We start from the raw sequence: 102,785 nt of genomic DNA on the forward strand, positions 1-102,785 counted from the left end.
GTTCGCAAGGGCGACAGTGCGAACTGGATGGTATAGCAGAGGGTAAGAGTGTGCCCGGGTCTTGGCCTGGGCCGCCGATGGCGTACACTGATAGAAACACCGGGCTTGATCTGGATGTCCGGTATCGGTGAGGCTGAAACCTCGGGAGGCACCGTGCGACAGCAAGGGATATTGATTCGATGGAACGATAACAGGGGCTACGGCTTTGTCGAGCCAGACAACGGCGGCCCGGCGGTGTTTGCCCACATCAGCGAATTTCGCCAGCAGCGGTTGCGGCCAAAGATCGGTGACCGGTTGACGTATGATCTGGAAACCGGCGGGCCGAAAGGGCCGCGGGCCATTCGCATTGAGGCCGAACTGGAACCCGGTTTTCGGCCTGAATCGCGTCATCGATTCGCCCTGTGGTCACCGGCGTTTCTGGTGCTGGCGCTGGTCTCGGTTGGCAGCGCAGTCTGGACCGCCGACAAGTTTCTTATCCCGAGGTTGACCCCCGAGTCTTCAGAGCCGTCACCGCCCGATGACCCCGTTGCTCAGCCACAACCACTGCCCTCTTTTGCGCCCAATCCCGGGTCTTTCCAGTGCCGGGGCAAGCAGTATTGCGCCCAGATGGTCTCTTGCGCTGAGGCCACTTTCTATCTGCAAAACTGCCCGGACCAGTATACCGATGGCGACGGTGACGGGGTGCCCTGTGAAAGCCTGTGGTGCAACTAGGGAGCGAGTCCGTACCCCATTCAGCCCGTCGGGCAGCGGATATTTCCGCGGATGAACCGGCGCTTTGTTGATCTCGGCGAAGGGGGCGAATGCTCCCTTTTTTGTCTGACCCTGGTCCTGAGTGACAGAAAAGTTGAATGGCACCGGTGTGTTACCTGGCGCACTTGGCGGCGGTTTGGTTGTCGATAAATTTGGGCTTTTACGGCATGATGTCAGTAGTTGCTGGCCGGCTAACTGTTTGTGGTTTAACCCAAAAATTCGCTGATCAGCCGTGAGTCTGCCTCGTGTTCCAACAATAAGCCCCGACACCATCCAGGTACCCCGTCAATGAATAAGCAATCGCTCTCTGATCTGTTCTCCAGCACCCTGTTCAAGATTCCCGACTACCAGCGTGGCTACGCCTGGGAGAAGAAGCAGTGGCGCGATTTTGTTGAGGATCTCGATGCGCTGGTGACCGATGACAACATCCATTATCACTACACCGGCACCGTGGTGACCTACCAGGCCAACAACGACACCGTGACCTACTGCCGGCGGCCGGCAACCTTGGTGGATGTGGTGGATGGCCAGCAGCGCCTGACCACCACCTGCCTGTATCTGTCGGTGTTGATTCGCGCCCTGATAAAAGCCGGGCGGTCCGAGTATGAGCGTGACATTGCCGATTTTCTCTATGATGGCCTGCGCTGCAAGTTAACCCTCAACAACGACACCGGTGACCTGTTTCACCGGCTGCTGTCTGAGGGCCGGGCGCTGAAAGCGCCGACGACGCCGCACCAGCGTCGACTGTGCGAGGCCACCGATTACTTTCAGGCGCACGTGGACACGCTGCTGGCCGACTCCAGCAAGGGCACGCACTACCTGACCCAGCTGTTCGAAGCGATAACCGGTAAGTTAGTGTTCACCTCCTACACCATCGAGGAGGAGTGTGAAATCGGCATGACCTTCGAACTGATGAATTCACGCGGCAAGGAGCTGTCGGTGCTGGAGCTGCTGAAAAACTACCTGATGCACTGGGTTGCCCGTAACGGTGTCGCCGACGAGCGGGACGATCTGGCCAAGCGGGTCAACCTGGCCTGGCGTGACACTTACGGGTTTGTCGGCGAGTCGTCAGGCAACGAGTCACAATGCCTGCGGCTGGCCTGGACCTTGTATTGTCACCACCTGCCAAAGAACTGGAAAGGTTACGATGGCTTCAAGCAGCCACAGTACATACCGTTGCGTAATTTTGCTGTCGAAGGCCAGTCCGGCAGCGGTAAGACCAAGGCACAGACCAAGGCGTTTCTGCTTACCTTTGTGAAGGGCCTGCCGGAGGTGGCCCGGCACTACCAGGCTATCGTCAGCCCCAAGGCAGACAATACCGACTCGCCGGCCGAGCTGGCCTGGCTGCAGCGCATTAATAACAGCGGCAACATCGCCAACTTTTTGCCACTGCTGGTGGCCGCCCGCAGCCGCTGGCTGGCGGGCAGCGTCACCGAAGCCCGCTACATTGAGCTGCTGCAGGCGTTGGAGTGTTACGCCTACCGGGTGTTCCTGTTTGAAGGGCGGCGCAGCAACTCCGGCAGCTCGACTCTGTATCGCTGGGGTCACGAGCTGTTCAATCAGGCCGGAGTTGAGCTTGAGGCTATCATTGCCAAGATCCACGATCTGATTCGGTACTACGCCAGCGACAGCGCCTTTGCCGGGCAACTGAAACAGCCGGGTAAGTGGTACCACTGGCGCCGACTGCTGAAGTACACCCTGTTTGAATACGAACAGCACCTGATGGAGAGAGAGGGGAAGGGCAGTAAACCCAAAATCACCTGGGAGGAGCTGGCCCGCGACTCCACCCTTGAGCACATTCTGCCGCAGAACCCGGCCGAGGGGTCTCACTGGCGGGCGGTGTGGGATGAGGACAGCAGAGCCACCTACCTGCACGATCTGGGCAACCTGGTGCTGACCAAAGACAACGCCAGCTACTCCAATTTCGAGTTTCAGCGTAAGAAGGGTGCGCCCGGCGTCAGCCCCAGCTACAGCGATTCCTGCATTAAGCAGGAGCGAAAGTTGGCCCAGTATTCCGACTGGACTCCGGAGACTCTGAAACAGCGCCGTCAAGAGATGGAAAGCTGGATTCTAGGTCGCTGGCAGACTCGTTACCTGGCTGCGGCCACCGAAACGGACAAGCAGCTGGATAGCGAGATGCAGTTGGATGATGCCGAGGCGTGAGTCCGGGCCGGCACACTGAGGCGGGTGCCAGGGAGGCTGCAGGGCTCAATGTTGCATTGAGCCCTGCGCAGTGCTGCCGACGAATGCGCTAGATACGGACAATCTCTGGCTTCATGCTATACAGAACAAACAGCACTTCTTCTTTCTCTCTCTGACCGACCTCGTTTTTTTCCAGGGCTTCCAGCGCATCATCCAATACGGCTAAAAATTCGTCGCCACTGATATTCATCCCTTTATGAGTGGCTACCATATCCTTGCCTTTATAAACATTTGGGCCGCCGGTTCCGGCAATAAAAAAGGTTGCCGCACCATTTTTCAGGGCAGAAACATCACTGTTGGCATACCGTGGAGAGATGCTCGGGTTTGCCAAATGAATATCAACCAAATCACTCGCTATTTTAGTAATCCCTTCGGTACCGCCTAACCTTACAAACAGTGAACCAGACATCTGAATATCCCCTTTCTGTGTGAGCGACATTGAGGATAGTATAGTTTTAACACCTCGGTTTATTAGCCTTTAATATCATGCATATAGATATTATGGTTGCCTATTCGTGTGGCCAAGGGTTTCGCTTTTCAAAGCGACGGTAAGGTATAATGTCAGCCTATGCGGTCATTGGCAAAGTGTGTCCAGCCACGCCTGGGCAGTCATCGTAACCCGGGTGTCTGGTTATTCGGGGTGTCCGCCAAATATCAGCTGCTGGCGGGGCGATTTTTGCGTCTTGTAGGCAATGGACTAGGGTTAAGGATTAGCCCTTATCATGCCAGAGAGTCGACATGGAGATTACCGTAGCCATTAGCCAGAAGCCGCCGGTTGTGCTTGACCTGGAGGCGTCATTGCAGCGTGCCCTGGCCATCATCGAGGAAGCGGCGGAGCAGGGGGCCAGACTACTGGTGTTTCCAGAAGCCTATCTGCCGGGGTACCCCACCTGGGTGTGGCGACTTCGGCCCGGGGGAGACATGGCGCTGGGCAATGAGATTCACAGCCGCCTTCGGCAAAATGCCGTGGATATCGACAGTGGCGGGTTAGACGCCATCTGTGACGCCGCCGCCACCCACCAGCTGGTGGTGGTCATGGGTCTCAACGAGGTGGACAGAGCCTACAGTGGCAGCACCCTGTTCAACACCGTGGTGGTGATCGATGCCGATGGCACCATCGTCAATCGCCATCGAAAATTGATGCCGACCAACCCGGAACGAATGGTGTGGGGCTGCGGCGATGCCAGCGGCCTGCGGGTCGTGGAGACCGCCGTGGGCCGTATCGGCTGCCTGATCTGCTGGGAGAGCTACATGCCACTGGCCCGTTTTGCCCTCTATGGCCAGAATATTGACCTTTATGTGGCGCCAACCTGGGATTGTGGCGAGGCCTGGCTGGCATCGATGAAGCACATCGCCCGGGAGGGCGGCTGTTGGGTTCTCAGTACCGCCACGGCGATGGAGGGCAGTGACCTGCCCGACGACTTTCCCGGTCGGGAGCAACTGTTCAGCAGCGATGAGTGGATCAACGGGGGCGGGGCCGTGGTGGTTAAGCCTTCCGGTGCGGTAGCGGCGGGACCGATGCTTAATGAGAAAGCGATACTCTATACCCGCATCGATACCGGAGCGGCGGCAGAAGCCCGTAAGTCTTTGGACGTTAGCGGCCATTACCACCGGCCGGACCTTTTTTCCCTGCAGGTCGACCGCCGGCCCATGCCGCCGTTGGGGTTTATCGAGCCTGAGGATTGACGGCACTGCGACCACCTCTGCGGGTGCCGCTTTTGACGCGGCTCAGGCGGGCAGTTAAAACTGCGCCCAAAAGGGCTTTTGCCCCCATCCTAAAACGGGTGTCTGGTTATTCATATCATTGCGTATCAACTCTATTTGACAATATTCGATGGCGACTCTTGGTCAATGGTGTGTTGGTATCATAATCAGCCTTCAAGAGAGGGTTTTGTTTATTGATAGAGGTTCATTTGAAGTCACTTTTGGATACTGTCTGTTTTGGGGTTGAGTAATACTATTATTTATATAAAAAACGTATAAATATTACTTTGGCGCCACCACTTTGGGATATTTGAATCGCATTGTTAATGCTCGGGTTAATGAGATTTCTAGGCTGTGCCGGACATCGCAACTTAACTCACCGTTCCTCCCTAGCATAAGGACAACAGTTCATACCTATAGAGGTACCCATGTTAAATAGGCGTCAACTACTTCAACACCTGGGAGCGGGCTTTGCCCTCAGTTGTGTCCCCTACTCCTCCATTGCGGCAACCCATGGCGATGGCATCAAATATGGCATGGTGATAGATGTGCGTCGCTGTACCAACTGCCAATCCTGCCTGGTGTCCTGCTCCATAGAGAACGGGGTGCCACAGGGGCGCAGCCGAGGCTCGCTGAAGCGGATGAGCGTCCAACAGGACTCGCACCTGACGTCCTTAACCGTGCCGGTTCAGTGTGCCCAGTGTGACCGGCCCGCCTGCGTAGAGGCGTGTCCCGCCGATGCTACCGGAAAGCTGAATAATGGCATTGTTTACATCGACTACGATGCCTGTATTGGGTGTCAATCCTGCGTAGAAGCCTGCCCGTACCAGGCCCGGGTTGCCGATCCAAACTTTGAGGTGCCGCCGGAAAAGTGCAATTTCTGTTTACACCGATTAGAGGCCGGGTTGCTGCCTGCCTGTGTTGAATCTTGTATAGGTTCAGCCCGAGTCTTTGGTGATCTTAATGACCCTGACAGCAAAATTAATGCTCTTCTGAAAAATAACAAAATTTATACTCTGTTGAAGCAAGAAAATACTCAGCCCAATATTTTCTTCATCGGGCTTCCTGACACCTTGGATGAGCAGGCAATTATTACAATGAACGAAATGGAGTGGCAGAGGTAAATATGGTCGATTTAAAGAAAAGAAAGTTCATTAAGTCAGGCGTGGTCACCGCCGCAGCTGTACCGGTTGCCGCTATATCTGCCCCCAATGAAAAAGAGAAACTGGGTAATTTGAGTGGCACAAGTCTGCCTCCGGAGTTCACCATTAAGAGTGGCAAAATTGTGGATAACCCAGATATCAGGCTGGGCTTTGCCCGCTGCTGGGGGTGCTATGATAACTGCTCGATACGGGTTCGCATCGACAAGCAGAGCGATAAGGTACAGCGGGTTTCCGGCAATCCGTACTGTCCCAACAACAGGTACCGTCCGGAATCCCTTTCTACCTCGGTGGAGCAGGCCTTGGTCAAGCTGACTGAGCAAAACTCCCTGGATAACCGTGCCACCACCTGCGGTCGCGGCACCGCTGCCGGAGATGCGGCAAACAGCAAACAACGGGTCACCCAGGTATTAAAGCGGGTCGGTAAGCGCGGCGAGAGACGTTGGCAGTCCATCCCCTACGAACAGGCACTGCGGGAGATCATGCAAGGTGGCGACCTGTTTGGAGAGGGAAAGGTCGAGGGACTGGCAGCCATCCATCAACCGGATAAGTTAGCCAACCCGCAGGATCCTCTGTTTGGGCCGGCGTCAAAGCAACTGCTGATCTCCTATAACTCCGAGGTGCATATACGGACTTCGCTGCTGCGCCGCTTCGCCGGCCAGTACCGGGCTTCCATCGGTAAAAAGTCGGCCTATTGCGGTGCACAGCAACGGATAGGCATAAAACGGGTGTTCAAGTCCGCCATCTTCGGCGGTGCTGCCCATGCCCACCCGGACATTGACTTCGAAGCGGGCGCCGATGGCTGCCGGTTTGGGCTGTATATCGGTACCTCGCCCTCCAACTCCGGCAACTCCCTGAACGCCCTGGGGGCACAGCTGGCCCAGGCTCGGACGGAATACGGCTACGACTACGTGTGTGTCGACCCCATACTGAGGAACGCCACCACCTATGCAACGGGGGGCGAATGGTTACCCATACTGCCAGGCCGTGATACGCCTTTTCTATTTGGCCTGATCCGCCATATCTTTGAAAACCAGCTGTATAACAAGAAGCACCTGGAAAACACCACCGACGCTGCGGCCAGGCAGGATGGCGAGCTGCACCACACCAACGCCTCCTATCTGGTCATCCAAAACGCCGGGCATCCGCTGCAGAATCAATTTTTAAGAGACGATGATGGCGAGCCACTGGTGCTGGTGGACGGCCAGGTGAAACCGGTCATTGCCGCTCCCCATGGTGAGCTGTTTGTCGACCAGGAGATCGTCTACAACAGCGAGAAGCTGCATGTCATCAGCTCTCTGGAGTTGATGCGTCAAGAAACCTACAAGACACCAATGGCCGAGTATGCCGCCGCCACCGGGATTTCTGAGCAGAAGATTCGTGACATTGCCAACCGCTTTACCAGCCATGGCCGCAAGGCGGCGGTGATGCTGTCGACGGCGTCCAGCAGCGCCGACGGCACCGTCACCGGTTGGGCCACGGCGATGCTGAACCTGTTGATAGGCAGCCATCATGCCAAAGGCGGCGCCTGCTACTGGCACGGTCCGGTCAGTGGCTTGAAAGGCCCCTATATCCTCAACAGCGTCGAAGGGGGATTCGGCAAGGCCGACCAAGGCGTGTCACTGAACCGGGAGGGCAAATATGAACACTCCCGGGAGTACCACGACAAGGTCAAGCAGGGCATTAACCCATACCCCGCCCAGGATCCCTGGCCACAAACGGCACCGGTTCAGAATACCGCCGAGATGCTGACCAGCCATATCAACCAACGTCCATTCTCGTTAAAGGCCTTTATCAGCTGGCGGGCCAACGTGCTCTATGGTGCGTCCGGGTTACCCAGCGAAGTGTTCGACGCCTTTAAAGACCCCCACGGCGAGCACGGGATCCCGCTGGTTATCGCCATCGTCGATCAGATCAGCACTACCGCTGAGTACGCGGACTACCTCATTCCCGACTTTGTTCACATGGAGGAGATGGCCATCGATCGCCACTGGGGCAGCGAGCGCAAGGGGATCAGCGCTTCGGGTCGCCTGCTGGAGCCCAAGACAGAAAAGAACCAGGCGGGTCAGAATATCTGCATGGAGCAATTCCTTATTGATGTCGCCAAGACCCTGAAGCTCAAAGGGTTTGGAGAGAAAGCGATAAAGAAAACCGACGGCTCCTACGTGGATCTGCACAACGAACACCAGTGGGGCGCCTACATGCTGGCTAACTGCGCGGCCAATATTGGTGACGATCTGCCTCAGGCCTCGGCACGAGATCTGGAACTGTCCGGCGCCAAATATGGCATGCGCAACCTTTATCCCTATATTGGCGAGAGTGAATCTAAGCTGGTTGAGAGGCTGTTGTCCCGTGGCGGCTACTTTGATGAGTCCCCCCGTTACGACGGCGAGTTTCAGGCCGGCAAACCCGGGTTGTGCCTCAACGTCTATAACGAGGGGCTTACCGAAGGGATAAACTGCTATTCAGGGCAGTCGTTAAAGGGCTACCCAACCTATGCGCCAAACGCATTCTGGAATGGCGACCGTTGGGAAGATCACTGGCCAAAATCGGACTATCCGGTGTTGATGAGTTCTTACAAGTCGACCCTCAGGTCTCCCTGGTCGGTGTCCTACGATCGGACGGTTGAGTTTTCGCCGACCAACTACGTCTATATGCATCAACACACCGGGCGTGCCTTAAACCTGAAGGATGGCGATACCGTGACTGTCCGCTCCGCCATCAACCGGCCGGCCACGGGTACCCTAAAGTTGGTGAACGACATCGTGCCCGGAGCGATCTCCATTGCCACCGGCTTCGGTCACAGTGGCTATGGCGCCAACGACCTGTGGATTGATGGTCAAAAGCAGGCCGGAGACCCTCGTCGCGGCGCAGGCATATCCGTGAACCCCATCATTCCAACGGATCCAACCCGCACCGGACCGGCTCCGCTGGTCGATGTTCATACCTACTGCACCTGTCGGCACGGGGTGCCGGTGAAGGTCGAAAAGGTCTAGCGACCAAAGAGTACCTGCTCCCTTACCCACGGAGTGGGTAGATCAACAACGGTTGGCGGCTGTTCATACAGAGCACAGAGGGCCGCCAACCGCTTCTCACTTTTCAGATATCGGCGGCCCTGCCTACGTCGACACTTCCTGGGCGTCCATACACGTCTTGTTATCCTCCAAGGGGCCATGGGCGAGGGTTCCTGGGCGACTCTTTGCGGTGATTCACGACAGCCCCGGGCATCTCAAAGGCTCTCTTTCCACCGGGGACATTTTCGTGGTCGTTGTGAAGGGGGAGTTATTGAACTGAGAAGCTGAAATAGAGTTATTTTCTTTATCGTTACCCGCATAAAAACCAACATTTAAAACACTTGTTTACTTTTTGGGTACAATCTCATCTCAATGCTGTAACTTTATTTGGAGTGTAATCGACCATCGGTGGTGAGGTTTATTCATCTTCTCTGTTGGTTTGAATTTAATTTGTGATTCACATCGTAAGTGTTGTTCAAAGACGAATTGCCACAGGCCGATTGTTATTAATTGGCTTTGTGTGGTTCGACATAGGGAAACTCCACCACTTCTGTAGAGGTGTAAAATGAACGCAACGAAACAGCTTATCTTTGCTTTAAGTAGTCTCTCTCTTTTCATCGCATTTCCAAGCAGCGCCGATCAGGTGGTTTCTGACGATATGATCGTCAGTGGTTCACTGTGCGTGGGCCCCGATTGTGCCGATGGCGAGGTGTTCGATTTCGACAGCATCAAGCTCAAGGGCCCCGAGCCCCAGATCAACTTCGTCGATACCAGCGTAACGGCTTCATTTCCCACCAACGACTGGCGCATGGGCTCCAGCAACGACGCCGAGACCGGAACCGCCCTCTTTTTTGTCGATGATGTGACCAGCGGTGCCAGGGTATTGCAGCTGCAATCCGGTGAAACCGGCGGCGTCGCCCTCGGGGCCCGTTCGGCACTGGAGGCGGGAGCTATATCGGTGGGCAGTATCGGCAGCGAACGAAAAATCGTCCATGTTGCCGCGGGTACCGATGCCAATGATGCAGTCACCTTGGGGCAGTTCAACACCTTCAAGGTTGAGGCCGAGCAGAGCATGGCCAGCGACATTACCAGGATCAACACCAAGCTGGATGAGCTGACCGCGACGCTGGAGAGTCTGGCGACCCGGGTCGACCAACTGACCCCTTGAGTTTATCGCCATATTAACGCGGTGCTGCTCAATGCAATTGCAACCAGTTGTCTTGAAAAAGAGACCTAAGGCCACGGCAAACACAATCAACAGTTGGATTGGCCACACGAGCAACAGCCGCAAAAGATTTTCGATGAAGTCGGCCAGAATAGTTAAGGACGAAATCGTGAAAAGATGGAGCTTTATATCGGTGTCACTGGCTTTGAGCCTTTCGGTGACGCCCAGTGTGAGCGCAGATCAGATTATTGAAGAGAACCTGATTATCAATGGCGCCCAATGTGTCGGTTATGATTGCGTTAATGGGGAAGTCTTTTCAGGTGAGCTTCTGCGCCTGAAGGAGAACAACCTGCGCATCCGTTTCTTTGATGGCGAGCCCCTCGATGCCGAGGACCAGGGCTGGGAGGTGACCGCAAACAGCCAGTATAATGGCGGCGAGTCCTTCCTGGGTTTTGTGAGCCGCAACGATGATGTGGAGGAGGTTCAGTTCAGCGACGGCACCTACCGGTTCTATTACGACTGCTCGACCGTCCCCGGGACTTACACAGGGATACCAGTCACCGTGCCCGCCGGCGAGCCGATACTGGATTGGAGAACCTGTGAGCCGCTGCTCAATGTGATGCACAAGCCGGCACTGAGGCTGGGGCCCGCCTCTGATACCGACAACAGCGTCACCCTGGGCTACCACAGTGAGTTCAGTGTCGGCGCGGTGTCCGTGGGCAAGGCGGAGCTGCTGCGCCAGATCAAGCACGTCGCCGCCGGACTGGCGGAGACCGACCTGCTTATTCGCAAACAGATGCTCTCTCCCGCCCGGGTGCTGGAAACACGGCTCGATGCCCTCGAAGCTGAGGTTGCCGAACTGGAGCGGCTGGTAACCGCGGCGGAGAACAGCGATTTCGATGGTGATGGCCTCAACGATTATCTCGACAGCGATGATGATAACGACCTGATGCCGGACAGTTGGGAGAAGCAGTACGCCCTAAACCAGTTTGATCCCAGCGATGCCGCTGGGGATGCGGACAGCGACGGTGCCAGCAACCTGATGGAGTACCAGCAGGGGCTGGACCCAACCAACCCGGATACCGATGGTGACCAGGTCAGCGATGGCGAGGACGTCTTCCCGCTGGATCCCGAAGAGTCTGTCGACAGCGACGGCGATGGCATCGGCAACAATGCCGACCTCGATGACGACAACGACGGCATGCCGGACCTTTGGGAGCTTCAATATGGCCTGAATCCGCTCAGCGGTGCCGATGCCCATATCGACAGTGACGGCGATGGCATGACCAACCTGGAGGAGTTCAATAACGGCCAGAGCGATCCCACTCGGGATACGGTCGCCCCGGAGATCGCGCTGGATGGCGAGCTGTGGTTTGATGCCACCGGCCTCTATACCGAGATCGAGGCAGGCACTGTCACCGCCCATGACTTTAAGGATGGCGATCTGCCGGTGTCCCGCATCCAGGGGCAGGAGCGACTGGCCCCCGGACGCCACCTGTTCAAGTACCGGGCGACCGATGCCGCCGGCAACACCGCCGTGGTCGAGCAGGCCATCAATGTGCGGCCGCTGATCGATTTTGCCCAGGATCAGACCATGTCCGAGGGCAGCGCCGTTGCCGTGCGGGTCTTTCTGAATGGCGATGCGCCCATCTATCCAGTTATCGTCCCCTACAGTGTCGGCGGTAGCGCCGTGTTCGGTGAGGATCATGACCTGGAGGATGGCGTGGTTGTGATAGAGGCTGAGCGGCAAGGGGTGATCCTGTTCAACACCCTCACCGATCAGGTGCCGGAGCTGGATGAGGTGATCACGCTGACGCTGACCGATCCCGATGAGGCGCTGAACCTGGGCACCAAGCTCGAGCACCGGGCCACCATCCGCGAAGGCAATATCCCCCCTGAGATCCGTTTGAGTGTATCCCAGGACGGCGAAGCCCGAAGCTGGATCGCCCTGGACGGGGGACCGGTAACTGTGTCCGTTGAGGTCAGCGATGCCAACCCGGGGGACAGCCACCGTTTCGACTGGACACTGCCAGCGGAGTTGGCGCCGGCTCCCCAGGAAAGCGATGGCTTCAGCTTCTTTGCCGATCAACTCACCGTCGGCGCATACCGGCTCGCCGTCACCGTGACCGACTCGGGTGCGCCCGCGCTGGCGGACTCGGCCAGCCTCGACCTGGTGGTGAAGGCGGCGCTTCCCACTCTCGGCGCGCAGGTGGACTCTGATGGCGATGGCATTCCCGACGCCGTTGAGTCGTTCAAGGACAGTGATGCCGATGGCGTTCCGGACTACCTGGACAGCGCCGAGCATGGCACTAACGTGATCAACCAGCGCGCCATTGAGGCCAACCTCAACCTGCTCGAGTCTGACCCGGGTACCCGTCTTACACTGGGTAGCCTGTCCCGTTTGACCGAGCATGTTGGCGTCCAGCTGACCGAGGAGGATATGGCGGAGGGTTCGGCTGCCATTGGCCAGGACTCCCTGGTTAATGTGGGCGGTGTGTTTGACTTCGAGGTGCACGGTCTGCCGGAACCGGGTCAATCGGTGCAGGTGGTGATCCCCCAGCGCCAGCCGATTCCGGACTATCCCACCTACCGCAAGTTCCTGCCGGGCTTTGGCTGGAGCGGCTTCGTCGAAAACGCGACTAATGGCCTCGCGTCTGCCCAGGGGCTGCCAGGCTACTGCCCACCTCCGGGCGACGACTCCTATCGGCAGGGGCTGACCCCGGGAGATTGGTGTGTGCGGCTGACCATCGAGGACGGCGGCCCGAACGACCACGATGGCACGGCCAACGGCAGTGTCGAGGATCCGGGAGGCGTAGCCCAGATGCAGTCCATCGATACCGATATCACCGTCAGCGGCAGTGGCGGTACCTTGAACTGGTTTATCGCCCTGTTTGCCCTGGCTGCATTGTGCCGTCGCAATCTCGGCCACCAAGTGAAAAGGAGGGGTTGAGCAATGGAAAATCACAACAAGAGTTTCTTGGTCGCCATCGCGCTGCCGCTGGTTAGCGCAATGTTGTTTGTGCCGGTTCGGGCGTCGGCAGATGAAAGCCCCTGGAGCTTTACCGTCGGCGTCGGAGCCGTCACCAGCGATCTCCAGGCGGGGGCCATCAACGATGAGCTGGCCGCCCTTGGGCACCAGGTGTCGGTCTATGATATCGATGACGACAGAACTGGCTTCAGTGCCTGGGTCGGCTACCAGTGGAGGAAGAACCTGCGCTTCGAGGTCGGCTACCTGGATTACGGCGATATCACCCTCTCGGCGTCCGGCCAGGCTGCCGACCCGGAGGTGTTCAAGCGGGATCTGGCCGATACCCTGCCTCTGTCTGGGCATGGTGTTGCGGTCACCGTTCGCCCCGGTTATGACCTCACCGAACGCCTTGCCGTCTATGGCCGGGTTGGTCCCTTCTTTTGGAAGGGCAACCGGGATGTGGAGGGGTTACCCTCCATCGACGACTCGGATGATGGGGTCGACTGGTTGATCGGTGCCGGAGTTGAGTGGCGGTTCGCCCCCTCCTGGGCCATCGGCCTGGGGTGGGACCGGGGCCACTTCGACAGTGATGAATCCGACATGTTCTCACTGTCGGTGACCTACCGCCAACGCGATTAGGCCTGTCGATGGTTAACCCGGCAACAGCATGAGTTGCCGGGTTGCCATCTCCCCGCCGCCAACAGAGCCTTTCCAAAAATCACAGCTCCCCCTAACCCACCTCGATTGGGCCTGAGGGCCATGCCGACACAGCCTTTCCCAATCTTCGGGTGCTGTCAAAGAGTTAGTGCCGAGACGACGGCTTAAAGAACAGCCGATACAGCACCAGGGCGTAGATCAGCAGGTTGATGCCGAGGGCGATGCTGCCGAACAGCAGTTGCAGGTCCAGACTCAGGGCGGGGGGGTAGATAAGGGGCAGCAGGTAGTGTTCGATAAAGCCGCCGTCAAATCCTTTTGCGCCGGAGGCGGCCCTCAGGTCGTTTTCCAGCGGCGTCAGTGGGCAGATCCAGCCCATATAGCCGATGGCGATGGCCCAGATCGCCGCCGGAAGATGCAGCAGCCACAGCCGACGGCGCCACAGCAGCAGCAGCCCGCCGAACAGGGCGAACAGGATAAACAACAGGTGCAGAACCAGTATGGTGTCCGCCGCCAGCCGGTAGAGCATGTGCGCCTCCTGTGCTGCCTCTCCGGGATAAGGCTGGTGTTATCTGCCTGAGGTCGGAGAGGGGCCCGGCCCCTTCTCCTCCATGGCGTCCCTCAGTGCCTGGCCGTATTCGGGAAACATCGACAGGGTATTGTGGCCCGCCCCCTCTATCACCCGGCTCCAGCGCAGGCTCGGCTTCATCGCCTCCATCAGTGCCCGGGTACGCTCCATCGGCACGATCTCGTCGCCCCCGGCGATGATCACATAGCTCGGGGCGGAGATTTTCGGCGCCAGTGCGGCGGCGTCGTAGCGATCCCGCATCAACAGGGCGAGGGGAAACATCCAGTAGTGGGGACGGGCCAGCGCCAGGGCGCTGTCAAACGGGGTGATCAGCACCACCCGCTCCACCGGCCGGTGGGCAGCCACCTGCACCGCGACCGCAGCCCCCAGGCTGCGCCCCATCACCGCCACCTTCTGGTGTTGCTGCCGCAGCTGGTCGAACAGAAACAGGGCATCGCCATACAACCCCTGCTGGGTGGGGCTGCCGTCGCTGTTGCCGTAGCCGCGGTAGGGGATCAGGTAGACGCTGTGATCCTGGAACCAGTGGCGGAACTGGGACAGGTTCTGCTCCACTTGCTCGCCGTTGCCGCCAAAGTAGAGCAGGGCGTTGTCCCGCCCCGGGTTAGCAACCCAGCCCCTCAGAGTCAGGCCGTCGTGGCTGAAGCTCACCGCCTGGGCCCGGTTGACCGGCAGTGGCGGGGTGGGAAAGTACTGAAAGCGACGTTGGGCCAAAAACAGCCAAAGGCACACCAGCAGATAGGACAGAACCAGGGTCAGCAGCAGGTGTTTCATTGTGCCCCCCATGGCTGAATCGGCGCCGCCAACCCAGCCACTCCGTTTCTAGTCCACATGGGCTTTGACAAGCGGCAGAATCTCCTTGAACTGCTCATGCAGCGAGGTACCCAGCAGTTCGTACAGGCACAGCTCCAGGGTGGTGATACCGGCGCCGATGTCGCGGCACTTCTCCAGGGCCACCTGGGTATCCAGCTGGTGGCGGGCACTGACGGCATCGACGATTACCTCAGCCTCGAAGCCGGCCTCCACCAGGCCGCGAGTGGTCTGATAGACACAGATGTGCGACTCGATGCCGCACACCAGCCACTGGCTGCGGTCGGTATCCCGCACCACCTGCTCTATGGCCTCATGCTCGATGCCGTTGAAACTGGTCTTGCGCAGCGGTGATTGTGGCAGTTTCTCCTGCAGCGCCTGCACCGTTGGCCCCAACCCCCTGGGATACTGCTCCAGGGTGACCACCGGCATCTCCAGCAGCTCTGCCGCCCGGATAAGCAGGCTGATGTTGGCCACCACCTTGTCATTGTCGTGGACCTGTTTGGCTAGCGAACCCTGAACATCCACCACCAACAAACCACAGCGAGCTTGTTCCAGCATGGTTTTCTCCTTTGGTTGATGCCTGATCCCGGCGGCGCAGGCAATGAGAACTATGCAGTAAGTATGGTTGCAAATGAGCAAGTTGGCATTGCCAACCTTGATGCCGGAGGCGCTTTGGCATCCCCTTCAGAGGCTGCCGGCTCAACAGGTTTTACCGTGGGGGGAGGGAACACTGCTGCTAGCGGTTTGCCCCGCTTTCATGGCTGACGGATTCGTCACAATGGTGATCTAACGAACCGGAGAGGCAAAGTCGATAGGGATTTACGTTACTTCCCTTACTGCGGCGAGCGCCACAGCTTCATCTCCCCGAACGGTTTCGGCCCAAGATGAACAAGAGAAGTGGCCTCCCCGCGAGGAAGCGGTACAAGAATGTTGCCAGAATATCGGGTATTGAATTGCTTGGGGAAAAGAGGTGATATGGCCTCCCCACAGGTAGGATTTGACTAAGTTATTCTAATTTAAGTGAAATGCACCAAGATTAATGCTCTTTAATAGTCATCGACTTAAGTCTATTTTTGTCTAAACGTTCTTTAACCACTTTTATCGAAATTTGCTAAAAATTACGGTCAAGGGCGGGATTGGCGCGGGACAGAAATCATGCAAAAACGACATTTGAACTTCACCAAAAAGGCACTGGAGCAGCTTGAACCAGAGCCGCGACGGTATCGGGTTTACGACCGCGATGGCTACGAGTCATTGCCGGGCTTAGTGCTGGTGGTAATGGCGAACGGCAAGAAGATGTTTCGCTATCGGCGCAAACTCAAGGGCAAGGATCTCGAAGTCACCATCGGTCAATTTCCAGCGACAACCATCGATACTGCAAGGCGGGTTGCTCGAGAGCTGGCGAATGAGGTGAGCCAGGGACAAAACCCGAACTCTCGAAAACGCCAGGAACGGGAACAGGAGAAGTTTGCCCTTACCATCGGTGAACTCTACAAGGCCTACATTGCCGAGTTTGAACTTCGGATAAGAACGGGTGAGCGAAGACCTAAATCCCTGCAAGACGTTAAGTACAACTGGAATAAACACCTGCGGGCTCGATTCGAGAACGTCAAAGCCGAAGACTTAACCGAAGACCACGCGAAGCAATTTCTACGGGCGTTGATGGCGAAGCACTCTCCTTGGGTGTACAACAAATGCCTCACGGTACTGAAATCCCTATTTAGCGAGTTAGAGCATCAGCCACTGCGCCGAATCAAAAAGATTCCCAATACCAAGCGAGAACGAGTACTCAACAGAGAGGAACTCGACCGACTGTTTGAAGCGATGAAACCGGAGCCACAGATTTACCAAGATGTGGTGATGGTGCTGCTACTGACAGGCCAACGAAAAAGCTGTGTGTTCAGCATGGAGTGGACAGAGATCGATCACCACAACAAGGTATGGCTGATTCCCATCGGTAAGATGAAAGCCAAGCGAGCCCATGCGGTACCGCTTACCGATAAGGTGATGGAAATCCTAAAACGGCGAAGTGCCGAGGCAGAGCCAAACCAACCTTACGTGTTCCCATCGGATAGAGCGGGTTCGGGCCATATAGTCGAGAAGACGGGTAAGCTGGGCTTCTGGCATCGAATTACCACCAGAGCAGGGCTACGCAGTGAAGATCGCAACCATACAGTAACCATTCACGACCTACGCCGCACCATTGCGACTTGGAATATCGTAAGGGGCGGGACGTTACAGGCATCGAGCAAGTTGCTGGGGCACAGCGACTTGAGTATCACGGCGAGTACTTATGCGCATTTGCAGCTGGATCAGGTTCGACAAGAGCTGTCTCTACTGAGTAATGATATGGTGGGCTCGAGGAATCAAGATGTGCCTACTAAAGTATTATCTGAAGAGTTGCGTAATCTAAGCAGAGAGGAAAAGGTAGTTCTGATAGCGGAACTGGGACGATCTCTTATGTAAATGATGGCACTTCTCTTTGTTGGATGGCCTTGAATCTCATCATGTTTTTTTGCAATCTATGGGGTAATGTTTACTAGCGGAACCTCTACGCAAAGTGATTCAGGTTCAGCACAACAAAAGAGAATAATGTTCATGACCGAGTCAGTGCATAACCCTGACCAGTATATGTATGACTTCATGCAGATATTGACTCATGGTAGAAAGAAAGTTGGCTTATTAATTGGTGCTGGTGGTCCTGTAGGTATTAATGTCGCGGCGGAAAGTGAAGCGCACAAGCCTCTAATTCCTGACATGAAAGGCTTGATGAATATAGTTTTAGATACACTGGAAGGTGATAACCTACAAGCCTTTAAATCCATCATGTCTGAAAGAAATACTGAAAATATTGAATATATTCTTTCTCATATACGTTCACTAGCCTCAGTAATTGGGAATGCCGAAGTTCATGGATTAAATGGGGCTGGTTATGATTGCCTTTCCGACAAAGTTTGCAAAGTAATAAAAGAAGTTGTTAATAAAGACCTCCCTAAAGGTGATAATCCATATTCTCAACTTATTTCATGGGTTAATGGAATAAAACGAGATCATGCAGTTGAAATATTTACAACAAATTATGATTTGCTTTTCGAAGAGGCGATGGAAAGAGTTAGGACTCCATACTTTGATGGATTCTCTGGATCTAAGGTGGCGTTTTTCGATCCGTCTACAATTTCGAATAATGATTTACCTTCCCGGTGGATAAGGCTTTGGAAACTCCATGGTTCCATAAACTGGGCAAAGAACGAAAATCATGAAATTGTTCGTGGGAGTGGTGAACGAGAAGGAACAATGGTTTACCCTTCTCACGTTAAATATGATCAAACTCAAGCGGCCCCTTATTCATCCTTGTTTGAAAGATTGAAAGTGTTTCTCTTGGAACCAGATTCGGTTCTGATTGCTATTGGATTTTCGTTTGCTGATATGCATGTGACTGCAAAAATTAAGGAGTGTCTATCAGCAAACCCAACTTCAGCACTGCTGGCTTTTCAGTATAATACTCTGGATTCAGAGTTTTATTCAGTAGAGTTGGCAAAAAGCACTCCTAATGTCAGTGTCTATTGTAGAGATGGAGCCGTTATTAACGGAATTTCGGCATTATGGAAAATTGGCGATGATCCAACAAAAAATTGGCGGCTTATTAGAGGTGAGTATTGGGGCGGAGATAAATTTTTGCTAGGTGATTTTGTGAAGTTTGCTCCTTTCTTGGCAAAGTCAGGTGGATCGAGAGGGATTGTTTCGAATCATGATACTAACGATATAGGAGAAAAAGATGGAATCTAAATCAAAGGAAACCTATCTTGGCTCTGTTATATCTGTATCAGGGGTTTCAGTTAGTATAGAACTAACTCAGAATGTTAGATCAGGCTTGCTTATTATTGATGGACGTACTCACCGAATAGGACTTGTGGGTAGTTTTATAAGAATACCTCAAGGTTATAATGACTTATATGGTATTATTTCAGAGACATCTGAAACAATGAGAGATGATAACCTTATTGATTTTAAGGAAAGAAGGTTAATTAAGGTTGAATTGGTTGGTGAGTCAGTGGGAACTGACTTTGAAAGAGGGATAAGCCAATTTCCAAGTATCGGTGATGAGGCACACTTAGTAACAGAAAATGACCTTAAAAAGGTTTACGGCACTATCGAGTCTGGTCAGGTAGATATTGGTCGATTATCTAGTTCTGAAAGTATAAGAGTGGGTGTTGATCTAAATAACTTGGTTAACAGGCACTCAGCTATACTAGGATCAACTGGCTCGGGAAAATCTACTAGTGTATCCAGCTTGCTGCGCTCGTTAGTAGAAGGAAGTGACGGTAGCATAGAAAAAAAGTCAGCTAGAATAATTATCTTTGATATTCACGGTGAATATTCAAGTGCTCTGGGAGATATAGCTAATGTGTTCACTACGGGAAGTAGTGAAGTTGAAAAGCAACTATACATTCCATTTTGGTGTGTTAACCCTGATAGTCTTATTGACTTTTTATGTGGAGCTAATGAGAGACTTAAAGGTAAAGCTAGAGAATTGATCCTTGAGGATAAAGTCAGTTTCGCTATCAAAAATCCTGAGTTAGGGATAGAAAAAGACAAAGTGACAGCTTACTCTCCTTTGCCATACAGAATAAAAAATGTCTGGTTTAAGTTGTATTGTGAGGATAATATCACCTGGGAAGACAACGGTAGAACAACTCCGGCAATTGAGAGTGAAGGTGATCCAAACAATCTTATCGTGCCTAGGTATAGACCACCTGGAGCTGGGTCATCTCCACCATTTAAAGGGGGGAAAGGGGATTACAGTAAGAGTTTGGAACAGATGAGATCTAGACTGCTGGATAAGCAGTATTCTTTCCTGTTTGAACCTGGTCTATTAACACCAAATGAAAATAATGAAATTAAAAACGATCTGTCTTGGCTGTTAGAAAGTTGGATTGGAACTGTTAAGCCAGTTACAATTATTGACATGTCTGGTATGCCATCAGAAAGATTAAGCCTTCTATTGGGCTCTCTACTTGATATGGTTTTTGAGGCTGCCATTTGGGGACGAAACCTTCCAGATGGAATGAAAGAATCCCCTGTGCTACTTGTCATGGAGGAGGCGCACAGATATCTTTCAAACGATAAATCTGGATTAGCTAAAGAAATGGTGAAAAGGATTGTTAAGGAAGGTAGAAAATTTGGTGTGGGTTGCATGTTAGTCAGTCAAAGGCCCTCAGAAATTGATGAAACAATATTGTCTCAGTGTGGAACACTTTTTTCTTTAAGAATAAATAATGCAACTGACAGGTCTAAAGTTAAATCTTCTATGTCAGATGGACTATCTGGATTGGTGGATGCGTTGCCAATTTTAAGAACTGGAGAAGCAGTTGTTGCTGGTGAAGCAGTAAAGATTCCAATGCGGTGTAAGTTTAAATTGCCGAAGCAAGGACGGTTTCCTGATAGTAAGGACCCGATGGTTGCTGAAAGTTGGATTAAGAATAAAGGAAAATCCGATTTCAGTGATTTGATCAGGGCTTGGAGAATCCAAAGCCCCATAAATAATGAGGAGAAATAGTATGAATAGAGTTCCGGTAGCATCTTCAAATGTCGCTTCAATAGGATTTGATGAGGAAAGTTGTACCTTAGAAGTAGAGTTCAACAATGGAAGTGTTTATCAGTACTTTGATGTTCCTAGTTACTTACACTCTGAGCTCATGTCCGCAGACTCGGTTGGTTCATATTTAGCTAGGAACATCAAGGGATCATACGGCTATCAGCGGGTATAGTTATGTTGGGCAAGTTTTTGATTTGGCTTTGGCATTTTTTCTTCTTTCCAAAAAAAGAAGATACGCTGCCTGAGAAGTGTCAAGTGACGGATCAAAGTTCGTTAACGCAAAACTGGATTGATAGGCTTGGAGACGCACAGGTAGGCCATTATAAGTGTTCTGAAAGATTATACACTTACGCAAATTGGTCAGGAGTAGCGTTGATTTGTTCGACTACAATTGTAACTGCTTCGCTATTCCTACATGATTTTGGTGGTAACCCATGGGTAGGGAAGTATATTATCCCTGCCATAAGCATTATTGCTGCTATTCTTTCTGGCGTTGTTTCATTTGTCAGATTTGCTGAAAGAGCTGAGTTGCATCGTGCTGCAGCAAGTCGATACGGAAAATTAAGAAGAGAGCTTGATCAGATTGGTATTCTATCTAATAGATTATCTCCTGAGGAATATTCAGCTAAATTAGAAAAGCTAAGGTTAGAGTGGGAATATATCTCTGCTGATGCGCCACTAACAAGAAGGAACGCAATTCCTAAACGGATTAATTCCAGAAGTCGAGATAAAACCGCCAATTTAAATTTGGTTCATGCGGGAGGGTTGGCAGAAAATAGCGATGTATCTAAACGTAATGCCTAAATTTATTTGTGACATGTTAGAAAGGCTTTACCTTAGGTTATTTGGAGAATCATTACGGTACAGTTATTTACAGTACTCCAAGTGGAGCGGGCTTCGCCCGCTCCCGTCTCCCTGCCATTGACTGCTATTCACTACCGTCCACTGTCTGATTCGGGTAATTATCTTCATTCCCGATACGATTAGCCCTTTGAGTCGTACCAGTACTTCTCCCTCGTAGAGGCTTTGCGCTAGTTCTCCCGTTTCCTCGTCTAGCAGTTCTTCGTAATAGGGCTTGGCGGGGCGCTGGCGTCTGGGAAGAATTGCGCCTCCCATCGCTTCGGTGAATCCCTGCCAGTTCGAGGCATCGGCACTGTCGGCGATAGGTTGCGACTGTTTGGGGAGGGATAGGCGCTGGGCTTCAGTCAAACGCCTGGCCTCACGCCAGACGGTGACGGAAGCACCACCGATTTGCTGAAACTGCCGGATACCCCAACAAGTGGCCCAGGCATCAACTCTAGCGGCGGTTTCCTGAGGTCGGCGGCCATGGCAGCCATCATCCAGATCGCTACCGTCGATGTTCTTAGACACGTACTTGGCAATATAGCCGGTGGCGCTGCCCTTGCTGTGGTCGATGTTTACCACTTTGAATCTGTGCTCTTTGGCTCCGGGTTCGTCCCCATCCTCGGCAAAGGCGTAGTCACGGAAGATGGTCAGCAACTCCTCTTTCTGCTCTGCGGGAGCAAACAGCAGCAGATGCCAATGCGGGGTGCCGTCGTGGTGGGGCTCGCACACACGAAATCCATAAGGCCGTATCTCTCGTTTGTGCAGGGCCGAGCGGATGCGGCTGAACAGTTTGGTTAGGTACTCCTGCCCCTGCTTGGGATTGTAACCGGCCCAGCGGGGGTTGTGGTCACCAGAGCGAGACAAACAGCAGTGGTATTTGGAGGGGCAGGTCAGAGTCAGGAACACGCCTTCGTGGCCCGCATCTAGGGCGCAGTCTTCAAAGCCTCTGGCTCTGACCATCAACTCAGCTTTGCGTATTCTCGGGTTGGAGACATTCAGTGAGGACAGTGAAGCCAGCGAGAATACCTGACCTTCATCGTTCTTGAGGAAGCAGTTGTGCAGCATCGACCAGTTGCGAGAAATCTGCTGTTGCCGAAAGGCGAGGGTGGGGTCACTGACATACAGCCCCTTTACCTTGGAGACCATCCCTAAGTGCTGCTGTACCATCTCCTGAGTTTGGATGACTGCCCGGCGCAGAGATCTCAGCCACCAGTGTTTACAGCATAATCGGCGTATTGCGGGGCCATAGTCCAACTGACCCGCTTTCAGCGAGCCCTCCTCCTTACAGTCGTCAGCCACGCTGTCAGGCGGGTCTATCTTGTTTGGCTTGGGTGGAATCAGGTTAAATCCATCGGTTAGTTTGATCAGTAGTTGATAGATCTGCGCCGGAGAGCTGTCAGGGTTTCGAGCGATAATCCGCTTGGCGTGCTGGGCACTACTCTTTGCCCTTGGTTCAATATCGTGCTCGGTCCAGCTCAGCACGTTGGAATCGAAATATTGGCCTACTAGCGTTTGAATTTTATTGCTGGTGCGAAGGAGAGACAGGTTTGCCTCTCTTCGGGTTTCGCAGCCTTGATAATGCCTCATCAAAGGCCGGTGGCAATTTACAGGCAGTGGTGCCAGCATGCGGGATACAAACTGGCGGTCGTGGGGATTAACACAAGGCATAGAACACCTCCCGAACCAATTGGCTTCCCTGATCGGTTAGCACGACTTGGCCCCATTCAACGTCGTGAAATCGCACCGACAGTTCGGAGGTGAGTCCCAAGGATTTTAGCTTTGCAAAAGAGCGCTTGGAGACTTTGTGGGGGAAGAGATCCAGACCGGAGGATATGTGGCCCTTAGTTCTAGGGTCTCTGCAAATAAACACCTGGTTGCCAACGTACAGATAGGTTAATAGAGCAAACTGGAGGCTAGATAATTGCTTCATCACACTTCTCCCACGGCTAAATCTGAGTGGAAGAATCTGCGCTTGTCGATGAAGCTACGCACGTCTGTTGCTTTGTACATCACCCGCCGACCTACCTTCACATAGGGCAGAGGATAGGAGCCTTTGCAGCGCCAGACTGAGAGGGTGCCAATGGTAACGCCAAGCAGATCGGAGACTTCAATAGGTGTGAGTAGATTGTCCATGGTTTACGTCCTTGTAGATTCACTTCAATGAATCTCAACCATGAACGGGATTAGAAGATTTTTGCATGCCACTGGCTGCCAATGATCTAATACTGGCCGTCAGTGATTACTCACTAGCGGCTAGCGTGCAACTTTCTGGTTGTGTTCTCTGAGCCAGCGGTACAGCCGCCGTTGAACATTACTGGAGTTTCGAAAGCTCGTATCCCCAATACTCAGCGCAAAGGTTTGGGCTTCTTCTGTCAGCTCAACGGATGCATGGTGTAGGGATTTGAAGGAGCAGCGACTATAGATCTCTAGAATGTGGGCTTTAACTTCATTGGTTTTCTCATAGCGCTTAGTTCTTCCCTTTTCTCCCTTCGATGCTGAGTCGCTTCTTATCGCTTGCTTTTTGATTGCTTCGGTGAGGTGATTTCGAAACTCAGCTTTGGGGAACAGGTCATCGAGAAAGAATTGTTTGTAGTGGCTTTTGGCGGCATTCGTCATTCCGATCAGGTGGGCTCCAATGACCCAGTTGAGTCGGTGTATGCCATTGTTCGATAGTTTCTTGTTGATGGCTGTCAAAATGGCCAATGGCGAGTCTTCGAGGTTGTGTTCTCGAAAGGCCGACTCAAGTGCGGAGTAATCACCGGAATCGAGGGCTTCAAGATACAAGCGATAGACGGTGTCTCTGTTCTTTGGGAGAGAAGATATTAATAGGTTAACAAAGGACTCGGCTTGCTGTTCCATCCAACCGTCGAAGTTGTCTACACCGCAAGGCAAGGCCATCAGGTGTTTTATCTTGTTCTTCGAGGCCAAGTAGAGGGAGAGGTGGCACCAGGTGGGATCATTGTCCATTCTTCGGCACAGCTCAGTTTCAGTGGCTCGCATAGAGTCTAATCTAGAATGGACTTTTGTATGATGCTGCTCAACTGCCTGAGTGTAGTCGTCGAGCAGTTCTTTGATTGAGGTTTCAGTACCCATAACGGTCATCCATGACGGTTAATCTCGGTTAACTGTAGATGGCATAGGCTTAATCGGCGAGAAGTGCTTTTTTCTCCTTTTTGAGTTTCCTATTTTCCTCTCTGAGCTTTTCATTCACGGCCGATAGCTCGCTTTCCCACTGTCGTGCGATTTCGATGTCTCTGGTAAGGCGATTGAGCTCCTTGGTTTTGAGTGACAGCGCTTTGTCTATTCGGGCCTCTTGTTCGGCTTTGCGGGCTTCGTACTCTTTCATTGCTGCACCAGCAGCCCCATTTAACTCGTGCTCAAAAATCATTCGAAGGTTGTGGAGTTCGCTGCTCGCTTTTTTGATTTCAGTGTTTATTGATCGCAAGCGCTTACTCACCTGCTTCTCTGATTCACTAAGCCCCTGATCCAGAATTTCGATCTGCCTGCGTCTGGATTTTGTCTCATTTTTAAATATCTCAAGCCCGAGGGAGGAGAACAGATCTACGGTAAGCCATGAGGCACGATTGATGTCTAAGGCCTTGGCGAAAAATGCATCATCAAAGGGAGTGTCATAATTTTTGAAGTCAGAGAGGGTGAACTCAATGGCGGTGATGCTGTGCTTTCGGTAGGTAGCGCGCTTTTGCTTTGTCGTACTGTGGGTGACGGCGATCTCGATTGCCAGCAGTTCATGGTCGATTTCGAGTAGCAGGTCAGGGATACGTCCAGTCGGGGACAGTTGTTTTTCTTGAATGGCTTTACTGATGGGCAGCTTGAATGGCTTTTTATCAAAGTTACACGAGGGCAAGGTGATGAACTGTTGAGACAGCAGATAGGCTTTGGCTCTTAAATGCAGCTCGGTTTCTGGCCCCCAAGCGTCGCAATGTGACTCGATACCCTGGTGAGCGAAATGGTGCGCGTTCTTGTCTCCCCTGCGGGCGATTAGTGGTTCTCCACAGCTGGGGCAAATACAGCCACAGGCCAGGCCGCTTTGGACATCATTGATGGAGGTGATTTGGCCGTTGCGGTCTAGGGCAACCGTCATCTGAATTTGGGGTGTCATTCGCGCTCGATTCCTTGTTCATTGAACGAAGTAAGAATCCCTGTAACAGGGCTGTCGCGAGTTATTTTAATGGCGGGACAGGGGCGGGACAGAATTGTTGTCCAAAAATAGGATATTGAATTCTTTGGAGAAAAGAGGCGATATGGCCTCCCCACAGGGACTCGAACCCCGATCGATCGCTTAGGAGGCGACTGCTCTATCCTGTTGAGCTATAGGGAGGAAACCGCTAAGCATTCTAGCGGGGTTTGGCGGTGGTTGAAAACCCTTTTGATTTGATTGCAGAATTTTTACTCAGTGCTGAGATGTTTGTGGGCCAGCAGGTGATCGATGAAGGCGCGCAGGGTCGGATCGGTGAGTTTGCTGGCGGGGTACACCAGTGACACGTCCAGCGCGGGCAACTGATACTCTTCCAGTATGGGCACCAATTTTCCCTGCTGCAGATGGCGGCGGAGCATGAACTCCGGCAACTGGGCAATGCCCAGCCCGGCGGCCGCAAAGTCGGCCAGCAGGGTACCCTGGTTTACGTCCACGTGGCCGTTGACGCTGAGCTGATGCTGCTTGCCATTTTCCTGGTAGTGCACCCGTCCGGGTTGCCGATTGGAGGAGTCCACCAGCCAGCGGTGTTTGCTCAGCGCCTTGGGGTGGTCGGGGCTACCGTGCTCTGCCAGGTAATCGGGGCTGGCGACCATCAGAATCTTGATGCTGAGGTAGTGGCGGGCGATAAAGCCGGAGTCGCTGAGCTGGCCTACCCGCAGGGCCAGATCGAAGCCCTCCTCAATCAGATTGACGTAGCGGTTCACCAACACCCACGACAGCTGCACGTCCGGGTACTGGCGCAGAAAGTCGGCCACCACATGCTGAATCCCCAATTGGTCAATGTTGAATGCCGAGGTGATCCGCAGCCGCCCGGCCACCTTGTGCTGACGCTGGGTCGCCGACAGCTCCAGGTTGTCCAGCCGCTCCAGCACCGCTTTGAACTCATCCAGGTAGTGCTGGCCCTCCGGGGTCAGCTTCATGGCGCGGGTGGTGCGGTACAGCAAAATGCAATCGAAATGCTTTTCCAGATCCGACACCTGGCGACTGACTGCCGACACCACAATATTGAGCTCACGGGCGGCGGCGCTGAAACTGAGCTTGTCCACCACCACCACGAAAGTGCGCATCGCCTTGAGCAGATCTATTTTTCTTTCCATGAGAAAAGTGATTTCGATTTGGGGTTATTTTTCTATTCTAAGCGCCGGCCTACACTTTCTCCAACTTAAGCAAACAACGAATTTGGAGACACCCATGAAAGTACTATTGATTGGCGCAACCGGAACCATTGGCAAGGCGGTCGCAGAGCGCCTGAGCGGTCAGCACCAGATCATCGCTGCCGGTTTTCGTGACGGCGATGTGCAGGTGGATCTGGGCAGCCCGGAGTCCATCAAGGCCCTGTTCGAGCAGGTGGGTAAGGTGGATGCGGTGATCTCCACCGCCGGCCTGGCGGCCTTCGGCCCGTTGGCCCATCAGAGTGACGACGACTACCAGTTGGCACTGAACAACAAACTGATGGGCCAGGTGAACCTGGTGCGTCTGGGCAGCGGCTACCTCAACGACGGCGGCTCCATCACCCTGACCTCCGGCATTTTGTCCCGTCAGCCGATGCCGGGCAGCGCGTCGGTGTCGATGGTGAACGGTGCCCTGGAGAGCTTTGTAAAGGCAGCTGCACTGGAACTGAACGGAGTGCGGGTTAATGCGGTGGCGCCAGCTTTCGTTAAGGAAACCATGGCTATGATGGGCATGGATACCAGCTCAGGCATCTCGGCCGCAGACACGGCCAAGGCGTACGAGGCAGCGGTATCCGGCGAGATGTCTGGTGAGACTTTGGATGCACCAAACTTCTTGTAAGTTGTTGGATTTTTGCTTTTTCATCATGCCTTTGTGTAATTGAATACGGATTACACTCTTCAAGTGTCGAGTTCACTGCCCGAGTCACACTCTTTCATTGAGTTGTGGCTCTTTTTTTGCATAAAAATCAATACTCTTAGTAGACTGTCGCACTATACTGAATATCCCGGCTCAGGCTATCGCCGCTGTGGTTCAGGGGAATGGAGCTGGTAAAACAGCAGCTTACACAGTGAGGGAGCGACACCACCCATGAAAATACTACTTGCCGGCGCATCGGGCACCATTGGCGGGGCGATTGAGAAGCGCCTGGCTGTCGAGCATCAGGTTATTACCGCCGGCTACAGCCACGGCAATCTGCGCTTTGACCTGGCCGACAGCGACAGCATTCGCATAATGATCGACGCCGTCGGTGAGGTCGATGCCATCATCTGTGCCGCCGGGGTCACCAGTTTTGGTCCGTTCGAGCACCTGACCGAAGCCGATTACCACCAGACCCTGAACAGCAAGCTGATGGGGCAAGTGAACCTGCTGCGTATCGGCCGCCAGGCGGTGCGTCGTGGTGGCTCCATCACCCTGACGTCGGGCTTTGCTGCCCGGGAGCCTGTGCCGGGCTGCGCCGCAGTGGCCATGGCCAACGGCGCGCTGGAGAGCTTTGTCAAAGCGGTGGCGGTGGAGTTGACCGAGGTGCGGGTTAACGTGGTGTCTCCCTCGTTTGTCACCGAAACCATGGCGATGATGGGCATGGGCACCAGCACCTCCGTATCGGCGTCGTTAACGGCGGCGGTGTACGAAGCGGCGCTGCTGGGCACCATGAGCGGCGAGACCCTGCAGGTGGCCGAGTACGTCAATGCCGACACCCACTGGGTGATCTGAACGCCTCCATTTCGGCTGGGAAAAAAGCACGGCTTTTAGGTTGTGCTTTTTTTATGGCTGTCAGATCTGGCATGGGCCCAACTGACCATCCAGGGCGCTACTTGAGGTACTGCTCCTCGCGCCAGGTCGCCAGCCAGTGCGGTTTGTGGACCACCAGCAGGGTGGTAGTGAAGCCGTTGAGCATAGCCTCGGGGAAGAAGAACAGCGGCATCAGAATCAGGTAGTTGTCCCGAATAATGGTCCAGTCGTACTCAAAGCTGAACCAGCTGGCCAGCAGCAGGGTGCGGGCCACGAAGCAGACAATGCCGTTAAAAAAGCCGTCGACGAAGATGTAGATCCACAGGTTGCGGGGCAGGGTGTTGTGGCTCAGGGTCAAGATGGCAAAACTGAGGCCGATGGGCGCGGCCACCCCCAGCAGGCCGATGGCACCGGCCCCCTGCCAGGGTTCGCTGCCCAGGCCGACAGAGGCCAGCAGCGCCAGGCTGCCCACCACGATGGCATTGCGCCAGCCGAACACCAGGGTGGTGACGGTGAGAGCCACAAAGTGCAGCTCCAGGCCGTCGTAGATCCCCGCTCGCAGTTGCCACAAGCCGCTGAGGCCAATGATAAAGCCCAGGGTCAGGTGCAAGACGTAGTTGTGTTCTTTAATCGCCTGCCACAGGTTGCCACGGATCAGGCAGTGCAGCGCCAGCCAGATCCACAGTACCCAGGCCAGGCCTTCGGCGGCTGAGGGCATTGAGGTGTCCTTTTCTCTCTCTGTCTCTAAAAGAGTACCTCATTGTGGCGGCGGTTGCCTCAGTGGCAGCTTCTCAGGAAGGTGTCCACGACCCTGTCGGCGTAACGCTGCAACTGAGCGGAGTCCGATGGTTGAGGTGTCAGCAGGGCCTCGAAGTAACGGGACCCCCGCAGTGCTCCCAGCAGTTGTTCGGCGCTGTTGTGTGGATCAGTCAATTGCAGTTGGCCATCGGCCACCAGTTGCACCAGCAACTGCTCCAGGATGGCGAGCGCCCGCCGTGGACCCCGATCCAAAAAGTACTCAATCAGCTCTGAGTCTTGTTTACTCTGAGCGATCATAAGCCGAAACAGGCCCATGGTTTTTGGGTGATAGACAAAGGCGGTGTAGCTGCGGCAGAAGTGCTGCAGTTGCTGCTCGGTGCTGTGGTTGCGATCCGAGTCCAGGGCCAGCATCGTCTGCAGCTCGCCGGTCAGTCGGGTCACCACCTCTTTCAGCAGGCCCCGTTTGTCACCGAAATAGTTGTACAGGGTCAGCTTGGAGCCGCCACAGCGCTCGATCAGCTGGTCCAGTCCGGTGGCGTCGAACCCCTGCTCCAGAAACAGCTCGGTGGCGACATCCAGATAATTCTGCTTCTTTTTCAGGCTGGAAGGGCGCATATGGTACTCCTCAGTACAGTTTTTGCCTGGCAGGGCTTGAAATCCATCTTACTACTCAAATAAGATACTGTACAGTACAGTATCTTAATGGCGGTTGAACCATGCCTGTACGCAGTGGGCTTTGACGAGGCACTGCGGCGGCGGGGTCTCCGGATTTCAGGTGCTGATGGTGGTTGGTTCTTCAATGGTTGTGTCTATGAACAGTGGAAAAAAGAAAGTCCTGGTGGCGCTGACTCTGGTGCTGGTCATCAGCGGATTGTACCTCTATCTGGCGCCGCGGCAAGGGTGGGTTGAAACCGACAATGCCTATGTGCAGGGGGAGATCACGCCGATCAGTGCCGAGGTGGCCGGCGTGGTGACCCGGGTGCTGGTGACTGACAACCAGTGGGTGGAGGCCGGCACTCTGCTGGCGCAATTGGATAAGCGCAATTATCTGGCGCTTAAAGACAAGGCCGCCGGGGCGCTGGCGGAGGTCGAGGCGGGCATTGTCAGTGCCAGGCAGCAGATTGAGATGCAGGCCATCGCCGTCAGGGAGGCCGAGACCGGCATCGACTCCGCCGCCACCGATGCCCGTTATCAACGGGTGGAGTGGCAGCGCCTGTCGAATCTGCTGCAGGACAACCTGGCCTCTAAATCGAACCATGATGCCCAGAAAACCCGGATGGAGCGGGCGGATCTGGCACTGACTTCGTCCAGGCTGAAACTGGAGGGGGCCCGTCAGGCGCTGGCATCGGCGCGCACTCAACTGGATCTGCTGCAGGCTCGGCGCGTGCAGGCTGAGTCGCAGCTGGCACTGGCCGAGCTGAATCTGGAGGACACCGACATTCGGGCGCCGGTGGCGGGGGTGGTGGGCAACCGCGCCGTGCGTCAGGGGCGGTTGGTGGCCGCTGGCACGCCGCTGCTGTCCATCGTGCCCACCGACGAGGTGTGGGTGAACGCCAACTTCAAGGAGGGGCAGTTGACCCAGATGATGCCGGGCCAGCCTGTGGCCGTGCGGCTGGACAGCTTCCCCGGCCAGCTGCTGAACGGCCGGGTTGAGAGCGTCTCTCCGGCCACCGGCGCCCAGTTCAGCCTGCTGCCGCCGGATAATGCCACCGGCAACTTCGTCAAGGTGGTACAGCGGGTACCTGTGAAGATCGTCCTGGAGTTGCCCCAGGAGCTGAAAGGCCGTGTGGTACCTGGCTTGTCGGCGGTGGTTGAGGTGGACACCCGGGGGCAGGGCTGATGGCTGTGCGCTCACTGCCTACCCTGCTGCTAACGGTACTGCTGCTGTTGCCTCAGGGGCTGAGCTCCGGCATCTACTCCGCCGGCAGCGGCGAGATTGCCGCGGCCTTGGGGCTGTCGGCGGACGAAGCCAGCTGGCTGAATGTGCTCTATATGCTGGGGCAGATCCTGTCTCTGCCTCTGAGCGCCTGGCTGGCCCGCCAATGGGGCAGTCGTACGTTGCTGCGTGCTGCGGCCCTGGTGGGTACGGTGGCCACTCTGGCGACCCTGCTGGCGCCAACTCAGTGGCACTGGCCTGCCTGGTTTCTCCATGGGGTCTGTGCCAGCGCTATGCTGTTGCTGGCTCATCGGGTGGTGCTGGGCAACCTGAGTTTCAGCGCCATCTCTGTGGTGCAGGCGGTGATGTCTCTGGTGGTGGTGCTCATTCCCCTGGGACTCTACCCCTTACTGATGGGACAACTGGCGGAGGCGGGCCTGTGGCACTGGGCCTTCGCCCTGCAGCTTATCCCCTATCTGGCGCTGCTCTACTGGGTGCGGTTTGGCCCCTGGCCCTGGCCAGAGCAGGCTGAGCGCCACTGCTTCAACTGGGTTCAAGCGGGGCTGCTAGCCGGTGCCCTGACTGCGGTGACCCTGCTGCTGCTCAAGGGCGAAAGGTACAACTGGTTTGACGATCTTCGTGTTACTGCCCTGGCGGGGCTGACCCTGGCCCTTGGGGGACTGGCTGTCCTGGCGATACGGCGAGGCTGGGGCAGGGGCAGCTTGCTGGAGCCCCAGGTGTTGGCTTTGCCCTCGGCCCGGGTGGGGATGGTCAATGCGGCGGTGGCTGGTTTTGCGGTGATGGGGGCGACCATGCTCACCTCGGGCTTTGTCACCGGCACTTTGGGCTACAGCCATGCCCAGTTGGGCCAGCTGGAGCTGGTGAGCTTCGGCGGCATGCTGCTGGGGGCGCTGGTGGCGGTCAGGGTGACCTACTTCCCCGGCGGTCAGCCGGACAAGGTGGTGCCCCTGGGGGTGCTGATGATGGTGATCGCCTGTGTGCTGCTGACCTCGAGCAGCGGCGACAGTGGCCTGAGTGACCTGTGGCCTGCCATGCTGCTGAAGGGGCTGGCGGTGGGCATTCTCAACGTCACCGTGGTGATCCACATATTGCGCAGCCTGCCCAAGGTTTATCTGCTGCAGGGGGTGGCCTGGTTCTATCTGTTCCGCACCCTGGGGTCGATGCTCTCCATCGCCGAGTTCTCCCGGCTGAAGACCCTGGAGGCGGCCAACGCGACTTCGGTGCTGGGCAGCTATTTCAATCCGGCCAGTGACAGCTTCCAGCGCTACGCTCACAGTCTGTCTCGGGGGCTGGGGACCAGCGAGGACGTGACTTCGGTGCTGCTGAGTGGGGCACTCAAGGGGCAGGTGGCCTCGGTGGCCAGCATCAACAGCTTCCAGTGGCTGATTTTGTCCATCGGCTGTTGTGGGCTGCTGATGGTAAGTGCCAAGGTGTGGGCGGCCAAGCAGACCGCTAAGCAGTAGTTTCAGCCTTTAAGGGTGGAAAAAGAGAAGGGAGCCGTTTGGCTCCCTTTTTTCATGGTGGCGATGATCGCCGGCATCAGTATTTGGTCTTCAGCCCTTTGGCTTCGAAGATCGCCTGGATGCGTTTCATGGTGTCACCGCTCGGTGGCTTGACGCCATCCAACTGGTACTCTTCGCCCAGTGCGGTCCATTTGTGCTTGCCCAGTTCGTGGTAGGGCAGCAGTTCCACCAGTTCGACGTTGCCCATGGGGGCGATACGCTCGGCCAGTTGTTCGGCGGAGGCGTCGTCGTCGGTGTACCCGGGCACCACCACATAGCGGATCCAGGTGCGCTGGTTGCGCTTGGTCAGGTAGTCGGCAAACTGCAGCGGCCGCTTGTTAGAAACGCCCACCAGGTTGCGGTGAATATCGTCGTTGATCTGCTTGAGGTCCAGCATGACCAGATCGGTGTTGTCCAGCAGGGTATCGATGGCGGGGGTGTAGTTGCGCACCATGCCATTGGTGTCCAGACAGGTGTCTATGTTGTGCTCTTTACAGCGCCGGAACAGTTCGGCGACGAACTCCGGTTGCAGGATGGCTTCGCCGCCACTGGCGGTTACGCCACCGCCGCTGGCTTCAAAGAAGTAGCGGTAGGAGTCCACTTGGTCCATGACCTCATCAACGGTCACGATTTTACCGCCATCGAGATCCCAGGTGTCCCGGTTGTGGCAGTACTGGCAGCGCATCAGGCATCCTTGCATGAACACAATAAAGCGGATTCCGGGCCCATCGACGGTGCCACAGGATTCCCAAGAATGAATTCGGCCTTCGACGCTCATTGTCTCTCCGTTTGCCCGGTTAAGAAGTTCTTCTTTATCAGTTCCTTATATCAAGGGCTGGCAAAGAGAAAACCTCGGGCCTGTAATGTAAAAAAGGCTCTGTCAGAGACAGAGCCTTAATGTTAACTCGATTTCACCAAACTTACATGGTTTCGGTGAAGGTACGAGTGATTACGTCTTGCTGCTGCTCTTTGGTCAGAGCGTTGAAGCGCACGGCGTAACCGGATACACGGATGGTCAGCTGAGGGTACTTCTCTGGATTCTCTACAGCATCCAGCAGCATCTCGCGGTTCATCACGTTCACGTTCAGGTGTTGACCACCTTCACGAGTCTGGGTGTTCTTGAAGTAACCGTCCATCAGGGCAGCCAGGTTAGCGCGGCGACCGTCGTCGTCTTTACCCAGGGCGCCAGGTACGATAGAGAAGGTGTAAGAGATACCGTCTTTAGCGTGGGCGTAGGGCAGTTTACCAACGGAGGTCAGGGACGCTACCGCACCGGACTCATCACGACCGTGCATTGGGTTGGCGCCTGGAGCGAATGGCTGGCCAGCGCGACGACCGTCAGGGGTGTTACCGGTCTTCTTACCATATACCACGTTAGAGGTGATGGTCAGAATGGACTGAGTCGGGGTGGAGTCACGGTAAGTCTTCAGCGCACGGATCTTGTTCATGAAGCTTTCAACCAGCTCACAAGCAATGTCATCCACACGTGGGTCGTTGTTACCGAACTTCGGATAGTCGCCTTCGATTTCGAAGTCGGTAGCAATACCGTCTTCGTCACGAACCGCTTTCACCTTGGCGTACTTAATGGCAGCCAGGGAGTCAGCAGTGATAGACAGACCAGCGATACCACAAGCCATGGTGCGCTCTACGTCTTTGTCCATCAGAGCCAGCAGAGAGGCTTCGTAGCTGTACTTGTCGTGCATGTAGTGGATGGTGTTCAGTGCGGTAACGTACTGCTTAGCCAGCCAGTCCATGAAGGTGTCCAGCTTGGCGTAAACGGTATCGTAGTCCAGAACCTCATCAGTGATGGCGTCCATCTTAGGACCGATCTGATCCTTGGACTTCTCATCCACACCGCCGTTGATTGCGTACAGCAGGGTCTTGGCCAGGTTGGCACGGGCGCCGAAGAACTGCATGTGCTTACCCAGAATCTGTGGGGATACACAGCAAGCGATGGCGTAATCGTCAGACTGGAAGTCAGGACGCATCAGGTCATCGTTTTCGTACTGGATGGAGGAAGTATCGATGGATACTTTGGCACAGTACTTCTTGAAGCCTTCTGGCAGGCCTTCAGACCACAGTACAGTGATGTTTGGCTCTGGAGAAGGACCCATGGTGTACTGGGTGTTCAGGAAGCGGAAGCAGTTCTTGGTAACCAGAGAACGGCCGTCAACGCCCATACCCGCCATGGACTCGGTGGCCCAGATTGGGTCGCCAGAGAACAGCTGATCGTACTCAGGGGTACGCAGGAAGCGAACCATACGCAGCTTCATTACGAAGTGGTCAACCATCTCCTGGGCTTGCTCTTCAGTCAGCAGGCCAGCTTTCAGGTCACGCTCAATGTACACGTCCAGGAAGGTGGATACGCGACCCAGAGACATGGCAGCGCCGTTCTGAGACTTGATGGCAGCCAGGTAACCGAAGTAGGTCCACTGGATGGCTTCCTGAGCGGTTTCCGCTGGACGGGAGATGTCGAAGCCGTACTTGTCAGCCATGACTTTCATCTGGCCCAGGGCACGGTGCTGCTCGGCGATCTCTTCACGCAGACGGATGGTGTCTTCCAGCTTCACGCCATTTTCCAGATCGTTCTGGGTGCTGTGGAACTGGTTCAGCTTGTCCTGCATCAGGAAGTCGATGCCGTACAGAGCGATACGACGGTAGTCACCGATGATACGGCCACGGCCGTAGGCATCTGGCAGACCGGTCAGTACGCCGGACTTACGGCAGCGCAGGATATCAGGAGTGTAGACATCGAAAACGCCAGCGTTGTGGGTTTTACGGTAGTCGGTGTAGATCTCCTTGGTCATTGGGTCCAGCACGCGATCGTACGCTTTGCAGGAACCTTCAACCATACGGATACCGCCATTAGGGATAATGGCACGCTTCAGAGGCGCTTCGGTCTGCAGACCAACGATGGTTTCCAGATCTTTGCTGATGTAGCCAGCGTCGTGAGCGGTGATGGTGGAGATTTTGGAGGTGTCGAAGTCAACCGGCGCGTGAGTGGTGTTCTCAATGCGGATGCCTTCCATTACCTTGGCCCACAGCTCGTCGGTAGCGTTGGTGGCACCGGCTAGAAAGGACTCGTCGCCTTCATAAGGAGTGTAGTTTTTCTGGATGAAGTCACGAACGTTAACTTCGGTTTTCCAGTCACCTGCTGCAAAGCCTTCCCAAGCCTTTGCAAACTGAGTCGTTTTCTCTGTCATAGTGTTTAACCTTTAACATATGTAAAGATGATACGTTTCGTCATTGACGGCACGTTAGGGTGTCCCCTTTATGACGAAGCGATTTTTCAATACCGCTGACTGGTTATTCAGAAAGCAGTACCGGTTGCATTAAAACTGCAAAACTGTCCGGCTGATGCACCCACCATTAACTCACTCACAGTATGCTCGGTGGTACCACGTTATGCTCATCCCTGAGTATAGGTAGAGGGGACCTGTGACGCCCCTATACCATCGCCAGATTGCTCTGTCCGTCACACTCCGGTGGCGAAATCCAAGCTACCCAGTTTGGGTTAGTTTGAAAACGATTCAACCAAATTGGTTTTACCATTGTTCCAGAGCATTGCCCCTAGTAACAACTTTTCGGCTTAATCATGGCCAGCTTTGTGAGGGCCATCATGAATTGGAATGGAGTCATGCGTTGGATCGATATTATTTGCTGAAAAAGTGTGATGAGGGTCAGGGTTCGTTTGTAAAATAATCGCTTTTATAGTGGATCACTTTTTCATTGTTCTTGATTGTCGAATTATCTGTCATCGTTTACCATCGCCGCAGCCGGACCCCCTGTAAAATCGGCCTGTTGGCGGCAGTTTTTTGTTCCATGACCAAGGCCACAAGTCTCTATTCGGGGTATAAAGGAAAGGCACTGATGTTTAATGAGAAAAGGAACGCACAGTGAGCGGTGACTCCCTTCCGGCCAGGTTGACCATCAAGGCGGTGGCGTTGACTCTGACCTATTTCCTGCTGTGGGCGCTGGGCCCGCTGTTGTTCGGTGGCGATGCCACCATGCCGGAGCTGGTGGCCGGGTTGCCACTGTGGTTCTGGTTTTCCTGTGTACTGGCTCCCGGCGGGCTGGTCCTGGCTGCTTACCTGCTGTTACTGCGACGTTGATACCGTGAATCCGATACTGATCTCCATACTTTTATACCTGCTGCTGACGCTGCTGGTTTCCCGCGTGGCGGCGGCCCGCTCAGCCAATGAGTCCGGCTTTTCCCGTCAGCATTTTCTTGGCGGCCAGTTTATGGGCGGCGGCATTCTGGCGTTGTCGCTGGTGGCCACCTATACCAGTGCCAGTTCGTTTATTGGCGGCCCGGGGGCGGCCTACACCTTCGGCCTCGGCTGGGTGCTGCTGGCGGTGATTCAGGTACCGGTGGCGATGCTGACCCTGGGAGTGTTGGGGCCGCGACTGTGGACGCTGGCGAAATCCAGCCAGGCGGTGACCATTCTCGACATTTTCCGCGATCGCTACCAGTCCAAGCCGTTGCTGTGGCTGGCGGGGATCAGCCTGGTGGCGGGGTTTCTTGGGATGATCGTGGTGCAGTTTACCAGCGGCGCCCGGTTGCTGAGCGTGGTGGCGGAGATTGAGTACACCACGGCACTGTTGCTGTTTGTGGCCACGGTGGTGATCTACACCTTATGGGGCGGCTTTCGTGCCGTCAGCTATACCGACGCCATTCAGGGGCTGATCATGCTGGCGGGGATGTTTGCCCTGCTGATGGGCGTGCTCAGCTATGGCGGCGGTGTGGCACACCTGACCTCGCAGATGGCGGAGATTGACCCGGGATTGTTGCAACCCCACGGCCCGGACGGCTTTATGTCCTGGCCATTTTTGTTGTCGTTCTGGGTGTTGGTGTGCTTTGGCACCATCGGTCTGCCTCACACGGTATTGCGGGTGATGGCGGCCCGGGACGGCAAAGCCATTGCCCGGGCGATGGTTCTGGGTACCGCGGTAACGGCGCTGGTGACGTTGCTTCCCCATCTTATTGGTGCCCTGGGGCGGCCGCTGGTGTCGAACCTGAACAGCCCGGATGAGGTGATTCCCACCCTGATGGTGCAGCTGTTCTCGCCCTGGGTGGCCGGCCTGTTGTTGGCCGCGCCCATTGCGGCGGTGATGTCGTCGGTGGACTCGATGTTGCTGCAGGCCACCTCGACTCTGGTGAATGACCTGGCGATGCAGGGACGTGAGTTCACCGAGCCTCAGCAAAAGTGGCTGACCCGGGGGGTGACCTTGTTGGTGGCTGCGAGCTGTACCTTGTTGGCACTGGATCCGCCGCAGATGATCATCTGGCTCAATATGGCCGCCTTTGGTGCGCTGCAGGTGGTGTTCCTGTGGCCGCTGGTACTGGGACTGTTCTGGCCGGTAGCTCGCAGTGAGGCGGCATTGACCTCTGTGCTGGCCGGACTGGGCTGTTATCTGCCGATGACCTTTATGAAGATAAAATTGGCAAACATGCACGCCATCGTGCCGGCCCTGGCGGTGTCGCTGCTGGGGTTTGTGCTGGCGCAGTGGTGGCTGTCCCGGCGCCGTTAACCGCCTCGTTGAGTGAAAAAGCGACCCTTGGGGTCGTTTTTTTTACAGGTCGAGATGGCAGGTGAGGGCAAAGGCGATTCCGAAAACCAAGGTGAATTCAGGCAAGGTGGTAATGACGGTGAACAGCAATCGGCAGAGTGCGACTATCTACGCTAATCTTGTTCAAGATCAAACATTTGATAACTGCTGTTTTTGAGTGGGAATAACCCATTTTTATCTTTTATAACCAGCACTTATCAACTTTCACCGGAAAGTGACCTGGAGGCCATCCTGAATCTTGTGATCGGGCTAACGTTTCGTCGTTTGACATCGATTCGGGGGTGAAGTTTAATTCAGCCGATTTATTTTTAGTAAAATGGTCTTACCAATTAGCCCGATGTGGCGGTCAGTAAGGCGTTAAGTTGTTGTGTCGGCTGGTTGCCGCCGCCACAAGCACCATCGTGATTTTTAACCGAGGTTGATAAGCATGCGGGACGTAGAAAACTCGAGCTATAGCGAGTTGCACAAGCCTAGCAGTGAATTTGACAGCCGTTCAGACTATCTGGACCACGAGCTGCAAATTATGAAGCCACGTCGCTGGGGTCTGAACCTTCCTGGCCGTGATTTCCGTTTTGAGTGGGAAGATCTGGTACCAGCCATCGCCGGTACCATTGGCATCACCGTAATGTACTCCGCCGTAATGGCAGCCTGGGGTGCAGGCTTGACCGAGCGGTGGGATCACGTGAACCTGGGCGCCGAGTGGGCCATTGAGGTGGTTCGCGTCGAGATGCTGATTCCGGCTCTGCTGTTTTGTATTCTGGGCTCGGGTTTCATTAACCCTCGTGCCAACCTGGCCGGTAACCACGGCCCGATGATTCCCCTGATCGGCGCCATCGCGCTGGCGGGCGCTCACCCTCTGGCCCTGGCGATTCTGCTGGGTGTCTTCGGTTTGCTGCTCAGTTACTTCAAGGGGGGCTCGAAACTCGTTAACCTCACCGGAGAGGGGGTCGCCGGCGGTCTGCTGGTGTACCTGGGAGCCATGGGCTCCATGGGACAGATCGGTTCTCTGTTTACCTGGGCCGAAGGCCTGCAGGCAAAACATGCCCTGGATTACAGCCTGAGCCACGTGGCTCTGATGATCCTGGCCGTCAACATCATCGTTTACTCGGTGCTGGCGCGGATGGGTAAGCGTTGGTTGGCCATTCCCCTGTGCTCCATCGCTGCCGTAGCCATCGCGTTTGCGTTCGGTGCTGGCCTGGATCTGGAGTTCGTGACGGCTCCTGGCCTGCCTAACCTGAACCCTGTGTACTGGTGGGGCTCCACCGAGACCGGCTGGCAGTTGGGCTTGCCTAACCTGCAGCACTTCATTGCGTCTCTGCCGTTTGCGATTCTGGCGGTTGCCATGTGGTCTCCGGACTTCCTGGGTCACCGTATCTTCCAGGAGCTGAACTACCCTAAGAAGACCGACAAGGTGCTGATGGACGTGGATGACACCATGACCTGCTGCTCCCTGCGTCAGATGGTGGGTACTGCCTTCGGTGGCGGTAACATCACCTCCTCCTGGGGTACTTACATGATTCCGGCGGCGATTGCCAAGCGTCCTATCCCGGCCGGTGCCATCGTACTGGGTGTTCTGTGTATCGTGGTTGCTGTCATCGGCTACCCAATGGACATCACCGTATGGCGTCCTGTTATGTCCATCGCGCTGCTGGTAGGTGTGTTCCTGCCGCTGCTGGAAGCGGGCATGCAGATGGTGAAGGACACCAAAGACTCTCAGTCTGCGGGTATCTGTATCTTCGCCTCCATCGTGGTAAACCCAGTATTTGCCTGGGCCCTGACCATGCTGTTGGACAACAACGGCCTGATCGGTGACAAAGAGCGCGCCAACAAGCTGTCGTTTGCCGACCGCCTGATTATCCCTGGTGGTGCCTTTATCATCTGTGTTGCGGCCATGCTGGCCGTGGGCATGCTGCCAGGTGTTCCAGCTCTGCTGTAACCCTGCTTAGCCCCACAGAAAAAAACGCAGCCATTCGGCTGCGTTTTTTTATGACTGCAATTCAGGCGACAATGGAGTCAGGCCGCTTCGGCCCGTACATTGCCTGGCAGGGCCTCCAGTTTCTCAACCAGTACCTTGGATTCGATTTGAGTCGGAGCACTGAGTTCCAGAGTGGCGGTAAAGACGGTACGGCCCAGATCCGAGGCCGTCAGTCTGAGACTGTCAAAATTCACGATATTGATGTCCATCTCATGAATGGCGCCGGTAATGTCATGAATCAACCCGGCCCGATCGTCGGCATCGACCTGCAATGCCAAGGTGAAGCGGGCGTCGTTGATGCTGGCTGGGGGGGTAAACTGGCTGGTGATTCCGGGGTGAGCGCTGAACTGCTGTCGCAGCGTGTCCAGATTTTGCTCCGGCAGTTCAATCTCCAGCAAAATGGCGGTTTGTCCGGCCAGGTGGATGACCTTGCTGCTGAGCCACTTTCCCTCCAGCTCATGGGTGAAGCCGGCCAATTGCTTGAGCAGGCCTGGTTGGTCAGTGCCGGTGACGGTGGCGATGGTACGTATCTTCATCCGCTACTCCTTACCCTAAAGGGTTTGAGGGATCGCAGGGCGCCTGGCTGGTGCGACAGAGGCGTTCCTGCGCCTTATTGTTATGGATGCTGCAAGCAGCGCCGAGCCTCACGCAACGGTGTTGATTCGGTAGCTGCTTCTAACACTGTAGCAGGTCTGATGGTGACACCGCTGATCCAGATTAATCAATGGTGGGGTGTCAGATAAAAACATACCACCGCAAGGGTGGCATGTTAGGCGGGTTGGTGCCCTGACGGGCACCGGTGTGCTAGCACACTGGGCGCTCTACACTAAACAATATTGGTGAGGCGGTCGCGGATTTCCCGGCCTTTTTCGGTCAGGTAGGCGCGTTTGATACGATAGTCTTGTTCGTCGATTCGCAACTCGACCAACCCCAATCCTTGGCGACCGGAATGCACACGGTCTGACAGCAGACGGGCATTACGGCTGGCGCTGGCCTGGGACATCTCGAAGCGTTCCTGCAGATCTTTGATGGAGCACCCCTCCTCCTGACACACCTGCATAAACATCAGACAAGTCTGAGGGGGAATCTCAGAGTAAACGTCTCTGAAAATCTCTACGGCATCCATCAGTTTGGACAATTGAGCTTGTGCCATTATTTTTTAGTTCCTCTGGTCAAGGCTCTTTGGTGATCGGCGCATTCTTATAATTAAAATCGCGATCAATTGAGTGTTTCATGCGTATTGATATCAGCAGATATGTTCGATAGCCAGTTTTAAAAAATGAAAATTTGATCTCGAGTACATTGCGACTGAAAAAACTGCATTATTAATACTTCATTTGGACGTTTTGTTTACAACCCACTAACTGTGTAAAGGGGCGGATAACCGCCCCGATAAGAAAAGAAAGGTTCAAACCAAAAGGATAAGCAGAGTTTATCTAGTGATAGACTTCGTCGATATGGCGGGGATTGGTTCAGTTCTGGTTAAGTTTTGCTGCGAATTGTCGTCCAGATGGGGGCGTGATCAGAAGGTTTCTCTATGCCTCTTAAATCATAATCCACGTCCGACTCCAATAACCTTTCCGATAACGATTTGGTTGTTAAAATGACGTCAATTCGCAACCCTCTGTTATCATTAAAGCCTTTGGAGCGATAATCAAACCAACTATATCGATCGCAAATTTCAGGATTTAAATATCTGAAACTGTCTGTAAATCCCCAACTAACTAATTTATCTAGCCATTCTCGCTCTTCTGGAAGAAATGAGCACTTGCCTGTTTTTAGCCAACGCTTCGCATTGGCCTCGCCAATGCCGATGTCGAGGTCCGTGGGGCTGATGTTGATGTCACCCATTACCACCAGTTTGTCTTCCGGCGTATGGTGGGAGTCCAGGTGGCTCATCAGGTCGGCGTAGAATTTCTGTTTGGCCGGGAATTTGGTCTCGTGGCTGCGGTTCTCCCCTTGAGGGAAGTAGCCATTGAGGATGCGGATGGGGCTGCCATCGTGATCGTCAACGGTGACCATGATCATTCGCTTTTGAGCGTCTTCATCATCGGTCAACCAGCCTTTTTGAACGTTCTGGGGCGGCTGTTTGGTCAACAGCGCCACACCATAGTGTCCTTTCTGTCCATGGTGCTCGACGTGATAACCCATGGCCTGTACCGCTTCCAGCGGAAACTGTGGGTCATCGACTTTGATCTCCTGCAAGCCGATGACGTCCGGTTGGTGGACGTCGATCAGGGCTTGCAGTTGATGCAGGCGAGCGCGTATGCCATTGATGTTGAATGACACAAACTTCATAGCGTCACCTTAATGCGTTAGGGAAGAACCAGTTTGTATGGCTTGATGGTGGAGTTGGCGTACACACCAGCTTCGATGTACGGATCGGCATCGGCCCAGCTTTGGGCATCGGCCAGGGAGTCGAAGTCGGCGATGACCAGAGAGCCGGTAAAACCCGCTTCGCCTGGATCGTCACTGTCGATGGCGGGCAGCGGACCGGCGGCAAACAGTCGGCCTTCCTCTTTCAGCTGCTGCAGTCGTGCCAGGTGGGCAGGACGGGAGGTTTTGCGCATCGGCAGGCTGTTTTCCACGTCTTCGGAGTAGATCATATACCACATAGAGCGATCCTAGTTTTGTGAGTGAAATCCGTCTGATTATCAGTGCTCCCTTTGCCAGAGTAAAGGGCGTAACCCGGATTCAATTCTCGGATCATGAATTTTGCTCACTGCCCCGCCAGTGGCGGCGGGGCCGGTATTAATTTTCTCCAACAATCTCTACGGTTGCAGAGTTGCTCACTTCGGCTTTGTAGTTTGCCTCCATGAGCAGGGGCAGAGGCCGGTAGCTGGAGTGAGCGGTGATGCTCTTACCTTGTAACTCCTGCAGTTTCTCCAGGTTGTCCTGGGCTTTGGCGAAGTAGGTGGGGGAGGCGTCAATGGCACGCCAGAACAGCTCTTTGGCATCGGCGTAGCGGCCCTCGAGCATGGCAAAATAGCCCAGATCGTTAAGGGCGTCGGCTTCCGGCATCACCTGTTTCAAAGACACCAGAGCCCGCTTGTAGTGTTTCATGCGGGCGTACACCAGCCCCAGGTTGGTCCAGGCACGTTTGAAATCGGGTTGCTTCTGAACCGCCTGTCTCAGATGAATCTCCGCCTGCCTCAGGTTGCCGTCGAGGTAGTAGGAGTAACCCAGGTTAGTCAGGACATTGGCAGCACCCGGCGCCCGGTCCAGCACCAGTTGGTACATCTCCCGGGCCTGGGGGTATTCGCCGCTGAGGTCGTGCAGGATTCCCAGGGCGTTGTAGCACCTCAGTGGCGAGGTTTTGTCCAGAGGCTGCAGTGGCTGCTCGTTGCCGTCGCCCACCAACACCTGGTGACTGGCACTGAGGAGCCGTTGCTGATCGAGGTTTTTGGCTTTGGTCAGGTAGGTGCGGGCTTGCCGGTTTTCTCCGGCTTTCAGCTTATGCAGTGCCAGTGCCGTCAGGGCTTCGATGTTGTCGGGTTCTTGTTTCAGTACATCCTGAAAGGCGTGCAGGGCGTACTCACTGTTACCAAGCTGGGTTTGCACCTGACCTATGTGAAACAGGATGTCGGCATTTTCGGGTTGCTGTTCCAGCGCTTCCAGGTAGTGCTTGAGGGCCACATCGTACTGGCGGCGTTGTTGTGCTGCCTGGGCCTGGCTGAGCAGGCTGTTGATGTCGGGCGGCTGGAACGCGGGAGTCTCGGGTGTCGAGGCGCACCCCCCGAGCTGCAGGGCCAACATTACGGTCAACAGGGCTGATAGAAGCTTATTGGTCATGATTTTTCCTTGTTGAGTACGCGAATTAAAATGCAACATCCCACACTTCGGCCAACTTCAGCATCGCCGGTCCGATGGCGACAATGAAGAATGATGGCCAGATGCAAAAGATCATCGGAAACATCATCTTGACCCCAAGTTTTCCGGCCATCTCTTCGGCGGCCTGAATCCGTTTTTCCCGATACTCTTCCGAGTAGACCCGCAGGGTTTCGGCGATGCCGGTACCCAGTCGCATCGATTGGGTAATGGAGCCGTTGAGGCCTCGAATGTCCTCCAATCCGGTGCGATCGGCAAACTCTTGCAATGCCACATTCATCGGCAGTCCCGCCCGGTTTTTCTGGCACACCAGTTGCAGCTCTTCCGCCAGTTCGAAGTGGCTGAGACGAATCTCCTGGGCTACCCGGTTGAGGGCGGCCAGCAGACCGAGCCCGGCTTCACAACACACCACCAACAGATCCAGGGCATCGGGAAACCCCACCTTCATTTTTCGCATCCGCTTGTCGGCCAGGGTGTCGAGGACAAAGCTGGGCAGCACAAAGGCCAACCCAAGCATCACTGCTATTCCATAGAACAGAACGGTGCCGGAGGCATTGGGAAAGGCCCGTAGCATAAACATGCAGCCGGCGATGGCGGCGGCAAACACCAGAATGCGGCAGCCGTTGTAGACGGCAAGGGCATTATTAGAATGAAACCCGGAGTGAATGAGTCGTTTGCGGGTGTCTTCATTACCAAAAGCAAAGCGGCCGATCAGCTTCTGGTGTTTTTTATGGTTCAGGCCGTGTTCCAGTGAGTCATCGAAGTCGTCCTGCAGTTGCGGGCTGTTGCCTTCGGTCGCTTTGAGGTGGGCCAGACGTTGGCGAGTGGGGGAATACAACCCGCTGAACAGCAGGCCGATGCCGATGGCCAGGGTGATGCCGGCACCGGCGGCGATCAGGTAGACCACGTAGATGGAGTAGGTCTGGTTTTGCAGCTGTTCGTTGATGAGGCTTAAGAGATAGTCCATGGTTACACCTCGATTCGGATCAGGCGCCCAATCCAGTAGGTGCCAATCATCATGCCGATGGCACCGTACATAAGCAGGTCGTTGCCTGATTCACTGTCGGTCAGTTCGCGGGCATAGCTGGGAGAGGTCAGGAACAGGAAGGCAAACAGGCCCAATGGCATCAGCACCAGTACCCAAGCCGACATTCGGCCCTCGGCAGACATGGATTTTACCTTGCGTTTAAAGGTGAACCGCTGGCGAATCACCCGGGACAGGTTTTGCATATTCTCGGCCAGATTACCGCCGGTTTCCTTCTGCACCTGTACTGCCGAGGAGAAGGCCATGGCCGAGACCGACGGCACCCGTTCAATGAATCTCAGCAGGGCCCGCTTGGTGTCTTTGCCGTAGTTGATGTCGGCGAACATTAACCTGAACTCAAACGCCAGTGGCCCCTCCATCTCTTCATAGGTCAGCTTGACCGAATCGGAGAAGGCGTACCCCGCCTGCAGGCCTCGCCGCAGGATATCCAGCGCCTCGGGGAACTGCTCTTCGATGGTCTCCATCCGTTTGTCAAAGTCCCGGGACAGCTTGAAGTGAAACAGGGTCAGGGTCAGCAGGAAAGCCAGCATGCAGAACAGCCAGTCTTTGGATAAAAACCAGCATATCACGGTAAACACCAGCGCGGTGAACAGGGCCATCATCAGGTATTGATGCCCCAGATAGCGGGAGCCGGATTGCTCCAGCTTGAAGGACAGGTTCTGAATAAAGGGGAACTGTTCCATCCTGCGGCCCAGGGAGGAGGCTTTCTGCAACCGGTTCCGGCGCAGAAGCGAGACATCATCGGCACTGTCACCCCGCTCTTTGGCCAGCTGCTTGAGGCGATCCTTGATGACCCGGGTATCTCCGCGCTGGGGTCGGTAGACCGGAAGAAACAGGGCCTGAGACAGCAGCAGCACCGCCGCAAAGACGCAGCCCAGGAAGATGACTTGAATGCTCATAACGGCCCCTTCTACATGATGTCCATGTTGTTATCGACGCCGAACAGTTCAAATGGCAGTACGATGCCTTTTTTGTTCAACTCGTCATGGAAGTGGGGAATCACGCCACTGGCCCGGTAATGCCCCTGAATCTGTCCCTGTTCATTGCGTCCCTGGCGTTGAAAGCAGAAAATCTCCGACATGGTGATAACGTCGCCTTCCATGCCGTTGATCTCGGTGATGCTGACGATGCGGCGGCGGCCATCTTCCTGCCGCTCCAGTTGTACCACCAGATCGATGGCCGAAGCGATTTGGGTACGGATGTTTTTCACCGGCACGTCAAACCCGGCCATGCACACCATGTTCTCCAGTCGGCTCAGGGCGTCGCGGGCGGAGTTGGCGTGCAGAGTGGTCAATGAGCCCTCATGGCCGGTGTTCATGGCGGTGAGCATGTCCATCGCTTCGGCGCCACGAACTTCCCCAACCACGATGCGATCCGGGCGCATCCGCAGGGAGTTTTTGACCAACTCTCGCTGGGAGACTTCACCTCGCCCCTCCAGGTTGGCCGGGCGGGTTTCCAGGCGGACAATGTGCGGCTGCTGGAGCTGCAGTTCCGCCGAGTCTTCGATGGTGATGATGCGTTCATCGCTGGGAATGTAGCCTGAAAGAATGTTGAGCAGGGTGGTTTTACCGCTGCCGGTGCCGCCGGAAACCAGGATGTTGAGCTTGCCCAGTACCGTGCCATTGAGTACGTCAGACATCTGTTGGGTCATGGAGCCGAACTGCACCAATTGCTCGGCTTTGAGTTTGTCCACCGTGAACCGGCGAATCGACATGCTGGGGCCGTCCAGGGCCAACGGGGGAATGATGGCGTTGACCCGGGAGCCGTCTTTGAGGCGAGCGTCTACCATGGGGCTGGATTCGTCCACCCGCCGGCCGACGCCGGAGACAATCTTGTCGATGGTATTAAGCAGGTGCTGATTGTCATTGAACTGCATCGGCACCTGTTCCAGCTTACCGAAACGCTCAACGAAGATGTGGTTGAAGTTGTTGATCAGGATGTCCGAGATGGTGGGGTCTTCCAGCAGGGTTTCCAATGGCCCCAGCCCCATGACCTCATCATTGATCTGTTTAATGATCTTTTCCCGAGAACTGAGATTAATCGGGCGCGGGTTCTCATAGAGAATCTCATTACAGATCTTGGAGATCTGCTGGCGGGCCTCGGTCTCGGAGATGGATTCCAGGCGGGATACGTCCAGCAGTTGCATCAGCCGGTCGTGAAGCTCTCTCTTAATGGTATTTTCCTGTTCATTAAGCAGCTTGTTACTGATGTCTTGTGAGGCGTCCATAGCTTATTTTCTCCAGAGTTTGGCCCAGATTCCGGTCTGTTGATGCTCATTCTCTGATGGGATCAGGGCATCACAGATCTTGCGGATGTCTTTGGTGATCGCTTCTTTGGCGGCGAATTTAGACAGACGCTTGCCTTCGTCCACACAGCAGCTGACGCGCTTGTAGTCGTTGCGGACGGTAAACACCGAGTCCACCCCGACGGTCTCTTTGACGTCGGCCAGGGTGATCTGGCTGCGATTGGGGGTGTAACGGTTAAAGATGATGTGCAGTCGGCTCTTCGGGATTCCAAGCTGCAGGGTAAAGTAGCGAATGGCCGAGGCGGCATCCCTCAGGCAGGCGATGCTGTCCTGAATCACCACCAGCACATGTTGAGCATCCACCAATAGCGGCAAGGACCAGTTATCCGGGCCCCGGGACAGGTCAACCGTGACGGACTGATAGTGGGTCCGTACTTTAAACAGCAGAGTCGGCAGGTGTTCAAACTGGAAACATTGACTGTCCAGTTGGCTGAAGGGCTGTGCCGGCAGCAGATGGATGTTGTCAATCTGGCTCATCAGGCCGGTAATAGCGGCATCATCCAGTTGTTCCACCTGGGACAGGGCATCATGAAAGAAGTACTGTGGCTTGCTGTCCAGCAGCAGCATCTGGTTGCCATGGAGGTGGTCGCCATCGAGCAGGGCAACGTTGGTCTCTCTGTCGCGCTGGGCAAACTGGTCGGCCAGGGCGGTACTGAGGAAGCTGGCGCCGGCTCCGCCTTTGGCATTGACCACGGCGATGACCGGTGCCAGACGCATCGACTGGGCCAGTTCCTGGGCAATTTTATGGATGGCATGGGTCAGTTCGTCTGGGGACGACTCGATGGGAATGAAGTCGTTGGCTCCCGATTGCATGGCGATGCGCAGCACTTCCGGCGACGCCTCTTTGCCCAGAATGATCATGTTTTTGCTCTTACCCGCAAAACTCTGAATCAGGGTTTTGGCCTGCTTAGGGTCGTTGGGCACCAGCAAGATCAGCAGCTGTGAGGCTGCCAGCAGATCGGTATTGATCTGGTTGATGGGCAGTGATTCCAGCTGCAGGTTGGGGGTAGAGCGTAGCACCTCCACCAATGCCGTTTGATCGGTCAGGTTCGCTGCCACCAATAACGCTTTCACCGGAACCGGAAGGGCCTTGGGTTTTGTTGGTTTCTCTGGCTGCAGTTGCTGGTTTTTCCAGTGTTCCTGAGCCAGTGGAGTGTTTGATTTGTCCATACCTATCACTCCTTATCTTTCATCATAAGCATACGGTAGTCCCAAATCGTGTTGCGCCCAGGCTCTCCCGGGGCAGGGTAGTAACAAAGTCCGGAGAGTCAATTTGCAGGGTCATGCCAGGCACCACGAAGGTGTGCTGGTAGTTGACAATCGAGGCCCTGACCAGATCGATGCCATAAAAAGTGGCTGCCGGGGTACCGTCGATTCTCAGGTATTCGATGGTCAGGTTGGCGGTGCTGATGTTGGGGGCGAAATCGCTACCATCAAACAGGGCCAGTGATTCCAGTGCGATGGGGGCTGTCGGTACTCCGGTGGTATCCGGAGCACAGACGGCGGCCAGCCGCGCCGCCCGCCGGGAGGCCTCGGTTAGCACGTTGTAGGCAAACATCAGCCGGGATACTTCCAGGCAGGCGAAGATGATCACAAACACCACCGTGGCGACGATGGCGAATTCAACGGCGTACACCCCTTTTTGCTTGGAATGGGTCATGGCAATGCCCTCATGGAGATGGTCGCAGTGAGGGGAAAGCCGTAATCGACGGTCTGGCCGTAGTTGCCGGCCATGGTGCTACTGAATATCGGGGTCCAGTTGTAGGTGGCGGAGACCGTAATGGTGTCCGAGCCGGCCGTGGTGGTGATGCTGATGTCATTGGTTGTCAATCCGTTCAACCGGGCGGTGGCGCCAGTGGACAAGCCATACACCGCCAGGCCTGAGGCGATATTCTTCTGGGCATCAGTTAGCAATACGTCGCCACTGGGCTCCACCGAGGAGACTGTGGCCAGGTAACGGCAGGCGTTGCGGACCAGGGTGTTAAGCTGGTTGTATTGGTACATCGCCCGTCCCAGTTCGCCGATGGCAAAGAAGAACAGGAACAGCAGCGGCAGGGTGATCATCGCTTCGATGGCCGCCAGTCCTTTCTGTTTCCGTTTGGAGTGAAGGGAATTGATCATGGCTAGGAGTCCTTGTTGTCCGGATCCCGGTACAGGACAAAGGTGAAGGGCCCATCGGTGGCGGTGACGTCGTCGGTGGCATTGCCACTGCCGGTGCAGTCTTCGACAAACTCGCCGATGACGTAGGCCAGGTTGCCCTTCTGGATGACCTCCTGCATAAAGTAGAAGCAGGCGAAGCCCTTGAAGGGGATGTCGTTCTGGCCGTTGGACTGGCCCTCACAATCGCCCACGACAATGGCGAACTCTCGGCGACGGGCGCCGCCGTCGTTGTCCCAGCTGGTGCCGGTGGCGGCGCAACTGTTCTGGAAGCGGCTCCCCCCCGGCTCGTAGTTATCGGCGTAATCGCTATAGCGGTAGAGCGATGGCGTTGGGCCGGTGCCATCCACCAAGGTGCCGTCCGAGGAGTAGATAATATTGTCACTGTCATCGACGTCTAACGCCTCTCCGACACAGATGTCCTTGTCCCTGGGGTGATCGGTGGCGTTAACCGTACCGCCGTGCCAGATCCCCAGACGGGTGTTCATGCCGGTGGCCACCGGGCCGACGTTGTTGCCGGGTTCTGTTTCAATGCCTTCGCTATTACCGAAGCACTGGTTGTTGCCGGCGCTTTCCCCTGCCATGGCAGCACGCAGGTCGGCGGCACCGGAGCTGTCGCCCAGGCGGATCAGCTGGAAGTTACCCGGGCCTAACTCCGCATCTTGCTGGCTGGAGATCTTCATCGACATAATGGAGCCCTTGGGGTACCCAAAGGGCTCGCCCGGGGTGTCGCCTTCGCAGACCATCATCGGCAGCAGGTTCAGCGAACAGTTCACCAGTGGAGTGCTGGGGCCGGCTACGGCCGAGGCGCTGGTAACCTTGTCCATATTGATGGCCTGCCCCAGGTAGGTAGCCAGCTGTACATCCTTGATCTTAACCCGCACGTACTCGGCGGTAATGTCGGAGGTGACCACGAAGGGATCCGGCTGCAGTGAAAATTCAATGGACAGCTGTGGCGATACCTGGTTCTGGTTGTAGCTCAAGGCACTCAGGTCGACATCGCCACTGAGCTCGCTGAAATCAGAGGCACCCAGGACATTGATCAGGGTTGCGGTGGCCTGTTGTCTGGCTCCGGCGTGATCGTTGCCTTCGTGGAGGGACAGGGTGCCACTCAGGGCGGCCGAGTCAACGGCGTTTTGCAGGCGACTTTTACTCAGCAGCAGGTGCCCTCCCTCCAGGGCCATGGCCCCCATAATGACGATGGTCAGCAGGGCGATGGTTACCAGCACCACGATGGCACCGCGCTGTTTGCCCGGAGCCCGGCTCGGGAAATGGCGTCGTAAAATCTTCATTCATACCTCCTGCACCGTGGCCAACGCCATTAACATTTAGTTGCCTGAACCGCCCAAGCTTACGTCGATGAACTGACTTCGAGCTGCTTCCGGTTGGTAGGTAGCCTTGCGGTAGTTGTCCATTACCGCAGTTCCGTATTGGCCGTCGAGCTGACTGACTTTACCGGCATTACGGGCAACCGCATCGGGATCCAGAATCCCTTGCTGTTTAAACTGAGCGGTGGTTCCGCCGAGTTCAAACTGGGTCATCACATCAGCTGCGCATCCACAGAGCAGAAGTGAAAGCAGGCCAGCGAGCAGAGGAAATTTCATAGTTAGCTCCTTACAGCGAATGGCCGTATTTGTTTTGAGTCCCGCCATTGTCGGTGGCCGGAACCGGTGCCAGGGGCTGTTCGCTGACCACGGTGTTCGGGTTGGTGTCGATGGGTTCCTGCTGCTCGCGCTGTGACAACTCTCCCAGCAGATAGAAGCCCACATCGGAAGGGGAGACAAAGCCATCGGTAGGCAGAATCAGGTCATCGCGGATGATGGGGCGAACCAGTCTGGGGGTAACCAGAATCACCAGTTCGGTTTCACCATTGCGGTACTCCTGGCTGCTGAACAGTTGACCCAGAATCGGGATTTCGCCCAGTCCGGGCAGCTCGTCCAGGCTTTCTCGAACGGTATTGCTGAGCAAGCCGGCAATGGCGATGGTCTGGCCGTCGCCCAGCTCAATGGTGGAGTTGGCGCTGCGTTTGATGATGGAGGGGGTCACCAGAGCCGCGGTGGAGCCTTCGGGGACGATACCCACCGAGTTGGCATTGCTGAGTTCACTGACCAGCACATTCAGGTTCAGGTTGATGCGGCCACTGTCCAGCACCGTAGGCACAAACTTGACGCCGACACCAAAACTTTTGTACTCGATGGTGGTGCCTTCACGACTGGGAACGGGAACCGGGAATTCGCCCCCGGACAGAAATTCCGCCAGCTGCCCGCTCAGTGCAGTGATATTGGGTTCAGCGAGAACCCGGGCCAGGCCTTGTTGTTTGGCAGCGTCGAGGGCGAAGTTGAACAGGAAGTCGCCACTGACGTAACTGCCGAAAAACCCTTTGTCATTGATGAGGCCGTCACCGCCGATGATGCCGCCGATGAAGTCACTGCTCTCGGTGATTAATTGAAAATCGGAATCCAGTTGACGAGCTAACTCCCGCTGCACTTCGGTTACCGTTACCTCCAGCATCACCTGGTGCCCCCCTCCCACTGACATGATGTTCAGCACGGTGCTGGGGTTACCTGAGGTGTCTGCTGCGACCGCATAGCCCTGGGCCAGATTCATGGCCATGGTCATGCGATCCAGGTTGGATACCTGGCCGCCGATGACCAGTTGCCCCTGGGAGCTGTGGACCTGGATAGGCTCCTCGGGAAGGAAGCGGTACAGCTTCTCTTTGAGGCCATTCAGATCATGAGTGATCTCAATATCGATGATGTCTACCAGGCGATCCTCTTCATCCCAAACCAGAATGTTGGTGCTGCCCAGCTGCTTACCCAGCACATACAGTTCGGTGGGCTGCATGATCAGAATGTCGGCGATGCTGGGGTTACCCACAGAGACCCGGGCCGCCGCCTGCTTGATTGGCAGGGTTCTGGATTTGTAGATGGGAACCGGAAAACTCTGTAGCTGCAAGGCTGTCGGGCCACCAGCGTTGGCGGCATGATGCCACTGCAGGGCGGCGATAAGAGGCAACAGCATGGCGATACGGCCAAGGAGGTTGCCAATTTTCTGAGTCAGTCTATCCATAGTGTCGCGTTCCTAATGATGCTGGTAGTCGGGATCAGCTCTCCACGGTCACGGTCTGCTGGGCCGTTCCCCGTATCACTTCGATCTTCATTTTCCGCCCTTCTGCCGGGCGGGGGGCTGCCTTTGCCGGCACGGCCACCGGTGGTGCCTCAGGGGAGGGCTCCAACGGCTTAGCTGTCTGAACCACAGACACTTCTGAGTCGTCGGTGGGGTTGCGCAAGGCCAGTTGAATGGTGCCTTTGCCGCGGGCACTCATCAGTGTTTCGGCCTGCTCCAGAGACACCTCCAGAGTGACGGCCCTGACCACCAGGGGTTGGCTGCTGTCCTGGTTGGCCTTTTGATCCACCGCCAGTACTTTCAGGTTACTCAGTACCACTTCGGTTTGCGTTTCGGCTGCTACGTTGCGGACGTTGCCAACTTTGAAGGTCACCAGCACATCGACGCGGTTACCCGGTAACAGGAAGCCTGCCACTCCGACGACATCGTTCACTCGAATGGTGACGGCCCGTTTATTGGGTTCAATCAGGCTGGCCAATACACTGCCTTCGCCACGCAGCGCGAGTTTGTCCGGGTGCAGGGTGTCGCCCTGCAGCATCGGGAATTTAGTCACTTTATCGACGGCATCATCGATAGAGGTCAGCACATTCCGGGGCGCCAGCGCCTTAGGGATGGCCTGGAGAGACAGGTGTTTTGCTTCCAGCACGGTTCCGGACGGGACGCTCACCGACATGGTGACCACCACGGTCTGATCGGGGTTGTCCGAGGTTGGCTGGCTGTGTTTCAGCCAGTTTTGAGCCAGCATGACGGCGCCGACACCAAACACCAGTGATAACAGAACAAAAAATAGTGATCGGGTATTCATCTCTCCTCCCTGCAATGTCGTATCGAGGTGGTTTCGACTAATGTGCGCTATTTACAAAGTAGATTGACCATGCCCGATGCAATAATTGTTGAGTCACCTCTGCAGGTAACTCGTTATAACTAATTTGATCCGCCACAATAGACAGTAAATCCCTAGGGTGACACGGCAATAAAGGTTTGTTTGCCGGGGCGTAGAGATTGGCAATTATCCAGTCGCATATGTGGGGGTCGTAATCCAGATTGAAGTCATGGCAGTTTTGTTGCCAAATATCTACAAACTGCTCCTTGTTAAGGGCTGAAAATTGAATCTTGTACCCCAAGCGTCTTAAAAAGGCATCGTCAACCAATTGCTCTGGATCAAGGTTAGTTGAGAAAAGCAAAATTTGCTCAAAGGGGACATCAAAATGTTCGCCACTGGGGAGTGAGAGAAAGTCTTTGCTCTCCTCCATGGGAACAATCCAGCGATTGAATATCTCTTTTGGTGTAATCTGCTGTCGACCTAAGTCATCGACGAGTAATATTCCGTTGTTGGATTTCAAGCCAATGGGAGCATGGTAGGTGCGGCTGTTATGGTCGTAATGAACATTCAGCATCTCCTGGGTTAATTCACCGCCAACCACCAGCAGGGGGCGACGACAGCGGTGCCACCTGGGATCATGCCCTTCGGTGAGCAGCAACGATTGGTTATCACCGTTGCTCTCATGCAGTTCGTGCAGTTGAGGATCGAAAATCTGGATCACAGCCTGGCCGATGGCGATGGCATGCGGAATCAGCACATCATCCCCAAAAACCTGGTTAAAATGGCGACAGAGGTAACTTTTCCCCGTGCCAGGAGGGCCGTAGATCAACACCGGTCGTTTGGAGTTCAGCGCCGGGCCTATCTCCTCCATCAGCCGGTGGGGCAGGACGAGCCCATCCAGTGCCTGATTGATGATCGGCCGGGTAATGGTGTGCTGGCGACTGGATTGCAGTTTGCAGACCCGCCAGTATTGCTCCAGAGGTACGGGCACCGGCCCCAGGTAGCCGCTGCGGCTCAGGGCATACTCTGCCTGTTCACGGCCAAGGTGACTGAGAGTGTAACGCATCTGGCCATCGCTGGTGGTTTGCTTATTCTCGACCAGACTGTTTTGCTTAGCGTTATCCAGCAGCTGTTGCACCAGGATTCCGGTCAGTGCCAGTCGTTGATTGAGGTTTTCCATGGTAAGGACATCGCCGTCGAGCAGGTGTTTTAACAGCAGTCCCTGCAACAACTGGGGATCCACGCCGACGGCCTCCATGGAGGTCGGTTTTATCGCCAAATGAGTGGTGGTGGTGGCGTTGGGGTTAAGAACCTCACTGTTCATTGAACTGTCCTTTGAAAAACTCGCTTATATTTAAGTTAGTTCAGATGCAGTCAAAGGCAATTAAATGGAGAGGTTTTAAGGGAGGGCTTACTATTTAGGGGGGGATTTTGTTGCGCACAGCTAATCTGTCACTATCTTGTAGTGTCAGAATATAGCTATTGGTGTCAGTTGTTAGTCCATTTTAACTATTGTCCGTCGCAATCTCCTGCTGCACCAACGGCCGCTCACATCGTCGAAATCTGCTTTGATGTCTGGGTGTCCAGTTCAGTGAAGCCGATGACCATACCGCTGACAACTCTCAACTGCAAACAGGTCGGATTCATCGAGCCAAAAGCTGCGAACGACGCGGTATGTTGTCATGGAGCCTCTTCGGTACAGTTGCCGTGTAGTTGGTGTAACCGGTTGACGATTCACGGCCTAAATCACGCCTGTTGTAGCCACAGCATAGTCGTTGGAGTGGGGTTTTGCTGTCACCAAGTTGCGTAGACTGGTCTGGTACTGTTGCGTTGGTTTAGAGCCCGGGCAGGCGCAAGGGGGCCCACATGATGATCAACCAGCCGATGGCCAGCGCCGGTGCGTAAGGAACCATTAGACCTGCGGCTTCGTCGGCTGAAGGCTTATAATAGGTTCGGGTAATGAAGCATTGATAATAACGCTTCAGGCTAATGAGTACGCCATCAAAGCCGACCCGGTAGAAGGCAAAGATTAACGTGGTCAATCCACCGGCGATGATGCCGAAGCAGAGATTCCAGAACACCATGTAGGGGCCAAGAATGGTACCGATGGCGATCATCAGTTTAACGTCGCCGGCACCGAGCATTCTTTTAGCGTAGAAGAATAGCAAAAAGATTGCGGCTGTTAAGGCGCCGCCGAAGGCGTACAGGATGCCCATCCAGCCACTGTAGAGGGTTTGAACGACAAATCCGGCAGCCAAGCCAAATAGCACTAAAGTGTTGGGGATTTTTTCGGTTTTTAAGTCGGTGATGACGGCAATGAAAAATACCGTTGAGGCCAGAATGTATTTTGATTGAATTAAGCTTATGTCTATCATCAATATCTCGCTGCCAGCAAAACAAGGGCACGGTATAATTACCGTGCCCTTTGAAGCCTAGCATACTATGGAGCCGGAGCGGTACCTGTACAATCTCCATCGGAGTTGACGGCGCTGCAAAGGTCAACAATTTCTTGTGTGGCCTCTGTTCCCAGTTCACCAAACGCGATAACCATGCCACCTACGACAAGGCTACCGGCAATGGCATACTCTACCGCGGATAATCCGCTTTCATCTTTCCAGAAATCAACGAGTGCATTTTTCAGCATAACTATATCTCCGCGCAGTTAGATTAATGCCTAGTAGTTGTTGCACTAGGAAATGTCTGAGCATAGGGTACGTTTAGATGCTCGACACGAATTAAACTTAGTCCATATAATTGGGTCTGACTAACACCAGATTGCTATTCCTGTCATTTAAATTGAAGTGGAAGTGCTATATTTTGCTGCGCTCGGCCTGTTTATTTTCCTATCGTGCTGAATTTTAGCCATTTTTATATAATGTTGTAGATGTCTGTTGCAATGGACAGGCTCCCGTCAGGATTGGGCCAGGCGGGCATATAGACAATGTAGACTTCTGTTTTATTTCTAATTCGTCGGGTCAGTGGGTCACCGGATTGCAGGGCGGCTTGCACAGCATTGCGGGTTGCCCGGGGTGCCTGCTCAGACAGGTAGGTCAATAAATGGTCGATGTTGCCGACCCGAATGCAGCCGTGACTGAGTGCCCGGTTGGCTCGCCGGAACAGCTTCCGGTTGGGGGTGTCGTGCAGGTAGATGGCGTTGCTGTTGACCAGGTTCAGGCGCGCCTTTCCCAATGCATTGTTGTTGCCGGGACGCTGGGTCAACCGGTGACTCTTTAACACCTGCTTCAGTGAAGAAACCTCGGACCAGGGCAGTTTTTGGGGGGCGTTTCGAGAACCGGACAGCAACTCGAATCCCTGGCGCTTCAGACTTTTGGGATCCCGCTGATAGGCGGGAAGCAGTTCGTTCTTAATGATGCTGTAGGGCGGTGTCCAACTGGGGTTGATGGTGATGGAGTTGAACTTGCTGTTGAATCTTGGGGTGGGGGTTTTGGGGCTGCCAACAATGACCGGTAGGGTGAGTTTCACACGATTGTCCTGCAGAACCAGTAGATTAAAGTGCGGCAGGTTAACGATGATGCTGTCCCCTTGCAGGCTGGGTGGCAGTTGCAGCCACTGGCGCAAGCTGTATTGAATGGCATCGATCCGGTGTTGTCCGCTGGCTACAACGGAACCGAGGGTCGCCGGAGTCAGGGTGCCGGTGACCTTAAGGCCGTTGATGTTTTGATAGCGTTTGAGTGCATCAATCAGGGGGGGATCCCATACCGCTCTGTTGCGCAGGTGTTCTGGCAGCACCTCACCCAACCTGGCCGCGAGCAGTCGACGCAGCAAAACCACCTCTGGATGACTCTGCCCCAGGGACAGGTCGCGGATAAGGGTTGCATCCGGCCGAGGCAGGTTTTGAAGTTTCTGCTCTGATTGAAGAGCCCGTTGCAGCAGCTTAAATGCCTGGTACTGTGGTTGGCTTTGCCGGATCCAGCTTGCCAACTGGTCGCTGCTCTGCAGCGCATCAAATGAGCTGAGTTCGCGGCTGACTGAGCGTTGCTGCAACTGGCCTTTGAGGCTGATGAAGGCCTTTGAGGCCGCCTTGAGCTGGGCGTCACCGTATTCGGGTTGTTCAGGCAGCAGTGACAGATCTTGAAGCAGGGCAATCCAGGTTTGTGGCCACTCCAGCATGGTGCTGTCTGTCGTTGTTGATGCGGGGGTGGCGTCGACACCGGGCAACCACAGGCATCCGATCAGCATTAGCCTTGGCAGTAATCCCCTCATGACATGCTCTCGAATGCGATACCGTGTCGGTGGCTATGGGGATGGCGACAATCGAGATAGCGGCGGTAGGAGTTGCTGTAGTGGCCGGACTTGCCGCCTTGTTTATATTCCGATGGTGTCAGACCAAAGTGCGCTTTAAAGGCTCGGCAGAAATGAGAGGGGGTGGAGAAGCTCAATCGATAGGCGATGGCTGCGACGGTCAGCCCCTCTTCCCGGAGCAGTTCCGGCGCTGCCTCCAGACGTCGGCAGATCAGATAGTGACTGAACTTAATCCCCAACTCTTCGCGAAACAGGTGGCTGAGTCGACTGTGGCTGATGCCGGCATTTATTGCCAGCTGTTGCAGTGTCAGCGGCTGATCAAAGGTTTTTTCGATGCGATCCAGCACCAGGCGCAGCTTGTCATGGGTGTGCCGTTGCATGATGGTCGGGCAATGGTAGTGCTTGTTTAACTGCAGTTTGACCTCGGTGGCTTCCAGGGCCGACAGCGGGTAGGAGTAGGCCTGGGTGATGCTGTGGGTTAATGCCCAGCGCAGTGCAGGAATCGACAGTCTCGGCATCAGCAGTAACAACGGGCGGTTGGGGTACTTGAGGCGCAGTTGTTCTATGGCGAGCATCTCCTGATGGTCTTGTTGATGCATGATCACAATGCAGGGGTCATCGTTTCCGGGTAACCCGGAAACAGGGTAGACAGTCAGGCTGAGGGCGTCACTGAGCTGTGCCACCAGTTTCGCGGGACACGGTTGATCGAAATGGCATAGGGAAACCCCGGGAGAAGCGACGGTCATCATCGAGTCCTTTCCTCAAATTTCATCTTTTGCCTGCTCTGAAGGCGGCCGGCTTCTGTATTAACAGCTAGTACAAAGTGCCGCAGTTGGCAAAGGGAGTGGTTGAAAATTAAGCACTCTCGAGCGTGGTTCAGAGGTGGGGAGGAGTGTTAGAAAGCCCGCGTGGTGCGGGCTTGATGGGGTATTACTTCTGTTTGTCCTGCGGCTTGAAATCTTTGGGCAGGTGCCGGTACAGGTAGACGATGGTGCCGACCGTGAAGGCCAGGGTCATGCCCATCAGGCCAAAGACTTTAAAGTTGACCCAGACCTCTTGTGACAGGTTAAAGGCGATGTACATGTTCAAAATGCCACTGGCGATAAAAAACGCCACCCAGGCGAAGCTGGTGTTGCGCCAGACCTGATCCGGCAGTGGCATCTCTTTGCCCAGCATCGCTTTGAGCAGGGAACGTCCCATCAGTTCGCTGATCAGCAGGGCGCCGGCAAACAGGAACTGCACCACGGTGACTTTCCACTTAATGAAGGTGTCATCCCGAAGCACCATGGTCAGGGTGCCAAACACCGCTACCAGCGCAAAGGTGATCAGGTGCTGCTTTTCCACTTTCTTATACAGCAGATACAGCAGGGCGATTTGAACCGCAGAGGCGGCTACCAGGGCGCCACTGGCCAGATAGATGTCATAGAATTTATAGACACCAAAGAAGACCAGCAGTGGCAGAAAGTCGAGTATTTGTTTCATTGATTCTGTTTTCAGCGAGCAGGGTGCCACATTCTAACCAATCCCGGCTGGGCAGGAAAGGTGAACGCCCTATGGCATTCACCTCTGGTCCAGAAAAGTTGAAAATCAGCGGGTTGCGTCCTTCATGGCCCGGGTAAACCGGGTCAGGGCCTGGGTCAGTGCGTTGGGATCCTGCTGATGCTTGGCGATCAGTTTAACCGTAGCGCTGCCGGAGATGGCGCCGGCGGCGCCGGCGGCGATGGCGTCCTTAACCTGTTGGGGCTCGGAGATGCCAAAGCCGAGAATGGCTGGAGGCGCCTGAAATCGCTTCAAGGTGTCCAGCAGTGGCCCCACCGGTTTACCGGCCTTGGATTCGGTGCCGGTTACCCCCGCCCGTGACAGCAGGTAGGTGTAGCCTTCGCCCTGTTCGGCCACGGCTTTGAGGGTGGCTTCATCGCCGTTTGGCGGAGCGACGAAGATCGGGGCGATGCCATGGCGGCGGGCGGCGTCGGCAAACTCTGCGCTCTCTTCCACCGGCACATCGGCCACCAGCACGGAATCGACCCCGGCGTCCCGGCAGCGCTGGTAAAAGGCATCCAGTCCCGGAGAGAACACCAGGTTGGCGTACACCAGCAGGCCGATGGGCAGTTGCGGGTAGCGGCGGCGAACCTCGGTCAACATCTCGAAGCACAGGGCCGGGGTGGTGCCGGCATTGAGTGCCCGCACCGTGGCGTCCTGAATGGTGGGGCCGTCGGCCAAGGGATCGGAGAAGGGGATTCCCAGTTCCAGGGCATCGGCGCCACCGGCCACCAGGGCATCGATAATGGCCAGGGTCATTCCGGGCTCAGGATCCCCAAGGGTCACGAAGGGAACAAAGGCGCCCTCGCCCTTGTGGGCCAGGGTCTCAAAAAGGGTGTGGTAACGGCTCACAACTTGCCCTCCTGCTGCAGAATTTCGTGTACGGTGAAGATGTCTTTGTCGCCTCGCCCGGACAGGTTTACGACCATCAGGGTGTCGTCGGTGGCCTCGAGGGCCAGCTTGTGGGCCATGGCCAGGGCGTGGGCCGATTCCAGTGCCGGAATGATCCCCTCGCTGCTGGCCAGTTTCTGAAACGCCTCCAGCGCTTCATCATCGGTGATCGACAGGTAGCTGGCTCGGCCGGTGGCGGCCAAGTGGGCGTGCTGTGGTCCCACCGAGGGGAAGTCCAGTCCGGCAGACACCGAGTAGGACTCCTCGATCTGGCCATGCTCGTTTTGCATCATTGGTGCTTTCATGCCGAAAAAGATGCCGGTGGTGCCATGGGCTAGCGGGGCGCCATGTTCGCCACTTTCGATGCCTTTGCCTGCTGGTTCGACGCCAATCAGCGCTACTTCTTTGTCGTCAATAAAGTCGGCAAACATGCCGATGGCGTTGGAGCCGCCGCCGACGCAGGCGATGACGGTGTCTGGCAACCGGCCCTCTCTCTCCATCAGCTGCTGTTTGGTTTCCTCGCCAATCATCTTCTGGAACTCGCGGACGATGGTGGGGAAGGGGTGGGGACCGGCGGCGGTACCCAGCAGGTAGTGGGCATGGTCGTAGTTGGCGGACCAGTCCCGCATCGCTTCGTTACAGGCGTCTTTGAGCGTCGCCGAGCCGGCATGCACCGGGATGACCTCGGCGCCCATCAGCCGCATGCGGAATACGTTGGGGCTTTGACGCTCCACGTCTTTGGCGCCCATGTACACCCGGCATTTCAGTCCCAGCAGGGCACAGGCCAGGGCGGTGGCGACCCCATGCTGACCGGCGCCGGTTTCGGCGATGATCTCGGTTTTGCCCATCCGCTTTGCCAGCAGCGCCTGACCCAGCACCTGGTTGGTTTTGTGGGCGCCACCGTGGAGCAGATCCTCCCGCTTCAGGTAGATCTTCACCTTTGGGTTGGGGCTGAAGTTGCGGGTCAGGGTCAGCGCTGTCGGCCGCCCGGCGTAGTTTTTCAGCAGATCCATAAACTCACGTTGAAAGTCGGGATCCTGCTGGGCGTCGACGAACGCCTGTTCCAGCTGCTTAAGGGCTGGCATCAGAATCTGCGGCACGTACATGCCGCCGTATTCGCCAAAGTAGGGGTTGAGAATGGTCATGATTTCCTTAAGCCTCTTCGTTAGTACTGTCGCAGGCGGGCAAATGCCAGCGACACTTTGTCCGGGTGTTTGATGCCGGGAGCCGATTCCAGTCCGGAGTTCAGATCCAGACCGAGAAATCCGGCCGATACGGCCTGTTGTACGTTATCCGGGGTCAGGCCTCCGGCCAGCATGGCGTTGCGGCGTTCGCTGCCGACCTGCTGCCAGTCGAAGGTTTCACCGGTGCCGCCAAAACGGCCGTTGCTGGCAGAGTCAAACAGCAGCCGGTCGGCATTGTCGACCCGGTTGCTGCCATCGGGCTTAACCGCCTTCCAGATTTCGGTGTCAGGCAGCAGCTGTCGCAGTGCCGTCAGATAGTGGTCATCTTCACTGCCGTGCAGCTGCACTGCACTCAGTTTCAGGGAGTGTGCCAGCCGGGCGACCTCGTCGACCTGCTGATTCACGAACACGCCGACGAACTTGAGGTTGGCGCTGTCACAGATCGCTCTGGCCTGAGCTTCGCTGACGCAGCGGGGGGACTTGGCGGCGAAAATCAGGCCGCCATGGACGGCGCCGGCGGTCGCCGCGTGACGGGCGTCTTCGGGCCGGGTCAGGCCACAGACTTTATTATTGCCGAAGATCAGGGTGCGACAGGCCAGATCGATGTCGGCCTGGGCGGTGAGGCTACTGCCCACCAGGAAGCCGTCGGCATGGGGGGCCAGCCGGCGTACTTGCTGGTGGGTTTCGATGCCGGACTCGCTGATCACCACCCGGTCGACGGGGATCTGAGCCGCCAGTCGCTCGGTGGTGGCCAGATCGATGGACAGATCCCGCAGGTCGCGATTGTTGATGCCGATGATGCGGGCATCGAGGGCCAGGGCTCGCTCCAACTCCTGTTGGTTGCTGACTTCGGTCAGAATATCCAGACCCAGTGCATCGGCTTCGTCGGCCAGGGCGCGGTAGGCCTTGTCGTCCAGCACTGACAGCATCAACAGGGCCGCATCGGCGCCCATGTGGCGTGCCAGTCGCAGTTGACGGGCGTCGATGATGAAGTCTTTGCACAGCAGCGGCAGGTCGACCGCCTGCCGAATCGCCTGCAGGTAGTCGAAATCGCCCTGAAAGAACTGTTCGTCGGTCAACACCGAGATCGCTGCCGCATAGGGCTGATACAGGGTGGCGATGGCAACCGGATCGAACTCTTTCCGAATCAGCCCTTTGGAGGGGCTGGCCTTTTTGCACTCGAGAATGAAGCCGGCATTGCCGCCCTTGAGCGCCTTAAACAGGGAGCGCTCACTCTTGGGGGCCCGGAGAGTGAGTAACTCGCCGTAGCGCTGGGACAGCGCCTCAATGTGGGCGGCTTTGGTGGCGACAATGGTGTCGAGAATGGTACTCATCGGTTACAGCTCCGGTTCCTGATTGCTCATCTCGGCGAAGTCCTGCATCAGCCGCAGGGGTTTGCCGCTGTTCATGGTGGTAAATGCCAGTTCGGTGCCGCTGGCCAGGTTGTCGACCTTGCCGGCCAGGTACAGGCCGGCACCGGCGTTGACCGCCACCGCGCTGCGCTGGGCATCGGTGCCGCCGCCGCTGAGTATCGCCTGGCTGATGGCGTGATTTTCGGCCGGGTTGCCTCCCTTGATGGCATCGATGTGATGATGGCTGACGCCCAGATCCGCCGGAGTGTATTGGCGCTGAATCAGCTGGCCCTGATTGAGTTCTACCGCATGGGTCTCGCCATGGATGGCGATTTCATCCAGGCCCAGGCCGTGCACGACCAGCGCCCGTTTGACGCCGAGGGCGGCGATGGCTTCGGCGATGGGCTGCACCAGTTCCGGGCTGTAGACCCCCAGCAGCATCTGGTTGGGGCGTGCCGGATTGATGAGCGGCCCCAGTATATTAAACAGGGTGCGGGTCCTCAGCGCCTGGCGCACCGGCATGGCGTGGCGGATGCCGCCGTGATAATGCGGCGCGAACAGGAAGGTGACCCCCAGTTGCTCCAGGCAGCGGGCTGACTGCTGCGGGCTCATGGTCAGGTTGACGCCGAACTGGGTCAACAGATCGGAAGCGCCGGACTGGCTGGAGACGCTGCGGTTGCCGTGTTTGGCAATGCGGGCTCCGGCGGCGGCGGCGACAAAAATTGAGGTGGTGGAGATGTTAATGGTGTTGGCCCCATCCCCGCCGGTGCCGACGATGTCCAGCAGATCTCCCTGAGGGCGGGGAAACGGGGTGGCGGCGGCGCGCAGGGCACTGGCGGCACCGGTGATCTCGTCGACGGTTTCGCCGCGCATCTTCATGGCAGTGAGAATCCCCGCCAGTTCGATCTGGCCCACTTCTCCGGCCATGATTTGGGCGAATAGCTGCTGGCTCTGGGTATGGGAGAGCGCTTGGCCATCCATTACGGTGGCCATCAATTCGGTTAGCATAACGGGCTCTCCTCGGTGAGTAAGTTCAGGGTTCGGGTTAACAGCTCGCTGCCATCCTGAGTAAGGATGGACTCGGGGTGGAACTGAAAGCCAACGGCGCGGTGCTGGTTGTGGACCACGGCCATGGCCATGTCACCGACCTGGGCCGGCACCGTCAGGCACTCGGGTACTTGATGGGCCACCAGGCTGTGGTAGCGGGCCACCGGCAGCGGGTTGTGCATGCCGGCAAACAGCGGGCCATTGTCGTGACTCATGGGGCTGGCTTTGCCGTGCATTACCTCGCCGGCAAAGCCGACCTTGCCGCCATAGTGTTCAATCAGGGCCTGGTGGCCGAGACAGATTCCGAGAATAGGCAGCTTGCCCGCCACTAAAGACAGCAGGGTCATCATGCAGCCGGCCTCGGCCGGGGCGCCGGGGCCGGGGCTCAAGACCAGCACCGCATTGTGGTGCTGTTTGAGCAGGGTGTCGGCCAGAATGTGGGCATCGATGTCGTTGCGGTATACGGTCACCGGGTGGCCCAGGGTGCGAAACTGATCCACCAGATTCCAGGTAAAGGAATCGAAGTTATCCAGCAGGATGATGGGGGTCATAGGGTACCTCCGATGGCGCGAATTACCGCCATGGCCTTGTTGCAGGTTTCGTCCGCCTCCGACTGCGGGTCGGAGTCGAACACCACGCCGGCACCAGCCTGGACATGGGCGGTGCCGTCGTTGACCAGGGCCGAGCGGATCACGATGCAGGTGTCCATGTCGCCACGGCCATTGAGGTAGCCGACCGCACCGCCGTAACTGCCGCGACGCTCCCCTTCGGCCTGGCGCAGCAGTTGGGCGGCCCGCACCTTGGGGGCGCCGGTGAGGGTGCCCATGTTCATGCAGGCCTGGTAGGCGTGCAGGGCATCCAGATCGGTGCGCAGCTGGCCGGTGACTCGCGACACCAGGTGCATCACATGGCTGTAGCGGTCGACCTTCAGCAGTTCGGGGATCTGGCGGCTGCCGGGCTGGCTGATGCGGGCGATGTCATTGCGGGCCAGATCCACCAGCATCATGTGCTCGGCGGTTTCTTTTTGATCCTGGCGCAGCCCCAGTTCGATGCGGGCGTCGAGATCATGGTCCAGTTCACCACCGGGCTTGCGGCCCCGCTTTCGAGTGCCGGCGATGGGGTAGATCTCCACCTGGTTGCTGTCGGCACTGTATTTCAGTGCGCTTTCCGGCGAGGCGCCGAACAGGGTGAAGTTGGCGTCCTGTAGCACAAACATATAGGGGCTGGGGTTGTCCCGGCGCAGGCGGGCGTAGGCTTCCAGCGGTTTGGGGCAGGGCAGGGAGAAGCGTCGGGCGGGCACCACCTGAAAGATGTCGCCGGCACGAATGTGCTGCTTCAGTTGCACGACCTTGGCACGGAAGTCGGCGTCGTCCTGGTTGACGCTGACCGGGGCGTCTGGTGCCGGGGTCAGTGCATCGTTACCATCAAACTTATCGATCTGATGGGCCAGGTCGGCCAGGCGCTGACTCAGATGATGGTGGTAGCGTTCACTGTATTCACCGCCCTGAAGGGCACCCACCAGCCGCGCCGTACGGCGAATGTGGTCGATAACCAGGGTGGTCTCGGCCAGGTAGAACAGAAAGTCCGGGCAGTTGTTGGGGCTGTCGCTGACCTCGGGCAGAGGTTCGACGCTGGCCACCAGGTCAAAGGCGAAGGCTCCGGCCAGCAACAGCGACTGGGCACAGGCGTCGTCGTCTTTGATGCTCTGCTGAATCAGCCGCAGCACCGACAGCGGCGACGGCGCCTTGAGCCGGCTGTCTTCATCCAGATCCCGGGGGGGCTCTGGTACTGTCAGGCACAGCGTGCCCCGCTGCAGCCGGGGTGAAAACGCCGCCAGACGTTCGCTGAGCAGCGGAATCAGGCTTTCGCCATTGAGGGTCAGTGGCTCACAGCGCACCTGGCGGCCATTGCATTCGATGCGCAGGGCGGCATCGATCATCAGCAGGCTCTGGGTCCCAGCCTTGGTATCGACCTCGGCAGATTCCAGCAGCATGCTGTTGGCCTTGTCACCACACAGGGCCTGAAACAGTGCCGCCGGTTGATGCTGATAGCGACAGGTCAGGGTCAGGGTGTGGCTGTGACCCGGCTGCAGTTCGGTCATGATTACAGTCTCCTTCCGGCGGCTTCGACAAAGGGCTTCAATGAGCTCATTAAATCATCAAATTGCTGCGGGTCTAAGTTTTGGTGTCCATCGGACAGCGCTTCGGCCGGATTGGTGTGGGTTTCGACGATGATGCCGTCGGCGCCTACCGCTGCTGCTGCCCGGGCCAGCGGGATCACCAACTCTCTGACGCCGGTGCCATGGCTGGGATCCACCAGTACCGGCAGGTGGGTTTTCTGCTTCAGGTAGGCCACGGCGTTGAGGTCGAGAGTATTGCGAGTGGCCGTCTCAAAGGTGCGGATGCCGCGCTCACACAGAATCACGTTGGGGTTGCCGGCGTTGACGATGTACTCGGCGGCCAGCAGTAACTCTTCGATGGTAGCGCTCATGCCCCGTTTGAGCAGCACCGGCTTGTCCAGCTTGCCCACCGCCTCCAGCAGGCGGAAGTTCTGCATGTTGCGGGCTCCGATCTGCAGGCAGTCGACGTATTGGGCCATCAGGGGCGCGTCGTTGGCGTCCACCACCTCGGAGATGGTTGGCAGGCCGGTACGCTCGCTGGTGGCTTTAAGAATCTTCAGCCCCTCCTCCCCCAGGCCCTGGAAACTGTAGGGGCTGCTGCGGGGTTTGTAGGCCCCGCCGCGAATGCCGGCAACGGGGTGGGTACACAGGTAATCGGCGATGTCGTCCAGTTGCTGTTGGCTTTCGACCGCACAGGGACCGGCGATGACGGTAAAGGTTTCACCGCCTACGGCATGGGGGCCAATCTTAACCCGGGTATCGATGGGGTAGAGCTCGCGACTGACCAGTTTGTAGGAGGACAGGATCGGCTTAATCTGATCCACCAACGGGTGGCTGTTCAGGTGTAAGGATTGCAGTACACGCTCGTCACCGATGGCGCCGATAACGGTGCGCTCTACGCCGGGCATGTACAGTGGCTTGAGGCCTTTTTGCTCGATTTGCCGAAGCAGCTTTTGCGCTTCTTCTTTGCTGGCATGAGGTTTTAAGATAATGATCATGTTTAGATTCTCGTCAAAAAGGTATAAAAAAACCCGCTTCGGTTAAAAAGCGGGTTTTTGATGTTTGGTTTGTGCTCTTTTTATTCAGGCACAGGCCACCGTACACCCCGCTTGGTTGGGATGCGCCACCACCACTGAGTGGTGTGAGCTGAGGTGAAGGTGGAAGCCTGAGTCATTGCTGTAAATCCGTATCTATAAGTTTACGCTTGGCGTTTACAGCAAAATTACCCTGCCGGGGCTGAGGTGTCAACACCTTTGGCCAAAATGGCTTGTTGCGGGTTGTAACCGAGGTACCACCACGGCAAGTGTCGGGGATATTGGTGAATAATTGCGGGTCAATGCCGGGCTTAGCAGCGCTTGGGGGTGCGAATATTGCAAACTAACGTACAATAGAGGGAACAGAATGCGGGTTAGTTGCCTGGACTGTCCTGTCCCGTTGTTTTTCCCCGGTTTTCGTTTTGCCACATTCCTGGGTGTTTTTGATTGATGAGTGACCGCGAAGGTGCGGTCAAAAGGCGATAGATGAAGTTTGATTTCCATTCCCACACCAAGGCCTCCGATGGTGACCTGACCCCGACCGAGTTGGTGGGGCGGGCGCGTAACCAGGGGCTGGCGGTACTGGCCATTACCGACCACGACACCACCGACGCCCTGGAGGAGGCCCACCGGGCGGCGGATGGAACCGGGTTGACGATCATCGATGGGGTGGAGATCTCGACGCGCTGGCACAGCTTTGACATCCACATTGTCGGCCTGGGCATCAACCCCGGAGAACCGGCCATGGTGGACTTGCTGGCGCAGCAGCGTCAGCGCCGGGAGGCGCGGGCCCTGGAGATCGGTGTCCGGCTGGCGAAGCGGGGCATCGACGGGGTTTACGACGAGGCCAAGCGTAAGGCGGGCAGTGGCGCGGTCGGCCGCGGTCATTTTGCCAAGGTGCTGATGGACCGGGGACTGGTGGTCCAGCAGCAGGCAGCTTTTGATAAGTATTTAGGCAAGGGCAAGGCCGGTTATGTGCCCAACAACTGGTGTGACATCGAGACTGCAGTGGCGGTGATTCACCAGGCGGGGGGGCTGGCGGTGCTTGCCCATCCTTGCCGCTACCGTCTCTCCAACAAATGGCTGCGTAAGCTGTTGGCGTTATTTGCCGAGGTGGGAGGCGATGGCATGGAGGTGGTGCTGTGCCAGCAACCCCCTCAGGAGCGACAATTTTTAGCCCAGCTGTGCCAGGAGCACGGCTTGCTGGCTTCGGTCGGCAGTGATTTTCATCAACCGGGTCGTTGGATTGAACTGGGAAGGCATCTGCATCTGCCGGATATTCCCGGTGTCTGGCAACGGCTTGGCCTGGAGGAAGTATGAGTCAGTTTTTTTATGTACACCCCGAAACCCCACAGACCCGGCTGATTAGCCAGGCGGTGGCGATCATTCGTAACGGTGGCGTGGTGGTCTACCCGACCGATTCCGGTTACGCCATCGGCTGCCTTATCGGTAACAAGAAGGCACTGGAGCAGATCTGCCGCATTCGTCAGATCAACAGCGACCACAACTTTACCCTGGTGTGCCGGGATCTGTCGGAGCTGTCCCTGTACGCCAAAGTGGACAACCAGGCTTACCGGTTGCTGCGCAACAATACGCCCGGTGCTTACACCTTTATCTTCAAAGGCACCAAAGAGGTGCCACGCCGGTTGCTGAACGATAAGCGTAAGACCATCGGTATTCGCATTCCCGATAACGCCATTGCCCTGGCGCTGCTGGAAGCCCTGGGTGAGCCGCTGATGTCCAGTACGCTGATTCTGCCTGGAAAAGAGTTCGCCGAGTCGGATCCGGAGGAGATTCGCGACCGCCTGGAACATCAGGTGGATCTGATCGTTCACGGTGGCTACCTGAGTGAAAGCCCGACCACGGTGGTGGATTGCAGCGATGATGACGTGGTGGTGGTACGTGAAGGTGCGGGGGATTCGGCTCCGTTTTTATAGTATGGTTAGCTTTTTACCCCCAAATACCTATAATAGCGGCGTTTGCTATGAGCATGATCTGATATGACTCAAGCCCCATTAACGGTTCAGCCTCCTCTGCCCCTTGCCGTGGTTCGCGGCAAGCCGATGGTAGAGCTGCCTGCGGATCTGTACATTCCGCCAGATGCCCTTGAGGTCATTCTCGAGGCATTTGAGGGACCGTTAGACCTGCTGCTGTACCTCATCCGTCGTCATAAACTGGATATTGTGGATCTCCCCGTGTTTGAGATCACGCGTCAGTATATGGACTACATTGCACTGATGGATCAGATGCAGATGGAGTTGGCGGGGGAGTACCTGGTGATGGCGGCGACGCTGGCGGAGGTGAAATCCCGCTTGCTGCTGCCCAAGCCAGCCGCCGAGGAGGGGGAGGAAGACGACCCAAGAATGGTGCTGATTCGCCAGCTTCAGGCCTATGAGGTGCTGAAACAGGCGGCGGAGCAGATGGATCAGTTGCCCCGTCTGGAGCGCGAACATTGGGTGGCTCAGGCTGCCCGGGCCGCCAACCTGGTGCCCCAGGTGGTGCCCCCCCAGGTGGAGCTCGACGAGCTGGTGTCGGCACTGCGTGGCATGCTTGCCAAGGCGGAGTTGTTTGAACAGCATCAGGTCGCGCGTGAGGCCCTGTCGACCCGGGAGCGGATGAGCCGCATTCTGAGCCAGCTGGGGCCGGAACGATTTACGCCCTTTGTGGCCTTGTTTACGCCCGAAGAGGGACGAGCCGGTGTGGTGGTGTCCTTTTTGGCGATTCTTGAGCTGTCGAAAGAGAGCTTAATTGAGATTCAGCAGGCCCAGCCTGGCAGTGCCATCTACGTGAGAGCCCGAGCATGAGTCGTATTAATGATACTCAGTTAAAGCAGTTGATTGAGGCGGCGTTGTTTGTGGCTGACGGACCGATGTCTGCCAAGGGGTTACGCCAGAGTGTGCTGGCCGGCTTGCAGGTCAGCCTGGGGCGCATCAATGAGGTGCTGGACGAGCTGGAGGGTGATTACGCCGGCCGTGGCATCAACCTGGTGAAGGTCGCTGGAGGTTATCGTTTCCAGAGCAACCAGGATCTGAGCGGGCACCTGAGTGCGTTGTGGCAGGAGAGGGCACCCCGTTACTCGAGGGCGCTGCTGGAAACCCTGGCCCTGATTGCCTATCGGCAGCCGGTGACCCGGGGACAGATTGAAAAAATTCGTGGGGTGGCGGTGAGTTCCAATATCATCCGCACCCTGACAGAACGAGATTGGGTTAAGGTAGTGGGACATAAGGAGGTGCCGGGACGGCCCGCCCTCTATGCAACTACCGATGCATTTTTGCAGTATTTTAGCCTGGAGAGTCTGGCACAGTTGCCGGCATTGAGTGATGAAGGTGCCATTGAGGCCCTGCTCGATACCGGCAAAAACGCAGACTCCGTACATTAAAGAAGAGATTTGATGAGCGAAAAGCTACAGAAGGTGTTGGCTCGAGCTGGCCACGGTTCCCGTCGTGAGATGGAAGCTGTGATTGAGGCCGGTCGAGTAAGTGTGAATGGCAGTGTTGCCAAGTTGGGCGACCGGGTCGAGACGGGCACCGATGCCCAGATTCGGGTTGATGGCCATCTGGTGTCCATTCAGGCGGAAAATGAAGTGATCTGCCGGGTACTGGCTTACTACAAGCCGGAAGGCGAACTCTGCACCCGTACCGACCCCCAGGGACGGCCGACGGTGTTCGATCGTCTGCCTAAGGTTCGGGGCAGCCGCTGGGTGGCCGTGGGGCGCCTGGACATCAACACCTCGGGATTGCTGCTGTTTACCACCGACGGTGAGCTGGCCAACCGGTTGATGCACCCATCGCGGGAAGTGGAGCGGGAGTACGCGGTCCGGGTCTTTGGTGAAGTGACCGAGCAGAACCTGCAGGCGCTGCGCACCGGGGTGGAGCTGGAAGACGGCCCGGCCCGCTTTAAGCGCCTGATTGCTGCCGGCGGTGAAGGTCTGAACCACTGGTACCACGCCATCCTCAGTGAAGGGCGTAACCGCGAAGTTCGCCGGTTGTGGGAAAGCCAGGGGATGCAGGTGTCACGCCTGATGCGAATCCGTTACGGTGACATCACCCTGCCGAAAGGTCTGCCTCGTGGTGGCTGGGTGGAGCTGCAGCTGGATCAGGTTAACTACCTGCGTAAGCTGGTGGACCTGGGCACCGAGTCCCGCACCCTGATGGAGAAGGATAAGCAGGCGGCCCGTCGTCAGAACAAGATTAAAACCGGTAAGATTCGCCGCGCCGTTAAGAAACATCGTCCGGCCAAAGGGCCGAAACGCTAATAAGCGGAAGCCGAAAAAAACCAGCCGGAAGGCTGGTTTTTTTGTGTCTGTGGCAGGCGATCAGTCGATGATGTGGCTGTGGGCCAGCATCTCTTCGTAGTCGCTGGCGCTCATGGGGCGGGCAAACAGGAACCCCTGGCCCTGATAGCAGCCGCACTCCAGCAGGCGCATCACCTGGGAGTTAGTCTCTACCCCTTCGGCAATCAATTGCAGCTGCAGTGACCGCGCCAGTTCGCCGATGGTGTTGATGATCTTGCGGTCCTTGGCGTCGGTCTCGATGGCATCGATGAATGTCTTGTCCAGTTTGATCTTGTTGATAGGGAGATCCTTTAGCATGGCAAACGATGAGTAGCCGGTGCCAAAGTCGTCGATGGCGATGCTGACGCCCATCTCCTGTAGACCACTGAGAATGACAGCCACTTCCGTCGGACTCTTGATCAGCGAGTTTTCGGTGATCTCCAGCTCCAGCCATTCCGGCTGAATCTGGTAGGTGTCGAGACAGGCGCTGACCAGCCCCAGCAGGTCCCCTTTCTCCAGCTGTGCCGACGAGATATTGATGGCCAGTTTGATGTTGATGCCTTTCTGCTGCCACTGGGCCAGCTGTTTGCAGCCCCGGTCCAGCACGTAGCGATCCAGCTCCAGAATCAGGCTGCTCTCCTCGGCTACCGGAATGAACTCCACCGGTGGAATCCGCCCTTTGACCGGGTGGTACCAGCGAACCAGGGCTTCGGTGCCGATGATGTCACCGCTGACCAGAGAGTTTTGCGGCTGAAACTCCAGATGCAGCCCGCCCTGATCCAAGGCGTTGCGCAGCTCATTCTCCAGATCCAGTTTGCTGTAGAACAGGTGGGATTCGCTTTCGTCAAAGAACTTGTAACTCGAGCCGCCGCTGCTTTTAGCCAGATACATGGAGATGTCGGCATTTTTCAGCAGAGTTTCTGCATTTTCACCGTCATTGGGGTAGAGGCAGATGCCAATACTCAAGCCGATGTAGAAGTTCTTGCCCTTGAGGGTGAAGTGCTCTTTAAAGGCGTTGATGGCCCGTTGGGCGATCTGCTCGACCTGTTGTTTATCCTGATAGTCTTCAATGAGAATGGAAAACTCATCGCCACCGATGCGAGCGATAAAATCGTCGCTTCTCAACGAGGTTTTTAGTCGGGAAGCGGCCAGCCTTAATAACTGATCGCCGTAATCGTGGCCGAGGCTGTCGTTGATGGTCTTGAATTTATCCAGATCAATGAACATCAGTGCCAGTTGTTTATGGCCACTGGTGGCGGCGATGGATTGCTTGATCCGTTGCTGAAATGAAGCCCGGTTGGGCATGCCGGTAAGCTGATCGTAGTAAGCCTGGTAGGTGATCTTCCGTTCGGCGGCGACCTGGCTGGTGACGTCCAGCATGGAGCCGAAGATGGCGGTTTCGCCACGGTACTCGGTGGTGACGCAGTAAAATTCCAGGTGTTTGGTGACCCCGGCTTTATTGAAACAGCGCACTCGTTGATGCAGGTGCTGGGGGTCTCGCTGGTTATCGCGGGCCTCCACCGTGGCAGGGTCGTTCAGCCATTCCTGAATACGCAGGTAGTCCTGATGGTGAATCAGTTCCGACAGATCTTTGATGGCAAACAGTTCATCGGCGCTGTAGCCCAGAGTGTCGCACATCGTGGGGTTGGTGTAGGTAAAGCGCCCGTGGACAATGATAAAGATGCCGGTCAGGGATCGCTCCGACAGCTCTCGAAACTGCAGCTCCGAGTCTTGCAGTGCCTTGGTTTTTTGTGCCACCAACAGCTCCAGCTGACGTTTGGCGGTGCTCTGCTGCCAGGCCCAGAAACTCATCAGGGTGGCGGTTACAAGGCCACACAGGAAGATAAACAGCGCCGAAATGGGGGTTTGTAGCTGGGTGCGGGACTCGGCTCTCAGTTCACAATTGAGGCCGTCGACGGTGAAGCTGCGCTTTAGGCCGTTTTCCACCGGGTCGCCGCTGTTGTTGTACACATGCTTGGCAATGACGTTGCCGCAGTAGAGGCTGTAGTTGATGGTGTCGTTGGCGAGGATATCCAGTCCACTGAGCATTTTGCTGTCGCCAAAGCGCATGATTGCGTTGATATAGCCCCAAAAACGCTCGCCGTCGACCGGGGTCGCCGGCAGGGTGTTGGTGGTATCCGAGACGAAGATCGGCTGGCTTAATACCAGCCCGGTACCGCCGGCGTACAAAGCGTAGGGACCGCCCATCACCGCCTTTCTCAATCGCCGAGCTTCGCGGCTGGAGAGAGTGTCACTGGTGTCATGGCCAATGGCATTGCTGCTGATCTGAGGGTAGACCGCCCAGATCTGTCCTTCCGGGGCCAGATCCAGACTCAGTACGCTGGGGTTATTCTGAAGCACCAGGTAGGACAATGATTGAAAGCGCTGTTTCAAATCCGGTTGTTGGTGGTGCTGCTGAATGGACGACGCCGCCAGGTAGATGGCCGAGTGGATCTTGGCCACTTCGGACACCATCCGATCCTCGGCACTGCTGAGGAAGTCGTAGATCTGGTTTCGCTGCTTGTCGGTTTCGTAGTTTTCGATGGTCTTGGCGGCACTGATGGTCAGAGCCAGGGTAAAGAGGAAGATTACCGAAGCTGCCAAAGCACCATAAAGGCGTTTGAGGCCGGAGTCCGAGCGTTTGCTGTTCCGTTTGGCTGCATGGGGAAGGGCGGCAGCATTATTCCATTTCATTGGCTCAAAAGGACTCTGTATTCAAGGGCATCATTACGGGGCATCATTTCGGGGCATCCAGTGTGTCACGACATGGCGTCGTTTTCATCAATAAACCCTCTTAAGTCAGGTTATTATAATTAATTCGTTAAGGAGTGTTTATCAATGCGGTAAAGGTTTGCTCAGGATTGCGTCCTGCCTTAAAAAAACGGGCTGAATGTGATCAGCCCGAGCATGGTTTGGTGCTGGCCCTGGCCGTTATTTCGGCTGGGCATCGATGCTCTGGCCATTGATCTCGAGGCTGTCATCGCCCATCAGGTACAGGTACAGCGGCATCAATTCCTGTGGTGTCTTCAGAGTTTCCGGGTTCTCGGCCGGGTAGGCCAGGGCACGCATCTTGGTGCGGGTGGCGCCGGGGTTGATGCAGTTAACCCGAATCCGGGTATCGTCCAGCTCATCGGCCCAAACCTGCATCATCCCTTCGGTGGCAAACTTGGAGATGGCATAGGGGCCCCAGAAAGCGCGTCCCTTGCGGCCTACGCCGGACGAGGTGTAGATAATGGAACCGGAGTTCTGCTGGCGGAACAGGCGCATCAGTGCCTTGGTCATCACGAATTGAGCGGTCAGGTTTACCTGCATCACTTCGTTAAACATCTCGATGGAGACCTGCTCTAGGGGAGTCAGGCTGCCCAGTACCCCAGCGTTGTGCAGTACGCCGTCGAGGCGACCAAATTGGCCCTCGATGGTGTCGGTCATGTCGATGTAGTTTTGCTCGGTGGCACCCTGCATATCCAGTGGAATAATGGCCGGCTGAGGGGCGCCGAGAGCTTCTATTTCGTCGTACACCGCTTCCAGTTTCTTGACACTGCGGCCAAGTAAAATCACGGTGGCACCGTGGGCCGCGTAGGTCAGGGCGGCCTGACGACCGATGCCGTCTCCCGCGCCGGTGACCAGGATTACCTTGTCAGTGAGAAGATCTTTTTTGGGGCTGTAATCCAACATCCTTTAACGCCATCCTTTTTTTGTAATACGCGTCATTTGGGGCTTTGCAGCGGCGACAAACGTTTGTTTAAAACACACGATTGCTTTGTTAGGGCCGCAGAACCGGTTGTTCGTTGCAAAAATGTAGCTAAGTTATGGTTTTTGCGTTACTTTGGGATAGTTCGCAATCGGCATATAGAGCGTCATATTCGCCAGATTCGCGCCTATTGTGACGAAATTGATTACGGAAAACAAAACTAATACTCACGGTCACAGACCTGTTCAGCCCTTAATCCCTTGGGGGCAGCCGTGGGTTACAACAAGGATTGGGGAGAGAAAATGAGACGACTGCTGGTTAGTACTGCCGTCCTGTCGGCTTTGGCACTGTCAGGCTGCAACGGTGACAGCTACAACGACGATGTGAACAACGCCAAACCGATTCCAGTTTCAGCCCGTGTGGCCTTTGATCCGGCAAATGGCATCCTGCCATCGCCGAATGACCTGTTGTTCCTTGGTACCCCCGACGGAACCCTGCAGTTTCCCGATGAGGTGGCCGCCGGCGATACACCGGATTATACCGATCCTATGGTTGCCCTGGGCGCACTGGATGGCTGGTCCACCACGCAGCCGATTCAGGTGAGCATCGGACTGCCGGAAGGGATGAGCATCGATGCTGCCAGTGTGGCCCAGGCCGGTGCCGTACGGGTGTTCTCCGTGACTCTGGGCGGAGCTCTTTCTCCGGATGCCGAGTGCACCGCCGCGCCATCCTTGAGTATCTGTAAGGTAGGTGAAGAGTTGGCCTGGGGACCTGATGGGGACTTCATGACTGCGGTCACAGGCCATACTGTGATTGCCCAGCCACTGAAGCCGCTGCCAGCCACCAGTAGTTACCTGTACATAACCACCGATCTGCTGCAGGACTCCGACGGCCGTCAACTGCAAGCCTCGGAAACCTACAAGCAGCTGAAGTTTGATATTAATACCAAGCCACTGCCGGAAGGGACCTCTCGGGATCTGCAGGCGCTGGTAAACAACTACGAAGGCAGCCTGGCCGCTGCTTTTGGCGTCGACCCGGATACCATCACCTACAGCGGCGTGTACACCACCCAGTCGGTGTTTGATGTACTGGAGGTCACCAAGCAACTGGTGGTATCCCCTGCCGATGAACACGCGCCGTTTAAACCGGTCTGGAGTGCGCCACCGGTGCCGGCCGGAACCGCAGCCAATTACCTGCCGCTGACGCCGGCGGACGGTGTGGCCTATCTGCTGGCAGACGCTACCGATGTGTTTAAGGCCGAACTGACCCTGCCTTACTACCTGACTGCGCCGACGCCGGCGGATCCGACCATCTCCAGCACCTGGCGTGCACTGGGTGACAGCCCGATAGCGGTGCTTCAAGCTCTGCAGGCCGGTACCCTGACGCTGGAGAAGTTCTCCGAGCAGGTGGAGGACTGTGGCCGTGATCCGGTGGAAGCGATCTCCAACCCGGCCGAGATTGTCGGCTGTACCATCGTTGCCGACGACGGCAGCGACCTGGATGTACAGCAGCACCTGACCCGCTTCAACCCGGTACCGGCACCGAAGTCGGTACAGACGGTGCCCGTGCTGATGACCATGCCAAATGCGGCCAAGTTAGCGGCGTTGGGTATCACCGTGTCCAAGCCGGCCACGGGATGGCCGTTGAGCATGGCACTGCATGGCCTCAGCGGCACTAAGGAGACCACACTGGCCAACTCCGGCGCCATGTCGGCCGCCGGCCTGGCAACCATCGCCATCGACATGCCGCTTCACGGTGAGCGTGGCTTCGATTTCAACGACGATGGTGTGTATGAGATCAGCGCCACTGACCCAAGTCTGGGTCCTCAGTTTGCCAACGGCTCCGGACTGGTGTTCATCAACATCGGCAGCGGCCTGACCGTAAGGGATAATTACCGTCAGGCATTGATTGATCTCCTGGCCTTGCGTGCGGCCGTGACCGGTATGGTTATGACCGAAGTGGGCGCCGGCGGTGCGCCAACCTATGACCTGACTAAGGTTACTATGCAGGGGCTGAGTCTGGGCGCTATCATCGGTGCCGATTTCGCTACCTATGCCAACCTGCCTATCGACGGCGTACCGGCTGAGATGAACCCCTACACCATTCAGGCGGCCTCGCTGTCCGCCCCGGCCGCCGGTCTGGCCGGTGTGTTTGCCGGCAGTCCCAGCTTTGGTCCACTGTTGGTGGATGAGCTGATTAAGGTGTTGGCGGAGGAAGCCGGTGTACCGGTACCCGAGCCGGGCACGCCGGAGTATGAAGCCTTTGCCAAGCAGGTGCAGGAGGAGGTGATTCCGCCGCTGATGTTCTCCATTCAGACTCAGATTGAGGCGATTGACCCCATCAACCACGCGGCTGCGCTGGCGGCAACCAGTACCAAGGTCCACATTCAGGAGATCGTCGGTGACGGCGACACCAACCTGCCGGATCAGGTGCTGCCCAACACCGTGGCCGGGGCGCCGCTGTCCGGAACCGAGCCGCTGATCGCCTTTATTGGCCTGGGCTGTGTGGATGAAACTCTGCAGGGCGCCGACGCCAGTGGTGCGGTTCGCTTCAGCAAGGGGCACCATAGCTCGCTGCTAAGCCCCGATGAGATCCCCGGTGTGACCGACGGCATCAACGCTGCTGCGACCACTGCCGAGATGCAGGCTCAGGTCGCTGAGTTTTCCGCCAGTCTGGGGATGTCGTTGCCAGTGAGCAACGACGTCGTCACTCAGCCTTGCCCCTGAACTGAGTAAACTCTGAACAGGACCCAGCCAAGGCTGGGTCTTTTTTTTGGATTCGTTATAGAATAAGGGCCAAACAAAGCTAGGGAGCTGATTTTGGAGTTTTTATTTGAGTACGGCCTGTTTTTGGCAAAGGCCCTGACCCTGGTGGTAGCCGTGGTGGCCATCATTCTGGTGGTGGCCCAGGTGGGCCGCTCGCAGCGCGCCCAGAAGGGCGAGCTGCAGCTCACCTGCCTGTCGGATCAGCTGGAGGACTACCAGCACCACCTTGAGAGTGCCCTGCTGAGCAAAGAGCAGTTGAAGGCCAAAGAGAAGGCGGAGAAGAAAGCTGAAAAGGCGCGCCAGAAAAAGGAGAAGGCCAACGTCGATAAGCCCCGTGAAGGTCGAGTCTTCGTGCTGGACTTCAAGGCTGGTATCGAGGCGTTCGAGGTGGTCAGCCTGCGTGAAGAGATCAGCGCCTTGCTGACGGTGGCGGACAAGCAGGATCAGGTGCTGGTGCGACTGGAGAGTGGCGGTGGTATGGTGCACGCCTATGGTCTGGCCTCGAGCCAGTTGGCGAGACTGCGGGATGCGGGCATACCGTTGACCATTGCGGTGGATAAGGTGGCGGCCAGCGGTGGTTATATGATGGCGTGTGTGGCGGACCACATCGTGGCGGCACCCTTCTCTATCATCGGCTCTATCGGCGTGATTGCCCAGTTGCCTAACTTCAATAAGCTTTTGAAAAAGAGCAATATTGAATTTGAACAGCACACCGCCGGTGAGTTTAAGCGTACCCTGACCATGTTTGGTGAAAACACCGACTCGGCCCGTGAGAAGTTCCGTGAAGAGCTGGAGGAGACCCACGGTCTGTTCAAGGACTTCATCGGTCGCTATCGCCCCGAACTGGATCTCGGAAAAGTGGCCACCGGTGAACACTGGTTTGCCACCCAGGCGCTGGATCTGGGGCTGGTGGACGAACTGAGTACCTCCGACGACTGGCTGATGAAGCAAGCCAAGGACAAAGAGGTGCTGAAGTTAAGCTACGTGATCAAGAAAAACCTGGCTAACCGCTTCGGCCGTGGTGCTTCCGAGGCACTGGAAACTCTGGCCATGAAGTTGGCGGAGCTGAATCAGCGCTCGCGGGTGTAGGTTCCCCAGGCGCATAGAAAACAGCCCCGCAGTGCGGGGCTGTTTTGTTGGTTACTCCGGCTGAGGAATCGGAGTATCGAACAGGCTCAGTAGCTGGTCGCCGGTGAGGCTGCTGCCAAGATCCTGGGCGTCTTTGTCGTAGATGCTGTCTGCCAGCGCCTGTTTCTGTTGCTGCAGCTCCATGACCCGCTCTTCGATGGTCTGTTCGCAGATCAGCTTGTAGACAAACACCGGCTTGTCCTGACCGATGCGATAGGCGCGATCGGTGGCCTGGTTCTCGGCTGCCGGGTTCCACCAGGGATCGTAATGGATCACGGTGTCTGCCGCGGTCAGATTCAGACCCACGCCGCCGGCCTTGAGGGAGATCAGGAACACCGGCACCTCGCCGTTCTGGAAGCTGTCGATGGCCTGCTCCCGTTTGCGGGTTTGACCGGTCAGCTTGGCAAAGGCGATCCCCTGTTGCTCCAGTCGCTGTTCGATCAGCGCCAGCATCTGGGTGAACTGGGAGAAGATCAGCACTCGCCGTCCCTCCTCCAGCATCGGCGGCAGCATCTCCATCAAAAAGTCGAGCTTGGCCGATTCCTGCACCAATGCCGCCTGCTCCAGCTTCACCAGTTGTGGATCGCAGCAGATCTGCCTCAGCTTCAGCAGGGCATCGAGAAACTCGATCTGGCTTTTGGCCATCCCCTTGCTGTTGAGCAACTCCCGTACCCGGGCCTCCATGGCCACCCGAACGCCTTCGTACAGGATTCGCTGCTGTGGTGGCAGCGGAATGGTTTGCACCATCTCAGTCTTGGCAGGCAACTCCTGGGCCACCTCACTCTTGGTGCGGCGCAACAAGAACGGCGCCAGGCGGGTCAGCAGCTCTTTCTTCAGATCCAGGTTGCCCTCTTTCTCGATGGGCTTGCGGTAATAGCGGCTGAATTGACCTTCGCTGCCAAGGAACGACGGCATCACGAAGTCGAACAGTGACCACAACTCACCCAGATGGTTCTCCATGGGAGTGCCGGTCAGGCATAGGCGCTGGCCGGCGTTGAGTTGCTTCACCGCCTTGGTGATCTTGGCTCCCGGCGTCTTAATGGCCTGGGCTTCATCGAGAATGGCCAGGCTGAAATTGAGACTGGCAAACAGCTCGATATCGCGACCGACCAGGCCATAGGTGGTGATGATCAGATCGAACTCATTCAGGGTATCGAAATGGCGGTGGCGCTCCTGGCCGTGCAGAACCAGTACGGTTAGATCCGGGCAGAAGCGTTGCGACTCGCTGCGCCAGTTACTGATCAGGCTGGTGGGGCACACCAGTAGAGCCGGGTGAGGCAGCTGATCCCGTTGCTTGAGGCGTTGCAGGTGCGCCAGGGTCTGCAGGGTTTTTCCCAGGCCCATGTCGTCGGCGAGCACACCGCCAAACCCGTACTGGTGCAAAAATGCCAGCCAGTCCAGCCCCTGTTGCTGGTAAGGGCGCAGGGTGGCATGCAGGTTATCCGGAGCCTCGACGGTCTCAATACCACTGAAGTGATTGAGCTTGTGCGCCAGCTGCTGAATGCGTTCACCGCCTATCCAGCGGCCCTGGCGAGGCAGTTGCTCCAACAGGCCGGCCTGATGACTGGGCAGGCGAATGCGGTCGCCACTGGGGTTGGCCAGCTCTTCCAGAATTGCCAGTACCGGACGGATGCTGCGGTTGGCGATGCGCAGTGGCATCGCCCCTTCGCGGTGCAGCAGGATCGGGTTGTTGTCACCGCGCCAGTCGCTGTTGTGATCCAGCCAGGTCAGCAGCAGTGGCAGCAGCTCGACCTGTTGGTCGTCAATCTCCACCGACAGCCCCAGATTAAACCAGGAGTCGTCCTCTTCGATGATCAGATCAAAGGCGGGGATCTCATGGGGCAACAGTGGCAGTGACGGGTCAATCTGCAGCTGCCACTGCTGCTGGTTCATCGGCCCCTGAAACTGGCTTAGCAGTTTCTGCCAGAAAGCGAGATCCGTGGCGGCAGTAGCCAGTTTCAGGTAGGCCGCCGAGGCCACTTGCGGGGCCTGATCGCCGCTGTGCTCGAACTCCGACAACTGCAGTTGCTGGTACAGCTCGACGGCGGCCAGTTCGGCCTCGTTGTCGCGCTGAATCTGCCAGTGGCCGTGGTCGTTGCTGAAGCGGCTCTGGGTCGGACGCTGAGTGACCTCTTTCGGCAGCGGCAGTTCGTCGTATTGCAGCCAGAAAAAGCTCTGAATACCCTCGTCACTGGGAACCAGTTTGAGCACCGGTGTCAGGGGCGCCTCAATCTGGCGGTACTCGGTCTGAATCGGATGCGGCAGTGTCTGCTCATTGAACTGCAGGGCGATGGTGTCGCCAAAGTGGCGAGCCTGCTCTCTGGGAAGTGCCGGCAGCCGCTGCAGGCAGAACAGCACTTCGGTGGAGAGCTCGGTCTCCAGCGGACCGGAGCTGAAGTCGTCCAGGTTGATGTACCAAGGCCGGGAGAAGGGCACCAGAACCCAGGGGGCACCGCATTGCAGCTGCGAGTGCAACTGATAGTCGTTGTTGTGCTCCCAGCGGAAGTTCAGTGTCTGGGCCGGCCCCTGGCTCAGGGTTTGGTTGGGCTGATCCCAAAACGCCAGTTGCTGATCCAGCAGCTTTTGGTAGGTATACCGATCCAGCTCCGTTTCCAGATGGGCGTAGCGGTACCAGGTGTTACCCCTGGTCGCCAGCAGGAGCCGACTGTAGGTCACCACATCGTCGTTGGCCCAGCCGTCGCCGTAGTGGGCGGCAACGTTAAATAACTGTTTGGCAGTAAATTTACTGAATCCGCCACGTTTCAGCCGCCGGCAGTTGCCGACTTCGACCACAATGGACTCACCGACGCTGGCGTTGCGGGTTAACGACGGTGCCACTCGAAAGCGGCCAACCAGGGCCGATTCCGGCGGTGCGGGCTTGGGTTTAGGCGGGTGAATGGCGGAGAACTTCTCCAGCCAGGCCTGGTAACGATCCTGGTGGCCATGGTGTTGATCCAGGATGGTCAGCAGCAGGGCGACGGCGTGCTTGCACTGCGACGAAACCGGGCAGTTGCAGAAGCTTTCCAGGGTGCAGCGGTCACCCCGTTTTTTAATCTCAATGCTGGTGTCGTACTGGTTATCGCGTCGACCCAGGGTGGCGCCATGGACCGAACTGCCTCCGGGGCCCAGTTCGGCTTGCAGAACCATCTCCTCCTCGAAGTAACGCTTGCCTCGGTTAAAGGTTGCATCGTCGAAGTTGTTTTCCACATCAGTTAGACGGAATAAAAGCATTCAGTGTTCAGCCGGGTAACAGGGTGCAATCGGCCATCATACCACCCCTGACAAAGGGGGTTAATAGGGAGTTGCATGATGGGGGGCACAAAGGCGGGTGTGGACAGCTTCAGGCCAGGCGGGCCGCGGAGTCCTGCTTGTGTTCGGGGCTGACTGGATCGTCCAGATGGGCGATGGCGCGTCGATACAAGGCGGCGGCGCGCTCCCTAAGGGCCGAATCCCGGTGATGGCTGCGGTACAGCCAGTGAGCCGAATCCAACATCTGCCGGGCGGTTACCGTATCCATCCAGGGGGGAGGCGATGCGGAGGCCAACTCCAGCAACATCAGGCTCAGGGACGGGTACAGGGGTACCAAGAAAAAGGCTCGACAAGCGCGTTCGTAGGCCAGGTGATAACGCTGGGCCCGGTGGTGATTCAAGGCCACATCGGCCAATCGTTCTCCCTCGGTCAGGCGGGCTTCCATACTGTGGCGATACTCGGCCAACAGCGCTAACTGGCTGAGTCTCTGGGTCGGATTCGGGTTCGATTCGGCAGTCAGCCCGGCCAGGCGAACCGCTTGTTCAAAACGCTCGCTCAAACCGCACAGGGCAAACAGTTTGGCGCTGTTTAACTGGGTGTAGAAGTTGGGGCAGGGGTGGGTGTCCGGCTCCAGTACCTGCATGATCATGACGCAGTGATCCAGTTGCCCTTCTACCAGGGCGGCCAGGGCGGCAGCCACTTTGAGGCCACTTTCCAGCCCGGGCTGACAAACGGAGCCCTGGCTTAACTGGGCGATCTGTTTCAGGCTTTGGGCGATGAGGCTGTGACGCCGGGCTGGCTCGGTTTCGCTAAGGGTGGAAAACAGGCGGCACAGGTTGGCGTGGATCTGCAGTTCTGGTGAAAATTGGCTGCTGCCTGTTACCCGCACCAGATAGTCGTCATAGTGGCGGGCGGCGGCACAAAAGTCACCCTGCTGAGCATGGAGGTCGGCGATGATGGCCTGATAGCTGGGCTCTGCCGGGCACAACCGCTGCAGCCGGGTCATGGCCGTAAGCGCGTCCAGGTTGGCATCCTGGTACAGTGCCGCCTGAACCAGCCCCAACTGTGCTTCTGGCTCGAACGGACCGCGGCGCTGAACCTCATTGAAGATGTGAGTGGCATCCTCGAAGCGCTGCAGACCCAGCAGTGCCTGGCCGACGCCGATTCGAGGCCAGGGTTTGTCGCTGCGCTGGCTGTGGTGGCGATAAAACCGTAGCGCTTCGGTGAAGCGGCGTAGCCGCAACAGGCAGTTGCCATGGGTCCGATCCAGAAACGGTGAATGCTGGGGGAAGGTGCGGCGCAGCCTCAGGCTGAGATGCAGTGCCTCTCCATAGGCCTCATTGGTTAAGGCCCGATGCAGGTCGGCCAACTGCTGTCGTCGCTGCAGCGCCTGCATCAACCGCCGTTCCAGTTCCTGGTATCGGAACGGTTTGAGCAGCATATCATCCGGCTCCATGGCCAGGCATTGGCTGACGGCCTCGCGACTGTGGTCATTGCTGATAAACAGAAACGCGCCATTGCCACATTGGCGCGGATGGTGACGGATTTCATCCAGAATCAGGCCACCATCGACCCGTGTTTCCGGATCAAACCCGCAGAGTACGGCATCGTACTGATGCTGGCGAATCAACCGCAGTGCTTTGAGGGTGTCCGAGGTACTGGTGATGTTGCAATGGTTGGCTCCGGCATCATGCAGGATCGAGCGCACCAGCCCGACAAACTCTGTCGAGTGATCGATGATCAGAAAGGTACGATCGGTGAGCATCCTTGCCTCCAACCTCAGTCCGGTGCTGACAGCTACCATCCATGTAACCGGTATTTAATCAGGCCGGCCTGCGGCAATGTCCCTAGTTTTTCAATGATATGCGAAGGATGTTCGGTTTTTTCTCATGCCAAAAGCCGAATACCCTAACCTAAGGATAGTGGAGCTGCCAGATTCTGCCTCACCAATAGAACGATAAATTCTGCCCTTATTCCAAAACGGTTGATCGATTCCGATATTAATCTGTTTTGGTTATATGAAAGTCCGAAGTTGAATTGTTGAAATCGCGGTTGTGACGTTCACTAAATGGCAGAAAAACGTTGAATAGGACGCAAGGATGTCACAACCACAGCCTTTGACCCACCTGGATCGCCTCGAAGCGGAGAGCATCCATATCTTCCGTGAAGTGGCGGCCGAGTTTGAAAACCCGGTGATGCTGTACTCCATCGGTAAAGACTCGTCGGTGCTGTTGCATCTGGCGCGCAAGGCGTTTTATCCGGGCAAAATCCCCTTTCCGCTGCTGCACGTGGATACCGATTGGAAATTCCAAGAGATGATTGAATTTCGCGATCGCATGGCCCGTGAACATGAGCTTGATCTGCTGGTGCATAAGAACCCGCAGGGGCTGGAGATGGCCATTAACCCCTTTGTTCACGGCAGTGCCCTGCACACCGACATCATGAAGACCCAGGGGCTGAGACAGGCCCTGGATCAGCATGGTTTCGACGCTGCCTTTGGGGGGGCCCGCCGCGACGAAGAGGCCTCCCGTGCCAAGGAGCGGGTCTATTCGTTCCGGGATAAAAATCACCGCTGGGATCCCAAGAATCAACGTCCCGAATTGTGGAATCTCTATAACGCCAAGGTGCATCCGGGTGAGAGCATTCGGGTGTTCCCGCTGTCCAACTGGACCGAACTGGATATCTGGCAGTACATCTATCGCGAACAGATTGAGATAGTGCCGCTGTACCTGGCCAAGCCCCGGCCAGTGGTGGAGCGCGACGGTAGCCTGATCATGGTGGATGACGACCGGATGCCCCTCAATGAAGGGGAAACCCCACAGCTGCGCAGTGTGCGTTTTCGCACCCTGGGGTGTTATCCCCTTACCGGCGCCGTGGAATCTGAGGCGGATACCCTGCCGGGCATCATCGAAGAGATGCTGCTGGCCACCACCTCGGAGCGCCAGGGGCGGGTCATCGACCGTGACAGTGCCGGGTCGATGGAAAAGAAGAAGATGGAAGGCTATTTCTAGGCCAGGTTTGAGATACAGGAGTTAACTATGTCCACCCAAGCATCCAGCGTTACCCAGCGGGTAACGGAATACCTGGCTCAGCATGAAAACAAGGCGTTGTTGCGTTTCATCACCTGCGGCAGCGTCGACGACGGCAAAAGTACCCTGATCGGACGACTGCTGCACGACACCAAGGCGTTGTACGACGACCAGATTGAGGCGGTGAACCAGCAGAGTCGCCGCAGTGGCACCACAGGTGATCGCCCCGATTTGGCCTTGTTGGTGGATGGCCTGCAGGCGGAGCGCGAGCAGGGCATCACCATCGATGTGGCCTATCGCTATTTCTCCACCGATAAACGCAAGTTCATCATCGCCGACACCCCGGGTCACGAGCAGTACACCCGCAACATGGCCACCGGCGCGTCAACGGCGGATCTGGCCATTATCCTGGTGGATGCCCGCTACGGCCTGCTGGAGCAGACCCGTCGTCACAGCTTCCTGGTGTCGTTGCTGGGCATTAAGCAGGTCGTGGTCGCCATCAACAAAATGGACCTCAAAGCGTACGACCAGTTGGTGTTTGACACCATCGCCACCCAATACGCCCAGATGGCGGAATCGTTGGGGTTTGAGCACATCGACTATGTGCCCATCTCGGCGTTGGAGGGGGATAACGTGGCCTCACTGAGTGCGGCCATGCCCTGGTACCAGGGGCCGAGTCTGCTGGCGCTGCTGGAGCAGGCGCCGCCGGCGGATGAAGCCGTGGCGAGGCCGTTCCGTTTGCCGGTGCAGATGGTGGCCAGACCCAACCTCGATTTTCGGGGCTTTGCCGGTACCATCAGCGCCGGCCTGGTTCGCGTCGGTGACGAGGTGAAGGTGCTGCCGTCGGGCAATACCGCCCGGGTGGCGGGTATCCATCAATTTGGCGGCGACGTCAGTCAGGCTCAGGCCGGCGAGGCGGTCACCGTATCGCTGGACCGCGAAATTGACGTTAGCCGGGGTAACTGGCTGGTTCATGCCGCGGACTCGGTGCCACTGTCTGACAGCCTGAAGGCGCGGGTGGTGTGGATGTCCGAGACACCGCTGCAACCGGGGCGGGATTACCGCCTGAAACTGGCCACCTCTACGGTGCGGGCGCAGGTGTCAGTCATCGATCATCTGGTGGACATCCATGACTGGAGTGAACGCCAGACCGATCAGCTGGCCCTGAACGCCATCGGCCAGATTCAGCTGCATACCGAGCAGCCGTTGCCGGTGGATCCTTACCGGGAGCACCGTGAGACCGGTTCATTTATCCTGATCGATCCCATCAGCAACGGCACGGTTGCCGCGGGTATGGTGCTGGAATCGGGCGCAAACAAGGCCGTGACGCCGGACTATTCCGCCTTTGAACTGGAGTTTAATGCGCTGGTACGTAAGCATTTCCCACACTGGAATGCGCTGGATCTGAAAACACTGGCTGACAGCGGACGCCGCTGATGACCCTGGTCCACGGCCAGTTGCTGGCTCTGGCGGTGTCGATGTTCTTCGGGCTGGTGTTTACCCGCCTGAGGCCGGTGCTGTTGTTCAGCGGCACGGCCATCGCCCTGGTGCTGATGCAACAGCTGGATGTGACCCGGTTGCTGAACCTGGCCGCCAACCCGGCGGTCATCAGCCTGCTGCTGCTGCTGCTGGTGTCGGCGGGCATCGAGAAGACCCGCCTGCTGGCCTGGCTCAGCCAGTTTCTGTTCCGCCGCTCCTACGCCGGTACCCTGGTACGGATGGGGGCGGGCACCATGGTGTCGTCGGCGTTTTTGAATAACACCGCGGTGGTGGCGGCCCTGATGGGGCGGGTGAACACGAACCCGGATCATGCGCCGTCACGGCTGCTGTTGCCACTCTCTTATGCGGCCATTCTCGGTGGCACCCTGACTCTGGTCGGCACCTCCACCAACCTGATTGTAAACAGCTTTCTGGTCGAGGCCGGCAAGCCGTCCCTGGCGCTGTTTGATTTTCTGCCGGTGGGACTGGTGGCGTGCTCGGTGGGGCTGGTGTTGCTGGTACTGCTGTCGAGCTGGCTGCCCCGCCATCCGCGCCAGGCGCAGCAGGAAGATCCCTACTTCATTGAAGCCAAGCTGCAGCCGGACAGCCCGCTGGTGGGGCGATCGGTTCAGGCCAACGGCCTGCGTTCTCTGGAGGGGCTGTTCCTGGCTGAAGTGGTTCGGGGACAGCGGCTGATCTCGCCGCTGAGCCCGGACACCGTGCTGGAAGCCGGCGACAAGCTGGTGTTTTGCGGTGACGTTCGCCGGGTCACTGTGCTGCAGCGGTTTCGCGGCCTGACCCTGTTTGCGTCGGCGCAGGGACAGCTGGATCGTACCCTGACCGAGGTGATTGTCAGCCCGACCTCTGCCATTGTCGGCCAGACCCTGAAATCGGTGGAGTTTCGGGCCCGGTTCGATGCGGCGGTGGTGGCGATGCGGCGCCGGGGCGAACGTTTGTCGGGCAAACTGGGCCAGATCCCGATCCAGGCGGGTGACGTGTTGGTGCTGGCGGTGGGCCAGGGGTTTCACCACTCCCGCGTCAGCCGGAACTTCTTTGTGATTGGCAATGCTCAGCTGTCTGCCACCCTGACTCCGCTGCAGGAGTGGGTCGCCATCGGCGGCTTTGTGTCGGTGCTGGCGCTGAGTGCTTTCGGTGCCATTGAGTTGGTTGCCGGGCTGGCGGTGTTACTGATGTTGATGATCACCAGCGGGGTGCTCAGTGGCCAGGATGTTCGCCAGCGCTTTCCATTTGAGATCTGGTTGATCATTACCGGGGCGCTGGCCATTGCCGACAGCGTGTTGCAGTCCGGACTGGCGTTGATGGCCTCCACCTGGCTGCACCAGTTGTTCAATGGTCAGGGGGTGATGGTGGCGTTTGTCGGGGTTTACCTGGTGGCCCTGATCTTGACCGAACTGATGACCAATAACGCCGCCGCCGCGCTGGCCCTGCCATTGGCTCTGGGGCTGGCGGACGCCTTCGGGGTCAGTGCCATGCCCTTTGTGATGGCGGTGGCCTACGGTGCCAGCGCCAGTTTCATCAGCCCGTTCAGCTATCAGACCAACCTGATGGTGATGAGTTTGGGCGACTACCGTAAGCGGGACTACCTGAGGCTGGGACTGCCCATGTCTCTGGCCTACAGCGCGGCCGTGCTGCTGACTACGCCGCTATTTTTTCCTTTTTGAGGTGAGTATGACCAACAACCTGACCTGGCATGACCATGCGGTGACGCCAGAACAACGGCAACAGCTAAAGGGCCATGGCAGTGCGTTGCTGTGGTTTACCGGCCTGAGTGGGTCGGGAAAGTCGACCCTGGCCAACGCCCTTGAGCGGCGTCTGATTGCCATGGAAGTACACAGCTTTCTGCTCGACGGCGATAACGTGCGGCTGGGGCTGAACCGGGATTTGGGCTTTGCCGATGCCGACCGGGAGGAGAACATCCGTCGTATCGGTGAAGTGGGTAAGCTGTTTGTCAGTGCTGGCACCCTGTGCCTGTCGGCCTTTATCTCGCCGTTTCGGGCGGATCGGCAGCGGGTTCGCGAGGCCCTGCCTGCCGGGAAATTCATCGAGGTGTTTGTGGATGCGCCCCTGGCGGTGTGTGAGCAGCGGGATCCCAAAGGGTTGTACCAAAAGGCCCGTGCCGGTGAGATAGCCGATTTTACCGGTATCGATTCCGACTATGAGGCGCCGAATGAGGCGGAGATCCACCTACGAACCGACCGACTTGACACCGAGGCTGCCGTTGACAAGATGGTGGCCTATCTGACGCAACGCGGAATCCTGCCTTCATGACCCTGGAACCTTTAGACCGGCACCAGCAGCAACTGCTGTTGTCACAGATGATCGTGGTGGCCCGGCAGGCGGGGGAAGCGGCGATGGCCCACTATGGCCAGCCGCAGACCCGTTACAAGCAGGACGACAGCCCGCTGACCCAGGCGGATCTGGCCAGCCACCAGGCACTGGTGCAGGGGATTGCCGACTGGGGTAACTGCTGGCCGGTGTTGTCGGAAGAGGCCGGCCTGGCCCCCTGGGAGGAGCGGCGCCGGTGGCAGCGGTACTGGTTGCTGGATCCGGTAGATGGCACCAAGGAGTTCATCGCCGGGAATGGCGAGTTCACCATCAATATCGCCCTGATCGAGCAGGGGGTGCCGCTGCTTGGGGTGGTGGTGGCGCCGGCGCTGGGGAAAATCTACAGTGGCGGACGGGACCTGGGGGCCTGGTTGGAAGATCAGCAGGGAGAGCGTGCCATTACCGGTGGCGTGAGTGCTCAGGTGCCCAGGGTGGTAACCAGCCGATCCCACCCCTCTGCGGAACTGGCCCAGTGGCTGAGTCGTTTCCCCCAGGTGTCACTCATCGAGGTGGGCAGCTCGCTGAAGCTCTGCCTACTGGCAGAGGGAAAGGCGGATCTTTATCCTCGGTTGGGGCCCACCAGTGAGTGGGACATTGCCGCGGCGCAAGCGGTTTTGGAGGGGGCCGGCGGCAGCGTTCGTACCCTGGATGATCAACCGCTGGGCTACAACGGCAAGGCCTCGGTGCTCAATCCGCACTTCATTGCCCGCAGCGACGGATAAAAAAAACCACCTTAAAAAAGGTGGTCAAACATAATGGAGATGATGATGAAACAAATTTCAGTTCAAATTTGTTACATAAGGTCAGAGTCTCCATTGCTGCTTTAGTTCAAATTTTTAGCTGCTTTTTTTGATATTTTTTCGCCTTCCTTATTTCTTCTTTTACTTTCATGCGCTTAGCCACAGCACTTTTTGTACTTCTTGCCGCTTCCGCAGGGGCAGGGATCGTTGCGGCCGACGGTTGAGGATTGAGTCGCTGCCGGGGTGGGCTCTGGTTCGGCCTCGACCGGACGCTTATCACCTTGATGGTAGCGCTGGAACAGTTGCTGGATTAGCGCCGCCGCGCCCGGCCAGTCGCCTTGTGGCAGCTTGGGGTCGGTGGCATCCGCCCAGGGGCCGCCCAAGGCACTCTGCTCGCTGGGTGGCAACTGGCGGGCGACGCCCCTGGCCAGAGATCGAAGATCCTGATTCTGGCAGGCAGCACCACTGAGTAGCGGTGACAGTGCCTCGTTGAGGCGTGCGTCAGTCAGTCGCCCTTGCTGATGCAGCCAGGCTAAGGCGGTCAGGCACAGGCTGTGCGCCTGGCTATCGAGCCGCTCCTGCTTTAACTGGCCCATGAGGTAACCCGGCGCCTGGCTGAACAGCTGCCCCAGGCATTGAGCCAGCGCTGGGTAGTGATGTTCAAACAGCCTGGCCATGGGGCTGTCAGCGTGCCAGTGAAAGCGCAGCAGGGCGTCGATGCTATCGCGGACATCCTGATGAGCATTGGCGTCAGCCAGACACCACAGGCTGTGCCAGTGGCCGATGTAGTCCTGATTATTCAGATCGATTTGCGGCGCATCCACAAACAGCTGCAGCTCCTCCCGGGCCAGTCGCACCAGCAGGGGAGTGGGCGGTTGCAGCTCTTTTAGCAGCAGCTGCGGCATCTCGCCGGTATGCAGTGTCAGTTGCTCAATCAGTGATTCATGTTCCAGAAGCTGACTCTCCTCGCCCGGTTGCTGGCCGCGGAACAGGGCGGCAGCCTGATTGATCACTTCACACAGGTGGCGCCTGACCTGTCTGGCTTCGGCGACGAAGGCCTCATCATCCAGGCCGTTTTGTCGGCAGTGGGCCTGAACCTGTTCCAGATTGGCAAAAAAGCAGCCGTAGCTGGCAAAGGCCGCGATGGTGGGTTGCAGCTCGGGATTTTGGTGATCCAGTTGCTCCATCACCAGCGGCAGGCCGTGCTCAAACCCGGCGGCCCACTGGGCCAATGGGGAGCCTGAGGCAAAACCGCTCAATGGCGTAGCCTGCGGCAGGCGGCACTGGCTGGGCAGAATCAGGGTCTGTGTGCCGAGCGCTTCGCTGGCCTGCTGATACAGCTGCACCAGAGCAGGGCTCAGGTCGTCGTCCAGGGCCTGTTCCGGGCCCAGCAAAATTGCCAGCCAGTGGCTGGGCAGTACCGGTGTGGGTGCACAGACAACGGCGCTGATGAAGCCATGCAGGTAGTAATAGTTCAGGCTGGCTTCGCAGGGAAGCGGCAGGCGATTGATGGCGTGGCGAAGTTTTTGCGGTGAAAGTGACATAGTGATCGACTGACAGTGAAAAATGCAGCAGTTAGCTGATGAGGCGCCGATCATAGCAGATTGCTCCACTCTGTGAGGCGGGGAATTTACCTGGCTTTACTCTTGATTGACGTTGGTTGAAGTTGGCTACGTTAGGCTTAGGGCCAACAGAGTGCACTCAGGAGGACCTATGCAACGTCTTATCGCACTGCTTGTGACCGCCACACTGCTGGCCAGTCCGGCACTGCAGGCTAAGCCTCACTCAGGTAAGGCACACAAGGGCAAAAATGTCATCGTGGTGAAGCCGGGCTATCACCATAAACCCTATCGTAACCATTACTCCTACCATCGCCATGAACTGGCAAGAGTCGCGACCTTTGCCGTTTTTGCCGGGGTGACCTACGCCATTGTCGAGAACGCCTACTATCGGCAGCAAGGGGACAGCTATGTGTATGTGGCTCAGCCGCCGGCGGGCAGCTATCAGGTGGTGTCTGCCGAGCCTGAACCGGTGCCAGCGACTCCGGCGTATGCCCTCGGACAGGTGATTCAGCGGTTGCCGGCAGGCAGCCAGGTGGTCACGGTCGATGGGGTGTCGTACCGGGAGCACAATGGCGTTTGGTTTGCGCCGCTGCAGGGCGGCAAGAGGTATGTGGTAACGGCATCGCCACTGAACTGACCCTAAGTCGAAGTGACGAGTGATTTTAAGGTGTTGATTTATCGCCTCTTTGACTGCTGGTCGCCGGTGTTGAAAAAATCCGGCAATTTTTTTTCATGGCGACTGAACTTTTGCTGTTTTTACCGCTCTATATAAGGGTAACGAATTTGGTTTCATCATCATCATCTCCTTGAATAAAGTATTGTTCGCCACCTCCTTGAGGTGGCGTTTTTTTTGGGCCGCCTCCGCTGGCAACCCAAAAAAATCACCATTTTTACTGAAGCGATGAACTTTTCTGATTCCGGTGACTCTATATCCCTGTAACGAATTTAGTTTCATCATCATCTCTCAGAATTCCTTATTCTCCGCCATCTCCTTGAGATGGCGTTTTTTTTTACGTTTTTGACAGCAGTCTGCGTGGCCTTGCCCGCCAGGGGCGAGAGTGGGCGGGGAAGTGAGGCCGCGGCAAGGCAAAAAAAATTCATCGAAGCGGAACTTTCGTCGGCGGTTCGACTCTATAAAAGGGTAACGAATTTGGTTTCATCATCATCTCCTGAATTCCTTAATGTTCGCCGCCTGTTTGAGGCGGCGTTTTTTTTGTCCTCTGAACACACAAGCGCGATAAATGCCCCTGGCACCACTCGGTAACGCTCGGTTTTTAATTAATTTTTAAAAAAATAAGTTCGAGGTGTGAACTTTAGGAGGAGAGAGGACTCTATTAAAGGGTAACGAATTTAGTTTCATCATCATCTCATCTCTCTGACAGTTTTGTTGCTCGCCACCTCTTTGAGGTGGCGTTTTTTTTGCTGTCCGGAAAGTGATGGCAGAATGCCCCGCGCTCGGGCGGGGCGTCTTGAGTTACTGTTGACGGCGGGCCCGCACGGCGGTCGCCAGTGCTCTGAGTACCGACTCACTGTCTTCCCAGCCGATGCAGCCATCGGTAATGCTCTGGCCGTAAGTCAGGCTGTCAGGCGTGGAGAGATCCTGGCGGCCCTCCACCAGGTGGCTCTCAATCATGGCGCCAAAGATATTCTGGTTGCCTGCGGCCAACTGGTTACAGACATCTTCGGCCACATCCAACTGCCGCTTGAACTGCTTTTCGCTGTTGGCGTGGCTGAAATCGATCATGATGTTGGCGGGCAGGGCGGCTTGATGCAACTGCTCGGTAATGTCGGCGACCTGGTCGGCCTGGTAGTTGGGGGTTTTGCCGCCGCGCAGGATGATGTGGCAATCCTGATTGCCCGTGGTGGACACAATGGCGGAGTGGCCATACTTGGTCACGGACAGGAAGTGGTGCGGCGCGTTGGCAGAGTTGATGGCATCGATGGCAATCTTGATGGTGCCATCAGTACCATTTTTAAAGCCCACCGGGCAGGACAGGCCGGAAGCCAGTTCACGGTGAACCTGGGATTCGGTGGTTCTGGCCCCGATGGCTCCCCAGCACATCAGGTCGGCCACGTACTGGGGGGTGATCATATCCAGGAACTCGCCGGCGGTCGGCAGGCCCATCTGGTTTAACTCCAACAGCAGTTTGCGGGCGGTGCGCAGGCCATCATTGAGCTTAAAGCTGTTGTCCAGCAGCGGATCGTTGATCAGCCCTTTCCAACCGACGGTGGTGCGGGGTTTTTCGAAATAGACCCGCATGACGATCTCAAGGTCGTCCTTGAGCTCCTCCCGTAACAGAGACAGCTTGCGGCCGTATTCCAGCGCCGCCTTGGGATCGTGAATGGAGCAGGGGCCGATGACCACCAGCAGGCGATCGTCCTGGCGGTTCATCATATTGTGGATGGATTGCCGGGCCTGATAGACGGTGGCGGCGGCATTGTCGTCCAGGGGAAATCGTTCCAGAATCGCAATGGGGGGTAGCAGTTCTTTTATTTTATCGATGCGTACGTCATCGGTTTGGTAGTACATAATGCGACTCCAGAATTTAACTATCTAATAAGAATTATAAAATTAATCCAACAAGTGAACCCAAGATGACTGTAAACGCCCCTCTGAATCGATGCAAGCGGCGAAATGTGGATTTTTTTCACTCTTCGCTGAACTTTCTGTGACCCGGACACTCTGACTTAACAGTAAACACAGTTTCTTTAAGCTTGTTTTCATCATCATCTCCCTTTCTTTGCTACAGATTCAGTACCGCCACTCCCTTTCGTTGGAGTGGTTTTTTTTTGGTTTGTCATCAAGGGTTCATTTTTACTTTGGTATACTGAAGGCAGGTGGTCAGGAGGCATTCGGATCCCTCCCGGAATCCGGTTTCCTGCCTGCTTTGGTGCGAAGGAGGCCAGTATGACCAGCACTCAATCTGACAAATCCCCACGCAATAAAATGAGTGGCTCCAAGTTGTGGCAAAGGAATCGCTATGCACTGCCGGATCGGCTGTTCTACCCCATTATCATCGTCATCGTTGCAGCCCTGATTAGTATCGCGTTGTTCAGCAATCTGCTCTAAATGAGGCAGATGCCAGCAAAACCGGGTTCACAGCTTTATCTTAAATCTTTGCTATCATGCTGACTCATAGTGAATTAGCAGGAATCGAGCATGAGAATTGGCATCGATCTTGGTGGTACCAAGATTGAAGGGATAGCGCTGGACGAGCAGGGTAACCAGTTGTGGCGTGAGCGGGTGGCGACCCCTCGCGGTGACTATTCCGCGACCCTGGAGGCCATCGCTACTCTGGTTCAGCGTGCAGAAGCCACGCTGACCCTCACCGGTACCGTCGGGGTGGGCATTCCCGGCGTCCTGTCGCCGCAAACGGGCCGGGTCAAGAATGCCAACTCCCTGTGCCTTAATGGCCAGCAACTGGATCAGGATCTGGCTAAAATACTGTCTCGACCGGTTCGTATCGCTAACGACGCCAACTGTTTTGCGGTGTCTGAAGCCATTGATGGCGCCGGTGCCGGCAAGGGACTGGTGTTTGGAGTGATTCTGGGCACCGGCTGTGGTGGTGGCCTGGCCATCGATGGCAAGGCGCTCACCGGAGGCAATGGCCTCAGCGGCGAGTGGGGTCACAACCCTTTGCCGTGGATGACGGCCGACGAGTTTCCCGGGCCAGAGTGTTTTTGTGGCCGTTCCGGTTGCATCGAAACCTTCGTCTCCGGTACCGGCTTCAGCCGCCAGTACCAGGCGTTGACCTCACAGCAGCTCAGTGGCAATGAGATCATCAGCCGGGTTAGGCAGCAGGAGCCGGCTGCCTGTGAGGTGTTTGAACACTACCTGAGCCAGCTGTCGCGCGCCCTGGCGCATGTGGTAAATACCCTGGATCCCGACGTTATCGTTCTCGGCGGCGGCCTTTCCAACATCGACGAACTCTATCCCCGCCTTAACGCCCTTCTGCCTCAGCAGGTACTGGGAGGCGAGTGCGCCACTCCCATTCGAAAAAATCAGCATGGCTGCAGCTCCGGCGTTCGGGGTGCGGCCTGGTTGTGGGGGCGCTAGGTGATCGGATTCTGGATTAAGAAGGGGATCTCGGCGTTGCTGTTGCCGATTCCGGTGTGCGTCTTTTTGGTGTTAATTGGACTGTGGCAGTTAAAACGCCGTCCCCGGCTGGGTAAAGGTTTGATACTGGCCGGACCGCTGTTGCTGCTGGCGCTCAGCTCAACGGTTGGCAGCCGGGCTCTGACGGCGCCGCTGGAGCAGCAGTACCCGCGCTGGCATGGTCAGCCGGTGGCCGCGGTGTTGGTGCTTGGTTTTGGCCACGATGGTCAAGTTAGCGATCTGGCGACGCAGCAGTTGATGGCGACGGCGTTGGCGCGATTGACCGAGGGAGTGCGCATTGCCGAGGCCAGCCCCGGCAGCCTGCTGGTACTCAGCGGTGCCAAAGGGATGCAGTTGCGCCCCCATGCCCAGGTGATGGCCGATGCGGCGGAGATGCTGGGGGTTGATCGCCGCCGAATCCGCACTCTGGATCAGGCCAAGGATACTCAGGAGGAGGTCGAGGGAGTGAGCCGGTTGGTGAATGGCGGCACCGTTGCCGTGGTTAGCTCGGCGGCGCACCTGCCCAGAGCGATGATGCTGTTTGACCAGTCCGGGCTGGACGTGCTCGCGGCGCCGACCGATTATCGAGGCCGGACCGGGCGCTGGTGGCATTTCAGTGCCGACAACTTGCAGACGTCAGAGCGGGCTCTGCATGAGTATCTGGGCCAGTTGTGGCTGCGGCTTAAGTCGATGCTGGCTTAGCGGGCGGCTGAGGCTCCAGAGCCTGCCGTCGTGCCTGGCGCAGTTTGTTGGCAATGTCGATTAAGGGATCATCGAACTGGCTCTGGTGCAGCAGAATGTGAAATCCGCTGCTCTGGGCCAGTTGCTCCGACAGGTAGCACTGTTGTTGCAACAGCGTCGGTTGCTCCAGCAGGCCATCGGTAATGGAGGCGATGCCGTACAGCTTGAGGCTCTGCTGAGTCAATTGGCACCAGCGCCGCAGTTGACGGTTGCTGAGCTGCTGCCAGACATGGGCATCGGGTCGTAGCCGGATTCCCAGTGCCTGATGCTCGGGGATGGTATCCAGCCGCTGTAACTGCTGCCAGTGGATGGGAATTACCGTCTGCTCAATCAGCAGCAGCAGGCCGCGATCATCGGCCACCAGGCTGTGGCGGGCCTGGCGCATGTTGGCGATGGCGACCGACAGGGCGATGGCGGATCCCAGCACCCAGACAATGGCTAGAGGGTATTGACGGCCGAACTGAATCAGCAGGCCAAGAGCGGTCAGCAGGTTGACTATGCCAAACAGAAACAACGGCTGAGCTTTGTGACTGTGGCGAGGCGCAAAGGTCAGAACTTCCATAGGATCACCCAGCGAAGGTGTACTGCATTATCTGTATAAGGATAGACTCTGACACAGACAAAAACAGCGGCACCAGGCCGCTGTTTTAGGGGGTGGATCCCTTATAGACGGTCAACCAATTGTTTCAGGTAGGTTTTAAAATCATCTTTTAATGATGGGTGGCGCAAGCCGTATTCCACATTGGCCATCATGTAGCCCAGTTTGCTGCCGCAATCGTGGCTGCAGCCCTTCATGGCATAGGCATTGACCTGCTCCTGGGCCAGCAGCATGTCGATGGCGTCGGTTAGCTGAATCTCGTCTCCGGCACCTGGAGGCGTTTTGCTCAGCAGTGGCCAGATCTGCTCAGACAGCACGTAGCGACCCACGACCGCCAGATTTGATGGTGCGTCTTCAATGGCCGGTTTCTCCACCAGCGCATTGATGGCGGTGGACTCTCCTTCGGCCAGAGAGACGCCATTGATATCTGCAACGCCGTAGCTGGACACCTCTTGCTCGGGCACCGCTTCCACCATGATCTGGCTGATGCCGTCCTGTTCGTAACGGTTGACCATATCGGCCAGGTTGTCCCTCTTCGGATCACTGGCGACGTCATCGATCAGTACATCGGGTAGAATAATGGCGAACGGCGCGTCGCCCACCAGAGGCTTGGCGCACATAATGGCGTGACCCAGCCCTTTGGCCTCTCCCTGACGCACATGCATGATGGTGACGCCTTTGGGGCAGATGGCCTGCACTTCGTCCAGAAGTTGACGTTTTACCCGCTTTTCCAGTGTGGCCTCCAGCTCGAAGCTGGTATCGAAGTGGTTCTCAATGGAGTTCTTACTGGCGTGCGTGACCAATACAATCTCTTTGATGCCGGCTTCGATAGCTTCTTTGACCACATACTGGATCAGAGGCTTGTCCACGACAGGCAGCATCTCTTTGGGAATGGCCTTGGTGGCAGGAAGCATGCGAGTGCCAAGTCCGGCAACAGGAATGACCGCTTTCTTGACTGAGCGAGTCTGCATGGGCTGTGTCCTTTGGATGGAGTATGAATACCGTCGGCGATCTTATTCGTTTTGGGCGGGGATTTCATCCCTTGCGTCGAGTCGCCAGGCCACAACAAGCGATGGTCTGTACGACCATCGCTTAAACAGATTCAAACCGAGACCGGCATAGGCAGCGTCGATGTTCAGAATTGAATGCGGTCATTATTGGCGGTGATGATCTGCTCACCAATGCCTTTGACCTCTGCCAGTTGGGCCAGTTCGGTGAACGGGCCGTGTTGTTCGCGATAGGCGACGATGGCCTCGGCTTTTCTGGTGCCCACCCCCTTGAGGCTACTGGCCAGTTGCTCGGCATTGGCGGTATTGATGTTGATGGTTTCGGTAACCGTGTCCATCGGGGCTGGAGCCGGTTCGTCCGCGGCGAACACCAGGGCGGGGGCAGCCATTAACGCTGCTATAAGCAGAAAGAGTTTCAGCATAGTCCTTTATTCCTCTATTCGGTTTAGGGTGGTCGTGGATACCTCCGAGTACCCACTTAGGAGAAGCTAGCTGAGTTTTATCTGCATCAAGGTGACTTTTTGTGATTGTTGCAGGTCATCTTTTGTGAGTCACAGTGTGATTTTTTGTGATCTTGATCGCCTGCGGGGTTTGGTGCCTCGTGATCCTGATCGCGAACCTGATTTTTGGGGTAAGCAACAAAAATCGGAAATCTCGGGACTTTTGAAAGAAAATCACAAGTGGCCAAGGTTCGACTTTGGTCTAATCGCACAGTGATAACGCCGTTGGCGCTCACTATGGCCACTTTCAATTCCGTTGTTACGGTGCGGTGGGGCAGCGGGTTCTGGAACTCAGTTTCAGGATCCGCACTCTTGTTTGATCACATTCTGCTCCCCTAATCTAATAAAAAACACACTAGGTTTAAGGGAATTTTATGTCCGACATCACACAGTCACAGGGCGTGACTGAGCCTGGCTTCTTCAGCAGCTTAATGGATCGCAAGATGGCCATTTTGCTGGCTGACGTGGCTCTGTTTGCCGCGTTGATCGCCTGGCTCCCGTTTGACGCCCAAATCAACAAAGGGTTGGCCATGCTGGTTTGTGTGGCCATTTTGTGGCTCACCGAAGCGATACACATCAGCATTACTGCTCTGCTGGTGCCGGTGTTGGCGGTGGCCCTCGGGGTGTTCTCCATGCCGGCGGCGATGGCGAATTTCTCTAACCCGATCATCTTTTTGTTCTTTGGTGGCTTTGTCATGGCGGCGGCCCTGCATGCCCAGGGCATCGATAAGCTGATTGCCGGCAAGGTGATCAACATGGCCGGCGGCCGACTGGGAGTGGCAACCCTGATGCTGCTTAGCGTTACCGCGCTGCTGTCGATGTGGATCAGTAACACCGCTACGGCGGCGATGATGCTGCCTCTGGCGCTGGGTATGCTGTCTCAATTGGATAAAGAGGATAACCACCGCACCTATGTGTTCGTGCTGCTGGGCGTGGCCTACAGTGCCAACATCGGTGGCATTGGCACCATCGTCGGCAGCCCGCCGAATGCCATTGCGGCGGCAGAAGTGGGGCTGAGTTTCTTTGAGTGGATGGAGTATGGCATTGCGGTGGTACTGCTGTTGTGGCCGCTGGCCATTGGTGCCCTGTATTTCTTCCTGAAGCCAAATCTGAAACAGAGCTTCAGCTATCGTGCGGCAGCGGGACAGTTGACCCCGAATGCCAAGTGCACCCTGCTGGTGTTTATGCTGACCGTGAGCGCCTGGATCTTCTCCAAGCCTCTGAGTGCGGCTTTGGGGGGCATTGCCAAGTTTGATACTTTCGTGGCGCTGAGTGCCGTTGGTGCCCTGGGGATCCTCAGGCTGGTGAACTGGAAGCAGATTGAAAAAACCACCGATTGGGGCGTCTTGCTGCTGTTCGGCGGTGGCTTGACCCTGAGCGGTGTGTTGAAGGCCACCGGTACCAGTGTCTTCATGGCGCATCAGATTACCGATCTGTTTGGCTCCTCGCACATGGCGCTGTTTGTACTCGCTACCACGGTGTTTGTGGTATTGCTGACGGAGTTTGCCAGTAATACCGCCAGCGCGGCGCTGTTGGTGCCGGTGTTTGCCTCTATCGCTGAAGCCCTGGGAATCTCCTCGGTGATGCTGTCGATGGTGATCGCCTTCTCCGCTTCATGCGCCTTTATGTTGCCGGTGGCGACGCCGCCCAACGCCATTGTGTTTGGTGCCGGCTACATCAAGCAGAGTGAGATGATGCGGGCTGGCATCATGATTAATATCATTGCCATCGGCGTTATCTACCTACTGTCTTTGATACTCTGGTAAGCGAAACGGGGTGATGCAGGCCGGCTCCGAGTCCGGCATCATCCCTTTAGTCCTATCTGGCTGTTGTGAAAGCGGCTTTGGTATGGCGATAGAGTAAGGGGCTTGCTTAAAGCTTGTGCAAACGCACGGCAATGCGCATCCGCCCCTTGCAACCAACGGGTGCATTAGCGATAATGCGCCTGCCTTCGGGGCACATGTCTATGATGCCCCCGGTCCTCTCGCAATAATAGTACGTGAACTCGGCCAGGCCCGGAAGGGAGCAACCGCAGCGTATGACTTATGTGCCGGGATGTGGCTGGGGGTGTCACCAATTAGCAAGCTAAGTGTGTCGCTTTATCCATAAGTCTGCATAGCGGAAGCAATAAGCTGCATAACTGGCAGTTAAAGCCTGCATAGGCTACGTTTTGATGTGGAAATCCTACATTGAAGGCGTCAGCGGATGTATCGGCGCAAACTCGGCTACTCTCGGGTTAAAAATCTCTTTCGTTTCGCCAGCCCTAAAATGGGCCGCGTGTTGACGCTTGAATCCTCGCTCGAGTTCGACGCTTGCTTTCACTTCGAATACTCTCCTGCAATCCAGCATTTCGAAGGTCAACGATTCTGCCGCACAGGCGGTGGTATACCGAAGGCCCCCCGGCAAACGCCGGGGCTTTTCATGTCAGGAGCTAGGCATCATTCAAGGCAGCGACATCAACAATGCCCGAATCCGGTTACCGACAGGCATCGCCGTGAAAGGCCGGTTTTCCCATCGGTACCAGTTCATATTTCATTGCTACCATGCGTGAAAAGGCATTAACCATAATCACTTCTTGCACGCAATCAGTGCACCGAATGTTAGTCGAGCCAACATGCGGTTGTAACCTTCAAAATGTCAGCTATAAAGTCGTCACAGGAAGTCGAAGCGATTCGTTATCTTTTCCCAATACAATAACAGTGGGCTTCTTCTATAGTTAGGTGAAGGGAGGTGAATATGGCGGTCTCGAAGGAAATTGTAGAATCTGCGTATCAAAAGTACGCTAAAAAATACGATTTGGCAGTAAGGCTCTATCGGTTGATCGGTCTTGATATTGAACGTTATCGAGAAAAAGCCGTTGATTTACTAGAACTAAAAAAGGGAGATTGTGTTCTTGACCTAGGTTGTGGCACGGGTTTGAATTTTGATCTTCTTATGAGAAAAATTGGGCGCGAAGGACACCTGGTCGGGGTTGATTTTAGCTCGGAAATGTTGTCTTGTGCCCAGGAGAGAGTTAACCAATCAGGCTGGGGGAATGTCCAGTTAGTTCATTCTGATATATCGAAATTTGACTTTCCAGCAGGCATGGATGGAATTATTGCGACAGGAGTTTTTGGGTATCTGGAGGACCGAAAGTTCATTATCGAGAAGATGGCGAGCTCGATCGCGCCAGGTGGTAGGATTTCTGTAGTTGATGGGAAGTATCCAAGTCACTGGCCGACTTGGCTATTTAGGCTATTTGTTTGGCTGTCTAGCCCATTCGGGTTGACGGAGAACTATTTCAGAAACGATACATGCCAGCAAGTTAGATGTAAGTTTCAAGATACCAGCATCGAAGAAGTATACGGCGGATTAATGTACATATTGTCTGGCTCAAAATCTTAGCGAAGTAATACTGTCGACTCAACAACCGTCATGAGGTGAATAGCCCCCATTTCCATAAATGCCAATATGTTTGATGAACCGAGGTGAGGGGCGGAAATGGTTTGTTAGAGTGGAAATGTCAAATGGCCTGCTTGTCGACCGACCTGACAAAAAGGTGCACCAATTATGTTTTGCTATAGCAGGCTCCTAATAGGATATTGGTAGTTTAGTTTTCTCAAAAAGTTTACTTTACTGGTTAGGTTTACGAACGTTCAGATCGTCAAGACTCAAAAGCGCAGCTTAAAGGCTGCGCTTATAAGTAGCTTAACCGCGACCTCCGCCGCCGTGACCATGGCCACCGCCACTGTAACCGCCTTGCCCCATCTGGCAGTTATTGTTGTAGCCGCCGTTAGGACCACTATTGATGGTGATGGCACCACCGTCATCATAGATGTTGAAGTCGCTGTCGGCACCTTCATTGCTGCTGGGTTGATCCAGGTGGCCAAGGCAGGTGTAGCCTAGCTGATACTCGCCTTCTGCCAGGTAGCCGACCTGGAAGTGCCAGTTACCATCGTGCATTTGATAGATTGGCGCTGTGGTGGTTGGTAACACTTTGCCTGTCTCGGCTGTTAATGCAATGTCATCCATGGTTTCAATGGCTGTACTTTGGGGGTAAAGGTAAGCCACGTGAATAAAGGAACCATCTTGATTCGCAAGTCCAGGATGGTCTGCCTCGCAGTCATTGATTAGGGCTTCGTCCACCACGCCGTTGAGGTGGCCCATGTAGCGGTTATCAACCCACCGCATTCCATGAATATCCAGGGTGTAACTACCCTCATCATCAAGTAGCAGTGCGTGGCGCAGGTCTACCTCTAGGGTAAACGATAAGGCCTCGTTCTCAATCACGGTGATCGATCCTAGCGGCAGATGGGGCTGGACGATATCCAGGGGGTGTTTGCCGGCGCCGTCTTCGACGTAAGAACCGGCGTCGCCACTGGGCGTTGTTGAACAAATCCTGGGGAACCATCTGACAGTTCGTTGATCTGATCCCGAGACCATCAATCCGGGAGTAATGTCATGAGCAAGTCGAACCGCAAGATCATCAACTGGAAGCAGTACAACGATGCCTTGGTCAACCGAGGTTCACTGACCTTCTGGCTTGATGAAGATGCAGTCGGTAAGTGGCGCTGTCAGGAATACCACGGTGGCCGAGGCCGGGGCTTCGAATACAGCGACTCAGCCATCGAAACCGCCTTGATGCTTAAAGGGATTTTTGGCCTGTCCCTGAGAGCAACCGAGGGCTTCATTAACTCATTGTTTGAGCTGATGGGTGTGCCGCTAAAGTCCCCGGATTACAGCAGCATCAGCAAGCGTGCTAAGACGGTCGAAGTTAAGTACCGAAACCCCTGTCGTGGCTCGGTTGCCCATTTGGTTATCGATGCCAC

Annotated in this window: 91 protein-coding genes, 1 tRNA gene and 1 other RNA gene; 40 read left to right on the forward strand and 53 right to left on the reverse strand. The window is 56.3% G+C overall.

Translation table 11 applies throughout. The features are described 5' to 3' along the window. The first annotated feature begins 114 nt into the window (after nt 1-114). Together BLT77_RS15940 and BLT77_RS15945 are read left to right on the forward strand one after the other, a co-directional pair. Nucleotides 115-711: a cold shock domain-containing protein gene (locus tag BLT77_RS15940; RefSeq protein WP_090367242.1), complete on the forward strand. Its 597-nt coding sequence runs from the start codon at nt 115-117 to the stop codon at nt 709-711. A gap of 327 nt (nt 712-1,038) precedes the next feature. Next, the gene (locus tag BLT77_RS15945; RefSeq protein WP_090367245.1) at nt 1,039-2,913 is read left to right on the forward strand and encodes a DUF262 domain-containing protein; all 1,875 of its coding nucleotides are present in this window, start codon (nt 1,039-1,041) and stop codon (nt 2,911-2,913) included. An 88-nt stretch (nt 2,914-3,001) separates the two neighbouring features. On the opposite strand, the gene BLT77_RS15950 is transcribed toward BLT77_RS15945, so the two are convergent. Continuing rightward, nucleotides 3,002-3,361 (reverse strand): group I truncated hemoglobin, encoded by a 360-nt coding sequence (locus BLT77_RS15950; RefSeq protein ID WP_090367407.1) that lies wholly within the window; start codon nt 3,359-3,361, stop codon nt 3,002-3,004. Between the two features lie 329 nt (nt 3,362-3,690). Here BLT77_RS15950 and BLT77_RS15955 point away from each other — a divergent pair, with 329 nt between their 5' ends. From BLT77_RS15955 to BLT77_RS15980, 6 genes are all read left to right on the forward strand, one after another. Beyond that, on the forward strand, nt 3,691-4,638 hold the full coding sequence (locus BLT77_RS15955) for a carbon-nitrogen hydrolase family protein (protein ID WP_090367246.1): 948 nt from the start codon (nt 3,691-3,693) through the stop codon (nt 4,636-4,638). Nucleotides 4,639-5,084: 446 nt separating this feature from the next. Then, nucleotides 5,085-5,780 (forward strand): 4Fe-4S dicluster domain-containing protein, encoded by a 696-nt coding sequence (locus BLT77_RS15960; RefSeq protein WP_090367248.1) that lies wholly within the window; start codon nt 5,085-5,087, stop codon nt 5,778-5,780. A gap of 161 nt (nt 5,781-5,941) precedes the next feature. Then, nucleotides 5,942-8,812 (forward strand): molybdopterin dinucleotide binding domain-containing protein, encoded by a 2,871-nt coding sequence (locus BLT77_RS15965; RefSeq protein ID WP_176819349.1) that lies wholly within the window; start codon nt 5,942-5,944, stop codon nt 8,810-8,812. Between the two features lie 661 nt (nt 8,813-9,473). Next, nucleotides 9,474-9,998, forward strand: a complete 525-nt coding sequence (locus BLT77_RS20620; protein ID WP_281241979.1) for a hypothetical protein — start codon at nt 9,474-9,476, stop codon at nt 9,996-9,998. Between the two features lie 226 nt (nt 9,999-10,224). Further along, entirely contained in the window at nt 10,225-12,945 is a 2,721-nt protein-coding gene (locus BLT77_RS15975) for a thrombospondin type 3 repeat-containing protein (RefSeq protein WP_143026658.1), read from the forward strand. 3 nt (nt 12,946-12,948) lie between these two features. Then, nucleotides 12,949-13,602, forward strand: coding sequence for an outer membrane beta-barrel protein (locus BLT77_RS15980; RefSeq protein WP_090367257.1), 654 nt, complete (start codon nt 12,949-12,951; stop codon nt 13,600-13,602). A gap of 163 nt (nt 13,603-13,765) precedes the next feature. On the opposite strand, the gene BLT77_RS15985 is transcribed toward BLT77_RS15980, so the two are convergent. From BLT77_RS15985 to BLT77_RS15995, 3 genes are read right to left on the reverse strand one after another with little or no spacing between them, the layout of a single operon-like run. Beyond that, a complete protein-coding gene (locus tag BLT77_RS15985; protein WP_090367260.1) occupies nt 13,766-14,146 on the reverse strand; it encodes a DUF2784 domain-containing protein in 381 nt (126 codons plus the stop codon). 39 nt (nt 14,147-14,185) lie between these two features. After that, the gene (locus BLT77_RS15990; protein WP_090367261.1) at nt 14,186-14,977 is read right to left on the reverse strand and encodes an alpha/beta hydrolase; all 792 of its coding nucleotides are present in this window, start codon (nt 14,975-14,977) and stop codon (nt 14,186-14,188) included. A 48-nt stretch (nt 14,978-15,025) separates the two neighbouring features. Next, nucleotides 15,026-15,574, reverse strand: coding sequence for an isochorismatase family protein (locus tag BLT77_RS15995; protein ID WP_090367263.1), 549 nt, complete (start codon nt 15,572-15,574; stop codon nt 15,026-15,028). A gap of 597 nt (nt 15,575-16,171) precedes the next feature. Between BLT77_RS15995 and BLT77_RS16000 the strand changes: the two genes are divergently transcribed. The 5 genes from BLT77_RS16000 to BLT77_RS20085 all read left to right on the forward strand — a co-directional run bounded on the left by BLT77_RS16000 (nt 16,172) and on the right by BLT77_RS20085 (nt 21,416). Continuing rightward, complete coding sequence (locus BLT77_RS16000) at nt 16,172-17,482, forward strand: tyrosine-type recombinase/integrase (RefSeq protein WP_090367266.1); 1,311 nt, start codon at nt 16,172-16,174, stop codon at nt 17,480-17,482. A gap of 132 nt (nt 17,483-17,614) precedes the next feature. Then, the gene (locus tag BLT77_RS16005; protein ID WP_090367409.1) at nt 17,615-18,802 is read left to right on the forward strand and encodes an SIR2 family protein; all 1,188 of its coding nucleotides are present in this window, start codon (nt 17,615-17,617) and stop codon (nt 18,800-18,802) included. Continuing rightward, nucleotides 18,792-20,573 (forward strand): ATP-binding protein, encoded by a 1,782-nt coding sequence (locus BLT77_RS16010; RefSeq protein ID WP_090367267.1) that lies wholly within the window; start codon nt 18,792-18,794, stop codon nt 20,571-20,573. The genes BLT77_RS16005 and BLT77_RS16010 overlap by 11 nt, the downstream gene beginning before the upstream one ends. A gap of 1 nt (nt 20,574) precedes the next feature. Next, on the forward strand, nt 20,575-20,784 hold the full coding sequence (locus BLT77_RS16015) for a KTSC domain-containing protein (RefSeq protein WP_090367269.1): 210 nt from the start codon (nt 20,575-20,577) through the stop codon (nt 20,782-20,784). A gap of 2 nt (nt 20,785-20,786) precedes the next feature. Further along, a complete protein-coding gene (locus tag BLT77_RS20085) occupies nt 20,787-21,416 on the forward strand; it encodes an SLATT domain-containing protein (RefSeq protein WP_143026660.1) in 630 nt (209 codons plus the stop codon). Nucleotides 21,417-21,479: 63 nt separating this feature from the next. Here the strand turns inward: BLT77_RS20085 and BLT77_RS16020 are convergent, their stop codons facing one another. The 6 genes from BLT77_RS16020 to BLT77_RS16050 form a co-directional block, all read right to left on the reverse strand. Further along, entirely contained in the window at nt 21,480-22,940 is a 1,461-nt protein-coding gene (locus tag BLT77_RS16020; protein WP_176819350.1) for a replication endonuclease, read from the reverse strand. A 447-nt stretch (nt 22,941-23,387) separates the two neighbouring features. Next, nucleotides 23,388-23,591: a helix-turn-helix domain-containing protein gene (locus tag BLT77_RS16030; protein ID WP_090367276.1), complete on the reverse strand. Its 204-nt coding sequence runs from the start codon at nt 23,589-23,591 to the stop codon at nt 23,388-23,390. Between the two features lie 120 nt (nt 23,592-23,711). Next, nucleotides 23,712-24,551 (reverse strand): hypothetical protein, encoded by an 840-nt coding sequence (locus BLT77_RS16035; protein ID WP_090367278.1) that lies wholly within the window; start codon nt 24,549-24,551, stop codon nt 23,712-23,714. A gap of 49 nt (nt 24,552-24,600) precedes the next feature. Beyond that, the gene (locus BLT77_RS16040; RefSeq protein ID WP_090367280.1) at nt 24,601-25,578 is read right to left on the reverse strand and encodes a competence protein CoiA family protein; all 978 of its coding nucleotides are present in this window, start codon (nt 25,576-25,578) and stop codon (nt 24,601-24,603) included. A gap of 143 nt (nt 25,579-25,721) precedes the next feature. Beyond that, nucleotides 25,722-25,797 (reverse strand) — tRNA-Arg (locus BLT77_RS16045). 68 nt (nt 25,798-25,865) lie between these two features. Beyond that, the gene (locus tag BLT77_RS16050; RefSeq protein ID WP_090367282.1) at nt 25,866-26,771 is read right to left on the reverse strand and encodes a LysR family transcriptional regulator; all 906 of its coding nucleotides are present in this window, start codon (nt 26,769-26,771) and stop codon (nt 25,866-25,868) included. A gap of 94 nt (nt 26,772-26,865) precedes the next feature. Between BLT77_RS16050 and BLT77_RS16055 the strand changes: the two genes are divergently transcribed. Both BLT77_RS16055 and BLT77_RS16060 read left to right on the forward strand, forming a co-directional pair. Then, the gene (locus tag BLT77_RS16055) at nt 26,866-27,465 is read left to right on the forward strand and encodes a short chain dehydrogenase (protein WP_090367284.1); all 600 of its coding nucleotides are present in this window, start codon (nt 26,866-26,868) and stop codon (nt 27,463-27,465) included. Between the two features lie 249 nt (nt 27,466-27,714). Next, nucleotides 27,715-28,338: a short chain dehydrogenase gene (locus BLT77_RS16060; RefSeq protein ID WP_090367285.1), complete on the forward strand. Its 624-nt coding sequence runs from the start codon at nt 27,715-27,717 to the stop codon at nt 28,336-28,338. A 97-nt stretch (nt 28,339-28,435) separates the two neighbouring features. Here BLT77_RS16060 and BLT77_RS16065 read toward each other — a convergent pair whose 3' ends face one another. Together BLT77_RS16065 and BLT77_RS16070 are read right to left on the reverse strand one after the other, a co-directional pair. Beyond that, nucleotides 28,436-29,074 (reverse strand): hypothetical protein, encoded by a 639-nt coding sequence (locus tag BLT77_RS16065; protein ID WP_090367287.1) that lies wholly within the window; start codon nt 29,072-29,074, stop codon nt 28,436-28,438. Between the two features lie 59 nt (nt 29,075-29,133). Continuing rightward, a complete protein-coding gene (locus tag BLT77_RS16070; RefSeq protein ID WP_090367289.1) occupies nt 29,134-29,730 on the reverse strand; it encodes a TetR/AcrR family transcriptional regulator in 597 nt (198 codons plus the stop codon). Between the two features lie 196 nt (nt 29,731-29,926). Here BLT77_RS16070 and BLT77_RS16075 point away from each other — a divergent pair, with 196 nt between their 5' ends. Beyond that, a complete protein-coding gene (locus BLT77_RS16075; RefSeq protein WP_090367291.1) occupies nt 29,927-30,955 on the forward strand; it encodes an HlyD family secretion protein in 1,029 nt (342 codons plus the stop codon). Then, nucleotides 30,955-32,475, forward strand: a complete 1,521-nt coding sequence (locus BLT77_RS16080; protein WP_090367292.1) for an MFS transporter — start codon at nt 30,955-30,957, stop codon at nt 32,473-32,475. Before BLT77_RS16075 ends, BLT77_RS16080 begins: the two co-directional genes overlap by 1 nt. A 76-nt stretch (nt 32,476-32,551) precedes the next feature. On the opposite strand, the gene pflA is transcribed toward BLT77_RS16080, so the two are convergent. Together pflA and pflB are read right to left on the reverse strand one after the other, a co-directional pair. Further along, the gene (pflA, locus tag BLT77_RS16085) at nt 32,552-33,292 is read right to left on the reverse strand and encodes a pyruvate formate lyase 1-activating protein (protein WP_090367295.1); all 741 of its coding nucleotides are present in this window, start codon (nt 33,290-33,292) and stop codon (nt 32,552-32,554) included. Between the two features lie 142 nt (nt 33,293-33,434). Next, complete coding sequence (gene pflB, locus BLT77_RS16090; RefSeq protein WP_090367297.1) at nt 33,435-35,717, reverse strand: formate C-acetyltransferase; 2,283 nt, start codon at nt 35,715-35,717, stop codon at nt 33,435-33,437. A 693-nt stretch (nt 35,718-36,410) separates the two neighbouring features. Here pflB and BLT77_RS16095 point away from each other — a divergent pair. The 3 genes from BLT77_RS16095 (at nt 36,411) to BLT77_RS16105 (ending at nt 40,021) form a co-directional block, all read left to right on the forward strand. Beyond that, complete coding sequence (locus BLT77_RS16095) at nt 36,411-36,626, forward strand: DUF997 family protein (RefSeq protein WP_245709975.1); 216 nt, start codon at nt 36,411-36,413, stop codon at nt 36,624-36,626. Nucleotides 36,627-36,630: 4 nt separating this feature from the next. Beyond that, a complete protein-coding gene (panF, locus tag BLT77_RS16100; RefSeq protein WP_176819348.1) occupies nt 36,631-38,046 on the forward strand; it encodes a sodium/pantothenate symporter in 1,416 nt (471 codons plus the stop codon). A gap of 466 nt (nt 38,047-38,512) precedes the next feature. Further along, nucleotides 38,513-40,021, forward strand: coding sequence for a DUF3360 family protein (locus BLT77_RS16105; RefSeq protein WP_090367301.1), 1,509 nt, complete (start codon nt 38,513-38,515; stop codon nt 40,019-40,021). Nucleotides 40,022-40,098: 77 nt separating this feature from the next. Here BLT77_RS16105 and BLT77_RS16110 read toward each other — a convergent pair whose 3' ends face one another. The 28 genes from BLT77_RS16110 to BLT77_RS16245 all read right to left on the reverse strand — a co-directional run bounded on the left by BLT77_RS16110 (nt 40,099) and on the right by BLT77_RS16245 (nt 66,737). Further along, the gene (locus tag BLT77_RS16110; RefSeq protein WP_090367303.1) at nt 40,099-40,596 is read right to left on the reverse strand and encodes a glycine cleavage system transcriptional repressor; all 498 of its coding nucleotides are present in this window, start codon (nt 40,594-40,596) and stop codon (nt 40,099-40,101) included. Nucleotides 40,597-40,886: 290 nt separating this feature from the next. After that, a complete protein-coding gene (locus BLT77_RS16115) occupies nt 40,887-41,213 on the reverse strand; it encodes a helix-turn-helix domain-containing protein (protein ID WP_090367305.1) in 327 nt (108 codons plus the stop codon). A gap of 329 nt (nt 41,214-41,542) precedes the next feature. Then, a complete protein-coding gene (xthA, locus tag BLT77_RS16120) occupies nt 41,543-42,358 on the reverse strand; it encodes an exodeoxyribonuclease III (protein WP_090367307.1) in 816 nt (271 codons plus the stop codon). A gap of 17 nt (nt 42,359-42,375) precedes the next feature. After that, on the reverse strand, nt 42,376-42,675 hold the full coding sequence (locus BLT77_RS16125) for a YciI family protein (RefSeq protein WP_028112988.1): 300 nt from the start codon (nt 42,673-42,675) through the stop codon (nt 42,376-42,378). A gap of 136 nt (nt 42,676-42,811) precedes the next feature. Further along, nucleotides 42,812-43,852 (reverse strand): tetratricopeptide repeat protein, encoded by a 1,041-nt coding sequence (locus BLT77_RS16130; RefSeq protein ID WP_176819351.1) that lies wholly within the window; start codon nt 43,850-43,852, stop codon nt 42,812-42,814. 25 nt (nt 43,853-43,877) lie between these two features. Beyond that, nucleotides 43,878-44,855, reverse strand: coding sequence for a type II secretion system F family protein (locus BLT77_RS16135; protein WP_090367311.1), 978 nt, complete (start codon nt 44,853-44,855; stop codon nt 43,878-43,880). A gap of 2 nt (nt 44,856-44,857) precedes the next feature. Further along, nucleotides 44,858-45,832: a type II secretion system F family protein gene (locus BLT77_RS16140; protein WP_090367313.1), complete on the reverse strand. Its 975-nt coding sequence runs from the start codon at nt 45,830-45,832 to the stop codon at nt 44,858-44,860. An 11-nt stretch (nt 45,833-45,843) separates the two neighbouring features. Beyond that, entirely contained in the window at nt 45,844-47,160 is a 1,317-nt protein-coding gene (locus tag BLT77_RS16145) for a TadA family conjugal transfer-associated ATPase (RefSeq protein ID WP_090367315.1), read from the reverse strand. A 3-nt stretch (nt 47,161-47,163) separates the two neighbouring features. Continuing rightward, entirely contained in the window at nt 47,164-48,408 is a 1,245-nt protein-coding gene (locus BLT77_RS16150) for a CpaE/TadZ family protein (RefSeq protein ID WP_090367317.1), read from the reverse strand. A gap of 22 nt (nt 48,409-48,430) precedes the next feature. Further along, entirely contained in the window at nt 48,431-48,898 is a 468-nt protein-coding gene (locus BLT77_RS16155) for a TadE family protein (protein WP_090367319.1), read from the reverse strand. Beyond that, nucleotides 48,895-49,359 (reverse strand): TadE/TadG family type IV pilus assembly protein, encoded by a 465-nt coding sequence (locus tag BLT77_RS16160; protein WP_090367321.1) that lies wholly within the window; start codon nt 49,357-49,359, stop codon nt 48,895-48,897. The genes BLT77_RS16155 and BLT77_RS16160 overlap by 4 nt, the downstream gene beginning before the upstream one ends. Before the next feature lie 2 nt (nt 49,360-49,361). Further along, on the reverse strand, nt 49,362-50,687 hold the full coding sequence (locus tag BLT77_RS16165) for a TadE/TadG family type IV pilus assembly protein (protein ID WP_090367322.1): 1,326 nt from the start codon (nt 50,685-50,687) through the stop codon (nt 49,362-49,364). Between the two features lie 36 nt (nt 50,688-50,723). Next, on the reverse strand, nt 50,724-50,999 hold the full coding sequence (locus tag BLT77_RS16170) for a hypothetical protein (RefSeq protein ID WP_090367324.1): 276 nt from the start codon (nt 50,997-50,999) through the stop codon (nt 50,724-50,726). A 10-nt stretch (nt 51,000-51,009) separates the two neighbouring features. Beyond that, a complete protein-coding gene (locus tag BLT77_RS16175) occupies nt 51,010-52,464 on the reverse strand; it encodes a type II and III secretion system protein family protein (protein ID WP_218126944.1) in 1,455 nt (484 codons plus the stop codon). Nucleotides 52,465-52,498: 34 nt separating this feature from the next. Continuing rightward, complete coding sequence (gene cpaB, locus BLT77_RS16180; RefSeq protein ID WP_090367326.1) at nt 52,499-53,326, reverse strand: Flp pilus assembly protein CpaB; 828 nt, start codon at nt 53,324-53,326, stop codon at nt 52,499-52,501. A 37-nt stretch (nt 53,327-53,363) separates the two neighbouring features. Beyond that, the gene (locus tag BLT77_RS16185) at nt 53,364-54,587 is read right to left on the reverse strand and encodes an ATP-binding protein (RefSeq protein WP_143026661.1); all 1,224 of its coding nucleotides are present in this window, start codon (nt 54,585-54,587) and stop codon (nt 53,364-53,366) included. 592 nt (nt 54,588-55,179) lie between these two features. Beyond that, nucleotides 55,180-55,719 (reverse strand): A24 family peptidase, encoded by a 540-nt coding sequence (locus BLT77_RS16190; RefSeq protein ID WP_090367330.1) that lies wholly within the window; start codon nt 55,717-55,719, stop codon nt 55,180-55,182. A 65-nt stretch (nt 55,720-55,784) separates the two neighbouring features. After that, complete coding sequence (locus BLT77_RS16195; protein WP_090367332.1) at nt 55,785-55,988, reverse strand: Flp family type IVb pilin; 204 nt, start codon at nt 55,986-55,988, stop codon at nt 55,785-55,787. Nucleotides 55,989-56,212: 224 nt separating this feature from the next. After that, complete coding sequence (locus tag BLT77_RS16200) at nt 56,213-57,568, reverse strand: L,D-transpeptidase family protein (RefSeq protein ID WP_090367334.1); 1,356 nt, start codon at nt 57,566-57,568, stop codon at nt 56,213-56,215. Next, entirely contained in the window at nt 57,565-58,356 is a 792-nt protein-coding gene (locus tag BLT77_RS16205) for a helix-turn-helix domain-containing protein (protein ID WP_090367336.1), read from the reverse strand. Before BLT77_RS16205 ends, BLT77_RS16200 begins: the two co-directional genes overlap by 4 nt. A 181-nt stretch (nt 58,357-58,537) precedes the next feature. Beyond that, nucleotides 58,538-59,089 (reverse strand): septation protein A, encoded by a 552-nt coding sequence (locus BLT77_RS16210; RefSeq protein ID WP_090367338.1) that lies wholly within the window; start codon nt 59,087-59,089, stop codon nt 58,538-58,540. Nucleotides 59,090-59,194: 105 nt separating this feature from the next. Continuing rightward, nucleotides 59,195-59,998, reverse strand: a complete 804-nt coding sequence (trpA, locus tag BLT77_RS16215) for a tryptophan synthase subunit alpha (protein WP_090367340.1) — start codon at nt 59,996-59,998, stop codon at nt 59,195-59,197. Beyond that, entirely contained in the window at nt 59,995-61,182 is a 1,188-nt protein-coding gene (gene trpB, locus BLT77_RS16220) for a tryptophan synthase subunit beta (protein WP_090367342.1), read from the reverse strand. Before trpB ends, trpA begins: the two co-directional genes overlap by 4 nt. Nucleotides 61,183-61,202: 20 nt before the next feature. Next, nucleotides 61,203-62,555: a bifunctional indole-3-glycerol-phosphate synthase TrpC/phosphoribosylanthranilate isomerase TrpF gene (trpCF, locus tag BLT77_RS16225; RefSeq protein WP_090367344.1), complete on the reverse strand. Its 1,353-nt coding sequence runs from the start codon at nt 62,553-62,555 to the stop codon at nt 61,203-61,205. A gap of 3 nt (nt 62,556-62,558) precedes the next feature. Beyond that, complete coding sequence (trpD, locus tag BLT77_RS16230) at nt 62,559-63,581, reverse strand: anthranilate phosphoribosyltransferase (protein WP_090367347.1); 1,023 nt, start codon at nt 63,579-63,581, stop codon at nt 62,559-62,561. Beyond that, nucleotides 63,575-64,171 carry an aminodeoxychorismate/anthranilate synthase component II gene (locus tag BLT77_RS16235; protein WP_090367349.1) on the reverse strand — a complete coding sequence of 199 codons (597 nt, stop codon included), beginning with the start codon at nt 64,169-64,171 and terminating at the stop codon, nt 63,575-63,577. The genes trpD and BLT77_RS16235 overlap by 7 nt, the downstream gene beginning before the upstream one ends. Then, on the reverse strand, nt 64,168-65,721 hold the full coding sequence (locus BLT77_RS16240) for an anthranilate synthase component 1 (RefSeq protein WP_090367351.1): 1,554 nt from the start codon (nt 65,719-65,721) through the stop codon (nt 64,168-64,170). Before BLT77_RS16240 ends, BLT77_RS16235 begins: the two co-directional genes overlap by 4 nt. 2 nt (nt 65,722-65,723) lie before the next feature. Further along, a complete protein-coding gene (locus BLT77_RS16245; RefSeq protein ID WP_090367353.1) occupies nt 65,724-66,737 on the reverse strand; it encodes a bifunctional 3-deoxy-7-phosphoheptulonate synthase/chorismate mutase in 1,014 nt (337 codons plus the stop codon). A gap of 522 nt (nt 66,738-67,259) precedes the next feature. Between BLT77_RS16245 and rnm the strand changes: the two genes are divergently transcribed. The 5 genes from rnm (at nt 67,260) to rluB (ending at nt 71,028) form a co-directional block, all read left to right on the forward strand. Further along, complete coding sequence (gene rnm / locus BLT77_RS16250; protein WP_090367355.1) at nt 67,260-68,093, forward strand: RNase RNM; 834 nt, start codon at nt 67,260-67,262, stop codon at nt 68,091-68,093. After that, nucleotides 68,090-68,710 (forward strand): L-threonylcarbamoyladenylate synthase, encoded by a 621-nt coding sequence (locus tag BLT77_RS16255; RefSeq protein WP_090367357.1) that lies wholly within the window; start codon nt 68,090-68,092, stop codon nt 68,708-68,710. The genes rnm and BLT77_RS16255 overlap by 4 nt, the downstream gene beginning before the upstream one ends. A gap of 63 nt (nt 68,711-68,773) precedes the next feature. Then, entirely contained in the window at nt 68,774-69,577 is an 804-nt protein-coding gene (locus BLT77_RS16260; protein WP_090367359.1) for a segregation and condensation protein A, read from the forward strand. After that, complete coding sequence (gene scpB, locus BLT77_RS16265; RefSeq protein ID WP_090367360.1) at nt 69,574-70,152, forward strand: SMC-Scp complex subunit ScpB; 579 nt, start codon at nt 69,574-69,576, stop codon at nt 70,150-70,152. Before BLT77_RS16260 ends, scpB begins: the two co-directional genes overlap by 4 nt. A 12-nt stretch (nt 70,153-70,164) precedes the next feature. After that, nucleotides 70,165-71,028, forward strand: coding sequence for a 23S rRNA pseudouridine(2605) synthase RluB (gene rluB, locus BLT77_RS16270; RefSeq protein WP_090367362.1), 864 nt, complete (start codon nt 70,165-70,167; stop codon nt 71,026-71,028). A gap of 60 nt (nt 71,029-71,088) precedes the next feature. Here the strand turns inward: rluB and BLT77_RS16275 are convergent, their stop codons facing one another. Together BLT77_RS16275 and BLT77_RS16280 are read right to left on the reverse strand one after the other, a co-directional pair. Further along, complete coding sequence (locus BLT77_RS16275) at nt 71,089-73,740, reverse strand: bifunctional diguanylate cyclase/phosphodiesterase (protein ID WP_090367364.1); 2,652 nt, start codon at nt 73,738-73,740, stop codon at nt 71,089-71,091. A gap of 237 nt (nt 73,741-73,977) precedes the next feature. Then, the gene (locus BLT77_RS16280; protein ID WP_090367366.1) at nt 73,978-74,721 is read right to left on the reverse strand and encodes a YciK family oxidoreductase; all 744 of its coding nucleotides are present in this window, start codon (nt 74,719-74,721) and stop codon (nt 73,978-73,980) included. A gap of 318 nt (nt 74,722-75,039) precedes the next feature. Here BLT77_RS16280 and BLT77_RS16285 point away from each other — a divergent pair, with 318 nt between their 5' ends. Beyond that, the gene (locus BLT77_RS16285; protein WP_090367368.1) at nt 75,040-77,463 is read left to right on the forward strand and encodes a VolA/Pla-1 family phospholipase; all 2,424 of its coding nucleotides are present in this window, start codon (nt 75,040-75,042) and stop codon (nt 77,461-77,463) included. A gap of 93 nt (nt 77,464-77,556) precedes the next feature. Beyond that, nucleotides 77,557-78,591: a protease SohB gene (gene sohB, locus BLT77_RS16290; RefSeq protein WP_090367370.1), complete on the forward strand. Its 1,035-nt coding sequence runs from the start codon at nt 77,557-77,559 to the stop codon at nt 78,589-78,591. A 51-nt stretch (nt 78,592-78,642) separates the two neighbouring features. On the opposite strand, the gene BLT77_RS16295 is transcribed toward sohB, so the two are convergent. Both BLT77_RS16295 and BLT77_RS16300 read right to left on the reverse strand, forming a co-directional pair. Continuing rightward, a complete protein-coding gene (locus tag BLT77_RS16295; protein WP_090367371.1) occupies nt 78,643-81,861 on the reverse strand; it encodes a DEAD/DEAH box helicase in 3,219 nt (1,072 codons plus the stop codon). A gap of 109 nt (nt 81,862-81,970) precedes the next feature. After that, nucleotides 81,971-83,644: a response regulator gene (locus tag BLT77_RS16300; RefSeq protein WP_176819352.1), complete on the reverse strand. Its 1,674-nt coding sequence runs from the start codon at nt 83,642-83,644 to the stop codon at nt 81,971-81,973. A 334-nt stretch (nt 83,645-83,978) separates the two neighbouring features. Between BLT77_RS16300 and cysD the strand changes: the two genes are divergently transcribed. The 5 genes from cysD to cysQ are packed head-to-tail and all read left to right on the forward strand — an operon-like array spanning nt 83,979 to nt 89,455. Next, the gene (gene cysD / locus BLT77_RS16305) at nt 83,979-84,890 is read left to right on the forward strand and encodes a sulfate adenylyltransferase subunit CysD (RefSeq protein WP_090367375.1); all 912 of its coding nucleotides are present in this window, start codon (nt 83,979-83,981) and stop codon (nt 84,888-84,890) included. 27 nt (nt 84,891-84,917) lie between these two features. Further along, on the forward strand, nt 84,918-86,345 hold the full coding sequence (cysN, locus tag BLT77_RS16310; RefSeq protein ID WP_090367377.1) for a sulfate adenylyltransferase subunit CysN: 1,428 nt from the start codon (nt 84,918-84,920) through the stop codon (nt 86,343-86,345). Then, nucleotides 86,345-88,069, forward strand: coding sequence for an SLC13 family permease (locus BLT77_RS16315; RefSeq protein ID WP_090367379.1), 1,725 nt, complete (start codon nt 86,345-86,347; stop codon nt 88,067-88,069). The genes cysN and BLT77_RS16315 overlap by 1 nt, the downstream gene beginning before the upstream one ends. 7 nt (nt 88,070-88,076) lie before the next feature. Continuing rightward, complete coding sequence (cysC, locus tag BLT77_RS16320; RefSeq protein WP_090367381.1) at nt 88,077-88,676, forward strand: adenylyl-sulfate kinase; 600 nt, start codon at nt 88,077-88,079, stop codon at nt 88,674-88,676. Beyond that, nucleotides 88,673-89,455, forward strand: coding sequence for a 3'(2'),5'-bisphosphate nucleotidase CysQ (gene cysQ, locus BLT77_RS16325; protein WP_090367383.1), 783 nt, complete (start codon nt 88,673-88,675; stop codon nt 89,453-89,455). Before cysC ends, cysQ begins: the two co-directional genes overlap by 4 nt. Nucleotides 89,456-89,628: 173 nt before the next feature. Here the strand turns inward: cysQ and BLT77_RS16330 are convergent, their stop codons facing one another. Beyond that, entirely contained in the window at nt 89,629-91,017 is a 1,389-nt protein-coding gene (locus BLT77_RS16330) for a UPF0149 family protein (RefSeq protein WP_176819353.1), read from the reverse strand. Nucleotides 91,018-91,186: 169 nt separating this feature from the next. On the opposite strand from BLT77_RS16330, the gene BLT77_RS20350 reads away from it, so the two are divergent. Continuing rightward, nucleotides 91,187-91,672 carry a hypothetical protein gene (locus tag BLT77_RS20350; protein ID WP_176819354.1) on the forward strand — a complete coding sequence of 162 codons (486 nt, stop codon included), beginning with the start codon at nt 91,187-91,189 and terminating at the stop codon, nt 91,670-91,672. A gap of 93 nt (nt 91,673-91,765) precedes the next feature. Here the strand turns inward: BLT77_RS20350 and BLT77_RS16340 are convergent, their stop codons facing one another. Both BLT77_RS16340 and aroG read right to left on the reverse strand, forming a co-directional pair. Then, nucleotides 91,766-91,996 carry a hypothetical protein gene (locus tag BLT77_RS16340; protein ID WP_090367387.1) on the reverse strand — a complete coding sequence of 77 codons (231 nt, stop codon included), beginning with the start codon at nt 91,994-91,996 and terminating at the stop codon, nt 91,766-91,768. A gap of 513 nt (nt 91,997-92,509) precedes the next feature. Next, entirely contained in the window at nt 92,510-93,565 is a 1,056-nt protein-coding gene (aroG, locus tag BLT77_RS16345; protein WP_090367389.1) for a 3-deoxy-7-phosphoheptulonate synthase AroG, read from the reverse strand. Nucleotides 93,566-93,943: 378 nt separating this feature from the next. On the opposite strand from aroG, the gene BLT77_RS20355 reads away from it, so the two are divergent. The 3 genes from BLT77_RS20355 to BLT77_RS16355 all read left to right on the forward strand — a co-directional run bounded on the left by BLT77_RS20355 (nt 93,944) and on the right by BLT77_RS16355 (nt 95,833). Next, on the forward strand, nt 93,944-94,105 hold the full coding sequence (locus BLT77_RS20355; RefSeq protein ID WP_176819355.1) for a hypothetical protein: 162 nt from the start codon (nt 93,944-93,946) through the stop codon (nt 94,103-94,105). A 90-nt stretch (nt 94,106-94,195) separates the two neighbouring features. Then, nucleotides 94,196-95,092: a fructokinase gene (gene mak, locus BLT77_RS16350; protein ID WP_090367391.1), complete on the forward strand. Its 897-nt coding sequence runs from the start codon at nt 94,196-94,198 to the stop codon at nt 95,090-95,092. Next, entirely contained in the window at nt 95,093-95,833 is a 741-nt protein-coding gene (locus BLT77_RS16355) for an ElyC/SanA/YdcF family protein (RefSeq protein ID WP_090367393.1), read from the forward strand. It abuts the gene before it with no gap. Here BLT77_RS16355 and BLT77_RS16360 read toward each other — a convergent pair. The 3 genes from BLT77_RS16360 to BLT77_RS16370 form a co-directional block, all read right to left on the reverse strand. Beyond that, a complete protein-coding gene (locus BLT77_RS16360) occupies nt 95,814-96,434 on the reverse strand; it encodes a hypothetical protein (protein WP_090367395.1) in 621 nt (206 codons plus the stop codon). The two genes, BLT77_RS16355 and BLT77_RS16360, sit on opposite strands and share 20 nt — an antisense overlap. Nucleotides 96,435-96,535: 101 nt before the next feature. Next, on the reverse strand, nt 96,536-97,441 hold the full coding sequence (gene galU, locus BLT77_RS16365; RefSeq protein ID WP_090367397.1) for a UTP--glucose-1-phosphate uridylyltransferase GalU: 906 nt from the start codon (nt 97,439-97,441) through the stop codon (nt 96,536-96,538). 164 nt (nt 97,442-97,605) lie between these two features. Continuing rightward, nucleotides 97,606-97,899, reverse strand: coding sequence for a ComEA family DNA-binding protein (locus BLT77_RS16370; RefSeq protein WP_090367399.1), 294 nt, complete (start codon nt 97,897-97,899; stop codon nt 97,606-97,608). 509 nt (nt 97,900-98,408) lie between these two features. On the opposite strand from BLT77_RS16370, the gene BLT77_RS16375 reads away from it, so the two are divergent. The 3 genes from BLT77_RS16375 to BLT77_RS16385 all read left to right on the forward strand — a co-directional run bounded on the left by BLT77_RS16375 (nt 98,409) and on the right by BLT77_RS16385 (nt 101,361). Continuing rightward, nucleotides 98,409-99,743 carry a DASS family sodium-coupled anion symporter gene (locus BLT77_RS16375; RefSeq protein ID WP_245709976.1) on the forward strand — a complete coding sequence of 445 codons (1,335 nt, stop codon included), beginning with the start codon at nt 98,409-98,411 and terminating at the stop codon, nt 99,741-99,743. 207 nt (nt 99,744-99,950) lie between these two features. Next, an RNA gene (gene ffs, locus BLT77_RS16380) (signal recognition particle sRNA small type) lies at nt 99,951-100,047 on the forward strand. Nucleotides 100,048-100,713: 666 nt separating this feature from the next. Further along, entirely contained in the window at nt 100,714-101,361 is a 648-nt protein-coding gene (locus tag BLT77_RS16385) for a class I SAM-dependent methyltransferase (protein WP_090367403.1), read from the forward strand. Between the two features lie 303 nt (nt 101,362-101,664). Here the strand turns inward: BLT77_RS16385 and BLT77_RS16390 are convergent, their stop codons facing one another. Beyond that, nucleotides 101,665-102,246, reverse strand: a complete 582-nt coding sequence (locus BLT77_RS16390) for a hypothetical protein (protein WP_090367405.1) — start codon at nt 102,244-102,246, stop codon at nt 101,665-101,667. Between the two features lie 171 nt (nt 102,247-102,417). Between BLT77_RS16390 and BLT77_RS16395 the strand changes: the two genes are divergently transcribed. Next, nucleotides 102,418-102,785: transposase (locus BLT77_RS16395; RefSeq protein ID WP_143026662.1), on the forward strand; the 368-nt coding region annotated here is incomplete at its 3' end.

The organism is Ferrimonas sediminum (genome assembly GCF_900100175.1).
GTDB lineage: Bacteria > Pseudomonadota > Gammaproteobacteria > Enterobacterales > Shewanellaceae > Ferrimonas > Ferrimonas sediminum.

Excerpts from the sequence above, each read along its gene's own strand:
- BLT77_RS15940 (WP_090367242.1), top strand. The coding sequence starts at position 115 with ATGTCCGGTATCGGTGAGGCTGAAACCTCGGGAGGCACCGTGCGACAG.
- BLT77_RS15945 (WP_090367245.1), top strand. The coding sequence starts at position 1,039 with ATGAATAAGCAATCGCTCTCTGATCTGTTCTCCAGCACCCTGTTCAAG.
- BLT77_RS15950 (WP_090367407.1), bottom strand. The coding sequence starts at position 3,361 with ATGTCTGGTTCACTGTTTGTAAGGTTAGGCGGTACCGAAGGGATTACT.
- BLT77_RS15955 (WP_090367246.1), top strand. The coding sequence starts at position 3,691 with ATGGAGATTACCGTAGCCATTAGCCAGAAGCCGCCGGTTGTGCTTGAC.
- BLT77_RS15960 (WP_090367248.1), top strand. The coding sequence starts at position 5,085 with ATGTTAAATAGGCGTCAACTACTTCAACACCTGGGAGCGGGCTTTGCC.
- BLT77_RS15980 (WP_090367257.1), top strand. The coding sequence starts at position 12,949 with ATGGAAAATCACAACAAGAGTTTCTTGGTCGCCATCGCGCTGCCGCTG.
- BLT77_RS15985 (WP_090367260.1), bottom strand. The coding sequence starts at position 14,146 with ATGCTCTACCGGCTGGCGGCGGACACCATACTGGTTCTGCACCTGTTG.
- BLT77_RS15990 (WP_090367261.1), bottom strand. The coding sequence starts at position 14,977 with ATGAAACACCTGCTGCTGACCCTGGTTCTGTCCTATCTGCTGGTGTGC.
- BLT77_RS15995 (WP_090367263.1), bottom strand. The coding sequence starts at position 15,574 with ATGCTGGAACAAGCTCGCTGTGGTTTGTTGGTGGTGGATGTTCAGGGT.
- BLT77_RS16000 (WP_090367266.1), top strand. The coding sequence starts at position 16,172 with ATGCAAAAACGACATTTGAACTTCACCAAAAAGGCACTGGAGCAGCTT.
- BLT77_RS16005 (WP_090367409.1), top strand. The coding sequence starts at position 17,615 with ATGACCGAGTCAGTGCATAACCCTGACCAGTATATGTATGACTTCATG.
- BLT77_RS16010 (WP_090367267.1), top strand. The coding sequence starts at position 18,792 with ATGGAATCTAAATCAAAGGAAACCTATCTTGGCTCTGTTATATCTGTA.
- BLT77_RS16015 (WP_090367269.1), top strand. The coding sequence starts at position 20,575 with ATGAATAGAGTTCCGGTAGCATCTTCAAATGTCGCTTCAATAGGATTT.
- BLT77_RS20085 (WP_143026660.1), top strand. The coding sequence starts at position 20,787 with ATGTTGGGCAAGTTTTTGATTTGGCTTTGGCATTTTTTCTTCTTTCCA.
- BLT77_RS16030 (WP_090367276.1), bottom strand. The coding sequence starts at position 23,591 with ATGGACAATCTACTCACACCTATTGAAGTCTCCGATCTGCTTGGCGTT.
- BLT77_RS16035 (WP_090367278.1), bottom strand. The coding sequence starts at position 24,551 with ATGGGTACTGAAACCTCAATCAAAGAACTGCTCGACGACTACACTCAG.
- BLT77_RS16040 (WP_090367280.1), bottom strand. The coding sequence starts at position 25,578 with ATGACACCCCAAATTCAGATGACGGTTGCCCTAGACCGCAACGGCCAA.
- BLT77_RS16050 (WP_090367282.1), bottom strand. The coding sequence starts at position 26,771 with ATGGAAAGAAAAATAGATCTGCTCAAGGCGATGCGCACTTTCGTGGTG.
- BLT77_RS16055 (WP_090367284.1), top strand. The coding sequence starts at position 26,866 with ATGAAAGTACTATTGATTGGCGCAACCGGAACCATTGGCAAGGCGGTC.
- BLT77_RS16060 (WP_090367285.1), top strand. The coding sequence starts at position 27,715 with ATGAAAATACTACTTGCCGGCGCATCGGGCACCATTGGCGGGGCGATT.
- BLT77_RS16065 (WP_090367287.1), bottom strand. The coding sequence starts at position 29,074 with ATGCCCTCAGCCGCCGAAGGCCTGGCCTGGGTACTGTGGATCTGGCTG.
- BLT77_RS16070 (WP_090367289.1), bottom strand. The coding sequence starts at position 29,730 with ATGCGCCCTTCCAGCCTGAAAAAGAAGCAGAATTATCTGGATGTCGCC.
- BLT77_RS16075 (WP_090367291.1), top strand. The coding sequence starts at position 29,927 with ATGAACAGTGGAAAAAAGAAAGTCCTGGTGGCGCTGACTCTGGTGCTG.
- BLT77_RS16080 (WP_090367292.1), top strand. The coding sequence starts at position 30,955 with ATGGCTGTGCGCTCACTGCCTACCCTGCTGCTAACGGTACTGCTGCTG.
- pflA (WP_090367295.1), bottom strand. The coding sequence starts at position 33,292 with ATGAGCGTCGAAGGCCGAATTCATTCTTGGGAATCCTGTGGCACCGTC.
- pflB (WP_090367297.1), bottom strand. The coding sequence starts at position 35,717 with ATGACAGAGAAAACGACTCAGTTTGCAAAGGCTTGGGAAGGCTTTGCA.
- BLT77_RS16105 (WP_090367301.1), top strand. The coding sequence starts at position 38,513 with ATGCGGGACGTAGAAAACTCGAGCTATAGCGAGTTGCACAAGCCTAGC.
- BLT77_RS16110 (WP_090367303.1), bottom strand. The coding sequence starts at position 40,596 with ATGAAGATACGTACCATCGCCACCGTCACCGGCACTGACCAACCAGGC.
- BLT77_RS16115 (WP_090367305.1), bottom strand. The coding sequence starts at position 41,213 with ATGGCACAAGCTCAATTGTCCAAACTGATGGATGCCGTAGAGATTTTC.
- xthA (WP_090367307.1), bottom strand. The coding sequence starts at position 42,358 with ATGAAGTTTGTGTCATTCAACATCAATGGCATACGCGCTCGCCTGCAT.
- BLT77_RS16125 (WP_028112988.1), bottom strand. The coding sequence starts at position 42,675 with ATGTGGTATATGATCTACTCCGAAGACGTGGAAAACAGCCTGCCGATG.
- BLT77_RS16130 (WP_176819351.1), bottom strand. The coding sequence starts at position 43,852 with ATGACCAATAAGCTTCTATCAGCCCTGTTGACCGTAATGTTGGCCCTG.
- BLT77_RS16135 (WP_090367311.1), bottom strand. The coding sequence starts at position 44,855 with ATGGACTATCTCTTAAGCCTCATCAACGAACAGCTGCAAAACCAGACC.
- BLT77_RS16140 (WP_090367313.1), bottom strand. The coding sequence starts at position 45,832 with ATGAGCATTCAAGTCATCTTCCTGGGCTGCGTCTTTGCGGCGGTGCTG.
- BLT77_RS16145 (WP_090367315.1), bottom strand. The coding sequence starts at position 47,160 with ATGGACGCCTCACAAGACATCAGTAACAAGCTGCTTAATGAACAGGAA.
- BLT77_RS16150 (WP_090367317.1), bottom strand. The coding sequence starts at position 48,408 with ATGGACAAATCAAACACTCCACTGGCTCAGGAACACTGGAAAAACCAG.
- BLT77_RS16155 (WP_090367319.1), bottom strand. The coding sequence starts at position 48,898 with ATGACCCATTCCAAGCAAAAAGGGGTGTACGCCGTTGAATTCGCCATC.
- BLT77_RS16160 (WP_090367321.1), bottom strand. The coding sequence starts at position 49,359 with ATGATCAATTCCCTTCACTCCAAACGGAAACAGAAAGGACTGGCGGCC.
- BLT77_RS16165 (WP_090367322.1), bottom strand. The coding sequence starts at position 50,687 with ATGAAGATTTTACGACGCCATTTCCCGAGCCGGGCTCCGGGCAAACAG.
- BLT77_RS16170 (WP_090367324.1), bottom strand. The coding sequence starts at position 50,999 with ATGAAATTTCCTCTGCTCGCTGGCCTGCTTTCACTTCTGCTCTGTGGA.
- BLT77_RS16175 (WP_218126944.1), bottom strand. The coding sequence starts at position 52,464 with ATGGATAGACTGACTCAGAAAATTGGCAACCTCCTTGGCCGTATCGCC.
- cpaB (WP_090367326.1), bottom strand. The coding sequence starts at position 53,326 with ATGAATACCCGATCACTATTTTTTGTTCTGTTATCACTGGTGTTTGGT.
- BLT77_RS16190 (WP_090367330.1), bottom strand. The coding sequence starts at position 55,719 with ATGATAGACATAAGCTTAATTCAATCAAAATACATTCTGGCCTCAACG.
- BLT77_RS16195 (WP_090367332.1), bottom strand. The coding sequence starts at position 55,988 with ATGCTGAAAAATGCACTCGTTGATTTCTGGAAAGATGAAAGCGGATTA.
- BLT77_RS16200 (WP_090367334.1), bottom strand. The coding sequence starts at position 57,568 with ATGAGGGGATTACTGCCAAGGCTAATGCTGATCGGATGCCTGTGGTTG.
- BLT77_RS16205 (WP_090367336.1), bottom strand. The coding sequence starts at position 58,356 with ATGATGACCGTCGCTTCTCCCGGGGTTTCCCTATGCCATTTCGATCAA.
- BLT77_RS16210 (WP_090367338.1), bottom strand. The coding sequence starts at position 59,089 with ATGAAACAAATACTCGACTTTCTGCCACTGCTGGTCTTCTTTGGTGTC.
- trpB (WP_090367342.1), bottom strand. The coding sequence starts at position 61,182 with ATGACCATTCTCAACCCCTACTTTGGCGAATACGGCGGCATGTACGTG.
- trpCF (WP_090367344.1), bottom strand. The coding sequence starts at position 62,555 with ATGAGTACCATTCTCGACACCATTGTCGCCACCAAAGCCGCCCACATT.
- trpD (WP_090367347.1), bottom strand. The coding sequence starts at position 63,581 with ATGCTAACCGAATTGATGGCCACCGTAATGGATGGCCAAGCGCTCTCC.
- BLT77_RS16235 (WP_090367349.1), bottom strand. The coding sequence starts at position 64,171 with ATGACCCCCATCATCCTGCTGGATAACTTCGATTCCTTTACCTGGAAT.
- BLT77_RS16240 (WP_090367351.1), bottom strand. The coding sequence starts at position 65,721 with ATGACCGAACTGCAGCCGGGTCACAGCCACACCCTGACCCTGACCTGT.
- BLT77_RS16245 (WP_090367353.1), bottom strand. The coding sequence starts at position 66,737 with ATGATCATTATCTTAAAACCTCATGCCAGCAAAGAAGAAGCGCAAAAG.
- rnm (WP_090367355.1), top strand. The coding sequence starts at position 67,260 with ATGAAGTTTGATTTCCATTCCCACACCAAGGCCTCCGATGGTGACCTG.
- BLT77_RS16255 (WP_090367357.1), top strand. The coding sequence starts at position 68,090 with ATGAGTCAGTTTTTTTATGTACACCCCGAAACCCCACAGACCCGGCTG.
- BLT77_RS16260 (WP_090367359.1), top strand. The coding sequence starts at position 68,774 with ATGACTCAAGCCCCATTAACGGTTCAGCCTCCTCTGCCCCTTGCCGTG.
- scpB (WP_090367360.1), top strand. The coding sequence starts at position 69,574 with ATGAGTCGTATTAATGATACTCAGTTAAAGCAGTTGATTGAGGCGGCG.
- rluB (WP_090367362.1), top strand. The coding sequence starts at position 70,165 with ATGAGCGAAAAGCTACAGAAGGTGTTGGCTCGAGCTGGCCACGGTTCC.
- BLT77_RS16275 (WP_090367364.1), bottom strand. The coding sequence starts at position 73,740 with ATGAAATGGAATAATGCTGCCGCCCTTCCCCATGCAGCCAAACGGAAC.
- BLT77_RS16280 (WP_090367366.1), bottom strand. The coding sequence starts at position 74,721 with ATGTTGGATTACAGCCCCAAAAAAGATCTTCTCACTGACAAGGTAATC.
- BLT77_RS16285 (WP_090367368.1), top strand. The coding sequence starts at position 75,040 with ATGAGACGACTGCTGGTTAGTACTGCCGTCCTGTCGGCTTTGGCACTG.
- BLT77_RS16295 (WP_090367371.1), bottom strand. The coding sequence starts at position 81,861 with ATGCTTTTATTCCGTCTAACTGATGTGGAAAACAACTTCGACGATGCA.
- BLT77_RS16300 (WP_176819352.1), bottom strand. The coding sequence starts at position 83,644 with ATGCTCACCGATCGTACCTTTCTGATCATCGATCACTCGACAGAGTTT.
- cysD (WP_090367375.1), top strand. The coding sequence starts at position 83,979 with ATGTCACAACCACAGCCTTTGACCCACCTGGATCGCCTCGAAGCGGAG.
- cysN (WP_090367377.1), top strand. The coding sequence starts at position 84,918 with ATGTCCACCCAAGCATCCAGCGTTACCCAGCGGGTAACGGAATACCTG.
- BLT77_RS16315 (WP_090367379.1), top strand. The coding sequence starts at position 86,345 with ATGACCCTGGTCCACGGCCAGTTGCTGGCTCTGGCGGTGTCGATGTTC.
- cysC (WP_090367381.1), top strand. The coding sequence starts at position 88,077 with ATGACCAACAACCTGACCTGGCATGACCATGCGGTGACGCCAGAACAA.
- cysQ (WP_090367383.1), top strand. The coding sequence starts at position 88,673 with ATGACCCTGGAACCTTTAGACCGGCACCAGCAGCAACTGCTGTTGTCA.
- BLT77_RS16330 (WP_176819353.1), bottom strand. The coding sequence starts at position 91,017 with ATGTCACTTTCACCGCAAAAACTTCGCCACGCCATCAATCGCCTGCCG.
- BLT77_RS20350 (WP_176819354.1), top strand. The coding sequence starts at position 91,187 with ATGCAACGTCTTATCGCACTGCTTGTGACCGCCACACTGCTGGCCAGT.
- BLT77_RS16340 (WP_090367387.1), bottom strand. The coding sequence starts at position 91,996 with ATGATGATGAAACTAAATTCGTTACAGGGATATAGAGTCACCGGAATC.
- aroG (WP_090367389.1), bottom strand. The coding sequence starts at position 93,565 with ATGTACTACCAAACCGATGACGTACGCATCGATAAAATAAAAGAACTG.
- BLT77_RS20355 (WP_176819355.1), top strand. The coding sequence starts at position 93,944 with ATGACCAGCACTCAATCTGACAAATCCCCACGCAATAAAATGAGTGGC.
- mak (WP_090367391.1), top strand. The coding sequence starts at position 94,196 with ATGAGAATTGGCATCGATCTTGGTGGTACCAAGATTGAAGGGATAGCG.
- BLT77_RS16360 (WP_090367395.1), bottom strand. The coding sequence starts at position 96,434 with ATGGAAGTTCTGACCTTTGCGCCTCGCCACAGTCACAAAGCTCAGCCG.
- galU (WP_090367397.1), bottom strand. The coding sequence starts at position 97,441 with ATGCAGACTCGCTCAGTCAAGAAAGCGGTCATTCCTGTTGCCGGACTT.
- BLT77_RS16370 (WP_090367399.1), bottom strand. The coding sequence starts at position 97,899 with ATGCTGAAACTCTTTCTGCTTATAGCAGCGTTAATGGCTGCCCCCGCC.
- BLT77_RS16375 (WP_245709976.1), top strand. The coding sequence starts at position 98,409 with ATGGATCGCAAGATGGCCATTTTGCTGGCTGACGTGGCTCTGTTTGCC.
- BLT77_RS16385 (WP_090367403.1), top strand. The coding sequence starts at position 100,714 with ATGGCGGTCTCGAAGGAAATTGTAGAATCTGCGTATCAAAAGTACGCT.